At 59.0% G+C, this 112722-nt stretch carries 107 protein-coding genes, 5 tRNA genes and 1 pseudogene (1 of these 113 running past the window's edge); 51 read left to right on the top strand and 62 right to left on the bottom strand.

Annotated features, from left to right (window positions below):
• Both AGR13A_RS06265 and gatB read right to left on the bottom strand, forming a co-directional pair.
• Nucleotides 1–359, bottom strand: the 5' portion of a protein-coding gene (locus AGR13A_RS06265) for a GNAT family N-acetyltransferase (protein ID WP_035217585.1). Its footprint begins 139 nt before the window's first position; the window shows 359 of its 498 coding nt (coding positions 1–359); the start codon lies at nt 357–359; its stop codon lies beyond the left edge, outside the window.
• Nucleotides 360–533: 174 nt separating this feature from the next.
• The gene (gene gatB, locus AGR13A_RS06260; RefSeq protein ID WP_080834218.1) at nt 534–2039 is read right to left on the bottom strand and encodes an Asp-tRNA(Asn)/Glu-tRNA(Gln) amidotransferase subunit GatB; all 1506 of its coding nucleotides are present in this window, start codon (nt 2037–2039) and stop codon (nt 534–536) included.
• 151 nt (nt 2040–2190) lie between these two features.
• Between gatB and AGR13A_RS06255 the strand changes: the two genes are divergently transcribed.
• Nucleotides 2191–2508: a DUF1294 domain-containing protein gene (locus tag AGR13A_RS06255; protein WP_167377523.1), complete on the top strand. Its 318-nt coding sequence runs from the start codon at nt 2191–2193 to the stop codon at nt 2506–2508.
• Here AGR13A_RS06255 and AGR13A_RS06250 read toward each other — a convergent pair.
• Nucleotides 2505–3014, bottom strand: a complete 510-nt coding sequence (locus tag AGR13A_RS06250) for a GNAT family N-acetyltransferase (protein ID WP_080834216.1) — start codon at nt 3012–3014, stop codon at nt 2505–2507. The genes AGR13A_RS06255 and AGR13A_RS06250 overlap by 4 nt on opposite strands.
• 317 nt (nt 3015–3331) lie before the next feature.
• Between AGR13A_RS06250 and AGR13A_RS06245 the strand changes: the two genes are divergently transcribed.
• On the top strand, nt 3332–3589 hold the full coding sequence (locus AGR13A_RS06245; protein WP_003521470.1) for a YjhX family toxin: 258 nt from the start codon (nt 3332–3334) through the stop codon (nt 3587–3589).
• Nucleotides 3590–3647: 58 nt separating this feature from the next.
• On the opposite strand, the gene gatA is transcribed toward AGR13A_RS06245, so the two are convergent.
• From gatA to AGR13A_RS06230, 3 genes are all read right to left on the bottom strand, one after another.
• Nucleotides 3648–5129 carry an Asp-tRNA(Asn)/Glu-tRNA(Gln) amidotransferase subunit GatA gene (gatA, locus tag AGR13A_RS06240; protein ID WP_080834215.1) on the bottom strand — a complete coding sequence of 494 codons (1482 nt, stop codon included), beginning with the start codon at nt 5127–5129 and terminating at the stop codon, nt 3648–3650.
• 53 nt (nt 5130–5182) lie between these two features.
• The gene (gatC, locus tag AGR13A_RS06235) at nt 5183–5470 is read right to left on the bottom strand and encodes an Asp-tRNA(Asn)/Glu-tRNA(Gln) amidotransferase subunit GatC (RefSeq protein ID WP_003496362.1); all 288 of its coding nucleotides are present in this window, start codon (nt 5468–5470) and stop codon (nt 5183–5185) included.
• 127 nt (nt 5471–5597) lie between these two features.
• Complete coding sequence (locus tag AGR13A_RS06230; RefSeq protein WP_035217592.1) at nt 5598–6302, bottom strand: metal-dependent hydrolase; 705 nt, start codon at nt 6300–6302, stop codon at nt 5598–5600.
• A gap of 82 nt (nt 6303–6384) precedes the next feature.
• Between AGR13A_RS06230 and AGR13A_RS06225 the strand changes: the two genes are divergently transcribed.
• Nucleotides 6385–6687 (top strand): zinc ribbon domain-containing protein YjdM, encoded by a 303-nt coding sequence (locus tag AGR13A_RS06225; protein ID WP_035217595.1) that lies wholly within the window; start codon nt 6385–6387, stop codon nt 6685–6687.
• 11 nt (nt 6688–6698) lie between these two features.
• Entirely contained in the window at nt 6699–7178 is a 480-nt protein-coding gene (gene ruvX, locus AGR13A_RS06220; RefSeq protein WP_080834213.1) for a Holliday junction resolvase RuvX, read from the top strand.
• Here ruvX and AGR13A_RS06215 read toward each other — a convergent pair.
• The 5 genes from AGR13A_RS06215 to AGR13A_RS06200 form a co-directional block, all read right to left on the bottom strand.
• Complete coding sequence (locus tag AGR13A_RS06215) at nt 7130–7447, bottom strand: DUF6105 family protein (protein ID WP_080834212.1); 318 nt, start codon at nt 7445–7447, stop codon at nt 7130–7132. The two genes, ruvX and AGR13A_RS06215, sit on opposite strands and share 49 nt — an antisense overlap.
• Complete coding sequence (locus tag AGR13A_RS24865; protein WP_155275911.1) at nt 7444–7605, bottom strand: hypothetical protein; 162 nt, start codon at nt 7603–7605, stop codon at nt 7444–7446. The genes AGR13A_RS06215 and AGR13A_RS24865 overlap by 4 nt, the downstream gene beginning before the upstream one ends.
• Before the next feature lie 253 nt (nt 7606–7858).
• Nucleotides 7859–8503, bottom strand: a complete 645-nt coding sequence (locus AGR13A_RS06210; RefSeq protein ID WP_035217604.1) for a TetR/AcrR family transcriptional regulator — start codon at nt 8501–8503, stop codon at nt 7859–7861.
• A gap of 148 nt (nt 8504–8651) precedes the next feature.
• Nucleotides 8652–9263, bottom strand: a complete 612-nt coding sequence (locus AGR13A_RS06205) for a GNAT family N-acetyltransferase (protein WP_035217607.1) — start codon at nt 9261–9263, stop codon at nt 8652–8654.
• Nucleotides 9264–9381: 118 nt separating this feature from the next.
• Nucleotides 9382–11034, bottom strand: coding sequence for an acyl-CoA dehydrogenase family protein (locus AGR13A_RS06200; protein WP_080834210.1), 1653 nt, complete (start codon nt 11032–11034; stop codon nt 9382–9384).
• A 327-nt stretch (nt 11035–11361) separates the two neighbouring features.
• Between AGR13A_RS06200 and AGR13A_RS06195 the strand changes: the two genes are divergently transcribed.
• The 5 genes from AGR13A_RS06195 to dprA all read left to right on the top strand — a co-directional run bounded on the left by AGR13A_RS06195 (nt 11362) and on the right by dprA (nt 16146).
• Nucleotides 11362–11793, top strand: a complete 432-nt coding sequence (locus AGR13A_RS06195; RefSeq protein ID WP_080834208.1) for a hypothetical protein — start codon at nt 11362–11364, stop codon at nt 11791–11793.
• A gap of 295 nt (nt 11794–12088) precedes the next feature.
• Entirely contained in the window at nt 12089–13030 is a 942-nt protein-coding gene (locus tag AGR13A_RS06190; RefSeq protein WP_003521487.1) for an aspartate carbamoyltransferase catalytic subunit, read from the top strand.
• Complete coding sequence (locus AGR13A_RS06185) at nt 13027–14319, top strand: dihydroorotase (RefSeq protein WP_080834206.1); 1293 nt, start codon at nt 13027–13029, stop codon at nt 14317–14319. Before AGR13A_RS06190 ends, AGR13A_RS06185 begins: the two co-directional genes overlap by 4 nt.
• Before the next feature lie 48 nt (nt 14320–14367).
• Nucleotides 14368–14985 (top strand): glycerol-3-phosphate 1-O-acyltransferase PlsY, encoded by a 618-nt coding sequence (gene plsY / locus AGR13A_RS06180; RefSeq protein WP_167377421.1) that lies wholly within the window; start codon nt 14368–14370, stop codon nt 14983–14985.
• Nucleotides 14986–15006: 21 nt separating this feature from the next.
• Nucleotides 15007–16146, top strand: coding sequence for a DNA-processing protein DprA (dprA, locus tag AGR13A_RS06175; protein ID WP_080834204.1), 1140 nt, complete (start codon nt 15007–15009; stop codon nt 16144–16146).
• On the opposite strand, the gene AGR13A_RS06170 is transcribed toward dprA, so the two are convergent.
• The gene (locus AGR13A_RS06170; RefSeq protein WP_080834203.1) at nt 16102–16332 is read right to left on the bottom strand and encodes a hypothetical protein; all 231 of its coding nucleotides are present in this window, start codon (nt 16330–16332) and stop codon (nt 16102–16104) included. The two genes, dprA and AGR13A_RS06170, sit on opposite strands and share 45 nt — an antisense overlap.
• Nucleotides 16333–16590: 258 nt before the next feature.
• Between AGR13A_RS06170 and topA the strand changes: the two genes are divergently transcribed.
• From topA to AGR13A_RS06135, 7 genes are all read left to right on the top strand, one after another.
• On the top strand, nt 16591–19275 hold the full coding sequence (gene topA, locus AGR13A_RS06165; RefSeq protein ID WP_080834200.1) for a type I DNA topoisomerase: 2685 nt from the start codon (nt 16591–16593) through the stop codon (nt 19273–19275).
• Entirely contained in the window at nt 19272–21626 is a 2355-nt protein-coding gene (gene rnr, locus AGR13A_RS06160; protein WP_080834198.1) for a ribonuclease R, read from the top strand. Before topA ends, rnr begins: the two co-directional genes overlap by 4 nt.
• Nucleotides 21627–21685: 59 nt before the next feature.
• Nucleotides 21686–22129 (top strand): DUF983 domain-containing protein, encoded by a 444-nt coding sequence (locus tag AGR13A_RS06155; RefSeq protein WP_035217627.1) that lies wholly within the window; start codon nt 21686–21688, stop codon nt 22127–22129.
• A gap of 62 nt (nt 22130–22191) precedes the next feature.
• Complete coding sequence (locus AGR13A_RS06150; RefSeq protein ID WP_167377522.1) at nt 22192–22818, top strand: NUDIX hydrolase; 627 nt, start codon at nt 22192–22194, stop codon at nt 22816–22818.
• Nucleotides 22819–22835: 17 nt separating this feature from the next.
• Nucleotides 22836–23999 (top strand): MFS transporter, encoded by a 1164-nt coding sequence (locus AGR13A_RS06145; protein ID WP_167377521.1) that lies wholly within the window; start codon nt 22836–22838, stop codon nt 23997–23999.
• 89 nt (nt 24000–24088) lie between these two features.
• On the top strand, nt 24089–24256 hold the full coding sequence (gene rpmG, locus AGR13A_RS06140) for a 50S ribosomal protein L33 (protein WP_003496403.1): 168 nt from the start codon (nt 24089–24091) through the stop codon (nt 24254–24256).
• A gap of 322 nt (nt 24257–24578) precedes the next feature.
• Nucleotides 24579–25157, top strand: coding sequence for a dihydrofolate reductase family protein (locus tag AGR13A_RS06135; RefSeq protein WP_080834192.1), 579 nt, complete (start codon nt 24579–24581; stop codon nt 25155–25157).
• A 550-nt stretch (nt 25158–25707) separates the two neighbouring features.
• Here AGR13A_RS06135 and AGR13A_RS06130 read toward each other — a convergent pair.
• Together AGR13A_RS06130 and AGR13A_RS06125 are read right to left on the bottom strand one after the other, a co-directional pair.
• Nucleotides 25708–27078, bottom strand: a complete 1371-nt coding sequence (locus AGR13A_RS06130; protein WP_080834190.1) for a PleD family two-component system response regulator — start codon at nt 27076–27078, stop codon at nt 25708–25710.
• 18 nt (nt 27079–27096) lie between these two features.
• A complete protein-coding gene (locus AGR13A_RS06125; protein ID WP_003496409.1) occupies nt 27097–27468 on the bottom strand; it encodes a response regulator in 372 nt (123 codons plus the stop codon).
• A gap of 131 nt (nt 27469–27599) precedes the next feature.
• Between AGR13A_RS06125 and AGR13A_RS06120 the strand changes: the two genes are divergently transcribed.
• The 3 genes from AGR13A_RS06120 (at nt 27600) to AGR13A_RS06110 (ending at nt 30668) form a co-directional block, all read left to right on the top strand.
• Nucleotides 27600–27908 (top strand): DUF3572 domain-containing protein, encoded by a 309-nt coding sequence (locus tag AGR13A_RS06120; RefSeq protein WP_035217637.1) that lies wholly within the window; start codon nt 27600–27602, stop codon nt 27906–27908.
• Between the two features lie 70 nt (nt 27909–27978).
• Nucleotides 27979–29262, top strand: a complete 1284-nt coding sequence (locus AGR13A_RS06115) for a DNA polymerase IV (RefSeq protein WP_080834189.1) — start codon at nt 27979–27981, stop codon at nt 29260–29262.
• 167 nt (nt 29263–29429) lie between these two features.
• Complete coding sequence (locus AGR13A_RS06110) at nt 29430–30668, top strand: L,D-transpeptidase family protein (RefSeq protein WP_080834187.1); 1239 nt, start codon at nt 29430–29432, stop codon at nt 30666–30668.
• Between the two features lie 21 nt (nt 30669–30689).
• Here AGR13A_RS06110 and dnaE read toward each other — a convergent pair whose 3' ends face one another.
• From dnaE to AGR13A_RS05985, 25 genes are all read right to left on the bottom strand, one after another.
• Nucleotides 30690–34193 (bottom strand): DNA polymerase III subunit alpha, encoded by a 3504-nt coding sequence (gene dnaE, locus AGR13A_RS06105; RefSeq protein ID WP_080834186.1) that lies wholly within the window; start codon nt 34191–34193, stop codon nt 30690–30692.
• 475 nt (nt 34194–34668) lie between these two features.
• Nucleotides 34669–35352 (bottom strand): ABC transporter ATP-binding protein, encoded by a 684-nt coding sequence (locus tag AGR13A_RS06100; protein WP_035217649.1) that lies wholly within the window; start codon nt 35350–35352, stop codon nt 34669–34671.
• Nucleotides 35353–35367: 15 nt separating this feature from the next.
• Nucleotides 35368–36675 (bottom strand): lipoprotein-releasing ABC transporter permease subunit, encoded by a 1308-nt coding sequence (locus tag AGR13A_RS06095; RefSeq protein ID WP_035217652.1) that lies wholly within the window; start codon nt 36673–36675, stop codon nt 35368–35370.
• Between the two features lie 124 nt (nt 36676–36799).
• The gene (gene proS / locus AGR13A_RS06090; RefSeq protein WP_080836613.1) at nt 36800–38122 is read right to left on the bottom strand and encodes a proline--tRNA ligase; all 1323 of its coding nucleotides are present in this window, start codon (nt 38120–38122) and stop codon (nt 36800–36802) included.
• Nucleotides 38123–38850: 728 nt separating this feature from the next.
• Nucleotides 38851–39120, bottom strand: coding sequence for a DUF1467 family protein (locus tag AGR13A_RS06085; protein WP_035217654.1), 270 nt, complete (start codon nt 39118–39120; stop codon nt 38851–38853).
• Nucleotides 39121–39300: 180 nt separating this feature from the next.
• A complete protein-coding gene (locus AGR13A_RS06080) occupies nt 39301–40968 on the bottom strand; it encodes a ribonuclease J (RefSeq protein ID WP_080834184.1) in 1668 nt (555 codons plus the stop codon).
• A gap of 204 nt (nt 40969–41172) precedes the next feature.
• Nucleotides 41173–41883, bottom strand: a complete 711-nt coding sequence (locus tag AGR13A_RS06075) for a biotin--[acetyl-CoA-carboxylase] ligase (protein WP_167377520.1) — start codon at nt 41881–41883, stop codon at nt 41173–41175.
• 56 nt (nt 41884–41939) lie between these two features.
• Nucleotides 41940–43382, bottom strand: coding sequence for an NADH-quinone oxidoreductase subunit NuoN (gene nuoN / locus AGR13A_RS06070; protein WP_035218873.1), 1443 nt, complete (start codon nt 43380–43382; stop codon nt 41940–41942).
• Between the two features lie 18 nt (nt 43383–43400).
• Nucleotides 43401–44912: an NADH-quinone oxidoreductase subunit M gene (locus AGR13A_RS06065; RefSeq protein ID WP_035217659.1), complete on the bottom strand. Its 1512-nt coding sequence runs from the start codon at nt 44910–44912 to the stop codon at nt 43401–43403.
• Entirely contained in the window at nt 44912–46909 is a 1998-nt protein-coding gene (nuoL, locus tag AGR13A_RS06060) for an NADH-quinone oxidoreductase subunit L (RefSeq protein ID WP_080834181.1), read from the bottom strand. Before nuoL ends, AGR13A_RS06065 begins: the two co-directional genes overlap by 1 nt.
• A gap of 7 nt (nt 46910–46916) precedes the next feature.
• The gene (nuoK, locus tag AGR13A_RS06055; protein WP_003521516.1) at nt 46917–47225 is read right to left on the bottom strand and encodes an NADH-quinone oxidoreductase subunit NuoK; all 309 of its coding nucleotides are present in this window, start codon (nt 47223–47225) and stop codon (nt 46917–46919) included.
• Nucleotides 47226–47253: 28 nt separating this feature from the next.
• A complete protein-coding gene (locus AGR13A_RS06050; protein ID WP_003521517.1) occupies nt 47254–47868 on the bottom strand; it encodes an NADH-quinone oxidoreductase subunit J in 615 nt (204 codons plus the stop codon).
• Between the two features lie 136 nt (nt 47869–48004).
• Nucleotides 48005–48496, bottom strand: coding sequence for an NADH-quinone oxidoreductase subunit NuoI (gene nuoI / locus AGR13A_RS06045; protein ID WP_003496449.1), 492 nt, complete (start codon nt 48494–48496; stop codon nt 48005–48007).
• Between the two features lie 36 nt (nt 48497–48532).
• A complete protein-coding gene (gene nuoH / locus AGR13A_RS06040; RefSeq protein ID WP_003496451.1) occupies nt 48533–49579 on the bottom strand; it encodes an NADH-quinone oxidoreductase subunit NuoH in 1047 nt (348 codons plus the stop codon).
• Between the two features lie 13 nt (nt 49580–49592).
• The gene (gene nuoG / locus AGR13A_RS06035; protein ID WP_080834177.1) at nt 49593–51674 is read right to left on the bottom strand and encodes an NADH-quinone oxidoreductase subunit NuoG; all 2082 of its coding nucleotides are present in this window, start codon (nt 51672–51674) and stop codon (nt 49593–49595) included.
• A gap of 150 nt (nt 51675–51824) precedes the next feature.
• Nucleotides 51825–53129 carry an NADH-quinone oxidoreductase subunit NuoF gene (nuoF, locus tag AGR13A_RS06030; RefSeq protein ID WP_003496455.1) on the bottom strand — a complete coding sequence of 435 codons (1305 nt, stop codon included), beginning with the start codon at nt 53127–53129 and terminating at the stop codon, nt 51825–51827.
• 10 nt (nt 53130–53139) lie between these two features.
• A complete protein-coding gene (locus AGR13A_RS06025; RefSeq protein WP_035217669.1) occupies nt 53140–54237 on the bottom strand; it encodes an NADH-quinone oxidoreductase subunit E in 1098 nt (365 codons plus the stop codon).
• 16 nt (nt 54238–54253) lie between these two features.
• Nucleotides 54254–54514: a hypothetical protein gene (locus AGR13A_RS06020; RefSeq protein WP_003496459.1), complete on the bottom strand. Its 261-nt coding sequence runs from the start codon at nt 54512–54514 to the stop codon at nt 54254–54256.
• On the bottom strand, nt 54514–55704 hold the full coding sequence (locus AGR13A_RS06015; protein WP_003496461.1) for an NADH-quinone oxidoreductase subunit D: 1191 nt from the start codon (nt 55702–55704) through the stop codon (nt 54514–54516). The genes AGR13A_RS06020 and AGR13A_RS06015 overlap by 1 nt, the downstream gene beginning before the upstream one ends.
• A 1-nt stretch (nt 55705) precedes the next feature.
• Nucleotides 55706–56134, bottom strand: a complete 429-nt coding sequence (locus tag AGR13A_RS06010; protein WP_080834175.1) for a GFA family protein — start codon at nt 56132–56134, stop codon at nt 55706–55708.
• Nucleotides 56131–56733, bottom strand: a complete 603-nt coding sequence (locus tag AGR13A_RS06005; RefSeq protein WP_035217676.1) for an NADH-quinone oxidoreductase subunit C — start codon at nt 56731–56733, stop codon at nt 56131–56133. The genes AGR13A_RS06010 and AGR13A_RS06005 overlap by 4 nt, the downstream gene beginning before the upstream one ends.
• Before the next feature lie 20 nt (nt 56734–56753).
• On the bottom strand, nt 56754–57338 hold the full coding sequence (locus AGR13A_RS06000) for a NuoB/complex I 20 kDa subunit family protein (RefSeq protein WP_003496467.1): 585 nt from the start codon (nt 57336–57338) through the stop codon (nt 56754–56756).
• Nucleotides 57329–57694, bottom strand: a complete 366-nt coding sequence (locus AGR13A_RS05995) for an NADH-quinone oxidoreductase subunit A (protein WP_003496469.1) — start codon at nt 57692–57694, stop codon at nt 57329–57331. Before AGR13A_RS05995 ends, AGR13A_RS06000 begins: the two co-directional genes overlap by 10 nt.
• A gap of 438 nt (nt 57695–58132) precedes the next feature.
• Nucleotides 58133–58209, bottom strand: a tRNA-Asp gene (locus tag AGR13A_RS05990).
• Between the two features lie 39 nt (nt 58210–58248).
• Nucleotides 58249–58325, bottom strand: a tRNA-Asp gene (locus AGR13A_RS05985).
• A 445-nt stretch (nt 58326–58770) separates the two neighbouring features.
• Here AGR13A_RS05985 and AGR13A_RS05980 point away from each other — a divergent pair.
• Nucleotides 58771–58846: transfer RNA gene (locus tag AGR13A_RS05980), tRNA-Val, on the top strand.
• Nucleotides 58847–59498: 652 nt separating this feature from the next.
• Here AGR13A_RS05980 and AGR13A_RS05975 read toward each other — a convergent pair.
• From AGR13A_RS05975 to clpP, 5 genes are all read right to left on the bottom strand, one after another.
• Nucleotides 59499–61697 (bottom strand): esterase-like activity of phytase family protein, encoded by a 2199-nt coding sequence (locus AGR13A_RS05975; protein ID WP_080836611.1) that lies wholly within the window; start codon nt 61695–61697, stop codon nt 59499–59501.
• A gap of 357 nt (nt 61698–62054) precedes the next feature.
• Complete coding sequence (hupB, locus tag AGR13A_RS05970) at nt 62055–62330, bottom strand: DNA-binding protein HupB (RefSeq protein ID WP_003496481.1); 276 nt, start codon at nt 62328–62330, stop codon at nt 62055–62057.
• Between the two features lie 288 nt (nt 62331–62618).
• Nucleotides 62619–65036, bottom strand: coding sequence for an endopeptidase La (gene lon / locus AGR13A_RS05965; protein WP_035217679.1), 2418 nt, complete (start codon nt 65034–65036; stop codon nt 62619–62621).
• A gap of 414 nt (nt 65037–65450) precedes the next feature.
• Nucleotides 65451–66728, bottom strand: a complete 1278-nt coding sequence (clpX, locus tag AGR13A_RS05960; protein WP_035217682.1) for an ATP-dependent Clp protease ATP-binding subunit ClpX — start codon at nt 66726–66728, stop codon at nt 65451–65453.
• A gap of 292 nt (nt 66729–67020) precedes the next feature.
• Nucleotides 67021–67653: an ATP-dependent Clp endopeptidase proteolytic subunit ClpP gene (gene clpP / locus AGR13A_RS05955; RefSeq protein WP_003521529.1), complete on the bottom strand. Its 633-nt coding sequence runs from the start codon at nt 67651–67653 to the stop codon at nt 67021–67023.
• Between the two features lie 453 nt (nt 67654–68106).
• On the opposite strand from clpP, the gene AGR13A_RS05950 reads away from it, so the two are divergent.
• Nucleotides 68107–69354, top strand: coding sequence for a GGDEF domain-containing protein (locus AGR13A_RS05950; protein WP_035217685.1), 1248 nt, complete (start codon nt 68107–68109; stop codon nt 69352–69354).
• An 83-nt stretch (nt 69355–69437) separates the two neighbouring features.
• Entirely contained in the window at nt 69438–70691 is a 1254-nt protein-coding gene (locus tag AGR13A_RS05945; protein WP_167377420.1) for a cytochrome P450, read from the top strand.
• Nucleotides 70692–70729: 38 nt separating this feature from the next.
• On the opposite strand, the gene AGR13A_RS05940 is transcribed toward AGR13A_RS05945, so the two are convergent.
• The 4 genes from AGR13A_RS05940 to AGR13A_RS05925 form a co-directional block, all read right to left on the bottom strand.
• Complete coding sequence (locus AGR13A_RS05940; RefSeq protein ID WP_035217693.1) at nt 70730–71071, bottom strand: cupin domain-containing protein; 342 nt, start codon at nt 71069–71071, stop codon at nt 70730–70732.
• A gap of 112 nt (nt 71072–71183) precedes the next feature.
• Nucleotides 71184–71696: a hypothetical protein gene (locus AGR13A_RS05935; RefSeq protein ID WP_080836607.1), complete on the bottom strand. Its 513-nt coding sequence runs from the start codon at nt 71694–71696 to the stop codon at nt 71184–71186.
• A gap of 341 nt (nt 71697–72037) precedes the next feature.
• Nucleotides 72038–73321: an O-acetylhomoserine aminocarboxypropyltransferase gene (locus AGR13A_RS05930; RefSeq protein WP_080834174.1), complete on the bottom strand. Its 1284-nt coding sequence runs from the start codon at nt 73319–73321 to the stop codon at nt 72038–72040.
• Between the two features lie 73 nt (nt 73322–73394).
• Nucleotides 73395–73829, bottom strand: a complete 435-nt coding sequence (locus AGR13A_RS05925) for a CoA-binding protein (RefSeq protein WP_035217701.1) — start codon at nt 73827–73829, stop codon at nt 73395–73397.
• A 907-nt stretch (nt 73830–74736) separates the two neighbouring features.
• Here AGR13A_RS05925 and AGR13A_RS05920 point away from each other — a divergent pair.
• From AGR13A_RS05920 to AGR13A_RS05895, 6 genes are all read left to right on the top strand, one after another.
• A complete protein-coding gene (locus AGR13A_RS05920) occupies nt 74737–75573 on the top strand; it encodes an EamA family transporter (protein ID WP_080834171.1) in 837 nt (278 codons plus the stop codon).
• Between the two features lie 250 nt (nt 75574–75823).
• On the top strand, nt 75824–76288 hold the full coding sequence (gene rplM / locus AGR13A_RS05915; RefSeq protein WP_003502335.1) for a 50S ribosomal protein L13: 465 nt from the start codon (nt 75824–75826) through the stop codon (nt 76286–76288).
• A 2-nt stretch (nt 76289–76290) separates the two neighbouring features.
• Nucleotides 76291–76758: a 30S ribosomal protein S9 gene (gene rpsI, locus AGR13A_RS05910; RefSeq protein ID WP_003521540.1), complete on the top strand. Its 468-nt coding sequence runs from the start codon at nt 76291–76293 to the stop codon at nt 76756–76758.
• Between the two features lie 132 nt (nt 76759–76890).
• Nucleotides 76891–77844, top strand: a complete 954-nt coding sequence (gene speB, locus AGR13A_RS05905) for an agmatinase (protein ID WP_080834169.1) — start codon at nt 76891–76893, stop codon at nt 77842–77844.
• 70 nt (nt 77845–77914) lie between these two features.
• Nucleotides 77915–78847, top strand: coding sequence for an N-acetyl-gamma-glutamyl-phosphate reductase (gene argC / locus AGR13A_RS05900; protein ID WP_035217708.1), 933 nt, complete (start codon nt 77915–77917; stop codon nt 78845–78847).
• 10 nt (nt 78848–78857) lie between these two features.
• Nucleotides 78858–79703, top strand: coding sequence for an aminoglycoside phosphotransferase family protein (locus AGR13A_RS05895; protein WP_080834167.1), 846 nt, complete (start codon nt 78858–78860; stop codon nt 79701–79703).
• Between the two features lie 6 nt (nt 79704–79709).
• Here the strand turns inward: AGR13A_RS05895 and AGR13A_RS05890 are convergent, their stop codons facing one another.
• Complete coding sequence (locus AGR13A_RS05890; protein WP_035218885.1) at nt 79710–80813, bottom strand: COX15/CtaA family protein; 1104 nt, start codon at nt 80811–80813, stop codon at nt 79710–79712.
• Nucleotides 80814–80956: 143 nt separating this feature from the next.
• On the opposite strand from AGR13A_RS05890, the gene AGR13A_RS05885 reads away from it, so the two are divergent.
• Both AGR13A_RS05885 and uppA read left to right on the top strand, forming a co-directional pair.
• Entirely contained in the window at nt 80957–81169 is a 213-nt protein-coding gene (locus AGR13A_RS05885) for a DUF2842 domain-containing protein (RefSeq protein WP_035218889.1), read from the top strand.
• Between the two features lie 98 nt (nt 81170–81267).
• Entirely contained in the window at nt 81268–82500 is a 1233-nt protein-coding gene (gene uppA, locus AGR13A_RS05880; RefSeq protein ID WP_080834166.1) for a polysaccharide biosynthesis GNAT family N-acetyltransferase UppA, read from the top strand.
• A 15-nt stretch (nt 82501–82515) separates the two neighbouring features.
• On the opposite strand, the gene uppB is transcribed toward uppA, so the two are convergent.
• Nucleotides 82516–84774: a polysaccharide biosynthesis protein UppB gene (gene uppB, locus AGR13A_RS05875; RefSeq protein ID WP_080834164.1), complete on the bottom strand. Its 2259-nt coding sequence runs from the start codon at nt 84772–84774 to the stop codon at nt 82516–82518.
• A 210-nt stretch (nt 84775–84984) separates the two neighbouring features.
• Between uppB and uppC the strand changes: the two genes are divergently transcribed.
• From uppC to AGR13A_RS05850, 6 genes and pseudogenes are all read left to right on the top strand, one after another.
• Nucleotides 84985–85557 (top strand): polysaccharide export protein UppC, encoded by a 573-nt coding sequence (gene uppC, locus AGR13A_RS05870; protein WP_080834163.1) that lies wholly within the window; start codon nt 84985–84987, stop codon nt 85555–85557.
• Between the two features lie 17 nt (nt 85558–85574).
• Nucleotides 85575–86716: pseudogene (gene uppD / locus AGR13A_RS05865) on the top strand (polysaccharide biosynthesis type 4 glycosyltransferase UppD).
• 221 nt (nt 86717–86937) lie between these two features.
• Nucleotides 86938–88491: a polysaccharide biosynthesis glycosyltransferase UppE gene (gene uppE, locus AGR13A_RS05860; protein ID WP_080834162.1), complete on the top strand. Its 1554-nt coding sequence runs from the start codon at nt 86938–86940 to the stop codon at nt 88489–88491.
• Nucleotides 88488–89729, top strand: a complete 1242-nt coding sequence (gene uppF / locus AGR13A_RS05855) for a polysaccharide biosynthesis O-antigen ligase family protein UppF (protein ID WP_080834160.1) — start codon at nt 88488–88490, stop codon at nt 89727–89729. Before uppE ends, uppF begins: the two co-directional genes overlap by 4 nt.
• Nucleotides 89730–89806: 77 nt before the next feature.
• Nucleotides 89807–89956: a hypothetical protein gene (locus AGR13A_RS24500; RefSeq protein WP_003496532.1), complete on the top strand. Its 150-nt coding sequence runs from the start codon at nt 89807–89809 to the stop codon at nt 89954–89956.
• Between the two features lie 176 nt (nt 89957–90132).
• On the top strand, nt 90133–90780 hold the full coding sequence (locus tag AGR13A_RS05850) for a hypothetical protein (protein WP_208612404.1): 648 nt from the start codon (nt 90133–90135) through the stop codon (nt 90778–90780).
• Between the two features lie 75 nt (nt 90781–90855).
• Here the strand turns inward: AGR13A_RS05850 and AGR13A_RS05845 are convergent, their stop codons facing one another.
• Nucleotides 90856–91395: a DUF1269 domain-containing protein gene (locus tag AGR13A_RS05845; RefSeq protein ID WP_080836604.1), complete on the bottom strand. Its 540-nt coding sequence runs from the start codon at nt 91393–91395 to the stop codon at nt 90856–90858.
• A 226-nt stretch (nt 91396–91621) separates the two neighbouring features.
• Here AGR13A_RS05845 and AGR13A_RS05840 point away from each other — a divergent pair.
• The 3 genes from AGR13A_RS05840 to AGR13A_RS05830 all read left to right on the top strand — a co-directional run bounded on the left by AGR13A_RS05840 (nt 91622) and on the right by AGR13A_RS05830 (nt 92526).
• Nucleotides 91622–91698 (top strand) — tRNA-Pro (locus tag AGR13A_RS05840).
• 137 nt (nt 91699–91835) lie between these two features.
• Nucleotides 91836–92096, top strand: coding sequence for a hypothetical protein (locus AGR13A_RS05835; RefSeq protein WP_035217731.1), 261 nt, complete (start codon nt 91836–91838; stop codon nt 92094–92096).
• A 226-nt stretch (nt 92097–92322) separates the two neighbouring features.
• Entirely contained in the window at nt 92323–92526 is a 204-nt protein-coding gene (locus tag AGR13A_RS05830; protein WP_080834156.1) for a hypothetical protein, read from the top strand.
• A gap of 197 nt (nt 92527–92723) precedes the next feature.
• On the opposite strand, the gene AGR13A_RS05825 is transcribed toward AGR13A_RS05830, so the two are convergent.
• Nucleotides 92724–93278 (bottom strand): dual specificity protein phosphatase family protein, encoded by a 555-nt coding sequence (locus AGR13A_RS05825; RefSeq protein ID WP_167377419.1) that lies wholly within the window; start codon nt 93276–93278, stop codon nt 92724–92726.
• 137 nt (nt 93279–93415) lie between these two features.
• Entirely contained in the window at nt 93416–94003 is a 588-nt protein-coding gene (locus AGR13A_RS05820) for a YqaA family protein (protein WP_080834152.1), read from the bottom strand.
• A 524-nt stretch (nt 94004–94527) separates the two neighbouring features.
• On the opposite strand from AGR13A_RS05820, the gene AGR13A_RS05815 reads away from it, so the two are divergent.
• Nucleotides 94528–95172, top strand: a complete 645-nt coding sequence (locus tag AGR13A_RS05815; protein ID WP_080834150.1) for an exopolysaccharide biosynthesis protein — start codon at nt 94528–94530, stop codon at nt 95170–95172.
• A 4-nt stretch (nt 95173–95176) separates the two neighbouring features.
• Here AGR13A_RS05815 and AGR13A_RS05810 read toward each other — a convergent pair whose 3' ends face one another.
• A complete protein-coding gene (locus tag AGR13A_RS05810; protein ID WP_080834149.1) occupies nt 95177–95455 on the bottom strand; it encodes a hypothetical protein in 279 nt (92 codons plus the stop codon).
• A gap of 176 nt (nt 95456–95631) precedes the next feature.
• On the opposite strand from AGR13A_RS05810, the gene AGR13A_RS05805 reads away from it, so the two are divergent.
• A tRNA-Asn gene (locus AGR13A_RS05805) sits at nt 95632–95706 on the top strand.
• Nucleotides 95707–95884: 178 nt separating this feature from the next.
• Complete coding sequence (locus tag AGR13A_RS05800; RefSeq protein WP_139786021.1) at nt 95885–97063, top strand: hypothetical protein; 1179 nt, start codon at nt 95885–95887, stop codon at nt 97061–97063.
• Nucleotides 97064–97179: 116 nt separating this feature from the next.
• Here the strand turns inward: AGR13A_RS05800 and AGR13A_RS05795 are convergent, their stop codons facing one another.
• Nucleotides 97180–98211 carry an alcohol dehydrogenase catalytic domain-containing protein gene (locus AGR13A_RS05795; protein ID WP_308400173.1) on the bottom strand — a complete coding sequence of 344 codons (1032 nt, stop codon included), beginning with the start codon at nt 98209–98211 and terminating at the stop codon, nt 97180–97182.
• Between the two features lie 153 nt (nt 98212–98364).
• Between AGR13A_RS05795 and AGR13A_RS05790 the strand changes: the two genes are divergently transcribed.
• On the top strand, nt 98365–99285 hold the full coding sequence (locus tag AGR13A_RS05790; protein ID WP_080834146.1) for a LysR family transcriptional regulator: 921 nt from the start codon (nt 98365–98367) through the stop codon (nt 99283–99285).
• 104 nt (nt 99286–99389) lie between these two features.
• Here AGR13A_RS05790 and AGR13A_RS05785 read toward each other — a convergent pair whose 3' ends face one another.
• Nucleotides 99390–99782: a DUF2934 domain-containing protein gene (locus tag AGR13A_RS05785; protein ID WP_035217749.1), complete on the bottom strand. Its 393-nt coding sequence runs from the start codon at nt 99780–99782 to the stop codon at nt 99390–99392.
• 167 nt (nt 99783–99949) lie between these two features.
• Here AGR13A_RS05785 and AGR13A_RS05780 point away from each other — a divergent pair, with 167 nt between their 5' ends.
• Nucleotides 99950–100189, top strand: coding sequence for a hypothetical protein (locus AGR13A_RS05780; protein ID WP_080834144.1), 240 nt, complete (start codon nt 99950–99952; stop codon nt 100187–100189).
• A 68-nt stretch (nt 100190–100257) separates the two neighbouring features.
• On the opposite strand, the gene AGR13A_RS05775 is transcribed toward AGR13A_RS05780, so the two are convergent.
• From AGR13A_RS05775 to AGR13A_RS05765, 3 genes are all read right to left on the bottom strand, one after another.
• Nucleotides 100258–100701: a TIGR02594 family protein gene (locus tag AGR13A_RS05775; RefSeq protein ID WP_035217751.1), complete on the bottom strand. Its 444-nt coding sequence runs from the start codon at nt 100699–100701 to the stop codon at nt 100258–100260.
• Nucleotides 100702–100814: 113 nt separating this feature from the next.
• Nucleotides 100815–101372 (bottom strand): methylated-DNA--[protein]-cysteine S-methyltransferase, encoded by a 558-nt coding sequence (locus tag AGR13A_RS05770; protein WP_080834142.1) that lies wholly within the window; start codon nt 101370–101372, stop codon nt 100815–100817.
• 135 nt (nt 101373–101507) lie between these two features.
• A complete protein-coding gene (locus AGR13A_RS05765; protein WP_164056191.1) occupies nt 101508–101789 on the bottom strand; it encodes a DUF982 domain-containing protein in 282 nt (93 codons plus the stop codon).
• 188 nt (nt 101790–101977) lie between these two features.
• Between AGR13A_RS05765 and AGR13A_RS05760 the strand changes: the two genes are divergently transcribed.
• The 4 genes from AGR13A_RS05760 (at nt 101978) to sseA (ending at nt 106765) form a co-directional block, all read left to right on the top strand.
• Nucleotides 101978–103417, top strand: a complete 1440-nt coding sequence (locus AGR13A_RS05760; protein WP_080834138.1) for a cryptochrome/photolyase family protein — start codon at nt 101978–101980, stop codon at nt 103415–103417.
• Between the two features lie 122 nt (nt 103418–103539).
• Nucleotides 103540–104577, top strand: coding sequence for a cysteine synthase A (locus AGR13A_RS05755; protein ID WP_035217756.1), 1038 nt, complete (start codon nt 103540–103542; stop codon nt 104575–104577).
• A gap of 12 nt (nt 104578–104589) precedes the next feature.
• On the top strand, nt 104590–105327 hold the full coding sequence (locus tag AGR13A_RS05750) for an alanyl-tRNA editing protein (RefSeq protein ID WP_080834136.1): 738 nt from the start codon (nt 104590–104592) through the stop codon (nt 105325–105327).
• 16 nt (nt 105328–105343) lie between these two features.
• Nucleotides 105344–106765, top strand: a complete 1422-nt coding sequence (sseA, locus tag AGR13A_RS05745; protein WP_035217758.1) for a 3-mercaptopyruvate sulfurtransferase — start codon at nt 105344–105346, stop codon at nt 106763–106765.
• A 71-nt stretch (nt 106766–106836) separates the two neighbouring features.
• On the opposite strand, the gene AGR13A_RS05740 is transcribed toward sseA, so the two are convergent.
• Both AGR13A_RS05740 and AGR13A_RS05735 read right to left on the bottom strand, forming a co-directional pair.
• Nucleotides 106837–107481 (bottom strand): dihydrofolate reductase family protein, encoded by a 645-nt coding sequence (locus tag AGR13A_RS05740; RefSeq protein ID WP_035218898.1) that lies wholly within the window; start codon nt 107479–107481, stop codon nt 106837–106839.
• 53 nt (nt 107482–107534) lie between these two features.
• A complete protein-coding gene (locus tag AGR13A_RS05735) occupies nt 107535–108419 on the bottom strand; it encodes a DUF4344 domain-containing metallopeptidase (protein ID WP_035217759.1) in 885 nt (294 codons plus the stop codon).
• 163 nt (nt 108420–108582) lie between these two features.
• On the opposite strand from AGR13A_RS05735, the gene AGR13A_RS05730 reads away from it, so the two are divergent.
• The 3 genes from AGR13A_RS05730 to AGR13A_RS05720 all read left to right on the top strand — a co-directional run bounded on the left by AGR13A_RS05730 (nt 108583) and on the right by AGR13A_RS05720 (nt 111685).
• Nucleotides 108583–109050, top strand: coding sequence for a DUF1203 domain-containing protein (locus AGR13A_RS05730; protein WP_035217760.1), 468 nt, complete (start codon nt 108583–108585; stop codon nt 109048–109050).
• A 99-nt stretch (nt 109051–109149) separates the two neighbouring features.
• Nucleotides 109150–109485, top strand: coding sequence for a PilZ domain-containing protein (locus AGR13A_RS05725; RefSeq protein ID WP_035217761.1), 336 nt, complete (start codon nt 109150–109152; stop codon nt 109483–109485).
• A 211-nt stretch (nt 109486–109696) separates the two neighbouring features.
• Nucleotides 109697–111685: a bifunctional 2',3'-cyclic-nucleotide 2'-phosphodiesterase/3'-nucleotidase gene (locus AGR13A_RS05720; RefSeq protein WP_035217762.1), complete on the top strand. Its 1989-nt coding sequence runs from the start codon at nt 109697–109699 to the stop codon at nt 111683–111685.
• Between the two features lie 120 nt (nt 111686–111805).
• On the opposite strand, the gene AGR13A_RS05715 is transcribed toward AGR13A_RS05720, so the two are convergent.
• Nucleotides 111806–112360, bottom strand: coding sequence for a DUF2087 domain-containing protein (locus AGR13A_RS05715; protein ID WP_035217763.1), 555 nt, complete (start codon nt 112358–112360; stop codon nt 111806–111808).
• Between the last annotated feature and the right edge of the window lie 362 nt (nt 112361–112722).

The following is a 112722-nucleotide window of genomic DNA, read 5'->3' as shown; positions in this document are numbered from 1 at the left end:
CGCATGATTTCCGCATCCGGAAAGCAGGTTTCGAGTTCGGCGAAGAGATCGCGGCCGACGCCCTGCCGCTGAAGGTCGGGCGCGACATAGAGCTGGTGTAGCAGGGCCGTCTTCGCCATCTTGGTGGACATGGAGCCATAGGCCATGCCGCCAATCCGCTTGCCGTCATCGGCCACCAGAAACTCGCCGCCCTTTTTTTCGATACGGTCCTTCATGGCCTGTGGCGAATGCCAAGCGGCAATCAGCTCATTCACCTTGTCCGCGCCGTAGATGGCGTCATAGGTCGCATGCCATGTCGTGGCGAGCAACGCCCGGACGGGTTCGATATCGCGCTGGCTTGCCGTGCGGATGAAAAACATGATCTGGCTCCGTCTTGAAACAGAAATGCCGGGCGTTGATCCCGGCAGAAGTGATGTCGAATTTCGATACTCAACGTCATCCTCGGCCCAAGAGCCGAGGATCCATGCATCCGCAGGCCGTGGATGGTCGGGTCAAGCCCGACCATGACGCCGTGCAAGAGGCATGCTTCCTTATCACTCTTCCTCGATACCGAGCTTGGCCTTCACCAGCGCCTGCACCGCCTGCGGGTTGGCCTTGCCGCCCGTCGCCTTCATGACCTGACCGACGAACCAGCCGGCGAGCGTCGGCTTTGCCTTCACCTTCTCGACCTGATCCGGGTTGGCGGCGATGATCTCGTCCACGGCCTTTTCGATGGCGCCGGTATCCGTCACCTGCTTCATGCCGCGCGTCTCGACGATTTCGGCAGGATTGCCGCCTTCGTTCCAGACGATTTCGAACAGGTCCTTGGCGATCTTGCCGGAAATGGTCTCGGCCTTGATGAGATCGATGATACCGCCGAGCTGTTCGGGCGAAACCGGCGTCGTCTCGATATCCTTGCCAAATTTGTTGAGCGCGCCGAGCAGGTCGTTGATGACCCAGTTGGCGGCGGCCTTCGCATCGCGGCCGGCGGCGACGGCCTCGTAATAATCGGCAATCGCCTTTTCCGACACGAGGATCGAGGCGTCATAGACCGACAGGCCGAGATCGGCCACGAAACGGGCCTTCTTGTCGTCAGGCAGTTCCGGCAGGTCGACCTTCAGCGCTTCCACGAAGGCATCGTCGAACTCCAGCGGCAAGAGGTCCGGATCGGGGAAATAACGGTAATCATGCGCATCTTCCTTGGAGCGCATGGACCGCGTCTCGCCCTTGCCGGGATCGAACAGGCGGGTTTCCTGATCGATGACGCCGCCATCTTCCAGAATGGCGATCTGGCGGCGAGCCTCATATTCGATGGCCTGGCCGACGAAGCGGATGGAGTTGACGTTCTTGATTTCGCAGCGCGTGCCGAAACCTTCGCCCGGACGGCGCACGGAGACGTTGACGTCGGCGCGCATCGAGCCTTCATCCATATTGCCGTCGCAGGTGCCGAGGTAACGCACGATGGAACGCAGCTTGGTGAGATAGGCCTTGGCCTCATCCGACGAGCGCATGTCCGGCTTGGAGACGATTTCCATCAGCGCCACGCCCGAACGGTTCAGGTCCACGAAGGACATGGTCGGGTGCTGGTCATGCATGGACTTGCCGGCGTCCTGTTCCAGATGCAGGCGTTCGATGCCGATCTCGATATCCTCGAAATTGCCCTGACGGTCCGGACCGAGCGAAATGGTGATGGTGCCCTCGCCGACGATCGGGTCCTTGAACTGCGAAATCTGGTAGCCCTGCGGCAAATCCGGATAGAAGTAGTTCTTGCGATCAAAGATCGAACGATTGTTGATCTGCGCCTTCAGGCCAAGGCCGGTGCGAACCGCCTGCCGGACGCATTCCTCGTTGATGACGGGCAGCATGCCGGGCATGGCCGCGTCAACCAGCGATACGTTGGAGTTCGGCGCATTGCCGAATGTGGTAGAAGCGCCGGAAAACAGCTTCGAATTGGAGAGAACCTGCGCGTGTACCTCCATGCCGATCACGATTTCCCAATCGCCGGTGGCGCCGGGAATGAAGCGTTTCGGGTCGGGGGTGCGCACGTCTACAAGGGTCATCTGAAGCTCACGATATACGGGTTCTTTGGCCTTGGTGGGTAGAACAAATGGAGCGCGGGCGCAAGACATGTTGCGCCCTCTCACGCCAGGCCCGGGATTTTCGCCGATACAGGATACGGGTTTTTTACGCTTCGCGGTTTCAATTCACGTCATGGTGACGATCGCTCTCTGTTTCATGACCTATATCGCCTTCAATCTTTTCGTCTTTCTTGTCTATTGGCGGGACAAGGAAGCGGCGAGAAATGGCGCATGGCGCATCCGGGAAAGCACGCTGTTATCGCTTGCGCTGATTGGCGGCAGCCTGGGCGCAATCTCGGCACAACGGCTGCTGCGGCATAAAACGCGCAAGGAGCCCTTCCGCAGCATTCTGATATCGATCGTGATATTGCAGCTAGGCCTTGTCGCATCGCTCGCCATCATGCCGGACTGGCCGATGCGGCTGGTGGGCGCTCTGCAAACTCTATCCTAGAAAGCCGGCCCATAAAGACCGCTCTCGACCTCGGCCAATTGCTTCTGCAGGCCTACCGATTGCACCTCGCGATCGAGCTTCGGCGCATAGGAGATGGAGAGCCAGCGGACGCTGTAGCCATGGTGGCGGAAAAAGGCGACGGCCGGCTCATTCTGGGCGTGGGTTTCAAGCCGGATGGTCTCGAAACCCCTGTCCTCTATCAGCCTTTCGACATCGCCCAGCAGGTGGCTGCCGACACCTCTGCGATGAAAATCAGGATCGATCCAGAAATCGGAAATCGTCTCGTCGAAATGCTCCCGCGCCGCCCAACCCGCAACCGAGCCGCCAAACACCGCCACCCTGATCGCCAACCATGACGAGCGGGTAAAATTGGAAAAGGCGCTGGCTGCATTGTCGTAAAGGGTCGGGGTGATGCCGAGAGCCGCGGTTGCCTGTCGCCATGCCCTGAGGCCAATGGCCGCCAGAACCTCCGCTTCCTGTTCATACGCATTGCGAATGACGATCAAACCGCGCCCTCCATGGCTGGAGGAAGTAAAGCACCGGTAGCGCGATTCTGCCAGTGTAGCCCTGAGACGCAATCTCGATCCATGCGACCGCCCGCGCGGCGGAGGATGCGAAAACGCCGGACTTGACCGCAACGGCTTCGCCCGCTAACCAAAAGGCGCAAGTCAGGAGTTTTTATGTTCGCTCAATCGGAGTCCCGGTAAAGGCCCTGCCCGCAAGTTTCTTGCGCGCCGGGCCATGCTGAAACCGAGCCGGATGCCTTAACGGCACCCGGATTTGCTTTCACGCGTCTATATGACGCCGACCGGACTTCCAAAAAATGGACATTTCCCGCGCCGAACAGCGCATTCTGCACCTGCTCGCCCAGGGCGGCAGAATTGAACTCGTACGAGACGACGCCCACAAAATCGAAAAACTCGCGCTCTATACGCGTGACGGCTGGATTTTCAGCGGCCTCGATCTCCTCACCTTCCGCAAACTGAAACGGAAGAGAGCCATCGCTTCTTCCGGCGGCAAGCCTTACCGCATCACGACGCGCGGTCTGGAACTGGTGCGGGGTGAGCTGGACAATCGATGAAAAACAAACGGGCGGCATTTGATGCCGCCCGTTCGTGTAGAGAGCTTGGTGAATCCACTCACCACCACTTGGTGGGCGTGAACTTGCCGGCTGCCTGCTCGATGGCATGCGCCGTCTTGAACAGCGTTTCTTCCTCAAAGGGCTTACCGATGAGCTGAAGGCCGAGCGGAAGACCCTTGCCGTCGAGGCCGGCCGGAACCGAGAGGCCCGGAAGGCCGGCCATGTTGACGGTGATGGTGAAAACGTCTTGCAGGTACATTTTCACCGGATCGGAAGCGAGTTCCTCGTCACCGACTGCGAAGGCGGAAGACGGGGTGATCGGCGCCAGAATGGCGTCGACGCCTTCGTGGAAGACGTTTTCGAAATCGCGCTTGATGAGGGTGCGGACCTTCTGCGCCTTCAGGTAATAGGCGTCATAATAACCGGCGGACAGCACATAGGTGCCAACCATGATGCGGCGCTGCACTTCCTTGCCGAAACCGGCGGCGCGGCTCTTTTCGTACATGTCGGCAATGTCCTTGCCGTCGACGCGCAGGCCGTAACGGACGCCGTCATAACGGGCAAGGTTGGACGAGGCTTCCGCAGGCGCGACGATGTAGTAAGCAGGCAGCGCGTATTTGGTGTGCGGCAACGAGATATCGACGACCTCAGCACCGGCATCGCGCAGCCACTCGACGCCCTTGGCCCAGAGCTTTTCGATTTCTTCAGGCATGCCGTCAACGCGATATTCCTTCGGAATACCGATCTTCAGGCCCTTGAGCGACTGACCGATGGCCTTTTCGTAATCCGGCACCGGCAGGTCGACGGAGGTCGTATCCTTGGCGTCGACGCTCGCCATGGTCTTCAGCAGGATCGCGGCATCACGCACGTCACGGGCAATCGGGCCTGCCTGATCGAGCGAGGAAGCATAAGCGACGATGCCGAAGCGCGAACAGCGGCCATAGGTGGGCTTGATGCCGACGGTGCCGGTAAAGGCCGCCGGCTGGCGGATGGAGCCGCCGGTGTCGGTCGCGGTGGCGCCGGCGCACAGATGCGCGGCCACGGCTGCGGCCGAACCGCCGGAGGAGCCACCGGGCACCAGCTTCTGGTCGGAACCATTGGCGCGCCACGGGTTGATGGCCGGGCCATACCAGGAGCTTTCATTGGACGAGCCCATGGCGAATTCGTCCATGTTGAGCTTGCCGAGCATGACGGCGCCCTGATCCCAGAGGTTCTGGGTGACGGTGGATTCATATTTCGGCTTGAAGCCGTCGAGAACGTGCGAACACGCCTGCGTGTGCACGTCACGGGTGGCGAATAGGTCCTTCACGCCAAGCGGAACGCCTTCCAACTCGCCAGCCTTGCCGGCGGCGATGCGGTCGTCGGAGGCTTTCGCCATGTCGCGCGCCTTTTCAGGCGTCAAGGCGACATAGGCGTTCAGCGCGCCGTTCGCCGCATCGATGGCGGAGAGATAGGCGTCGGTCAGCTCGAGGGCGGAAAATTCTTTGGCCTTCAGCTTTTCGCGGGCTTCGGCAATGGTCAGGCTCGTCAGGTCGGTCATGGTCGGCAACGGCTTTCGAAATCTTGGAAAAATCGGGCGGCGGAGGCGGTCGCTTATTCGACCACTTTCGGGACCATGAAGAAGTCCCGGTCGGTCGCAGGCGCATTGGCGACAATGTCTTCCGCCTTGTTGCCGTCAGTCACCACGTCGGCACGCTTTTTCATCTCCACCGGGGTCACCGAGGTCATCGGCTCGACGCCGTCGACATTCACTTCCGAAAGCTGCTCGACGAAACCGAGAATGCCGTTCAGCTGGCCGAGCATATTCTGTGCTTCTTCTTCGCTGACTGCGATACGGGCAAGGCGCGCAACGCGCTTTACGGTGGCGAGATCGACGGACATGGTTCTACTCCGGTCAGAATTTTCCTACCCGCTATAATCACCATGTCCGCCATTCGCAACGGTAGAAAGCATGTCGCATCAAACTGTGTAACGGTTTTGCCGTCACGACATGCGTAAAAGCGAAAGGTCAGAAGGACAGCGCATCGCCCGGCTTGGGCGTGTGGACGCGCGCTTCCGATCCTTCCATGCCTGCCACGAACTTATCCGGGGTCTGGTCGATGATCGGGAAGGTGCCATAGTGGCAGGGGATTACATTTTCGAACTTGAAGAAACGCTGACACGCCAGCGCCGCCACGGCGCCACCCATCGTGAAACGGTCGCCGATCGGCACCAGGCCGATATCCGGCTGATGCAATTCGTTGATGAGTTTCATGTCGGAAAAGATGTCCGTATCGCCCATGTGGTAGACGGTCGGGCCATCTTCAAAATGCAGCATCAGGCCATTGGCGTTGCCAAGCGAATGCGAGACGCCATCCTCGGTGATCTGCGCCGAGGAATGCAGCGCATTGGTGAAGGTGGCGGAAAAGCCGTCGAAATGCACTGTGCCGCCAGTATTGCCCATATCGACCTTTGCCACACCCTTGGTCGAAAGCCAGGCGGCGAGATCGGCATTGGCAAGAACCGTCGCGCCCGTCTCGCGGGCAAGCTGGACGGTATCGCCCACATGGTCGCCATGGCCGTGAGTGAGGAGAATATGGGTGATACCTTCGGCAGCCGCCTTCCCGTCCTGCCCGGCAAAACCGGGATTGCCGGTGAAAAACGGATCGATGAGGATCTTCGCGCCACCATTTTCGAGGCGGAAGGCGGAATGGCCGAGCCAGGTGATTTTCATGAACTTTCTCCTTCGTGTTGCCGACATAGTGTGACATAGGACGGCCTTACAACCGCACTACCGGTATTTCAGAGAGGCGACAATGGCCGCGAATGATGACGAATACGTGTATGACGAAGCGACCGGCGAATGGCGGCCCGCTTCCGAACTGGCCGCCGAGGCATCGCGCGCAAATGAAGTCCGCGATGCCGCAGGTAATCTCCTTGCAGATGGCGATTCCGTGACATTGATCAAGGATCTGAAGGTCAAGGGCACCAGCACGGTCATCAAGCAGGGCACCGTGATCAAATCCATCCGTCTGACCGACAATCCGGAAGAGATCGATTGCAGGCATGAGGCCGTCAAGGGTCTGGTGCTGCGCACCGAATTCGTCCGCAAACGATAGGGCAGCGCGCCATGGCGATACTCACCATCGAGGAACTTGCGGAAACGCTTCAGCCCGCACAGGCTATTGCCGGCCTCGACCTTGGCACGAAAACCATCGGGCTTGCCATGTCGGACCTGTCGCGGCGCTTTGCAACGCCGCGTCCCGTTATCAAGCGGGTGAAATTCACGCAGGACGCCGAAGTGCTACTGGCCTTTGCCGAAAAGGAGAAGGTGGCCGCCTTCATCATCGGCCTGCCAATGAACATGGACGGCTCGGCAGGGCCACGTGTGCAGGCAACACGCGCTTTCGTGCGCACCATGGGTGAGAAGACTGCACTGCCCTTCATTTTCTGGGATGAGCGGCTTTCTACGGTCGCGGCCGAGCGTGCACTCCTGGAAATGGATGTCTCACGCGCCAAACGGGCCGAACGCATCGATTCGGCGGCGGCGAGTTTCATTCTTCAGGGCGCGCTCGACAGGCTTTCGGCACTTGCCCGCGCGGCCGACTGACGGCCCCGCCACCAATTGGCGATCTGCTTTCTCCTGCGGAATGCGACAATCGCAAAAACGATGAGGCTGTCGACCGCTATGGCGCGCGCAAGGAGCGGCGGCAGGCTTTCCGGCGGCAGGCCGAGAATATTGCCGTAGATCTGGAATACCAGATCATGGGTCTCGCGCGTCAGCATATAAAAACCGAAGCTCATGTCGTAATAGGAAAGCCAGTACCAGCTGCCCAGCAATGCGACGGGGCCTGCCCAGAGGATCAGAAACCACTTCATGCCGCCTGCCCCCGCGCAAACATCGTGTCGGGGACGCCGGCAAGCACCGCCCAGCGCACCAGAGCCATCAGGCAAAGGTTCAGCGCCGGCGCGTCGATATCCAACGGCAGCATCACAAAAAACGTCATCATGACGCCTAAAGCTGTCCAGCGGCTCACTTGCGGCTCCCTTATGCGCAATCATTGCGCATGGTTAACACTTCGTTAATTCACACTGGACCGGCTGCCGTGACGACGCAAATAAAAGCTGTGATTATGGTTAACACGGACGGACGGTCTGTGGACAAGCGTGCGGCCAGGGCAAAGGACAGCGCCGCCGGACGGTTGCCCGCCGGTGAAAACACGGCTGATTTTCCTCTGGTCCCACGCCAGCCTTCAAGGGCAGGACAGATGCCCGCCCTCCTGAAGCGGCTTAGCCGTAAACGCCGCGCACCAGCCTTTTGACGGCGGTGACGATCTTGTCCCAGTCGCGGTCGGATTTAAGCGGCACGCCGGCAAACTGGCCGCTGGTTGCTGCGGAAATGACGAGGTGCTGGATGGCGGCGAACAACACGGCGTTGACGGCGGCAGTGTCCACACCCTTCGGCGCCGCCAGCGAACCGCGCATGCGCTCCAGCCATTTGCCAAGCGATTTGGCGCGGGCTTCGGCAAGCTGCCTCACCTGCGGCGAACCATCCGACACTTCCCAGGCGATGATCTTGCAGACGAGAGGATCGCTACGCAGCGCATCCATGAAATAAAGCGCCAGCTTTTCCATGAGATCGCCATAGGTCAGAAGAAACATGCCGCCGGTGTCTTCGGGAATACGGTCCTTCACCCAGGAGCCGAGGTCCTCGCCGATCGCCTCGATCAGGCCGTCCAGACCACCGAAATAACGATAGATGAGCTGCTTGTCGCACCCGGCGCGACGGGCGACCGCGTTAATGCCGAAACCCTGAAAGCCCTCTTCCGCCAGCAGCGATCGCGCCGCATTAAAAATCGCCTTCTCGGTCGCGGCGCGATCCTTGACGCGCTTTTCCGGTCTGTCGGCTGAAATTGCCTCTGCGGTCGCCAGCATGCTTCCCTACCCGTCTTTTAAAAAGGCCTGACCCAAGGGGTTAACAAAGCATGAAGGCAAGGACAATGCGGCGGCGCGGATGGGAAGAAGGTTCCTGTGGATGAGTGGAGATAGAAGACTGGTATCTCCGAGATACACGGCAGAGATATTACTCCAGCGCCATGCCAAACCAAACGGTGCCGGGTGTTTCGTGGCTTTCAAGACGTTTGAAGCCGCGTGTTTCCCAAAAGCGCATACCCGCATTGTTGCGTTCGCTGGCACCGAGGTGAATGCCGTAGACGTTGTTTTGCCTTGCCATATCCAGCCAGCGCGACAAAAGCCGCGTGCCGCCGCCCTTGCCCTGCGTGCGCGGCAGAAGGTTCATGTGGATATGGGCCGGAAACGGATCCGTGAGCCAGGTCGGCGAGCGGCGCGGGTGGTGGATGAAATGAGCCCGGCGCTGGTCAGCGTCCCATGTCTGCGGGTCGCCGCCGGGGTCGGGATAAAGGGCGCGCAGATGCGGCCACCATTCCTGCTCCAGCCGCTCGTCATGCAAGGCCGTATCGAGCGCTCCGGCGATGTAACCGCAGACACCCTCCTCGTCCTCCGCCACAAAAACGGCATCGGGCCAAAGATGCAGGTAAGGCACGGAATAGATATGGCCCACCATGCGGCCGTCACGATAAAGCGGCGTCGCATCTTCGCCGGCGTCACCGGTTGCGAGACTTATGGCGTAAAGTGCGTCCTCATCTTCCAGACGGGCGGAACGAAAGGTCAGCATCTGCAGCCGCCCTCCATTGCCGCGCCACGACAGATAAATGCACGCTCCACGCCACCGCTTTTTTTCAAATCCGAGCCCCCTCCCGCCGGGAATGCAACAACCATCAGCCCTTCGTCACTCAGGACGCGGGCGGATAGAGAAGATCGATAATATAATTGGGATCGAAGCGGGAATCGAGCATGCCGTAAGTGTGGCGCCAGCCGCCGGCAAGACGGGTTTCCAGGAAAGCATCGGCGATCTTGCCGGCACCGAGACGGCAAAGCTCGGCGGCAGCGGCCGCAAGTGCGAATTGCTCCACCAGCAGGCGGGCCGCCCCTTCATCGCGCTCGGCAAGGGCAATTGCGGCGCGCAGAACATCGGTAGTCTTTTTGCCGGCAGCGCCCAGATCCCGCTCCAGCGTCTGGAAGACGAGATCGAACAGATCCTTGCCACGCTGAAGAACACGCAGCACATCCAGCGCCATGACGTTACCGGAGCCTTCCCAGATGGCGTTGACGGGTGCTTCACGGTAGTGGCGGGCAATCGGCCGCTCTTCCACGTAACCGTTGCCGCCAAGGCATTCCATCGCTTCGTAGATGAGCGCCGGCGCGATCTTGCAGCACCAGTATTTCACGATCGGCGTCATGACCCGCGCATAGGCGGCTTCCGCCGGGTTGTTACGCGCTGCGTCGAAGGCCGACGCCAGCCGGAAGGAGAGCGCCGTTGCGGCAGCCACATCAAGCGCCATGTCGGCGAGAACGCGCGTCATGATCGGCTGGCTGACCAGCATCTTGCCGAAAACCGAACGCCCGCGGGCGTAGTGTACCGCTTCGGCAAGCGAGGCGCGCATCATGCCGGCCGACGCCAGCGCGCAATCGAGCCGGGTCAGCGTCACCATGTCGAGGATGGTGCGGATGCCGCTGCCGGGATCACCGAGAATATAACCGAAAGCATCGGTGAATTCGACTTCGGCCGACGCGTTGGAGCGGTTGCCGAGCTTGTCCTTCAGGCGCTGGAAGTGCAGGCCGTTCTTTGAACCATCCTCCAGATAACGTGGCACCAGGAAACAGCCCATGCCGTCGCCCATCTGGGCCAGCATGACGAAACCGTCGCTCATCGGCGCGGACAGGAACCATTTGTGACCGGAAAGGCGATAAATGCCCTCACCCACGCGCTCGGCCGTGGTGCGGTTGGCGCGCACATCCGTGCCGCCCTGCTTTTCCGTCATGCCCATGCCGATGGTGACGGCGGTTTTCTGCAGGGCCGGTTTTTGCGAGGAATCATATTTGCGCGACAGGATCTTCGGCGCCCATTCCTTCTGCACACGCGGCGAGGCCATGATGGCGGCGACGGAGGCGCTGGTCATGGTCAGCGGGCAGAGATGCCCGGCCTCGAGCTGCGAGGTCAGATAGAATTTGGTGGCGCGGGCCTTGTGTTCGTTGCCGCGTGTTTCGGCCAGATTTTCCCAGACGCTGGAATGAAGGCCCGATGACATGGAGCGGCGCATCAGCGCGTGCCACGCAGGGTGGAATTCCACCTGATCGAGACGTTCCCCGCGCGGGCCGTGGGTGTGCAGCTGCGGCACGCCCTGATTGGCCATGCGCGCCAGTTCCTGCGCCTCGTGCGAGGTGACGTAGCGCCCGAGCTGGTCGAACTCTTCTCTCAGATTGCGTGACAGGCCGGAGGTGAGGTCGACGATCAGCGGATCGGAACGATAAGCATTGATACCGGACCAGAGGCTTGGCTGGTTCAGTTCGGCGAGCGTTTCTTCTGTCCGGGAGTTCTGGGTCATCAACTGCTTCTAGCTGCTTTTTACTCGAATTGCATAGTGGGGTGATATTGCAAAATCCTGCCCACAGGAAGCGATTGAGACGATTAAAACCGGGCATTGAACATTTTTCGGGCTGCTTCAACCGAAGGCCAGATGCGGCGAGGCAAACAAGCCGCGGCCAGGCATTGCATCCCGTGCCGAATGAGAGAGCCGGCGGCGGCCTGACGGAACAGACGCGCATTGCAGGCGTTGATTTCACGTGGGGTATCTTCACTGGGCATTCTGCGCCTTCAAGTGCTCCTCTCGGCTCATGACCTTAAGGAACAAAGCTAGATTTGGAGAAGGCCCATGGAGGCAAGCGTCAGAAAACTTTTCGAAAGATATGAGCGCTTTTTCAACAAGTCTCTCAACGGCGACATGGACATGGAAGAGGTCTCATCCCTTTATGCCTCGGACTTCATCGCCGCATCGCCTGCCGGGGTGATGACCGGGAAGAACGACGAGCAGCTGAAGCAGGTCATGACGAAGGGTTATCAGCGCTATAGGGCCATAGGAACGAAAAGGATGCGGATACGCGATATCCACCTTTCGCCCATCGATGAACATCATTGCGTCGCCCACGTCGCCTGGACGGCAACCTTTGCCGGCAAGGACCAATCGGATCTCGCCATCGATTTCGATGTTCACTATTTCGTCCAGGCGCTGGACGGGAAGCCGAAAGTTTTCGGCTGGGCCTCAGGCGATGAGCAGACGCTTTTGAAAAAGCATGGCATCATCTGACACTCACTCGCTTTGTCGCTGCCCGCCGAAATGCTGCCGGACCCTTGCGTCTTCTGGAATGATTGTAACCTCGGCCAACCCACCTCCTTCTCGCGGACTGGGGAAACATGGCCGTGTTTTCATTTCAGGCGTTGCAGGCGCTTGCCCCTGCGGCAAGCAATCTCTATAGAGCGCAGGACCGAATTCCGCGGCACTCCTGAGGCGTGTTCACAGCGAATGGGAGCGCACGGATCAGCATTCGGGCGTTCCGGGCATTTTCACGGGAAAATGCGGCGCCCGTCAGGAGGCAAACCGCATGGTCTTCTTCCCCCATCGCCATCTCCTCGGCATCAAGGGGCTTTCCCATCAGGATATTACCCTGCTTCTCGACAAGGCCGACGAGGCGGTGAAAATCAGCCGCCAGCGCGAGAAAAAGACCTCGACGCTTCGGGGCCTGACGCAGATCAACCTGTTCTTCGAAGCGTCGACGCGCACGCAGTCCTCTTTCGAGCTTGCCGGAAAACGCCTTGGCGCAGACGTGATGAACATGTCGGTCGGCAATTCCTCGGTGAAGAAGGGCGAAACGCTGATCGATACGGCGATGACGCTGAACGCCATGCGCCCGGATGTGCTGGTGGTTCGCCACTCCTCCGCCGGCGCCGCAGCCCTTCTCGCGCAGAAGGTCGCCTGCTCCGTCGTCAATGCCGGAGACGGCCAGCATGAGCACCCGACGCAGGCGCTGCTCGACGCACTGACCATCCGCCGCGCCAAGGGCGAACTATCAGGCATCACGGTGGCGATCTGCGGCGACGTGCTGCATTCGCGCGTTGCCCGCTCCAACATCATCCTGCTCAACCAAATGGGCGCGCGCGTTCGCGTCGTCGCCCCCGCCACGCTTTTGCCCTCCGGTATCCGCGACATGAGCGTCGAGGTTTTCCACGACATGAAGGAAGGGCTGAAGAACGCCGATGTGGTGATGATGCTGCGCCTGCAGCGCGAGCGCATGTCCGGTTCCTTCGTGCCTTCGGTGCGCGAATATTTCCATTATTACGGCCTCGATGCCGAAAAGCTGAAGGCGGCGAAGGAGGATGCGCTGGTCATGCATCCCGGCCCGATGAACCGCGGCGTGGAAATCGCCTCCGACGTGGCGGATGGTCCGCAGAGCGTGATCGAAAGCCAGGTGGAAATGGGGGTTGCCGTGCGCATGGCGGTCATGGAAACCCTGCTTGTCTCGCAAAATCAGGGTGAGCGCGTATGAGTGCCGTTACCGTTCTCAAGAACCTTCGCATCGTCGATCCGTCCCGTAACCTCGACGAGACCGGCAGCGTGATCATCGGCGCAGACGGCACCATTCTGGCCGTGGGCAAGGATGCGCATAATCAGGGCGCACCGGAAGGCGCGACCGTGCGTGACTGCAAGGGGCTTGTAGCCGTTCCCGGTCTGGTGGATGCCCGTGTCTTCGTCGGCGAACCCGGCGCCGAACACCGCGAGACCATCGAATCCGCCGCGCGCGCGGCAGCGGCCGGCGGTGTCACCAGCATCATCGTCATGCCCGATACCGACCCTGTCATCGATGACATCGCACTCGTCGAATATGTGAAGAAAACGGCGCGCGACAAGGCAGTCGTCAATGTCCATCCGGCAGCGGCCCTGACCAAGGGCCTCAATGGCGAGGAAATGACCGAATTCGGCATGCTGAAGGAAGCCGGTGCGGTGGCCTTCACCAATGGCCGCAAGGCGCTCTCCGACACGCTGGTGCTGCGCCGCGCCATGACCTATGCCCGCGAACTGGGTGCTGTCATCGCGCTCGAAACCCGAGACAAATATATCGGCGGCGGTGACATGAACGAGGGGCTGTTCGCAAGCTGGCTCGGTCTGTCGGGCGTTCCGAAGGAAGCCGAGATCATCCCGCTGGAACGCGATCTGCGCATTGCCGGGCTGACACAGGCGATCTACCACGCCGCCAAGATTTCCGTACCGGAATCGGCAGAGGCGATCCGCGTTGCGCGGCAGCGGGGCGTCAAAGCCACCTGCGGCATCTCGATCAACCATCTGACGCTCAACGAGAACGATATCGGCGAATACCGTACCTTCTTCAAGCTCTCCCCGCCGCTGCGCGCCGAAGACGATCGCAAGGCCATGGTGGAGGCGCTGAAGGACGGCACCATCGACATCATTGTCTCCTCACACGACCCGCAGGATGTCGACACCAAACGCCTGCCCTTTTCGGACGCCGCAAGCGGCGCGGTGGGGCTGGAAACCATGCTGGCGGCGGCGCTGCGCCTCCACCACAGCGGCGAGGTTCCGCTGATGCGGCTGATCGATGCGCTTTCCACCCGTCCGGCAAAGATTTTCGGACTGGATGCGGGAACGCTGAAGGCGGGCGCGAAAGCCGATATCACGCTCATCGATCTCGACGAGCCATGGCTTGTTACCAGGGAACAGCTGGTGTCCAAATCCAAGAACACGCCGTTCGAAGATGCCCGTTTCAGCGGCCGTGCCGTCGCCACTTATGTGGCTGGCAAAGCCGTTCATTCCTTGGCATAAGATCACCAACAGAGATCACGCGGCCAGCGCGACAGAGGGGACGTTTGAATGAGTGCTTTGACTGACTGGCAGACGGCGCCTGCCCTTCTCGCGCTGGCGGCGCTTATCGGTTACCTGTTCGGTTCGATACCCTTCGGCCTCATCCTCACCCGCATGGCGGGGCTGGGCGACGTGCGCAAGATCGGCTCCGGCAATATTGGCGCCACCAATGTGCTGCGTACCGGCAACAAGAAGCTCGCCGCCGCAACCCTGCTGCTCGACGCGCTGAAGGGCACGGCGGCGGTGCTGGTCGCTAATGCGCTGTGGGGTTATGAGGCTTCTCTGGTCGCCGGTTTCTTCGCCTTCCTCGGCCACCTGTTTCCGGTGTGGCTCGGCTTCAAGGGCGGCAAGGGTGTAGCCACCTATATCGGCGTGCTTTTGGGGGCCGCACCCCTGATGATGCTGGCCTTTGCGCTCATCTGGCTCGCAACCGCCTTCATCACCCGTTACTCGTCACTCTCGGCGCTTTTGGCCATGCTGATCATTCCCGTGGCCCTCTGGGTGCTCGGACCTGAGAAGACAGCGCTGCTGGTAACGCTGCTCAGCGTGATTTCCTGGTGGAAGCACCGCGAAAATATCGCGCGGCTTCTGGCCGGCACCGAAAGCCGGATCGGACAAAAGGGCTAAGGCCAGTCTTAAGGATATGTCATGCCGCATGAGGAAACGACACGGCAGGGCATAGAGCTTTCTTCCCGGCAGCGGGTCGCGTGGCTGCGGTTGATCCGCAGCGACAATATCGGCCCCGTTACCTTCCGCGAACTCATCAATCATTTTGGCAGCGCCGAAAAGGCGCTCGACGCCCTGCCGGAACTTTCAAGGCGCGGCGGTTCATTGCGCAGCCCCCGCATTGCCACACAGGCGGAAGCGGAAGGCGAAATCGAGACCGCGGAAAAATTCGGCGCGCGTTTCGTCGGCATCGGCGAGCCGGACTACCCCTCCGCCCTGCGGCATCTGGACGGCGCGCCGCCGCTGATCGCCATGAAAGGATCGGCATCCACCGCAACAAGACCATGCATCGGTATTGTCGGCTCGCGCAACGCCTCCATCAACGGCGCGAAATTCGCCGCCATGCTCGCGCGCGACTGCGGCAGGGCCGGTTACACGATCGCTTCCGGCCTGGCGCGCGGCATAGACGCGGCTGCACACCGGGCAAGCCTTGCAAGCGGTACGGTGGCCATGCTGGCGGGTGGTCTTGACCGCCCCTACCCTCAGGAAAATTTCGGGCTTTTGCAGGAGATATACGATCAGGGCGGCGCGACGATCAGCGAAATGCCGTTCGGCTGGGAACCGCGCGCGCGGGATTTCCCCCGCCGCAACCGGCTGATCGCCGGCGTCTCCCTCGGCGTCGTCATCGTGGAAGCGGCGGAGCGCTCTGGTTCGCTGATTACGGCGCGGCTTGCCGGCGAAGCGGGCCGGCTCGTTTTCGCCGTGCCCGGTTCCCCGCTCGATGCGCGCTGCGAGGGCACCAACCGGCTGATCAAGGAAGGTGCGATGCTGACGACGGGCGCTTCAGATATTCTCGAGGCGCTTCGGCCGCTGATGGAACCGCAATTGCCCTATGAGCGCAAGATCGAGGAACCGAGATCCGACATGGAGATGTCACCACCAGGGGACGACGAGCGTAACATCATCGCCGCCGCTCTCGGTCCCTCGCCCGTGGATACGGACGATATTATCCGCCACACGGGTTTTTCCGCTGCCACCGTTCATCTGGTGCTGCTGGAGCTTGATATAGCCGGGCGGTTAAACCGGCATGCCGGGGGTCGGGTTTCGCTCCTCGCGGATTGAGAGCTTGCGTCGTCCGCTCTGGATGTCGCCGACTTCGACATAGGCCATCTCGATCAGGTAACACAGCATGTCGGCTCCCTCGCGGCTGGCGACCTGCCGCAGTTCTGCCAGCATCTGGCGAATGTAAGCCAAGTTCTCCCCGGTCCCATCATTATCGGCATTATTGTCTGTCGCGTTCGGGACCATATATTTATCCTGGAAATTCCGCCTGAAACGAAAAGCATTAAGTAGATTCAAATGATGTTGGGTATCATAACCAATTTACCAAAGATTGCAATACAACAATAGATTATCCATAGGTTGTAATCACCTTGGAGCGATAAAATCGGGCTTGCCTCTTGACCCGGGGGCATTACCTGTCCATGTCGAATTATAAAGAAGGCGAATTGCGGCATTGCGCTGCAATCGGGCCACGTTAACGGACCAGTTCCAGAGAAAAACAATATGAATGTCGTCGTCGTAGAATCTCCTGCCAAAGCCAAGACGATCAACAAGTATCTTGGCTCGGGCTATAAGGTTCTTGCATCCTTTGGCCATGTCAGAGACCTTCCTGCCAAGGACGGATCGGTGCTGCCCGACCAGGATTTCGAAATGTCCTGGGAGGTCGACAGCGCATCCGCCAAGCGCATGAAGGATATTGCCGATGCGGTAAAAGCCTCCGACGGCCTCATTCTCGCAACCGACCCGGATCGCGAAGGTGAAGCCATTTCCTGGCACGTTCTCGATCTTTTGAAGAAGAAGCGCGTTCTCGGCGACAAGCCGGTGAAGCGCGTGGTCTTCAACGCCATCACCAAAAAGGCGGTGCTGGACGCCATGGCGAACCCGCGCGACATCGACGTGCCACTGGTCGACGCCTATCTCGCCCGCCGCGCGCTGGATTATCTCGTCGGCTTCAACCTGTCTCCGGTATTGTGGCGCAAGCTGCCCGGCGCGCGTTCCGCCGGCCGCGTGCAGTCGGTTGCGCTGCGCCTCGTCTGCGACCGCGAATCCGAGATCGAACGTTTCGTCTCCGAGGAATACTGGAACATCAGCGCGCTTCTGAAGACACCGCGCGGTGACGAGTTCGAGGCCAAGCTGGTATCCGCCGATGGCAAGCGACTGCAGAGCCGCGGGATCAAGACCGGTGAGGAAGCGAACCGGCTGAAGGTGTTGCTGGAGGGCGCGACCTATGTGGTCGATTCCGTCGAGGCAAAACCCGTCAAGCGCAATCCCGGCCCGCCCTTCACCACCTCGACGCTGCAGCAGGCGGCCTCCTCGCGCATGGGCTTTGGTGCCTCGCGGACGATGCAGGTAGCACAGAAGCTTTATGAAGGTATCGACATCGGCGGAGAAACCGTCGGCCTTATCACCTATATGCGTACTGACGGCGTGCAGATGGCACCGGAAGCCATCGATGCTGCCCGCCAGGCCATTGGCGAGCAGTTCGGCAATCGCTATGTGCCGGAAAAGGCGCGTTTCTATTCCACCAAGGCCAAGAACGCCCAGGAAGCGCATGAGGCGATCCGCCCGACCGATTTCAACCGCACGCCGGATCAGCTGAAGCGTTATCTCGATGCCGATCAACTGCGTCTTTACGACCTGATCTGGAAGCGCGGTATCGCCAGCCAGATGGCGTCCGCCGAAATCGAGCGTACGACGGTCGAAATCCTCGCGGACAAGAACGGCGAGAAGGCCGGGCTTCGTGCCGTCGGCTCGGTGATCCGTTTTGACGGTTTCATCGCCGCCTATACCGACCAGAAGGAAGATGGCGAGCAGAGCGACGACGGTGACGACGAAGGGCGTCTGCCGCCGATCAATGAGCGCGAGAACCTCGCCAAGCAGAAGATCAATGCCAGCCAGCACTTCACCGAACCGCCGCCGCGCTATTCGGAAGCCTCGTTGATCAAGAAGATGGAAGAACTTGGCATCGGCCGCCCTTCCACCTATGCGGCAACGCTGAAGACGCTGAGCGACCGCGAATATATCATTGTCGACAAACGCAAGCTGATCCCGCATTCACGCGGACGGCTGGTGACGGCTTTCCTTGAAAGCTTCTTCTCCAAATATGTCGAATACGACTTCACCGCCGCTCTCGAAGAAAAGCTCGACCGTATTTCCGCTGGTGAGTTGGACTGGAAGCAGGTGCTGCGCGATTTCTGGAAGGATTTCTTCGCGCAGATCGAAGATACCAAGGAATTGCGCGTCACCAACGTGCTGGATGCGCTGAACGAGGTTCTGGCGCCGCTGGTGTTCCCCAAGCGCGAGGATGGTTCGGATCCGCGCATCTGTCAGGTTTGCGGCACCGGCAATCTCTCGCTGAAGCTCGGCAAATACGGCGCTTTCGTCGGTTGCTCCAACTATCCGGAATGCAACTACACCCGCCAGCTCACCTCTGACGGTTCGGAAGCCGAAGCTGCGGCCTCGAACGAGCCGAAGGCGCTCGGCGCCGATCCGATGACCGGTGAAGAGTTGACGCTGCGCTCCGGCCGTTTCGGACCCTATATCCAGCGCGGCGACGGCAAGGAAGCCAAGCGTTCTTCGCTGCCCAAGGGCTGGAAGCCTGAGGACATCGACCACGAGAAGGCTTTGGCGCTCATCAACCTGCCGCGCGATATCGGCAAACATCCGGAAACCGGCAAGATGATATCGGCCGGTCTCGGCCGTTATGGGCCGTTCCTTCTGCATGACGGTTCCTATGCGAACCTTGAAAGCATCGAGGACGTGTTCTCGATCGGTCTCAACCGCGCCGTCACCGTCATTGCCGAAAAGCAGAGCAAGGGACCGGGACGCGGCCGCAGCGGCACGCCGGCAGCGCTGAAGGAACTGGGCGACCACCCTGATGGCGGCCCGATCACCGTGCGTGACGGGCGTTATGGCGCTTACGTCAACTGGGGCAAGGTCAACGCCACCATTCCGAAGGGTCAGGATCCGGCCTCGGTGACGCTGGACGAGTCTCTGGTGCTGATTGCCGAGCGCATTGCCAAGACCGGCACCGGCGGCAAGCCTGCCAAGGCCAAGAAGCCCGCCGCCAAGAAGGCCGATAGCGACGCCGCGGCAAAACCGAAGGCGACGAAAGCCAAGGCAGCAACCAAGAGCAAGACGGCCGCCAAGCCGAAGGCAGCAGCCAAACCCAAGAAGGCAGCAGAGTGAGCAAGACGCCGCGTCAGAGACAGGGTTCCGCCAGCGACGGCTTTGGACGCACCGGACGCGGCAAGCGTGTGAGCGAAGGTGAAGGCATCATCCATGGCGAGGTGCCTTCCCGCGAAGTGCTGCTGAAATTCATCGCCGACCATCCGCAACAGGCTTCCAAGCGCGAAATCGCCAAGGCTTTCGGGCTGAAAGGTGAAAACCGCATCGTTCTGAAAGCGCTGCTGAAGGAACTCGAGGTCGATGGCATGGTGCACAAGAGCCGCAAGTCGCTGACGCGGCCGGGCGGTCTGCCGCCTGTCACGGTTCTCGACATCACCACCCGCGACAAGGATGGCGAATTGATCGGCCGGCCGGCGGAATGGCCGGAAGATATGGGCGCGGCACCTGCCGTGCTCATCCGCCAGTCTTCGCAGGATCGCGGCAAGAAAGCCCCGGCTGCCGGTCTCGGCGACCGTATTCTTGCAAAGATCTTCCCCTCCAAGGAAAGCGTCGGCCCGGCTTATACGGCGCGCGTCGTAAAGCTGATCGACCGTCGCCAGAACGCGCTGCTCGGCGTGTTCAAGCAAACGGAAGGCGGCGGCGGTCGACTGATGCCGATCGACCGGCGTGGCGAGGAGATGGTGATCGATCCCGATGGTGTCGGCGATGCCAAGGACGGCGATCTGATCGAGGTGGAAACCTCGCGCAATAGCGGCCGTTATGGGCTGACGCGGGCGAAAGTCCTCTCGGTCATCGGCTCGGTCGCCTCGGAAAAGGCGATCTCGATGATCGCGATCCATGCCCACGGCATTCCGCATATCTTCCCGTCTAACGTTCTGGCCGAAGCGGATGCTGCCAAGCCCGCAACCATGTCGCACCGCGAGGACTGGCGCGACCTGCCGCTCATCACCATCGATCCGGCCGATGCCAAGGATCATGACGACGCGGTCTATGCCGAACCGGATACATCGCCCGACAATCCTGGTGGCGTCATCGTCACGGTCGCCATTGCCGATGTCTCCTGGTATGTGCGATCAGGCGCGCCGCTTGACCGCGAGGCGTTGAAGCGCGGCAACTCGGTCTATTTCCCCGACCGTGTCGTGCCGATGCTGCCGGAGCGCATCTCCAACGATCTATGCTCGCTGAAGGAAGGCGTCGACCGCCCTGCCCTTGCCGTGCGCATGACCTTCTCGAAGGAAGGCCGCAAGGCGGGCCACACCTTCCATCGCATCATGATGAAGAGCGCTGCCAAGCTCTCCTACCAGCAGGCGCAGGCCGCGATTGATGGGCGGCCCGACGACAAGACCGGGACGCTGCTGGAGCCGATCCTGAAGCCATTGTGGCATGCATACGAGGTGATGAAGCGCGGCCGCGACCGTCGCCAGCCGCTGGAACTCGACATGCCGGAGCGCAAGATTCAGCTCAGGCCCGATGGCACGGTGGACAAGGTCGTCATTCCCGAACGCCTCGATGCGCACAAGCTGATCGAGGAAATGATGATCCAGGCGAATGTCGCCGCCGCCGAGACGCTGGAAAAGAAGAAGCAGCCGCTGGTCTATCGCGTCCACGATGCACCCACGCTTTCCAAGCAGGAGGTGCTGCGCGAATTCCTCGGCACCATCGGCATATCCATGGCCAAGGGTGCGGCCATGCGCGCCAATTCCTTCAACGGCATTCTGGCACGCGCCATTGATACGCCGCACCAGATCATGGTCAACGAAATGGTGCTGCGCAGCCAGAGCCAGGCGATCTACAGCCCGGAAAATATCGGCCATTTCGGCCTCAACCTGATGAAATATGCGCATTTCACCTCACCGATCCGTCGTTATGCCGACCTCATCGTGCATCGCGCGCTGGTGGGTTCTCTGGGCCTCGGCGAAGGCGGTATCACACCACAGGAAGAGGCGACGCTGGACGACATCGCCGCCGAAATCTCGACATTCGAGCGCCGCGCTATGGCCGCCGAACGTGACACCATCAACCGGCTGATCGCGCACCATCTTTCCGAACGGGTGGGTGAAGAATTCGAGGGCCGTGTTTCCGGTGTCACCAAGGCGGGACTTTTTGTCGCGCTTCCGCAGTTTGGCGCGGACGGGTTTGTTCCTATATCTACACTCGGAACCGATTATTTCCTCTACGATGAGGCCCATCAGGCCCTGACAGGGGAAAAGACGGGTCTCGGTTATCAGCTTGGTGACACGGTTCAGGTGCGGCTTGCGGAAGCCGTGCCACTGGCGGGTGCGCTGCGTTTCGATATGCTGAGCCCGGGGCGCAAGATGCCGGTCGGTACGCGGTCGTTCCACAAGGCGGGCCGGCGGACATCGCGTCCTGCCGCAAAGCCCGGAACACGGCCGCCCCGAAGGCGACGTTAGGACGGCGACAATAACAAGACCGCGACAGGCGGTTAAGGAAACGGGAGAAGGACTTCAGGATGAGTGCACATCAGAGCTCGGAAACGGTCACCTTCGGCGACAACAGCGCGGAGCGGCCGCTTGGACGTTCCATCATGCGCGGTATGGCGAACCGCTGCCCCGCCTGTGGCGGCGGCCGCCTGTTTCGTGCCTTTCTGAAGCCGGTGGACAATTGCGCCGCCTGCGGCGCCGAAATGCACCACCATCGTTCCGACGATTTGCCGCCCTACATCTCCATCGTCATCATCGGCCACATCGCCGTCGGCGGTTTCATGATGACGGATATGGTCTTTTCCGTACCCATGTGGGTGCATTTCGCCATCTGGGTGCCAATCACCATTCTGGCCGCACTTTTGACGCTGCAGCCGATCAAAGGCGGCGTCATCGGGCTGCAATGGGCGCTCAAGATGCACGGCTTTGACGGAAAGCAGCCAAAGGCGCAGATAGACGGTTCCTCCCACTGACGACCGGCGGAAACTTGCACGTGCCCCAGCGTCCCATGAGCACCGGAGCGGCGAGCACGCCGATGCGTCCGCGCGATGCCGCTTCCATCATCCTGTTCGACCGGTCCGGGCCTGCGATGCGGGTACTGATGGGCCAGCGCAGCAATGCCCACGTCTTCATGCCAGGTGCTTACGTGTTTCCCGGCGGCAAACGCGATCCGCGTGACCACGCCCTGCCCTTCTCCGGCGACCTTCATCCCGCCGTCCTCAACAGCCTCACCGCTTCCGCCGCGCGCCGCCTGAGCATTGCCGGGGCGAGAGCGCTGGCGCTCGCAGCCGCACGTGAACTTGTCGAAGAGACCGGCGTGGACATCGGGCTTGCCGCAGACGGCCCGGACCTTTCCTGTTTCCGATATGTCGCGCGCGCCATTACCCCGCCCGGCAATATCAGGCGTTACGACACCCGATTTTTTTGCTGCTATGCCGACGAATTGCGGCTGGATACCCGGCTAACCCGGGACTCCGACGAGCTGCACAATGTGCAATGGCTTGACATGAATGACCTTTCCGGTCTGAACATGCCGAAAATCACGCGCACGGTTCTCGAAGATGTCACAAAACTCATGATAGGTGATCCCTCACTGCCCTTTGACAGCCCCGCGCGGCTCTATTTCACGCGCCACGGCCGATTCATTCAAGAGTTTGTATAAAGGCCGTTATGTCACAGATGAAATGCGAAGCGGATGCCATTCACTGGCCCTCACTGATCGCCGCGATTTCCGCCATCAGTGCGGTCGGTGTCGCCATCGGTCTTGGCCTGCCGCTCCTGTCGATCATCCTTGAGAAGCGTGGCATCTCCTCCACCATGATCGGCGTCAATTCGGCCATGGCCGGCGTCGCGGCGATGATGGCTGCGCCGGTGACGACCAAGATCGCCCATGATTTCGGCGTGGCGCGGACGATGCTGTTTGCGGTCGTCGTTTCGGCGCTGAGTGCGCTCTGTTTTTATTTCGCCGATGCCTTCTGGATGTGGTTCCCGCTGCGAATCGTCTTCCATGGCGCGACCACAACACTGTTCATCCTGTCCGAATACTGGATCAACATGACCGCACCGCCCAAAAAACGCGGCATGGTTCTCGGTATCTATGCCACGGGGCTTGCGGTTGGTTTCGCTGTCGGTCCATTGCTGTTCTCCGTTGTCGGCAGCGAGGGTATCCTGCCCTTTATCGTCGGGGCGGCAATCATTCTTCTGGCGGCGATTCCCATCTTCATGGCCCGCGGCGAAAGCCCGGAGCTGGATGAGCGGCCCAACCACCATTTCGTCCGCTACGTCTGGCTGGTGCCGATGGCTTCGGCTGCGGCTTTCGTGTTCGGTTCGGTGCAGGCGGGCGGCCTGTCGCTCTTTCCCATCTATGCGACGCGTGAGGGCTTCAACGAATCGCAGGCAGCGCTTCTGCTGACCGTGATGGGCATCGGCAACATGGTCTTCCAGATACCGATCGGCCTGTTATCGGACCGGATGAAGGATCGGCGCACCATGCTCGCGCTGATGGCCTTTGCGGGCGTTTGCGGCACGCTGGCGCTGCCCGTGCTGGTGGACAGCTGGATCCTCGTGGCGGCCCTGCTGCTGTTCTGGGGCGGCCTCGTCTCCGGCATGTATACCGTCGGCCTTACGCACCTGGGATCGCGCCTCAAAGGCGCCGATCTGGTTGCCGCCAACGCCGCCTTCATCTTCTGTTACGCCATGGGTACGATCGCAGGCCCCCAGGCCGTCGGCATTTCCATGGATGTCGCAGGCACCGATGGTTTCGCCTGGGCGCTTGCCGTATTTTTCGGGCTTTACGTGGTGCTTTATGGCTTCCGTTTTGTTTTCCGGGCAAAACAGACTTGACTTTTCAGGCGCGATACGTAGTTTCGCGCCAGATTTAGCCGAGGTGAGAAGCGCCTGCGGCTTCTCTTTTGTTTAAAGGCAGGACGACCATGGCGAAAGCTACAACAATCAAGATCAAGCTGCTGTCGACAGCCGACACCGGTACCTTCTACGTCACCACCAAGAACAGCCGTACGTTCACGGACAAGATGACGAAGACGAAGTACGACCCGGTTGTACGCAAGCACGTCGAATTCAAGGAAACCAAGATCAAGTAATTCTTGATCGGGTTCTCCGACAAAAGCGCGCCCAACGGGCGCGTTTTTTGTTTGTGCGGGGATCGGGCGTCTCCGCCGATTTTCGGATGGCACCGCCCTGGTGCGACTCAGAGCCGAAGTAACTTTAAGCGCAGACAAGAATCCAATCGCTCGCACCGCCTTGCGGGGCGTGGTGTGCGAACAATCACAAGCACTCAATCACGCCGCAGGAACGATCTGAAACATATCGCCGTGACTGACCACCAGAGTGGCTGTTCCGCTGCCCGCAACAGCCACAGCTGAACCGCGTGACGACGGTATCGCAAGACTGTATGCTTGTTGCATGGGACGACTGACCTTCAGCATCAACGTGACCTTGGACGGCTGTATCGACCATCAGGAAGGTATCGCCGACGACGAGACACACGCCTTCTTCACTCGTCTCATGGACGAGAGCGGAGCGATGCTGTGGGGCCGCGTCACCTACGAGATGATGGAGAGCTACTGGCCGGCGGTCGCTCGCGGCGAAGCGGAGGTACCGCCGCCGATGCGTGACTGGGCGGTTAAGCTGGATGCCAAGCCGAAATACGTGGTGTCCTCAACGCGAAACGACTTCCCATGGAATAATAGCCACCACATCACCGGTGATCTGTGGACAGGCGTGAAGAACCTCAAGGATGCGACCCCGGCAGGCGTGCTTCTAGGCAGCGGCAAGCTCGCAGCCGAGCTGGATCGGCTGGATTTGATCGACGAATACAAGTTCCTCGTTCACCCTAGGATCGTCGGCCATGGCCCCACCCTGTATGAAAGCGGCTTACGGAGCACGCGAAAGCTCGAACTGGTTTCGGCGAAGCCGCTCAGCAACGGCGTTGTTGCCATGCATTACCGACGCTCTTCGGCGAAAATTTCAGGGCAGGAATAAGCGCATAGCCGGATTTCGGGAGTAAGGCGGTCGGCCAACGATGTGATTACGGCACGAGGAACCGATTCGGACATCGTCAGCCGACCGACCCCACGATTCAGGAGATGCGGCGGACCTGAGCATCATGGGGCATTCGAACTACGCAATACCAGCCCCTGACGAGCGAAATCACGGCGGTGTCGGCCGCCATTATCCCACCATCACAAGACGGAAAAACCGCCGGAAGAACTGTTACTCTCATTAGGGAGTTTGCGCAGAAGTAAAATAAAAATCAAGAAATTCTTAAGCCAGCGATACATCACCTGGAAAACATGGTTAAATATACAACGCTGGCACACTATAGTTTCCCGGCAGATTGAATTCAATGTATTTTTCAACTTGAACTCTATTAATCCTGCTGAATTTCATCCCTTCATTGCAAGAAGATAAAATACAGGCAAGGTCAGGGATTTGGGGTGTGCGGCGCAGCCTTTTGAATTCGTTGGCTGCCATCTCCAGTGTGAAACACAAAAGAGACGACAAGCTTTTCCGTCTCACATGTCCGGAATGTTCAGGCGGCGGCGGCGACGACCCGGTTGCGCCCGGCGTGTTTCGCCTCGTAGAGAGCCCTGTCGGCATGTTTCAGAAGCTCGTCCGGCGTGCCGAAGGCCGCGTTGCTGGTGGCAATGCCGAGCGACGCCGTAATGCTCAGTTCGCGGTCGATGGAGCGCACATAAAAGGGCTTGTCCTCAACGATTGCCCGCAGGCGCTCGGCAACGCTTGCTGCAAGCTCGATTGGCGTATCCGGCATGACAACCACAAATTCTTCCCCGCCATAACGGCAGGCAAGATCGGCGCCGCGCACCGTGCTGCGAATACGCGTCGCAAATTCCCGCAGGACTTCGTCACCGACATCGTGGCCATAGGTATCGTTGACCAGCTTGAAACGGTCTATGTCGGTCATGCAAATGGAAATCGGTCGACCACGGACGGCGGCGCGGTCGAAAAGTATCTTGAGATGATTGTCGAGATAACGGCGATTGTTGAGGCCGGTCAGCCCGTCGACGATGGCAAGTTCCATCGTGTGCTGGAGATTGAGCCGCAGATGCTCGTTATAGCGCTTGCGCCTGATCTGCGTAAGCGAGCGGGCGACAAGCTCGTTCGGATCGATCGGGCGGAGAATATAATCATTCACGCCGAGATCGAGCGCCCGCGCCACCACATCGTCCGCCCCCTGCTCCGCCACCAGAAGCAGCGGCAGGAAACGGGTGCGCTCCAGCGAGCGGAGTTGTGAACACAATCGCAGCGGATCGTAATCTTCGAAATTGGAGTTGACGATGACAAGCTCGAAGGGGTTGCTCGCCGCCTTCAGCAGCGCCGCCTGCGGTTCGGTGACGGCATCAACCTCGGCGACCGGCTTCAACGCCCGTATGATGCGCTCCTGTGAGCTGGCGCGGCCATCCGCCACAAGAACGCGACCGGGCGTCTGCATGAGGCCGTCGCTGCGCAGCATCTCTTCGATGCCGATCTGCCTTGCCGTTTCGGCGCGCGCCCGCAACTCGTCACTGACGGCTTTGAGGCGCACCAGGCTTTTAACACGGGCAATCAGCTGGAGGTCGTTGACCGGCTTGGTCAGAAAATCGTCGGCGCCGGCCTTCAGGCCGCGCACGCGGTCGGACGGCTGATCCAGCGCGGTGACCATGACAACGGGAATATGCGCCGTTTTGGGGTTGGCCTTCAGGCGCTCGCAAACCTCGAACCCATCCATGCCCGGCATCATGATGTCGAGCAGAATGATATCGACCTGTTCCTCATCGCAGATCGCCAGTGCCTTGAAGCCATCCTCGGCAGTCACGACGTCGAAATACTCCGCCAGCAGCCGCGCCTCGAGAAGCTTGACGTTTGCGGGTATGTCGTCAACAACCAGAACTCTCGCCGTCATAACAGTTCCCCAGTCGCCTTATGCATCGCCAAGATAGGTCTTGATGATTTCGATGAATTTCGGAACGGAGATCGGTTTCGACACATAGGCCTCACATCCGCCCTGACGAATGCGCTCCTCATCACCCTTCATGGCAAACGCCGTGACGGCGATGACCGGGATGACATGCAGCTCGTCATCCTCCTTCAGCCATTTCGTCACCTCCAGCCCCGACACTTCCGGCAGCTGAATATCCATGAGAATGAGGTCCGGGCGGTGCTTGCGGGCAAGGTCCAGCGCTTCCATGCCGTTGCGGGTCTGGATCGTCGTATAGCCAGACGCCTCGATCAGGTCGCGAAAGAGCTTCATGTTCAGCTCGTTGTCTTCGACTATCATGACCTGCTTGGGCATGGTGAGCAGTCCCCGTTTCACTTTGAAACCTTCACCCAGACATATAAGTTGTCAGAGAACCGATTCCATCGTCCATTTGTTGCGCAAGGCTAGAGGGATTTGGTTTCAAAATAGGTAACTTCGGGGAAGAAATGCTGCGCGATACGAAAAACAAAGGCAATGGCGACAAAGATCCGCAAGAAACGGCGGCCGCCATACTTGGCTGGCTGGCAAACGAGCCGGACATGCTGGCGCGTTTTCTGGCGCTGAGCGGATTGCAGGCCAACATGCTGCGCCAGGCCGTCAACGATCCCGGCTTTCTGGCGGGCCTCACCGATTTTCTGATGAGCCACGAGCCCGATCTCATGGCCTTCTGCGCCGCGACCGATACATCTCCCGAAACAGTGGCCGCCGCCTGGCACCATTTTTCCGGGCCAGGGCTGGATTCAGGCGTGTATTGACAGGCCAGCCACTTGAGCCAAAGTCACCACCGGAGTATGGTCGGCAACGTTCTGGTTTTGTTTTCGGTTCATGCTTACGTCGCACCACTATGATCCCGGTTTTTGCCGAGACTGTCTGGCCGGCCAGCCAGCGGCGCTGAGGCGTTGCCGTAGCTGCGGCAGTCCGCGCCTCGTCTACCATGACGAACTCTATGATCTCAGCATCGCCCATATCGATTGTGACGCCTTTTACGCCTCCGTCGAGAAACGCGACAATCCCGAGCTTGCCGACAAGCCGGTCATCGTTGGCGGTGGAAAGCGCGGTGTGGTTTCCACCGCCTGTTACATTGCCCGCATTCAGGGCGTGCGTTCCGCCATGCCGATGTTCAAGGCGCTGGAAGCCTGCCCGGAAGCGGTGGTCATCAAGCCCGATATGGAAAAATACAGCCGTGTCGGGCGCGAAATCAGGGCCATGATGCAGGAATTGACGCCGCTTGTGCAGCCGCTTTCCATAGACGAAGCGTTTCTCGACCTTTCCGGAACCGAGAGACTTCACCACGATCCACCGGCCCGTGTGCTGGCGAAATTCGCAAAGCGGGTGGAAAAAGAGGTCGGCGTGACCGTGTCGGCCGGGCTGTCCTACTGCAAGTTTCTGGCCAAGGTCGCATCCGACCTCAAAAAACCCCGTGGTTTTTCGGTGATCGGGGAAGCGGAGGCGCTTTCCTTTCTCGCAACGCGGCCGGTGACGACAATCTGGGGTGTCGGCAAGGCATTTGCAGCAACGCTGGAGGCGGATGGCATCCGGCTGGTGGGCCAACTGCAGGAGATGGAGGAAGGCGATCTGATGCGCCGTTACGGCGTGATGGGACAAAGGCTCTTCCGGCTTTCGCGCGGCATCGACGAGCGGCATGTGCACGACAACGACCCGGTCAAAAGCGTGTCTTCCGAAACCACCTTCTTCAACGATATTTCCCGCCACGACGATCTCGTCCCGATCCTGCGCTCGCTTTCCGAAAAAGTGGCCTGGCGACTGAAGAAGAACGGCATTGCCGGCCAGACGGTGGTGCTGAAAATGAAAACGTCCGACTTCAAGATCCGCACCCGCAACCGCAAACTTGATGACCCCACCCAGCTTGCCGACCGGATATTCCGTACCGGCCTCTCAATGCTGGAAAAGGAAACCGACGGCACCAAATTCCGTCTGCTAGGCATCGGCGTCAGCGATCTGCGCGATGCGGGCCTTGCCGATCCTCCCGATCTCGTCGACAGGCAGGCCGGGCGGCGAGCGGCGGCGGAAGCGGCCATGGACAAGCTGCGCGACAAATTCGGCAAGGGCAGTGTCGAGACCGGCTATACATTCGGCACACGCAAATAACAGCCTGGGGTCCGATATGCGGGAGCTGCGCAAGCGCCGCCCCTCGCCGGGCCTACTTATTTTAGATTTTACACAAATTAGTGATGTTGCAGCTACCCCACCCTTAAACTTCATTAAACTTCACATGGTTGAGTGAGGGAAGTTTTGTACATGTGGTGTATTGCGTCATGTCCCTTCGCCTCAGTCTTCTGACCGGCATGCTGTCGGCCAGCATTCTTGCCTTTCCAGCACTTGCCGCCGACAGCAGGTCGCTGCAAATCCTCGTTTCGAAAAACGATCAGTCGCTGGCGCTATATGAAAATGGCGAGATCATCGCCACATCGAAAGTCTCCACCGGCAAGGCCGGTCACGAGACGCCGAGCGGCATATTTTCTATCCTGGAAAAGCGCAAATACCACGAATCGAATATTTACTCCGCCGCGCCGATGCCGTTCATGCAGCGGCTGACATGGTCCGGAATAGCACTCCACGAAGGCAAGGTGCCGAATTATCCGGCCTCGCATGGTTGCGTGCGCCTGCCCTCCAAATTCGCAAAGTCACTCTTCGGAGACACCCAGCGCGGCGTGCACGTCATCATCACCGACCGGCCGGTCTCGCTGCGCTTCGTGCAGCATCCGGCGCTGTTTGAGCCGCGCGACGATGGCGATGACGGCAAGCTGCTTCTGTCCGACGTCGAGCTGCGCCCGGCGACCTTCGATGCCGCTTTGGGCACGGTCGAGGTTGCCGTCAATGAAAAGACGAATTCCCTTAAACCCACCGCAAAGGCTAGGGAATCCTCCCCCCTGCGCATTCTCATTACGCGGCGCGGCGAACGGGAAAAGGTGATGGATATTCAGACCGTGCTGACCCGCCTCGGCTTCGATGCCGGTTCTGCGGACGGTTATGCCGGAGAAATGACGATCAGCGCCATCAACGGTTTCAAGCGCTGGAAAGGGCTGAAAACCACGGGGCCGCTTCTGACCGACGCTTTTGTGGCAGCGCTCTACGCTTCCGCCGGGGAAGACCATCCCCCGACCGGCCAGATCATGGTGCGGCAGGATTTCAAGCCACTGTTCGAGGCCGCGATCGATATCAGGGATCCGGAGGTGGCGCTCGGAACCCACTTTTTCGAAGCCGTTTCCGTGGACCGTGCAAAAGGCACCGCCGAATGGAACGGCGTGACGCTGGAAAACCACCTACCGGCGGCGGCCCGCAAGCGGCTCGGCATCTCCGTTACCGAAGCGCCGGGCGGTTTCGATCAGTTGAGCGCCGTGCTTAGCCGTCTCGAAATTCCCACGGAGATACGCAGCCGGATCGAGCAGGAGCTCACAAGCGGCAGCTCGATCACGGTTTCCGATCTCAGTCACCAGATGGAGACAGGCGCCGGAACGGACTTCATCACCGTGACGAAAGAAGGACCGGTATGAGTGATGAGTGAGGCTTGAGCCTCACACCAGTTCCACATCGACGACACCGGGTGCAGACCGCAGCGCGGCGGCGATCTCCGGCGAGATGCGGTATTTCTCCGTCAGCTCCACTTCGATCTCGCGGCTACCCTCATCCTTAATGACGATGAAATAGACCGAGCCGTCACCCTTGGTGTTGAGGTGGCGTGCCACGGTTTTCAGCGGACCGGAATCGCGCACGTAAACGCGCAAGGCCTTCTGCATCTGCACCGATTTCTCTTCCAAGGATTGCGCCGTCTGGATGCGAAGGCCGATACCTTCCGGACGCTCTTCCGCCTGCACGGTAATGACCAGCGATTTGCCGACCTCGAGCAGATCGCGGAACTGGCCCAGCCCTTCCGAAAACAGCACCGCCTCATATTGGCCTGAGGCATCCGAAAAAGTGACGATGCCCATCTTGTTGCCGGTGCGGGTCTTGCGCTCCTGCTTGCCGGTCACCGTCCCGGCCAGACGCCCGGCGGTCGCCCCCTGTTTCACCGCCGCTGAAAAATCGGCGAAATTCTGCACCCGCAATTTCTCCAGCACGGGACGATAGGTATCGAGCGGGTGGGCGGTCAGGTAAAAACCGAGCACCTGATATTCGCGCAGCAGTTTTTCCGAGGCAAGCCAGGGCTGGAAGGCAGGCAGCACGAGCTTTTCCGGCCCATTCGCGCCGCCGGAGCCGAACATGTCCGACTGGCCGGTGACACGGCTTTCCTGAGCGCGCTGCGAATAACCGATGATCCGGTCCAGTCCGCCGATCAGTTCGGCGCGGTCGCGGCCGAAACAATCAAAACCGCCGGCATTGATAAGGCTTTCCAGCACACGCCGGTTGATCTGCTTGGGGTCGATGCGCAGGCAGAAATCCTCAAGGCTCGTAAACGGCTTGCCATCGCGTACGGAGACGATGTGCTCCACCGCCCCCTCGCCCACGCCCTTGATGGCGGCCAGCGAATAATAGATGCGGTTTTCTCCCGTCTCGAATTGCCGGAAGGAGGTCTGCACCGAAGGTGCGACGACCTCGATGCCAAGGCGGCCGGCATCCTGGCGGAAATCGTTGAGCTTTTCCGTGTTCGCCATATCGAGCGTCATGGAGGCCGCCAGGAACTCCACCGGATAATGCGCCTTCATATAGGCGGTCTGGTAGGACACGATGGCGTAGGCCGCGGCATGGCTCTTGTTGAAGCCGTAATTGGCGAACTTCGCCAGAAGGTCGAAGATGGTATCGGCCTGCGGTTTCGACACGCCGTTCTTGATGGCGCCATCGACGAAACGTTCGCGCTGCTTGTCCATCTCCTCCTTGATCTTCTTGCCCATGGCACGGCGCAGAAGATCGGCCTCGCCGAGCGAGTAACCTGACAGAACCTGGGCGATCTGCATCACCTGTTCCTGGTAGACGATAACGCCTTGCGTTTCCTTGAGCAGATGGTCAATGGTGGGGTGGATGGACTCCAGCTCCTCCTCGCCATGTTTGCGGGCATTATAGACCGGGATGTTTTCCATCGGTCCCGGACGATAAAGCGCCACCAGCGCGATGATATCCTCGATGCAGTCCGGCCGCATGCCGATCAGCGCCTTGCGCATGCCGGCACTTTCCACCTGGAACACGCCGATGGTTTCGCCGCGCGACAGCATCTCGTAGGTTTTGGCGTCATCCAGCGGAATTGCGGCAAGATCGACCTTGATGCCACGCTTGGCAACGAAATCGACGGCCACCTTCAGCACCGTCAGCGTTTTCAGGCCGAGGAAGTCGAATTTGACGAGGCCGGCGCTTTCGACCCATTTCATGTTGAACTGGGTGACCGGCATGTCCGAGCGCGGATCGCGATACATCGGCACCAGCTTCGACAGCGGCCGGTCGCCGATGACGATACCAGCGGCATGGGTGGAAGCGTGGCGGTAAAGCCCTTCGATCTTCTGGGCGATATCCAGCAGGCGGGCGACGACCGGCTCCTTGTCGGCCTCCTCCTGCAGGCGCGGCTCCTCCTCGATCGCCTTCGACAGCGGTGTCGGATTGGCCGGGTTGTTGGGCACCAGCTTGCAGATCTTGTCCACCTGCCCATAGGGCATTTCCAGCACGCGGCCGACGTCACGCAAGGCCGCGCGCGCCTGCAGCGAACCGAAGGTGATGATCTGCGCCACCTGCTCGCGGCCATATTTGCGCTGCACGTAACGGATCACCTCTTCGCGGCGATCCTGGCAGAAGTCGATATCGAAGTCGGGCATCGACACGCGTTCGGGGTTCAGGAAGCGTTCGAACAGCAGCGAGAAGCGCAGGGGGTCGACATCGGTGATGGTCAGCGCATAGGCGACAAGCGATCCCGCGCCCGAACCGCGACCGGGACCCACCGGAATATCCTGCTGCTTGGCCCATTTGATGAAGTCGGCAACGATGAGGAAGTAGCCGGGAAACCGCATGCGCTCGATAACGCCGAGCTCGAAATCAAGCCTTTCGCGATAGTCCTGTTCGGTATAGCCCTCAGCCATGCCGAGCGCTGAAAGGCGCTGATCCAGCCCTTCGACCGCCTGCCGGCGCAGCTCGTCGGATTCGGCCCGTTCCGCCGCCTCGGGATCGTCGCTGGCGCCGGTAAAGCGCGGCAGGATCGGTCCGCGCTTCTTCAGCACGTAGGAGCAGCGCAGGGCGATCTCGATGGTGTTTTCCAGCGCCTCGGGAAGGTCGGCAAACAACGCCGTCATCTCCTCGCGGCTTTTCAGATAATGGTCGGGGGTCAGGCGAAACCGGCTGTCATCGGAAACGATGGCATTGTGCGCCACCGCCATCAACGCATCATGGGCCTCGTAATCGGCCTTTGAAGGGAAAAACGCCTCATTGGTGGCGACCAGCGGAATATCATGTTCATAGGCAAGTCCGATCAGCCGCCGCTCATGGGCGCGGTCGTAACCGGACTGGCGCTGTAATTCGATGTAGAGACTGTCACCGAAAAGCGACTTCAGCGTCAGCAGGCGGTCTTTTGCCTGGGATGCATGCCCATCCTTCAGGGCCATATCAACGGGACCGCTAGAGGCACCCGTCAACGCGATCAGCCCGGCATTAGAGGCTTCCTCCAGCCATGCGCGGGTAATATGCACGGAATGGCCACCGCTGCCCTCACCGTCCAGATAGGCGCGGCTGATCAAATCCACCAGCCGCTCGTATCCTTCGGCATTGGCAGCCAGAAGCACGATGGCGGGAAGCTTCGTGAGGTGGCTATTATGGTTGCGGCGATCATCCGCCGCATCCTGCATGTCAATCGACACCTGACAGCCGATGATCGGCTGCAGGCCCTCATCGCGCGCCTTTTCGGAAAACTCCAGCGCAACGAAAAGATTGTTGGTGTCGGTAATGGCGATGGCCGGCTGACCGTCAGCAACGGCCTTGGACATGATTTTCTTGAGGGGCAAGGCCCCCTCAAGCAGGGAGTAGGCGGAATGTACCCGCAAATGGACAAAACCGGGGGTCTTCAGCGTTCCGCCAGAGGTTTCTCCACGCACAACCGTATCGCCCATATCGTCGTCCTGTCATTCTGAATCGAGGGGGCGATTTTCCGATTTCCGGCGCTCAAAGTCCACAGCCTTGCGGCCTCTATACAGGCTTCTGCGCCGGTGCGTCCTTCACAGCGCGGTGAGGATCACCGAAAAGCTGGCAACAAAGACAGCGATGGAAGCGAAAGCGGCAACGTCACGGATGAAATCAGTCATTGGTCTCTCCTTACTCGTTATGTTCCAACTTTGTTCTCATTTTGTTCGATTGTCAACAGGGTTCTGCTGATGTTCCTCTTGCTAACGCAACAGAATCAGCCGGGGTTCCGTCGGCGTTGTCGGCAAGCCCCTGACTCCAAAGCAAAAAACCCGGAGGCAAAAAACGCATCCGGGTTCGGAAAAATTCAGTTGTGGAAGGGTAATCAGCCGTCTGGGAGACGCGGGATGAAAAGACTCACCAGTTCGGCCAGGGCGTTACAATGATCGCCCTGCGCAGTCACGATCAGAAATCGACGATCTTCCCGTCGGCGAGTGTCACACGGCGATCCATGCGGTTGGCGAGCTCGTGATTATGAGTAGCGATCAGTGCTGCAAGACCGGACTGGCGCACCAGCGCCTCCAGCGCATCGAACACATAATGCGCGGTTTCCGGGTCGAGGTTGCCGGTCGGCTCGTCGGCGAGCAGCAGGAGCGGCGCATTGGCAACCGCGCGCGCAATGGCCACGCGCTGCTGTTCACCGCCGGACAGTTCGGCCGGGCGATGTTCGCCGCGATGACCGACGCGCATATAGTCGAGCAACGCGCTGGCACGCTTGCGGGCTTCAGCCTGCGTCAGACCGGCGATGAGCTGTGGCATCATCACATTCTCCACCGCTGAAAATTCCGGCAGCAGGTGATGGAACTGGTAGACGAAGCCGATATCGCTGCGGCGGATCGCCGTGCGGGTTTCGTCGCCCAGCCCATTGCAGGGCGCACCGTTGATGAAGACCTCGCCGGCATCGGGATGCTCCAGAAGCCCTGCCAGATGCAGCAGCGTGGACTTGCCCGTGCCCGAGGGGGCGACGAGCGCCACCATCTCACCGCTCTTCAATTCAAAATCGGCCTTGCGCAGGATGGAAAGCGACGTTTCACCCTGACCGTAAGTCCGTTCCACGCCGGTAAGCCGCAGCACTGTTTTTTTTGCCATATTGCGAAGCGGTCCTTATTCGTAACGCAGGGCCTGCACCGGATCGAGCTTGGAAGCCCGCCATGCCGGAAAGATCGTTGCCAGGAAAGAAAGCGTCAGCGCCATGATGACGACGGTGATGGTCTCGCTCAAATCCATTTCAGCCGGCAGCTGGCTCAGGAAATAGAGCTGCGGATCGAACAATACCGTGCCTGATATCCAGGAGAAGAATTGCCGGATGGATTCCACGTTGAGGCAGACGATAACGCCGAGCGCCACGCCGGCGAAGGTGCCGACCGTGCCGATGGCCGCCCCGGTCATGAAGAAGATGCGCATGACGGCGCCGGAACTGGCGCCCATGGTGCGCAGAATGGCGATATCGCTGCCCTTGTCCTTGACCAGCATGATGAGGCCGGAAATGATGTTGAGCGCCGCCACCAGAACGATGAGGGTGAGGATCATGAACATGACGTTTCTTTCCACCTGCAGGGCGGAGAAGAAGGTCTGGTTTCGCTGTCTCCAGTCGGTGATATAGATCTGCCGTTCGGCGGCCTGTTCCACGAGAGGGCGGATTCCGTCGACATCATCGGGACGGCTGACGTAAAGCTCGATGGACTGCACGATACCGTCGGCATTGAAATAAAGCTGGGCTTCCGACAAGGGCATATAGATCATCGAGGCGTCATATTCCGACATGCCGATCTCGAAGACACCCGATATCTTGTAGGATTTGACGCGCGGATTGACGCCCATCGGCGTCACGTCGCCTTCCGGCGAAATGAGCGTGATGTCATCACCCGCCGTTACGCCAAGCTGTGCGGCAAGCCGCGAGCCGACCAGAACGCCGTCGCCCGCCATGAAGCCGACGAGATCGCCGGTCTTGATGTTGGTGGAGACTTCCTTGATCTTGTCGATATCGTCCTGACGCACACCGCGCACCAGCGCGCCGGAGCCTGCGCCGCCGCGACCGGAGGCCAGGGTCTGTCCCTCCACCAGCGGCAGGGCCATGGTGACACCCGGAACGGCAGCGAACTTCTTCGCCAGCTCATCATAATTATTGAAGGGCTGGTCGATCGGCTGAACAATCATGTGGCCGTTAATGCCAAGAATGCGCGAAATCAGCTCCGTGCGGAAACCGTTCATCACAGCCATGACAATGATCAGCGTCGCAACACCCAGCATGATGCCGACAAAGGAGAAGCCGGCGATGACGGAAATGAACGCTTCCTTGCGCCGTGACCGCAGATAACGCCAGGCCACCATGCGCTCGAAAGCGGAAAACGGCCGGGCGGTCTTTTCCCGGACGGAAGGAGCCGCACCTTTGTCAGCCTCGGCCTTTGCCATTTCGTCTCCCTGATCTCACCTTGCAAGATCGGTCTTTTCAAAGACCGGTCCCAATCTCTGCGGCATCCGCTCTAAAACTGGAGCGGTCTTCGGGTGAAGGCCGCTCCCATCTTTCCATTCGTGCTTAGGCAAGCACCCTGTTCATTGCCGCCTCGATCGTGACGGTTTCACGCTCGCCGGTCTTGCGGTCCTTCACTTCGACCTCGCCATTCGCGACCGAACGCGGTCCGACGATGATCTGCAACGGCACGCCGATGAGGTCGGCGGTGGCAAATTTCTGGCCGGCACGATCGTCGGTGTCGTCGTAAAGAACATCCTTGCCGGCATTCGACAGCGAGTAATACAGCTTTTCGCAAGCCGCATCGCAGGCCTCGTCGCCAGCCTTCATGTTGATGATGACAACATCGAAAGGAGCAACCGAAGCAGGCCAGATGATTCCGTTCTCGTCATGCGATGCTTCAATGATGGCGGGAACAAGGCGTGTCGGCCCAATGCCATAGGAACCCATGTGGACAGGGTGTTCCTTGCCGTCCTTGCCCTGCACTTTCGCGCCCATCGGCTCGGAATATTTGGTGCCGAAATAGAAGATATGGCCGACTTCGATACCGCGTGCGGAAAGGCGCTCGCCATCGGGAATGGCGTCATAGGCGGCTTCGTCGTGCATTTCGGAAGTGGCAGCGTAATCGGCCGTCCATTCGTCGAAAACGCCTTGAAGCGCCGCGACATCGTCGAAATCGGTATTTTCAGCGGGAATGGCGCGGTCGAGGAAGCTCTTGTGGCAGAAGACCTCGGATTCACCGGTATCAGCCAGGATGATGAATTCATGGCTGTGATTGCCGCCGATCGGGCCGGTATCGGCGCGCATCGGAATGGCGCGCAGGCCAAGGCGCTCGAAGGTGCGCAGGTAAGCCACGAACATCTTGTTATAGGAATGGATCGCGTCTTCCTTGGTCAGATCGAAGGAATAGGCGTCCTTCATCAGGAACTCACGCGAGCGCATGGTGCCGAAACGCGGACGAACCTCGTCGCGGAACTTCAGCTGGATATGATAGAGGTTCAGCGGCAGGTTCTTGTAGGACTTCACATAGGAACGGAAGATGTCGGTGATCATCTCCTCGTTTGTGGGGCCATACAGCATCTGGCGGTCCTGACGGTCCTTGATGCGCAGCATTTCCTTGCCGTAGTCATCATAACGACCGCTTTCCTGCCAGAGCTCGGCCGATTGCAGCGTCGGCATCAGAAGCTCGATGGCGCCCGAGCGATCCTGCTCCTGCCGGATGATCCTGTTGACCTTGTCCAGCACACGCTTGCCGAGCGGCAGCCAGGAATAAATGCCAGCCGACTGCTGCCGGATCATGCCCGCGCGCAGCATCAGGCGGTGGGAGACGATCTCCGCTTCCTTGGGGTTTTCCTTCAGGATGGGCATGAAATAACGGCTGAGACGCATGACGGCTTCCATTGATGTGGACGAGAGCGCGCAAAGGCGCGGGAATCGCCCCGAATAAAGGGATATTGGCGCCGGATATAGCCGTTTCCCGCCAAGAAGAAAACCCGCCATGAAAAGAGCCCGCAAGGCGATTTCATGGCATTTTCGCGATAGCTAATTCGCGTCAAAACGCTTTGATGGGAATATTATTCTTGTTCCGGTGCGACAAATTGCACCACAGGGAATTTTTTGCCGACTGTAACAAATATGCAAAAAATGAGATGACAAGCATGGGTGATTAAGCTAGCTTTAGCTTACAAAAGAGGCAGGAAGTCTAAATTCTTGCCGTTTTCGCGGTCAGTCTTGGGAGGATCAGATCTTAGGCGCGCTCGTTCGCAGCCCCGGCAACGGTTACAGATCACGCGAAACCTGAAAAACAAGGCTGAAAAGCCTTGTTTTTTTTTGATTCATCGACGCGATTACACCCCGGCTCGCCATTCCGGTAAAATTGTGGCGGTGAATCGGCTGCCAGACACGCTCATGCTGTGTGCACGACGGAGATGACATCCATATGACAGTCTCCTGCGCCTTGTGGAGAAGCGGACAGCACCGCCAGAGTGTCGCCATACCCCCGTCATTGCGGCCTTGATCCTAGATTCATTTCGCCCAGCGTCTCGCAGGATGCAAACTGTTTCCAAGACAGACATTTGGCGGCGTGAATTCCCGCCCAGGCCCGGAAGGACGATACTTCAGTCGTAAACGGGAATAATTCTCGGCAGATCGTCAAGGCTGATGCCGAACCACCAGCCGCCGCCATACCAGATGCCGCAGATCAGCGCGGATATCAGCGTCGTCCACAGAACGATGCGACCGCCTCTGAACCGGGACGGTGCGCTTGCGACCGTGCCCAGCGCCACATCGCCCTCTTCCGCCTGGGTACGAAGTCCGATCGGCAGCACGATAAAAAGAACCGTCCACCAGACGATGAAATAAACGGCGAAGACCGAAAGAAGCGGCATAACATCCTCCCTGCATGATGCGTCCCTTGTAACGCATTCATCCGTAAACCGGAATCACTTCCCTGCCACAAGCGTAAAAAGCCATGAATGGAAACAGGGCCGCGCTTTGCAGCGCAAGCCCTGTCTCGAATAAGGGCGATCGTTTTTCAGCAACTGACCGCCATCAGGCTTTCCGGCTGCTTAGACCTTCGTGACGAAAACCGTCACGATCGGCTTCTTGCCCCAGGTCTGGTTGGCGGCGGCGCGCACGGCGCGGCGCACCGCTTCGCGCAGCAGTTCCAGATCCTTGCGACGGGCGCGGGGAATGCTCTCCACGGCGCCGAGAACGGCGTCATAAAGCGTATCCTCCATGTCCTCGCCCTCATCATCGAATTCCGGCAGGCCGAAAGGCACGACATCGGGATCGCCGAGGAAGTCGTAACGGCTGTCCAGCACGACATTGACGGAGACATGGCCGGCAAAGGAAAGCTTGCGGCGATTGCTGATGCCCATCTCATCCATGTCGCCGATGAGGTTGCCGTCCTTGAAAACGCGGCCATGCGGTGCATCGTCGATGACTTCCGCCGGGCCGGGCGCCAGGCGCAGAATATTGCCGTTGCGAACCTTCGGCACCTGCGAAATGCCGGCCTGCTCAGCCAGTTCCTTCTGAGCCACCAGATGCGCGGCCTCGCCATGAACAGGCACGACGATCTGCGGCTTCGTCCATTCATACATCTTCAGAAGTTCGTTGCGGCGCGGATGGCCGGAAACGTGAACCAGAGCCTCATTGTCGGTGATAATATGGACGCCCTGCTCGATCAGGCCGTTCTTGATATCGATGATCGCCTTCTCATTGCCGGGGATGGCGCGCGAGGAAAACACGACGGTGTCTCCCGCAGCCAGCGCCACATTGCGCATCTCGTCACGCGAAAGCTTGGCCAGTGCTGCGCGCGGTTCCCCCTGCGAACCGGTGAGGATCAGCACCACCTTGTTGCGTGGAATGTAGCCATATTCGTCTTCGGCGAGGAACGGCTTGATGCCTTCCATGATACCGAGATCCTGCGAGACATTGACGACGCGTTTCAGCGAGGAGCCAAGCAGCAAAACTTCACGGCCTGCCGCCTCCGCAGCCTGCGCGATCGAGCGGATACGCCCGACATTGGAGGAGAAGGTGGTGACGGCCACGCGACCCTCGGCATTTTCAATGATCTGCCGCAGGCCTTCGGAAACCTCGTGTTCGGAAGGCGAGACACCGTCACGAACTGAGTTGGTGCTGTCGCACATCAGCGCCAGCACGCCTTCTTCGCCGATGGCGCGAAAGCGGGCTTCATCCGTCAACGGACCAAGCGACGGCGCCTCGTCGATTTTCCAGTCGCCGGTATGAATGACGTTACCGAGCGGCGTGCGGATGACCAGAGACATCGGCTCGGGAATGGAGTGGTTGACGCCGACTGCCTCGATCTCAAAGGGGCCGACATTGATGCGGTCACCCGCCTTGAACGGCGTCACCGGAATTTCGGCGCGCGTGCCCTCATAGGCGCGTTTCGCCTCCAGCATGCCGGCGGTGAAGCCCGAGGCATAGACCGGCACGTTGAGGCCGGGCCACAGATCGTTCAGCGCGCCGTAGTGATCCTCGTGAGCGTGGGTGATGATGATGCCTTTGAGGTTTTTCTTCTGCTCGGCGATATAGGTGATGTCAGGCAACACCAGATCGACACCGGGCAGATCGAGACCGGCAAAGGTCACGCCGCAATCCACCATGATCCATTCGCGCTTGCTTGCCGGACCGTATCCGTAAAGCGCCAGATTCATGCCGATTTCACCGACGCCGCCAAGCGGCAAAAATACCAGTTCGTCCTGTTTAGCCATTGTTCTTCTTATCCATTCACGAGAGAGCGCGAGCGACGGCGAACTGCCGCGCCCCGCGCCGGTTACCAGCATCGGACCTGTTAAACCATCTGATCGACCGGGCCGATGCGGAGCCGGTCTGCCACCCTGCTTTTCAAGAGCTGCAGGAAAGCTCCAACCTGTGGGATCCGGTTCGGCGCAGGCCTTCAGCCCGCACCGCGCACCTCATCCGAAAAAGACGTCGCCGGCGGCGATGGAGCGTCTTGTACCCTCATCCTCGTCCAGCAGCAGATAACCATTATCATCAATTCCGACGAAACGCCCGCCGATCGAGCGATCGGGGAAGTTGACGGTGATATGTTCGCCGATACCGCAGGCGGCCGCCCGCCAGCCGGCCATGACACCGGCCACACCCCTGCCCTCATCCCAACCCGTCAGCACATCCGCCGTTTCGCGGAAAAGATGGGCGAAGAGTTCGTCGGGTGAACAGGAAGCACCGTGTTCGGACAACATGGTGACGGGATAAAGCGGGTTTTCCGGCTTGTGGGCGATATTGATGCCGATGCCGATGACGATGGCGCGCCGTCCGTCCGGCAGAAGCTCCGCCTCCATCAAAATGCCGCAGGTTTTCTGACGACCAATCAGCACGTCATTCGGCCATTTGATTTCAAGCGGGGCACCGCCCGTCGGCAGCACTGCGCGGATGGCGCGATAAACAGCCAGCGCAAAGGCGAGCGGCAGAGACCCTATGCGATCCATCGGAGCGGGATCGATCAGAAGAAGCGAGGCGTAGAGATTGCCGGGTTCGGAAACCCATGGCCGACCGCGACGGCCGCGCCCGCCGGTCTGGCGGATGGCGGTGATCCACAGATTGCCGCCATCGCCCGCCCGCGCCCGGGCAAAACATTCTATATTGGTCGATGGTGTTTCCACCATCGCCTCGTGCCGGAAGTCATTGATGGACACCCGGCCCGTATGCTTGGGCGTATTGGTCAAAAGAACGTCTTTGCCGCGACCGTGACCGCATTGCCGAGAGCACCGCCAAAGACAATGAAGGCGACAACGAACAGTCCCGAGAGCGCATAAACGACCTTCAGTTCACCGGCCGGACGTTCGAAGCTGCCCTTGGCTTCATCGAACCACATGACCTTGACGACGCGAATATAATAATAAGCGCCGACGACCGAACCGATCACGCCGATGATGGCGAGCGGATAAAGCTTGGCTTCGATGGCTGCGAGGAAAACGTAATACTTGCCGAAGAAGCCGGCGAGCGGCGGAATGCCGGCAAGCGAGAACATCAGGATCGTCAACACAACCGCCATGAAGGGGTTGGTGGAGGAAAGCCCGGCCAGATCCTCGACAGTCTCGACATTGCCGATTTCCTTACGCCGCATGGAGAGAATGCAGGCGAAGGTACCAAGTGTCATTACCATGTAAATGGTCATGTAGAGAATGACGCCCGAAACACCAGCTTCTGTACCCGCCGCCAGACCGACAAGCGCGTAACCCATGTGACCGATGGAGGAATAGGCCATCAGTCGCTTGATGTTCTTCTGGCCGATCGCGGCAAACGAGCCGAGCAGCATGGAAGCGATGGAGATGAAGACGACGATCTGCTGCCAGTCGGCAAAAACCGGCTGGAAAGCATCAATGACGATGCGAACGAAGATCGCCATGGCGCCAATCTTGGGAGCCGCGGACAGGAAGGCGGTGACCGGGGTCGGCGCGCCTTCATAGACATCAGGCGTCCACATGTGGAACGGCACGGCGGAAATCTTGAATGCCAGACCGGCGAGAACGAAGACCAGGCCGAAAACGAGGCCGAGCGAACGGGTCTCGGCCGTCAGCACCTGGGCGATTTCGGCAAAGCCGGTATTGCCGGTGAAGCCGTAAACCAGCGACATGCCGTAAAGCAGCATGCCGGAGGAAAGCGCGCCGAGAACGAAATATTTCAGGCCCGCTTCCGTGGAGCGCAGGCTTTCCCGGTTGATGGCGCAGACGACGTAAAGTGCAAGCGACTGCAGTTCAAGCGCCATATAGAGCGAGATCAGGTTGTTGGCGGAGATCATCAGCAGGATGCCGAGGGTCGCCAGAACCAGCAGCACGGGATATTCGAACCGGCCGACCGGCTCGAAACGGCCCTGGCCGACAGAAAGGATCATGGCGGTGATCGAGCCGATCAGCGCCAGCACCTTCATGAAGTTACCGAAGGCATCGGCGACGTAAACGCCGCCGAAGGCCACACCCGAAGCGGGCGCAAAGACGATCCAGAGACCGACGACGAGCAGCAGGGCCACGGAGAGGCCCGTGACCGTCGTTGTCGACTTGTCGCCCGAGAAGACGCCAATCATGAGCAGCGCCAGCGCGCCGACCGCAAGGATCAGCTCGGGCGTCGCGATGTGCAGACTGGCAAAAAGGATTTCAGCGGTCATGTCCAACGGGTCCTGTCGTCAATTCATAGTGAGCGCAACATTTTGCGCCGCCTGCAATGCAGCCGTATAGTTGTTTACCAGAAGATCAACCGATGCGGCGGTGGCATCGAACACCGGCGCCGGATAGACGCCGAAGAAGATCGTCAGGACGACCAGCGGATAAAGGATGACCTTTTCGCGGGTCGACAGATCGAGCATCGCCTTCAGGCTTTCCTTCTCAAGCGCGCCGAAAATCACGCGGCGGTAAAGCCACAGCGCATAAGCGGCCGAGAGGATGACGCCGGTTGCAGCAAACAGCGCGACCAGCGTGTTGGCGCGGAATACGCCGATCAGCGTCAGGAATTCACCGACAAAGCCTGATGTGCCGGGCAGACCGACATTGGCCATGGTGAAAATCATGAAGGCGACCGCATATTTCGGCATGTTGTTCACGAGGCCGCCATAGGCGGAAATCTCGCGGGTGTGCAGCCGGTCATAGACAACGCCGACGCAGAGGAAAAGCGCGCCAGAGACAATGCCGTGCGACAGCATCTGGAAGATCGCGCCCTGCACGCCCTGAACGTTGGCGGCGAAGATGCCCATGGTCACGTAACCCATATGGGCAACGGAAGAATAGGCGATCAGCTTCTTGATGTCGTCCTGCATCATCGCCACCAGCGAGGTGTAGATGATGGCGAGAACCGACAGCGTGAAGACGAAGGGGGCGAAATAATCAGAGGCCAGCGGGAACATCGACAGCGAGAAGCGGATGAAACCGTAACCGCCGAGCTTCAGCATGACGCCGGCAAGAATGACGGAGCCTGCGGTCGGGGCCTGAACGTGGGCGTCGGGCAGCCAGGTATGTACCGGCCACATCGGCATCTTGACCGAGAAGGCCGCGAAGCAGGCAAGCCAGAGCCAGGTCTGCATGCCGGCCGGGAAGCCGTATTTCAAGAGTTCCGTCATGTCGGTCGTGCCGGCCTGCCAGTACATGGCCATGATGGCGAGCATGGTCAGAACCGAACCGAGCAGCGTGTAGAGGAAGAACTTGTAGGAGGCGTAAACGCGATCCTTGCCGCCCCAGACGCCGATGATGATGAACATCGGGATCAGCGTCGCTTCGAAGAAGACGTAGAAAAGAACCGTATCCAGCGCCACGAAGACGCCGATCATGACGACTTCCAAGAGCAGGAAGGCGATCATGTATTCCTTGACGCGCTTCTCGATCGAATCCCAGCTTGCCAGCACGCAGAACGGCATGAGGAAGGTGGTGAGGATGACGAAGAGCATGGAGATGCCGTCGACACCCAGATGATAGGCGGCGATGTTGCCGAACCAGGCGTGTTTTTCCACCATCTGGAAACCGGGGTTCGAATTGTCGAAACCGATCCAGATGAAAAGCGACACCAGGAAGGTGAAAACGGTCGTCAGCAGCGAGACATTGAGAATGTTGCGGCGACCATAAGGGCCGTTCTCATTCGTCAGAAGCAGGAGCACCACGCCGACGAGCGGCAGAAAGGTGACCGTTGAAAGAATGGGCCAATCGGTCATCAGAGGGCACTCCCGAGCATCATCCAGGTGACAAGCGCCGCGATGCCGATCAGCATCGCAAAGGCATAATGATAGAGGTAACCGGATTGCAGGCGGACCATGCGGTTGGTCACGTCAACCACACGCGCTGCAATGCCGTTCGGTCCATAGTGGTCGATGACGGCGACGTCACCCTTCTTCCACAGGAAGCGGCCGAGCGCCTTTGCGGAACGTACGAAGAGGAAGTCATAGAGTTCGTCGAAGTACCACTTGTTCAAGAGGAACTGGTAGAGGCCGCGATGGGTCTCGGCCAGACGCTTCGGCGTCTCCGGCGACTTGATGTACATGTACCAGGCGGTCACGAAACCAAGCGCCATGGCGAAGAACGGGCTCCACTTCACCCACAGCGGAACATGATGGAACTCTTCGAGGATTTCATTTTCCGGAAGCGTAAACAGGGCGCCCTTCCAGAACTCGGCATATTCATGACCGAAGAAATAACCTTCGAAGGCCACACCGGCGAAGATCGCGCCGACGGTGAGGATGAAGAGCGGGATCAGCATGACCATCGGCGATTCATGCACATGGTGCATGACGTCGGCCGAAGCGCGCGGCTTGCCGAAGAAGGTCATGAAGGCCAGACGCCAGGAGTAGAAGCTGGTGAACAGGGCCGCGATGACCAGCAGCGTGAAGGCGACGCCCGAGAGAACCGAATGCGAAGCATAAGCGGATTCGATGATGACATCCTTCGAGAAGAAGCCGGCAAAACCGATCATCGTGCCCGGAATACCAACGCCGGTCAGCGCCAGGGTGCCAACGGTCATGGTCCAGAAGGTGATGGGGATATGCTTGCGCAGGCCGCCCATGTAACGCATGTCCTGCTCGCCATCGACGGCATGGATGACCGAACCGGCGCACAAGAACAGCAGGGCCTTGAAGAAGGCGTGCGTGAAGAGGTGGAACACGGCAGCCCCATAAGCGCCGACGCCGAGCGCCACGAACATGTAACCGAGCTGCGAGCAGGTCGAATAGGCGATGACGCGCTTGATGTCGTTCTGCACGAGGCCGACGGTCGCCGCGAAGAAGGCGGTGATCGCACCGATCAGCGTCACGACGGTCAGCGCATCATGCGACAGTTCAAACAGCGGCGACATGCGGGCGACGAGGAAGACGCCGGCGGTAACCATGGTTGCGGCGTGAATGAGGGCAGACACCGGGGTCGGGCCTTCCATCGCATCCGGCAGCCAGGTGTGCAGCAGGAACTGCGCCGATTTACCCATGGCGCCCATGAAGAGCAGCAGGCACACGCCCGTCATCGCATTGGCCTTGTCCAGCTGCATGCCGAACAGGTTGATGACGGTTTCGGTGGAGGCAGCACCTTCAGCCGGCAGATAGGTGCTGGCGGCAGCGAAGATCGTTTCGAAATTGATCGAGCCGAACAGCACAAACACGCCGCCAATGCCAAGGATGAAGCCGAAGTCACCGACGCGGTTGACGATGAAGGCCTTCATGGCGGCAGCCGATGCGGACGGCTTCTTGAACCAGAAACCGATCAGCAGATAGGACGCCAGACCCACGCCTTCCCAGCCGAAGAACATCTGCAGCAGGTTGTCGGAGGTCACCAGCATCAGCATGGCGAAGGTGAAGAGCGACAGATAGGCGAAGAAACGCGGACGATGCGGATCGTGGTGCATGTATCCGATCGAATAAAGGTGCACCAGCGTCGAGACCGTGTTGACGACGACGAACATAACGGCCGTCAGCGTGTCGATGCGGAACGCCCATTCGACATCGATGCCGCCGGACTGGATCCAGCGCAGCACGGTGACCTTGATCACCTCGCCCGGCTCGCCATGGGCGAGCGCGACGGTGAAGAACACGATCCACGACAGGATGGCGACCACGATCATCAGACCGGTGGTGACATATTCCGAAGCCTTGGCGCCGATGGAGCGGCCGAACAGGCCGGCGATCAGGAAGCCGATCAGTGGAAGAAAGACGATAGCCTTGTAGATCATAGCCTTATCAGCCCTTCATCATATTGACGTCTTCGACGGCGATCGATCCGCGGTTGCGGTAGAAGACAACGAGTATTGCAAGACCGATGGCCGCTTCGGCGGCTGCGACGGTCAGAATGAACAAAGCGAAGACCTGGCCGACGATATCGTTCAGGAAGGCCGAGAAAGCCACCATGTTGATGTTGACCGCAAGCAGGATGAGTTCGATCGACATGAGGATGACGATGACGTTCTTCCGGTTGAGGAAGATGCCGAAAACGCCGATCGTGAAGAGGATCGCGCTGACCGTCAGGTAGTGGGAAAGACCGATTTCCATGTTCTGTTTCCTTGGATCCGTTCGCGCCTCAGATGCCCTGGCCCGGCTTGACCTTGACCGTGGTAACGGCGGTCTTCGGGTCACGGCCGACCTGCGTGGAGATATCCTGCCGCTTGATGTCGGTGCGATGACGCAGCGTCAGCACGATGGCGCCGATCATGGCCACCAGCAGCACGAGGCCGGCGAGCTGGAAGAAGTAGACGTAATTTGTATAGAGCACGTCGCCAAGTGCGGCCGTATTGGTGCGTTCGGTGACAGGCGGGATCGGCATGGTAATGGACTTGGCCGCAATCGGGTTCAGCATGCTGCCGCCGACCACGACGATCAGTTCCGCCGCCAGGATGACACCGATCAGCGCGCCGACCGGGGCATATTGCAGCACGCCCGAGCGAAGCTCTGCAAAATCCACATCCAGCATCATGACGACGAAGAGGAAGAGCACCGCCACGGCGCCGACATAAACCACCAGCAGGATCATGCCGAGGAACTCGGCGCCCGTCAGCAGGAACAGCGCGGCTGCGTTGAAGAAGGTCAAAATCAGAAACAGCACCGAATGAACAGGGTTCTTCGATGCGATGACCATGAACGCAGACGCCACGGCGACGAAAGCGAATATATAAAAGAATACAGCGTGCAGACCCATGTTGGTGCCTTCTTGTCCTCATCGGGCAAAGATGGCTCGAAGGCCCCTCACCCGTTTCGTCCCCGCCGGCGAAAACCGCGCAGGCATTTTACTTTTCATCGCTCTCCGGGGTTTCCCCCGGAAAGACGGTTGCGCCTTAACGGTAAGGCGCATCCAGTGCGAGGTTGCGTGCGATTTCACGCTCCCAGCGGTCGCCATTGTCGAGAAGCTTCTGCTTGTCGAAATAAAGCTCCTCGCGGGTTTCCGTCGCGAATTCGAAGTTCGGGCCTTCGACGATGGCATCGACCGGGCAGGCTTCCTGGCAGAAACCGCAATAGATGCACTTCACCATGTCGATATCGTAACGCACCGTGCGGCGGGTGCCGTCATTGCGGCGCGGGCCGGCTTCGATGGTGATCGCTTGAGCGGGACAGATCGCTTCACACAGCTTGCAGGCGATGCAGCGCTCTTCACCGTTCGGATAACGGCGCAGCGCATGTTCGCCGCGGAAACGCGGAGAGACCGGGCCCTTTTCGAAAGGATAGTTCACCGTTGCCTTCTGTTTGAAGAAGTGGCGCATCGTGAGCAGGATCGCGCCCACGAACTCCTTGAGGAACAGTGAATTGACGGCTTGGGAGAGGCTTGCCATCTCAGTCTCCAGATTTCTGAGCGAGGAGTACGGACATCAACCGGCCCACCCCGTCAGCTTCAATACGAATGCAACAATAACGACCATGGCGAGCGACAGGGGCAGGAACACCTTCCAGCCGAGACGCATGAGCTGGTCATAACGATAACGCGGAACGAAAGCCTTGGTCAGAGCGATCATGAAGAAGACCATGCAGCCCTTCAACGCGAACCAGACAATGCCCGGAACCCAGTTCAGGAACCACACATCCACGATCGGCAGCCAGCCGCCCATGAACAGGATCGTCGTCAGGCAGCAGATCAGGACGATCGCAGCATATTCGCCGAGCATGAACATCATGTAAGGCGTGGAGCCATATTCGACCATGTGACCGGCAACCAGTTCCGATTCCGCTTCCGGAAGATCGAAGGGCGGACGGTTGGTTTCGGCAAGGCCCGAAATGAAGAACACGATGAACATCGGGAACAGCGACAGCCAGTGCCAGTCAAGGAACGAGGCAGGCAGGCCAAGCATGGTGCCGAGGCCGGTCTTCTGGGCCAGAACGATGTCCGTCAGGTTCAGCGAACCGACGCAGAGCAGAACGGTGACGATGACGAGGCCGATCGACACTTCGTAGGACACCATCTGTGCCGCCGAACGCAGCGCACCAAGGAACGGGTACTTCGAGTTCGAAGCCCAGCCGCCCATGATGATGCCGTATACTTCAAGCGAAGAAATCGCGAAGATATAGAGAATGCCGACATTGATATTGGCGACGACCCAGCCTTCGTTGAAGGGAATGACGGCATAGGTGGCGAGCGCCAGCGTCACCGCAACCAGCGGCGCCAGAAGGAAGACGGCCTTGTTGGCGCCGGCCGGAATGACCGGTTCCTTCAAGATGAACTTCAAAAGGTCGGCAAAGGACTGAAAGAGACCGAAGGGACCAACGACGTTCGGACCACGGCGCAGCTGCACGGCCGCCCAGACCTTGCGGTCGGCGAGCAGCAGGAAGGCGATGGCCACCAGAAGGCAAACGAGAAGCAGCAGGGACTGGCCGACCATGATCAGCGCGGGCCAGACGTAGCTCCAGAAAAACTGTTCCATAAATCCCCTACCCTTACTCTGCCGCAGCCTGGAAATTGTTGCGGGCCAATGCGGAGCACTCGGCCATGACAGCGGATGCGCGCGCAATCGGGTTCGTCAAATAAAAGTCTTTAACCGGCGAGGCAAACGCCGACTTGTTGAGCGAGCCGGTCTTGCCGGCCAGCGCTTCGATATCCGTGGCCGTGCCCGCGACGATCTCGTCTGTTTCCGCAAGATGCGGATGCGCGACATAGAGCTGGCCGCGCAGGGCAGACAGCGAATCGAACGGCAGCTTCTTGCCGAGAACATCGGAAAGCGCACGCAGGATCGCCCAGTCTTCGCGGGCTTCGCCCGGTGCAAAACCGGCGCGGTTGCCCAGCTGCACGCGGCCTTCGGTGTTGACCCAGATACCGGATTTTTCGGTATAGGCCGCACCCGGAAGGATGACGTCGGCGTTCATCGCGCCCTGGTCGCCATGGCTACCGATATAGACGGTGAACTTGGCGCCCTTGTTGGAGAGGTCGAGTTCATCGGCGCCGAGCAGGAAGAGAACGTCCATGGACGCGACCATTTCAGCGGCGGCAACACCGCCCTCGCCCGGCACGAAGCCGATGTCGAGACCGCCAACGCGGGCAGCGGCGGTGTGCAGAACCGAGAAGCCGTTCCACTCTTCGGTGACAGCACCTACCGAGGTAGCGAGCTTGGCGGCGGCAGCCAGTACGGCTGCACCATCGGCGCGCGCCAGAGCACCCTGGCCGATGATGATCAGCGGGTTCTTGGCGGATTTCAGCTTGTCGACGAAGCTGTGCGAGCCATTGGCCAGATCGGACAGCGTTTCAGCGCCGGAACCGAGATATTCGTAATTGTAGCGAAGCTCGCCGGCTTCACCGATCACGCCGATCGGGAAACCGCCGCGACGCCAGCGCTTGCGGATGCGGGCGTTGAGCACGGCCGCTTCGTAGCGCGGGTTGGAACCAACGATCAGCAGGGCGTCGGCCTGTTCGATACCTTCGATGGTGGAGTTGAACAGGTAGCTGGCGCGGCCGAGCGACGGATCGAGTGCAACGCCATCCTGACGGCAATCGACATTGGCCGAACCGAGCGAAGCGAGAAGCGACTTCAGCGCGAACATTTCTTCAACGGAGGCCAGATCGCCGGCAATTGCGCCGATCTTGCTGCCGGATGTTGCGGCAACCGCCTGCTTGATCGCACCGAAGGCTTCGCCCCAGCTTGCGGGCTGCAGGCGGCCATCCTTGCGGACGTAAGGGCGGTCAAGGCGCTGTGTCTTCAGGCCGTCCCAGATGAAACGGCTCTTGTCGGAAATCCACTCTTCGTTGATCGCCTCGTTGACACGCGGCATGACGCGCATGACTTCGCGGCCACGGGTATCGACGCGGATGGCCGAACCGAGCGCGTCCATCACGTCGATGGTTTCGGTCTTGTTCAGTTCCCACGGACGGGCGGTGAAGGCGAAAGGCTTGGAGGTAAGCGCGCCGACCGGGCAGAGGTCAACAACGTTGCCCTGCAGCTCCGAGGTCATGGCCTGCTCGAGATAGGTGGTGATTTCGGCATCTTCGCCACGGCCGATAAGGCCCAGTTCCGCGATACCGGCCACTTCCGTGGTGAAACGGACACAGCGCGTGCAGTGGATGCAGCGGTTCATGACCGTCTTGACCAGCGGTCCGATATATTTGTCTTCAACCGCGCGCTTGTTTTCCGCGTAACGCGAACCGGCGATACCGAAGGCCATGGCCTGGTCCTGCAGGTCGCATTCGCCACCCTGGTCGCAGATCGGGCAATCCAGCGGGTGGTTGATGAGCAGGAATTCCATCACGCCTTCGCGGGCCTTCTTGACCATCGGCGTGTTGGTGAAAACCTCAGGCAATTCGCCGTTCGGGCCACCGCGAACGTCGCGAACGCCCATGGCGCAGGAGGCGGCAGGCTTGGGCGGTCCGCCCTTCACCTCGATGAGACACATGCGGCAGTTACCCGCGACCGACAAGCGCTCATGAAAACAAAAGCGCGGAACTTCGGCACCAGCCTCCTCGCACGCCTGCAAAAGCGTGAAATGATCCGGAACCTCGATCTCTTTACCGTCAACCTTGAGCTTTGCCATGGTCCTACTTACGTCCTGTTGCCTGTTCGTCCCATGTCTCACACGGTCCGCAACAAATCCTTAATCACGCCCGGCACTCGTATCGTCTGCCCAGACGCTTCATGGTGTCGCGAGGCCGGAAAATTCCGGCTCCGCCTGAAGCCTCAATGCTTATTCAGCGGCTTCCAGAACAGCGCCATCATCCATGGCCCTGTAGGTATATTGGTCGATGCGCTTTTCGATTTCCGGACGAAAATTGCGGATCAGCGCCTGTACCGGCCATGCGGCGGCGTCGCCGAGCGCACAGATGGTGTGGCCTTCGATCTGCTTCGTCACTTCGAACAGCATGTCGATTTCGCGCTTCTGGGCATTGCCCTTGACCATGCGCTCCAGCACGCGCCACATCCAGCCGGTGCCTTCGCGGCACGGCGTGCACTGGCCGCAGCTTTCATGCTTGAAGAAGGCCGCGATGCGGGCAATCGCCTTGATGACGTCGGTGGACTTGTCCATGACGATCATGCCGCCGGTGCCGAAGGAAGACTTCACTTCACGCATGCCGTCGAAATCCATGATGGCGTCCTTCATGTCCTCACCGCGCACGATGGGGCAGGATGCGCCGCCGGGGATGACGCCGAGCAGATTGTCCCAGCCGCCGCGAATGCCACCGCAATGGCGCTCAATCAGCTCACGGAAGGACAGGCCCAGCGCATCTTCGAAGGTGCACGGACGCTCGACATGGCCGGAGACCATGAACAGCTTGGTGCCGACATTGTTCGGACGGCCGATGGACGAGAACCATGCAGCACCTCGGCGCAGGATGGTCGGCGCAACGGCGATCGATTCAACGTTGTTGACGGTCGTCGGGCAGCCGTAAAGACCCATATTGGCCGGGAACGGCGGCTTCAGGCGCGGCTGGCCCTTCTTGCCTTCGAGGCTTTCGAGCAGAGCCGTCTCTTCGCCGCAGATATAGGCGCCCGCGCCGTGATGGACGTAGATGTCGAAATCCCAGCCGTTCTTGTTGTTCTTGCCGAGCAGGCCGGCATCGTAGCATTCGTCGATGGCCGCCTGCAGCGCCTCACGCTCGCGCATATATTCACCGCGAACGTAGATATAGGCGGTATGCGCGCCCATGGCGAAACCGGCGATAACGCAGCCTTCGATCAGCGTATGCGGATCGTTGCGCAGGATTTCGCGGTCCTTGCAGGTGCCGGGCTCGGATTCATCAGCATTCACGACGAGATAATGCGGACGGCCGTCATTTTCCTTCGGCATGAAGGACCACTTGAGACCCGTCGGGAAGCCAGCGCCGCCGCGACCGCGAAGGCCTGATGCCTTCATCTCGTTGATGATCCAGTCACGGCCCTTTTCGATGATCTGCTTGGTACCGTCCCAATGGCCGCGCGCTCTCACGCCCTTCAGGGACTTGTCCTTGAGGCCGTAGAGATTGGTAAAGATGCGATCCTGATCTTTTAACATGCTTCACCTCTTACCGCGGCTTCTTGCCGAAGACCTTGATATACTCGGCTTCGCCACCCTTGGCGAGCGCCTCGGCCTGCTTGATCCACTCGTCGCGTTCGATGCGGCCCTTGAAATTCAGATAACCGTCAACCCAGTCGCATTCGGCCTTCTTCCAGCCCGCGACCTGCGCGAAGGTGAAGATGCCGAGCTCATGCAGCGTGCCTTCGATCTTCGGACCGACGCCGGAAATGAGCTTCAGGTCGTCGGGCGTGGCGGGCTTTTCGATGCCGGCCGGACGATCCTTGGAATCGAGCGACGGCTTCGCAGATCCCGAAGCTTCCTTTTCGGCGGCCTTGACGTTGGCTTCCGCAGCCTTCGGCTCGTTTGCCGGCGTCTTCAGCTTCGGATCGGTTTCCGGCGCATCGGTCTTCGGCTTGGCGGCGTTGGACGGCGGAACCGGTGCGGCATCCGCAGGCACTTCGGCCGGCTTGTCGAGATTGGAGCGATCCGGCTTGATCTCTTCCGTCAGCGTCGTCAGTCCACCGACTGGAACCGACTCGTGACGGTCGATCTGCGGACCGGTCTTGACGGTGTCGCCCTTGCCCGCTTCGAACGTGTCGATGATCTCTTCCAGGCGCTCTGGCGTCAGGTCCTCATAGGCATCCTTGAAGATGATGACCATCGGCGCGTTGACGCAGGCGCCCTGACATTCCACTTCTTCCCAGGAGAGCGTGCCGCTCTCATTGGTGTGCAGCGGATCGTGGTGGATCTTCTTGCGGCAGACATCCATCAGCGCTTCCGAGCCGCGCAGCATGCAGGGCGTGGTGCCGCAGACCTGAACGTGGGCGCGCGTGCCAACCGGCTTCAGCTGGAACTGGGTGTAGAAGGTCGCCACTTCCATGACGCGGATATAGGCCATATCCAGCATGTCGGCGATCTTTTCGATGGCGGCGCGGGTAACCCAGCCGTCCTGCTCCTGCGCACGCATGAGCAGCGGGATGACCGCCGATTGCTGGCGTCCCTCAGGATATTTCTTGATCGTCTTCTCAGCCCAGGCAGTGTTTTCCTGGTTGAAGGCAAATGCCACGGGCTGGAACTGATCTTCGGCTAGTCGACGAACGGACATACTTCCTCACGCCTTTTCAGTTTAACGTCTCACAACGCGATCTCGCCACCGTGACGAATTCGCAGGCGTAAGCCGCCTTGTCTTTCTGCATGAACACGATGAACTTGCTGCCATTGGGAACCGAGGCCTTGATCTCGAATCCCGAAGACAGAAGCTGCTTGATGGTGGAACCGCCGCCGCTCGACAGCGATACGCCGCCCTCGTCCGTCGCCGTCTGGGCGAGAACGGGGGTCGACATCGCAGCAAGAAAAGCCGGAATGGCGAGCGGCAGACGCATCAGCGGTCGACCTCCCCGAACACGATGTCGAGGGAGCCGAGAACGGCTGTAACGTCGGCAAGCTGATGGCCCTTGCACAGGAAATCCATAGCCTGCAGGTGTGCGTAACCCGGAGCGCGGATCTTGCAACGGTAGGGCTTGTTCGAACCGTCTGCGACCACGTAAACGCCGAACTCGCCCTTCGGCGCTTCGACGGCGGCGTAAACTTCGCCGGCCGGAACGTGGTAACCTTCGGTGTAAAGCTTGAAGTGGTGGATCAAAGCTTCCATCGACCGCTTCATCTCGCCGCGCTTGGGCGGAACCACCTTACCGTCAAGCGAGGACACAGGGCCGATGCGATGCTTGCCGGACAGAAGATCGACGCACTGCTTCATGATCTTCACGGATTCGCGCATTTCCTGCATGCGGATCAGGTAACGATCATAGCAGTCGCCGTTCTTGCCGACGGGAATGTCGAATTCGAGATCGGAATAGCACTCATAGGGCTGCGCGCGGCGCAAATCCCAGGCAGCGCCCGAGCCGCGCACCATCACGCCCGTGAAACCCCAGGCGAAGGCGTCTTCAAGCGAGACGACGCCGATATCGACGTTACGCTGCTTGTAGATACGGTTGTCGGTCAGCAGGCCCTCGATATTGTCGAGAACGGTGAGGAACGGGTCGCACCACTTGCCGATATCATCGACCAGTTCCGGCGGCAGGTCCTGATGCACGCCGCCCGGACGAACATAAGCCGAGTGCATGCGGGCGCCGCAGGCGCGCTCATAGAACACCATCAGCTTTTCGCGTTCTTCGAAACCCCAGACCGGCGGCGTCATCGCGCCGACGTCCATGGCCTGCGTCGTCACGTTCATGATGTGCGACAGGATGCGGCCGATTTCCGAATAGAGCACGCGGATCAACTGACCGCGCATCGGGATTTCGAGGCCGAGCAGCTTTTCGACGGCGAGTGCGAAAGCATGTTCCTGGTTCATCGGCGCGACGTAGTCCAGGCGGTCGAAGTAAGGAACGGCCTGCAGATAGGTCTTGGTCTCGATCAGCTTTTCGGTGCCGCGGTGCAGAAGACCGATATGCGGATCGACGCGCTCGACGATTTCGCCGTCCAGTTCCAGAACCAGACGCAGCACGCCGTGCGCGGACGGATGTTCCGGACCGAAGTTGATCGTGAAATTGCGGACGTTATGCTCAGTCATTCTAGTGCTCCGCCGAGGTGATCATGGCGATGAATTCGGGGCCGGTCATGTTCTGCGTGGTTTCAGCGAAAGAATAGCTCGAAGGCTTTTCATCCGTGAAAATCTGCGACGCGAACTTGAAACTGGAAGGGTTATCGAAAGCCTGCAGCGAAACGGCAAAATGCTTGCCGTCCTTGGAACGCCACATCAGCGTGCTGCCGCAGTTCTTGCAGAAGCAGCGCTCACCCCATTCCGACGAGGAATAGACGCCGAGGTTCTCTTCGTTTTCGACGGAGATATCAGCGCATTCGACAGCCAGAAACGCACCGCCGGACCAGCGGCGGCACACGGAGCAATGGCAAACGCCAAATTCACGGGCACCGATGACGGCGTTGAAGCCGACGGCGCCGCAAAGACATTGCGCATGCTCTGTCGCGGGGGCTTGGCTCATTGCTTGGCCTTTTCGTCACCCGGGAGAACATATTCGGTTCCTTCCCATGGGGAGAGGAAATCGAAGTTGCGGAATTCCTGCTTCAGTTCGACCGGTTCATAAAGAACCCGTTTCAGCACGTCATCGTAACGTACTTCCACAAAGCCGGTAACCGGAAAATCCTTGCGCAGCGGATGGCCTTCGAAACCGTAGTCCGTGAGGATACGGCGCAGGTCCTTATGGCCCTCGAAAGGAATGCCATACATGTCCCAGGCTTCGCGCTCGAACCACTCGGCACCCATGTAAACGGAGGTCGAAGACGGTACGCCCTCGTCTTCCGCTACCTGAAGCTTAATGCGGACGCGCAGGTTCTGGCGCGGCGACAGCAGGTGATAAACGACATCGAAACGCTTTTCGCGCTGCGGCCAGTCAACGCCGCAAATGTCGATGATGTTGACAAAACCGCACTGCACGTCATCACGCAGGAAGGTCAAAAGCGCGATCACACTTTCAGGCGTCGTGTTCAGCGTCAGTTCGCCATAGGCGATATCAGCCGACACCACGAGGGAACCGCGCGCTTCCTTAACGTAAGCAGCAAGATCGTTGAGAGCTTCGCTCATTCTTAATCCGTCCTTTGCCCTTAGCGCTCGATCGTACCGGTACGACGAATCTTCTTCTGCAGCAGAAGCACGCCATAAAGCAGCGCCTCCGCCGTGGGGGGACAGCCCGGAACGTAGATATCCACCGGCACGACGCGGTCGCAGCCGCGCACGACAGCGTAGGAATAGTGATAATAACCGCCGCCATTGGCGCAGGAGCCCATGGAAATGACGTAACGCGGCTCAGGCATCTGGTCATAGACCTTTCGCAGAGCGGGCGCCATCTTGTTGGTGAGCGTGCCGGCAACGATCATCACGTCCGACTGGCGCGGTGAGGCGCGAGGGGCGACACCGAAGCGCTCCATGTCATAACGCGGACCGGACGCCTGCATCAGGCCTTCGACGGCGCAGCAGGCGAGACCGAACTGCATCCACATCAGGGAGCCGGTGCGCGCCCAGGTGATCAGCTCGTCGGTCGAGGTGACGAGAAAGCCCTTGTCGGCCAGCTCGTCATTGATTTCCGTGAAGTAGGCATCGTTGCTGCCAACCGGCTTGCCGGTCGAGGGATCGATGATCCCCTTCGGCTGCGGCGCAACGAGCGTGCTGTTGTTCTGGCTCATGCCCATTCCAGCGCTCCCTTCTTCCACTCATAGATAAAGCCGATGGTGAGGACGAGGAGGAATACCATCATCGACCAGAAACCGAACCAGCCCATCTCACCAAAAGACACCGCCCAGGGGAAGAGGAAGGCGACTTCCAGATCGAAGATGATGAACAGGATCGACACCAGGTAAAAACGGATATCGAACTTCATGCGGGCATCGTCGAAGGCGTTGAAACCGCACTCGAAAGCGGAAAGCTTTTCCGGGTCCGGAGCCTTGTAGGCAACCGCGAAAGGCGCAATGAGAAGCGCCAGGCCAATGACGAGAGCGATACCGATGAAGATTGCGATCGGAATGTAGGAACTGAGGAGTTCAGTCATGGTCTCTTCCCTGCCCGGCCGGGTGCCGGACCTGCCTTTGCGACTGATAAGTCTCAAGGCGCACAAATATGTTGCAACGCCAAAGTGGTTAGCGCAGCCGCGCTCTCTCTGCAAGAGTTTAGGCACCATTTCAAGACACCTGCCGCATTGATTGGCAACAATATTGCCGGAATTGACGCAAATTTGGGCCACAATTCCGACCTAAGCCCCTCAAATACAATAATAATCGATTGAAGGACGCAACCGCAAAAAAGTCACACGAATTTTACGTCGGAATGGCGGCGAAGTGACGATATCGGGAGATCGAAACTTGAGTAAAAAAAGCAGGAAAAATCGCATCTGAAAAGACCGGAATCAGGTGCCGGAATCGTCAAAAAAACGGAGCCGCGCAGACTGCACGTCGATCTATTTTTAAGGAGACATTTCAGGAAGAAGAAATGGCGCGAGTGACGGGGCTCGAACCCGCGACCTCCGGCGTGACAGGCCGGCACTCTAACCGACTGAGCTACACCCGCGCACCACAGACATTCATCTGTGTTTTCCGAGGAACAGGATGGCGCGAGTGACGGGGCTCGAACCCGCGACCTCCGGCGTGACAGGCCGGCACTCTAACCGACTGAGCTACACCCGCATCTCCTGACGACAGGAGCTTGTCCCGCCGCTCGAACCAGCCTCGGCTGTTCGATGAGCGGCTAACTACGGCGTTCGTGCGGGGGTGTCAAGCAGGTTTCACGACAAAAGAATAAGCTTCTTCATTTTGATCGGGAAAAACCGGAAGGCCTTGGAACGCTATTGCGGCAAACGCCCTGTTTTGCGGGCTTTTCCCAACGAAAACAAAAAACTTGTCCACAGACACGGGCATCCGCGGGAAGATTCCCATGTGTCGTTCAAGCTGGTTGCGGCTTCGGTTTTTGCCAAAAAGCCCGCAGTTGCTGCCTTTTCGCCATCAGCCATTCACACAGGAAAAAGCTGCCGGCAAAAAAAACAAAAAAACTTCATAAAAGCCCTTGCGGTTTTTTTCCGATCCGAATACATCACGGCCACCGACGCGGCGGACATGATCCGCAGGACGCGAAGGGCGATTAGCTCAGTTGGTAGAGCGCCTCGTTTACACCGAGGATGTCGGGAGTTCGAGTCTCTCATCGCCCACCATTTTCCAAGTCATCCAGATCGCTGCATAGTTGAACCCGACATTTGTCGTGACACGCGTTCTTTGATGTGAATTTCCAGCTTAAGAATCATTCCCCTACCCGCTGGCATGCGGATTATCGAAGCTGGATCCACGTGCTGGAGATGAGGAATCGCATTTTACGGTTTCCGTCTATGCCAAATCGGCACTTCTGTTCCACATTCCGACAGCTTTTTCAGGTCTGTGTGCCACCCCGCAACATACCGAAAAATAAGCAGATTCAGACTTTTTAAAGAGATTTCGGGCATTATTTTCGAGCCGTTTCATGATGAGCGGTAGAAATAATGGATGAAACCATGGTCGACGCGTTTGTAACACTCGCGCTCATTGCGCTGCCTGTTTATATTTTTTTCGCTGGGTCCAGCAGGACTCGGAAAAAGACAATACTCCCAAAAGCAAGAATTCCATGGGGCGGTGATCCTTTGCGATCGGTCCTCGGCTTTTGCACCATGTCCCCCGACAAATTCCCGATGACCGATAACGAAGCGGCAATGTCGGCTTAACAGCCTGCATTATGAAACATCGCACCAAACGGGCCCTGACCGGCTTGCTCATGCCGCATAAAAAAGCCGGGCTATGCCCGGCTTTTCTCATTTGGGGCACTATCAGGGGCGATCAGTTGATCGCCTTCAGATCGACAGTGAAGAACAATGTTTCACCGGACGAATCGTCCACACCGTCATTGTCGGTGACGGCATAGGCCGTTCCCGCCTTGTCGAAGGTGAACCCTTCCAGCTTGTCGACGACATAACCATTGGTCTGGGCCTTGAGGTCCGGCAGGAAATCATGCGCTTCCTGCTTGGCCACCAGTGGCAGTTCGCCGCCGATCTTGCCCGGCTTCAGGTCCGCGATTGCAACGCGGTAGAGCTTCTTGATCTTCGCCTTGTCGCCGATCTGGTTATCGCGCTCGACGATATAGACATAGTCGCCCTGGGCGGTGATTTCGGAAAGGCCGACCCAGCCTGCATCGGTCTTGTCGAGCGGGTAACGCACGGCGCCCCATTCCTTGGACTTCGGGTTATAGGAGACGAGCTTGACGATGCCCTTCTCGTCCGTTCCCCATTCGCGCTGAACGGCCATCCACAGCGTCGCGTCGTCGCCCTTGCCGATCATGGTCACGCCTTCGAAACCAAATCGGGTCTCACCGGCAAGCAGTTCCTTCGGCAGCGCGATTTCAGCCTTGATTTCACCCTTGGCGTTGACGTTGTAGAGCGCATGCGGAACAAGCTTGGCGCTATCGCCTTCCGAGGCGAGCCAGAAGCCACCCTTACCGTCGAGCGTGATGCCTTCGATGTCGAGCTTCTGGGCAGCGATGCCGTCACGCTTGACGCGCAGCACGCTGGTGATGGTGGCGGGTTTCTTCGTTGCGTCGATGGTGAAGATCGACGGCTGGTTGCCATAGACCGAGTCGGACACGGCGTAGAGAATGCCGGGCTTCTCGGCATCGCCGACCAGACCCGAAAGAGCACCCCAGCCGATCGGCGCGCCGTCGACGGTGGCGGAAACGAGTTGCGGATAGGCCGCCTTGCCTTCGGCACGCTCGTAAAGCATGACATGCGAGCGAACGCCGCCATCCTCGACCAGATCGACCTCGTTTGCCGTAACCAGAAGGTTGCGCGACGGAATGGCGACGGCTCCCTCCGGCGAAACGCCAGATGGCAGAAGCTGCGTCAGTTCCGGCTCCTTGCCGGTGTCCTTGTAGACAGCAACGACAGAGGCGCGCTCGGCAAGCACGAAGAAATATTTCTGGTCGCCGAATGTTGCCGCTTCCAGACCTTCCGGCTCAATGCCCTTGGCCTTGGAGCGCTTCTCCGGATAGTGGCCGATGGCCGCAACCGCGTGTTCGAGCGACGAACCCGATTCGTAGACGAGCTTGCCGGTCTTGTCGAAGATGGTGAAACCGCGCGAACCGCCCTGCCAATCGCCTTCATTGGCGATGACGATGCGGTCATTGTCCAGCCACTTCACGGCATCCGGCTCGCGCTTGCGGCCTTCCTGCTTGTCGGTGAACTTCAGCTGGCCATCGCTTTTCGTATCGACGCCTTCGAGATCGACCTTACCGGCGGAGAAATGCGTCTTCACCGTGCCGGTCTTACCGTCGAGGATGACGATGTGGTTGTTTTCCTGCAGCGTGAGCGCGATCTCGCCATTGGCATTGATCGAGACGAATTCCGGCTCCGGATCTTCCGGGGCGATTTCGGCAAGGCCAGTCAATTCGATCTTCTTCAGCGTTCCGCAGTCAGCGACGCCGTTCTTCAGGCCGACCGTGACCAGATAACCGGCGGGCATTTGCGGCAGGGCGCCTTCGTTCACCTCTTCGTCGCGTTCGTTTTCGATCGCGATGGCGGCAAAAGTCTTGTCCGGGGAAACGGCGACGGAATCAGGCTGGCCACCGAGATCACAGCTTGCCTCGATCTTCTTGGTGGCGATGTCGACCGTTACCAGCTTGCCGGACGGCTTGGCGCGGTTTTCCGACGTATTGACGCCGGCCAGAACCTTGACACCTGCGACGGCGACAGAGGTCGGCTCGCCTTCGAGCAGCAGGGCGCCGCCAGCCTTGGGGGCCTTCGCATCGGTGATGTCGATGAAGCCGATGCCGCCAAGCGGGCTGTCCGAATAGATCAGCGTCTTGCCGTCTTCGCTGGCAGTGACGATTTCAGCTGAGGTGACGGACTTGGCGTCCTTGTCCGCGGGAAGGTTCTTCGCCACCGGAAAGGATGCAATGCGGTTAAAAACCGGCTCTGCTGCGGCCGGAAAGGCTGCGGATGTGAGCAGCGCAGCAGTCAAAGCCATATGAGAAAATCGGAACGCCATCATAATCCCCCTTGGGTCCAGAAATACCCCATGGCTTCTGCGTCAAAGACATGACAGTGGCATGACATTTCCTGTCGGGTGAATCAAAAAGCCCGGCCATAAAGACCGGGCTTTCCTGTTTATGCGCACATTCCGCGTATCGGAACACCGTGTGACCGGATGGGGGCTACACAAGCACGCTCCCCTACTTTCAATCAACATCATGCCGGGTTGAAAAACTGGGCTATCCGAAAAAGCTTTTCGAAAAGCCGCCCGGTTTTCGGGCCGGCATGATGGCGTCAAGGCGTCAAAACATGTTTCCTCGTGAACCTGAAAAGCCGCCCGCCCGCCGCCGGGCGCTGCGGCTTTCCGGAAACCTTACGAGTTAACAGCGTCCTTCAGGCCCTTGCCTGCGGAAAACTTCGGCACGTTGCGAGCCGGGATATCGACTTCAGCACCCGTGGAAGGGTTACGGCCCTTGGAGGCTTCACGGCGGCTAACGGAGAAGCTGCCGAAGCCAGCGAGGCGGATGTCGCCACCGCTCTTCAGTTCGTTCTGTACGGTTTCGAATACCGCATCAACAGCGGAAGCAGCATCTGCCTTCGTGAGACCAGCCTTTTCGGCAACAGCAGAGACGAGCTCGTTCTTGTTCATGTTTCCACCCCTTTCAATGGTTTGAAACGACTCAAATTAAGCCGGCGCAGAATACGTTCGCATCCGCGCGCAGCAACTCAAAAGCGCTGGAATCGCCTGAAAAACAAGGGGTCTGCGGTTTTTTTCACAAAAAAGGCCGACATTTCTGCCGGCCTTCCACATATTCGTGCCAAATTGGCATCACTTGTGCGGGCCGAAGCACCGCCTGTGCCTTCCGGCACCTAACGCATTGATTCTATGCATCACCTTTTGCGAAAACCGATTCCGGCCTCCGCGCCGATGCCTTGATCAATGCGCGATCGTCTGGCTGCCGTCATCGACACCTTCGACGGTGGCGATCACGGGCGTCTCAATGCTGCCGTCCCACTCGATGGGCTCCGGCTTGCGAAGCAGCGCGTGTTCGATCACCTCGCCCATGCGCGAAACCGGGATGATTTCCATCTCGTTCTTCACATTGTCCGGAATCTCCGCCAGATCCTTGGCGTTTTCTTCCGGGATCAGCACCTTCTTGATGCCGCCGCGAAGCGCCGCAAGCAGCTTTTCCTTCAGGCCGCCGATGGGCAGCACGCGACCACGAAGCGTGATCTCGCCCGTCATCGCCACATCCTTCGAGACCGGAATGCCGGTCATGATGGAGACGATGGCGGTTGCCATGGCCACGCCTGCAGAGGGCCCGTCCTTCGGGGTCGCACCTTCCGGAACGTGGACGTGGATGTCGCTCTTGTCGAAGCGCGGCGGTTCGATGCCGAAATCCACGGCGCGCGAGCGGACGTAAGATGCCGCCGCCGAAATGGATTCCTTCATCACTTCCTTGAGGTTGCCGGTCACCGTCATGCGGCCCTTGCCCGGCATCATCACGCCTTCGATGGTGAGCAGCTCACCGCCAACTTCCGTCCAGGCAAGACCGGTGACGACACCGACCTGATCCTCGCGCTCGGCCTCGCCATGGCGGAACCGCGGAACGCCCAGATAATCCGGAACGTTGGCTGCGGTGACTTCCACGGACTTGACCTTGCCCTTGATGATCTCGGTCACGGCCTTTCGTGCAAGCTTCATCAATTCGCGCTCGAAGCTGCGCACGCCCGCCTCACGGGTGTACTGCTGGATGACGATCATCAGGGCGTCATCGCTGACCGAGAACTCTTCCGGACGCAGGGCGTGTTCCTTGATCGCCTTCGGCAACAGGTGACGCTTGGCGATTTCGCGCTTTTCGTCTTCGGTGTAGCCGGCGATGCGGATCACTTCCATACGGTCCATCAGGGGACCCGGAATGTTCAGCGTGTTGGCCGTGGTCACGAACATCACGTCGGACAGGTCGTATTCCACTTCAAGGTAGTGGTCCATGAAGGTGGAGTTCTGTTCCGGATCGAGCACCTCGAGCAGAGCAGACGACGGGTCACCACGGAAATCCATGCCCATCTTGTCGATTTCGTCGAGCAGGAAGAGCGGGTTCGCCTTCTTGGCCTTCTTCATCGACTGGACGATCTTGCCCGGCATGGAGCCGATATAGGTACGGCGGTGACCGCGGATTTCCGCCTCGTCACGCACGCCACCCAGCGCCATGCGCACATATTCGCGGCCGGTCGCCTTGGCGATCGACTTGGCGAGCGAGGTCTTGCCGACGCCGGGAGGGCCGACGAGGCACAGGATGGGGCCACGGATCTTCGAGGCGCGCGCCTGAACGGCGAGATACTCGACGATGCGTTCCTTGACCTTGTCCAGACCGAAATGATCCTGATCGAGGATTTTTTCGGCAGCGTTGAGGTCGGTCTTGATCTTCGACTTCTTGCCCCAGGGCAAACCCAGCAGCCAGTCCAGATAGTTGCGCACGACGGTCGCTTCCGCGGACATCGGGCTCATCTGGCGAAGCTTCTTCATTTCCGCCTCGGCCTTTTCCTTGGCCTCCTTGGAAAGCTTGGTCTTGGCGATGCGTTCTTCCAATTCGGCCATCTCGTCACGGCCGTCCTCGCCGTCGCCGAGTTCCTTCTGGATCGCCTTCATCTGCTCGTTCAGGTAATATTCGCGCTGGGTCTTCTCCATCTGGCGCTTGACGCGCGAGCGGATGCGCTTTTCGACCTGAAGCACGGAAATCTCGCCTTCCATGAAGCCGAGCGCCTTTTCAAGCCGCTGCTTCACGCTGACGGTTTCCAGCATTTCCTGCTTTTCGGTGATCTTGATCGACAGGTGCGAAGCGACCGTGTCAGCCAGCTTCGAATAATCGTCGATCTGACCGGCAGCGCCGACAACCTCGGGCGAAATCTTCTTGTTGAGCTTTACATAGCTCTCGAATTCCGAAACGACCGAACGCGACAGCGCCTCGATCTCGACTGGATCTTCGGCAGGCTCCTGCAGCGGCGTCGCGGAAGCTTCGTAAAAGTCTTCACGGCCGGTATATTCATCGATCTGGGCGCGGCCCTTGCCTTCCACCAGAACCTTGACGGTGCCATCGGGCAGCTTCAGGAGCTGGAGAACGTTGGCGACCGTGCCGACCTTGTGGATGGCGTCCGGGGTCGGATCGTCATCGCTGGCGTTGATCTGGGTGACAAGCATGATCTGCTTGTCCGAACCCATAACTTCCTCGAGCGCACGAATGGATTTTTCCCGCCCGACGAACAGGGGAACGATCATATGCGGGAAAACGACAATGTCGCGCAGGGGAAGTACCGGATAGGTACCGCCAGATGCCGCAGACGTGATGTTCGTCATATCATTTCCTTTCCATGGTCCCTTTCGGGACACTTTGCCGGACGTCTTGGGGCGCCCGACATATTCATTTCTCGAGACTGAAAGTGGAGTTTCGAAACACCGATTTCAAGTCACCGGAAGAGACGGTCCACCCGCAGCGGCAAGACCGTAAAATTCCACAAAACCCAGCGCCGGCTATTACTCCCGACATTTCCGGTTATCCCAAAGGATCAGGAACCGGGTCGCCGACGGTAATTCACATTTCCGTCATATCGCGCTGCAAATCAGTTGTAAGACTTTATCAGCAAAGCGCAATCCGCTCCAAACGCAAAATCGGGCTCAGCCAAGTTAGGCGCAAGTTTCGCGCCCTGGCCCAACGGAAAAGGCCCGCACGGGTGCGGGCCTTTCAAATTCACCACAGACCGGATCAACCAATCAGGCTGAAACGTTGGTCTTTTCTTCCTGACGATCCGCATAGATGTAGAGCGGACGGGCGATGCCGCTGACCACATCGTTGGAGATCACCACTTCGCGCACGCCTTCCAGCGTCGGCAGTTCGAACATGGTGTCCAGAAGGATCTTTTCCATGATCGAGCGCAGGCCGCGGGCGCCGGTCTTGCGGGTGATCGCCTTGCGGGCGATCTCGCGAAGGGCGTCCTCGTGGAAGGTCAGTTCCACATCTTCCATCTCGAACAGGCGCTGGTACTGCTTGACCAGAGCGTTCTTCGGCTCGGACAGGATCTGGATCAGCGCATCTTCATCAAGGTCTTCCAGCGTTGCCAGAACGGGCAGACGACCGATGAATTCCGGGATAAGACCGAACTTCACCAGATCTTCCGGCTCCAGCTCGCGCAGCACCTCGCCAACGCGACGATCGTCTTCCGCCTTGACGGTCGCACCGAAGCCGATCGAGGTCTTTTCACCACGGGCCGAGATGATCTTGTCGAGGCCGGCAAAGGCGCCGCCGCAGATGAACAGGATGTTGGTCGTATCCACCTGCAGGAATTCCTGCTGCGGATGCTTGCGGCCGCCCTGCGGCGGAACGGAAGCGACCGTGCCTTCCATGATCTTCAGAAGCGCCTGCTGAACGCCCTCGCCCGACACGTCGCGCGTAATGGACGGGTTGTCCGACTTGCGGGAAATCTTGTCGACTTCGTCGATATAGACGATGCCGCGCTGGGCGCGCTCGACATTGTAATCCGCAGCCTGCAACAGCTTCAGGATGATGTTTTCCACGTCCTCGCCGACATAACCGGCTTCGGTCAGCGTCGTTGCATCCGCCATGGTGAAGGGAACGTCGATGATGCGGGCGAGCGTCTGGGCAAGATAGGTCTTGCCGCAACCCGTCGGACCGACGAGCATGATGTTCGACTTCGCCAGCTCGACATCGCCATTCTTGGAGGCGTGCGCGAGGCGCTTGTAATGGTTGTGAACGGCAACAGACAGGATCTTCTTCGCCTGCTTCTGGCCGATGACATATTCGTCGAGGATCTTGATGATGTCCTGCGGGGTGGGAACACCCTCGCGCGACTTCACCATCGACGTCTTGTTCTCCTCGCGGATGATGTCCATGCACAATTCGACGCATTCATCACAGATGAAAACCGTCGGTCCGGCAATGAGTTTCCGGACTTCGTGCTGGCTCTTGCCGCAGAATGAACAATAGAGTGTATTTTTAGAGTCGCCGCCGTTGCTGCCGCTGACTTTGCTCATATCTCTTTCCTTCCAGCACGCCGCAGGTCCGCCAAACGGATCGCGGTCAACTTACCGCCCGCCGATACGGCCAGCCCTTGGGTGCATTGCCGTATCCGCCTCGTTTCCCGGGGTACTAGCCGTATCAGATACAGGAGCTGACAACCGGCTGCAACGAATTCCCCATCAAACCAAAGGCCACGTCATAAAAATTCAACACAGCCTTTATATATACTAATATCGCTTTCTGTTCCGGTTGAAAGCCCCGAAATTACTTTGCGGGGTTAAACAAACGTCAAAAAAGCGTCGCGCCTCAATTCGCGGCGGCGCCCTCGATTTCCTGGCGCGAGGTCAGGATCTTGTCGATCACGCCCCAGTCCTTCGCCTCGTCTGCATCCATGAAATGGTCGCGATCAAGGGTTTTTTCAACCTCTTCGAGCGTGCGGCCCGTATGCTTCACGTAGACTTCATTGAGACGGCGCTTCATCTTGATGATGTCGCGGGCGTGACGTTCGATGTCCGAAGCCTGCCCCTGGAAACCGCCGGAGGGCTGGTGCACCATGATGCGGGCGTTCGGGGTTGCGAAACGCATTCCCTTTTCACCGGCGGCCAGAAGCAGCGAACCCATGGATGCAGCCTGACCGACGCAGAGCGTGGAGACCGCAGGACGGATGAACTGCATCGTATCGTAGATCGCCATGCCGGCGGTCACGACGCCACCCGGCGAATTGATGTAGAGCGCGATTTCCTTCTTCGGGTTTTCCGCCTCGAGGAAAAGCAGCTGCGCGCAAACGAGCGAAGCCATCTGGTCTTCCACCGGGCCGGTGAGGAAAATGATGCGTTCCTTGAGAAGACGGGAAAATATGTCGTAGGAGCGTTCGCCGCGATTGGTCTGCTCTACGACCATCGGCACCAGAGCCATGGCGGTATCAACTGGATTTTTCATGTCCGTCCTTTGTCAAACTCTGCCCTTCGCGAAAAACCGCTCCGGAATCACTTCTAACCTTCATTCTTCCTACATAGAGTGTCCCTGCCCCGTACTTCAAGACACGAAGCCGCATATCCTTAACGGCTCAACAGCGTTTGCGGGCCTTTCGGGCCGAGGTTGACGGGGCTTTCGAACCGCCTGGTGCCGGTCGGGCCTCTTTCCTTCGCCGCCACCATTTTTTTACTATGGCAGGCGACGACGGCAAAAATCGGCCGCCATGCACAGATATAACTTCTCACCGGCAAGAACTCGTTAGTATTTGCTACAGATACTGACCAGCGAATTTTCGGTTCCCGTCGGGGGAATGCGCCCATCCGGGCGAAATGGCAGCTCAACAATTCAAGCGGGCATAACGCACCTCGTGCGCAAGGGCCCGCTTTTACCGCATTATGGCGCAGATAGGATTTTGCAATGCTGGATGCAAAGACGAGCACGCTACTATGGGCGGCGGAAACGTTCACCCTTGCCGTGCTTTTGGGAACGCTGTGGCTGCACCGCCCTTCCCGCCGGCATAATCTCTATTTCGCCGCCGGCTTCCTCGCCACGGGCTTCGGCACTGTCATGGTGGCCTTTCGCGGGGATATTTCCAGTTTTCTGTCCATTCAGGTCGGCAATACGCTTGCGCTTTCCGCCTTCGGTTTCTGGCTCGCGGGCCTGTTAGGCCTGGAGCAGCGCAAACTCGGCGGCTGGATTGCAATTCCCGCCCTGCTGTGGATCGCCGGAATGTTCGTGCCATCCGTGCGCGAAGACATGGTCGCCCGCATCCTGCTTTATCATGCCAGTGCTGCCACGGGCTATTTCATGCTCGCCGGTGTCCTTCTGGCCAGCAGGGCGCGCGCAACACGCAGCCGAAAGGTACTGGCCACGATCCTGATCCTGCAGGCTTTTGCCGGAGCGCTCGTCGCATCCATCGTCATCCCCGCCAATGCCGCGGTTCCCAACGCCATTCCCATGACGTCGGCGCTCTCCATTTCCGGCATGCTCGGCTTCACGGCCATCATCATGATCAGCGCCAAGATCATCATGGAGGATACGGAGATTCGTCTCCACCGGCTCGCCATGACCGATCACCTGACCGGCGTTCTCAACCGTCGCGGTCTCCTAGAGGAGTTCGAGCGCATCAAGAAGCGGTCACCGGGATCCAGCCGCTATGTGGCTCTGGTGCTGTTCGACATCGATCATTTCAAGAAGATCAATGACAGATATGGCCACCAGTCCGGCGACGCGGTGCTCGTGCATTTCTGTAATATCGCGCAGCGCGCGATCGGCGATCGTGGCCTTTTCGTCAGAATGGGAGGCGAGGAATTTGCTCTGGTTGCCGAAGTCGAAAGTCCTTCCAGCACGGCGACGCTTGCGGAAGCCATCCGCAGCAATCTGCGCCTTTCAAAGATCAGTTCGCGCGGTGAAGGCATAGAGGTAACCACAAGCGTCGGCATATCCGAAGCCATGATCAAGGATGCGGACCTGAGCGTGATGATGACGGAAGCCGACCGCGCGCTCTATGCCGCCAAGAAGGCCGGGCGCAACCGGACCGTCATTCACGTCAATTCGGCCAATGTCGTCGTGCCCGCCTCGGACCGCGAGGAAAATCCGATGGACAACAATGCCGACCGTCAGGTCGCCGCCCTGAACCGGATAGCCGCCATCGCCAGTCGATGATGATGTAACCATCCAGTGACATACATGGGGGTATCCGGAAGGGATTTCCCTCCCTTCCCAAAGCGCCGCGCGCGGAATAGATCATGGGTATGACAACGACATTTCCCTTTCTCAAAATCGATCCCGCCACCCGTCGCGTTTCCCTTGATGCCCGCGACCCGGCTTTCTACAGCGATCCGAACCCGGTCTATGCGGCCCTTCACGCTGAATGTCCCACCTTCTACTGGGAAGAGCAGCGGCAGTGGTTTTTCACCGGATACGACCACGTCAGCGCCCTTCTGCGCGACCGCCGGTTCGGACGGCAGATCCTGCATGTGGCGAGCCGCGAGGAAATTGGCTTGGCCCAGCCGCTCGAACATGTGAAACATTTCGACGCCGCCGAGCAGCATTCGCTGCTGGAACTGGAACCGCCGGAACACACGCGGCTGCGCACGCTCATCAACCGCGCCTTCGTGTCGCGGCATGTCGACAAGATGAAGCCGGAAATCGAGGAACTCGCCAACCGTCTGATCGACGCCTTCGAAGCAAATGGCGAAACGGAACTGCTCTCTTCCTATGCCGACATCATCCCGGTGACGATGATCGCCCGCATGATCGGCATTCCCGAGGAGATGGGGCCGCAGCTTCTGAAATGGTCGCATGCCTATGTCGGCATGTATATGTTCAAGCGCACGCCGGAAGACGAGATTCTGGCCGACAAGGCCGCATATGAATTCTCAGACTATGTGCGCAGCGTGATCGCGGAGCGGCGAGCGGAGCCGAAGGACGATCTGCTGAGCCACATGATCCACACGGAACACAAGGGCCAGTACCTCACCGACGATGAGTTGATCTCCACGACCATCGTGCTGCTGAATGCCGGGCACGAGGCGACCGTTCACCAGATCGGTAATTCCGTGCGCATCATTCTGGAAAGCGGCATCTCTCCAGAGACCCTGTTTAGCGACGATGCGACCACAGAACGGACGGTGGAAGAAACGCTGCGCATCTGCGCCCCGGTCCATATTTTCCAGCGCTGGGTTCTGGAACCTGTCGAAATCGATGGCGTCACGTTCAAGCGTGGCGACAAGGTCAGCCTCATCCTGGCAGCCGCCAATCTCGATCCCGCAAAATTTTCCGATCCGCTGACCTTCCAGCCCGACCGCAACGAAGGCGCCAATGTCTCCTTCGGCGCCGGCATTCATTTCTGCATCGGCGCGCCGCTGGCAAGGCTGGAACTCAATCTTGCCCTGCCCCTGCTTTTCAAACGCCTGCCGGGCCTGAAGATCGCCGAGCCGCCCAGGGTCAAGGATGTTTATCATTTCCATGGTCTGGAGCGGCTCGATCTCAGTTGGTGAGATTTGGCTGATAGAGCACTCGCGAGGACCATCCGGTTTCAGAGCCGGATGACATAATCCTTCCGCGTCGTTTCCACGACCTCCCAGGTGCCCGTAAAGCCCGGACGCAGGATAACACGGTCGCCCGGTCTCAGATCGCGCGGCGCACCGCCGTCTTCGGTCAGGATGGAATGGCCTTCGAGAATGTTGAAATATTCCCATTCATCATAGACCACCCGCCATTTACCGGGCGTCGACTGCCAGATGCCGGCATAGATGCCGCCGGGAGCCTCCTCGAGATTCCATGTGGTGAATCTGGGATCGCCGGAGATCAACCGTTCCGGCGCGGGCGCGCCATATTCCAGTTCGGCAACGTCATCGAAGGACAGAAAATTCGTCATGACGTCCCCTGTCCGTCAAATGTGGTTGGGATACAGCTTTGCGCAATTGTGGGTGTCTCGTCAAATAGTCTCGAATATCCCGGCGGAGCGTTGCCGTAGAAGAAACGCGTCGCTATTCCATCTTTGTCCAGCCGAAAACCAGCCAGGTATATTTCGATTTCCCGTCGGGCTCGGCGGTATACGTCATCTGCATATCCCCATCCTTCGCATAAATATCGAGCCGGGGCGCCGTATCGAGTTTCAGCCAAAGCGAACTCCTGTCAAAAGACCATGTTCCGCACCAAACGCATGAAGCTGACGGGTCACCCGCCTGATGGAAATTATAACGCCCATCAGCGGTGATCTCGAGATAATCAAAGGCGGTATAAAATGTCGTCACCGTTTCCTGGAACAATGTCGCGTCCGCCTCCTGCTCGGGCGTTGGCTCCGTCTTCATATCCCGCGGCGGGCGGGTGGTCGCACCGCTGAGCTTCCATTTGCCGACAAAATCCTGCTGCGTCGGGTAATATTCCGACTGCGCCTGCGCCGGCGAAGCCGGTGCTATGCCCGGAATACCGGAAATGACCACAATTCCAATCGCAAGGGAGAAGGTAAAAATTCGAAGCAGTCCGGTGTAGCTTTTCATCTGGCGCATCTTTCGCGATGGGATTGCAAAGGTTTTGTTCTAGGCAGATTCGGTTCCGGAATCGATAGATGCACGGCCGGCATGTGTCGCGAACTCGACAGATCGACCGCCTGGCGGCGACAGCGTTTCCAGATGAATTGGAGAGGCCAGAGTCATAGAGCGCCTGCCCGCCTCCCCAGATTGCCGATGCGTGTCGGCAGCACCTCATCCTGAAAATGCATGAATTGTTTCAGATAGACGCCACCGAAAGCACCCTGTTTCCAGGGCCTCTCGGCGGCGGCTCAATGGCTGTGAAATTTCAGCTGAAACGATGCAAGATCAAGACCGTGTGGCGGACCGCATCAGACCTTGGCAAGCGATTGTTCGAGATCGGCGATGATGTCCTTGACGTCCTCGATACCGATGGACAGGCGCACGACATCCGGTCCGGCGCCCGCCGCCGTCTGCTGCTCCGTCGTCAGCTGCGCATGGGTGGTGGAAGCCGGGTGGATGACGAGCGAGCGGGTATCGCCGATATTGGCGAGATGGGAGAAAAGCTGCAGCCCTTCCACCAGCGCCTTGCCCGCCGCATAACCGCCCTTGACGCCGAAGGTGAAGACGGAGCCCGCGCCCTTTGGCGAATAATGCTGCTGGATGGCGTAGTTGTCGCTGTCCTCCAGCCCGGCATAATGCACCCAGCCGACCTTCGGATGCGCCTTTAGCCATTTGGCGACGGCAAGCGCATTGTCGGAATGGCGCTGAACACGCAGCGGCAGGGTTTCTATGCCGGTGAGGATGAGAAAGGCATTGAAGGGCGAGATCGCCGGGCCAAGATCGCGCAGGCCAAGCACGCGGCAGGCGATGGCGAAGGCGAAATTGCCGAAGGTCTGGTGCAGCACGACACCGGAATATTCCGGCCGGGGCTGTGACAGCGCCGGATACCGGTCCGTTGCCGACCAGTCGAAGGTTCCGCCGTCAATGATGATGCCGCCCATGGAATTGCCATGACCGCCGAGGAATTTCGTCAGCGAATGCAGCACGATATCCGCGCCGTGTTCCAGCGGCCGCAGCAGATAGGGGCTTGCCATGGTGTTATCGACGATAAGCGGCAGGCCGTGCCGGTGGGCCACTTCGGCGATTGCGGCGATATCCACAAATGTGCCGCCCGGATTTGCGAGGCTTTCGATGAAGATGGCGCGCGTGCGCTCGTCAATCTGACGTTCGAAACTGGCCGGATCGGTCGCATCGGCCCAGCGCACCTGCCAGTCGAAACCCTTGAAGGCATGGCCGAACTGGTTGATGGAGCCGCCATAAAGCTGCCGGGCCGCGACGAAATTGTCGCCGTGCTGCAGCAATGTGTGGAAGACGAGCAATTGCGCGGCGTGACCGGATGCGACGGCAAGCGCCGCCGTGCCGCCCTCGAGTGCGGCAACACGCTCTTCCAGAACGGCCTGGGTGGGGTTCATGATGCGTGTGTAGATATTGCCGAACTCTTTCAGTCCAAACAGGGCAGCAGCGTGATCGGCGTCACGGAAGGCATAGGCCGTCGTCTGATAGATAGGCGTCGCGCGCGCACCGGTGGTTGGATCAGGCTGCGCGCCCGCGTGTACGGCCAGCGTTGAAAAACCGGGATTGCTGCTCGACATGTTGTTTCCTCCAATGAAATTTTGGAGGGATCATAATGCCTTGCCGCCAAATGATAAGTCCGATCTGTACCAACTATCGCACAATATTGAGACGTGGATACTCAATTGCGGGGCAACGGTCCATCACAACGTTTATGCCATAGGTCTCGGCCTTGGCCGCGGCATTGTCGTCCCTGACGGAAAGTTGACCCCAGATCACTTTCGGCCGTCGCGGCAGCAATATCGCCTCTTCGACGATGGCCGACAGATATTCCGGCGCGCGGAAGACATCGACCATATCCACCGGCTCGGGAATATCGGCCAGCCGGGCATAGACCTTCTGCCCCAGTATCTCCTTGCCCGCCTGACCGGGATTGACCGGAAATACGCGGTAACCCTTGGACAGCAGAAAGCGCATCACGCCATGGCTCGGCCGGTCCGGATTGGGTGAAGCGCCAAGCAGGGCGATGGTGCTGACATCCGTCAGGATTTTTCTGAGGTAATCCGGCTCGTACGTATCATGCTGCATGTCAACTTATCCTTCTGGCAGATCGGGTAATTTAAACGCTCCCGGCCCAAACTCACGGTCGGAGAGCCGATGCAAGCATCACGTTTCCTGCATGAGCATCATTGGCGCCGTTACCAGCGGCGATCATCTCCATCTAGGAAACGGCATCGCTTTCTTGAACCCCTGCCCCGCCCGAAAATCACAAAATCACCAGGTCGCCATCTCCGTCCGTGAATTTTGGTCGCGCAAAATGATTTCACAAAAATACGGTAACCGCCGTTGTATTGAGTATTCTAATCCAGTTTCGAAAAAGGCGCATATTGGAAGAAATACTTGCAAAAACAACATTTGCGTGCATTTTATGCGCTCTTCGTCTCCTGTTTGTTTTCATTCCGTTCACCGATGAATTAGGCATATCTAATTTTCAGAAAGTTATTCTGCAAATCAATCCATATTCATATCTGTAACGTTGCAGTTAATCATTCAGTAATGATATGAAATTCCTTTTCATTTTTAGCGTCAGTCGCAGCATTAAATTGATGCAGTTTTTCGCGCGGGAGCCGACGCGATTTCAGTCAAACCCGGCGATAAAAACAGGCCAAATTTCAGGAAAAAACCACTCCATCACAGGAAGACCAGCTGTGCGTCCGGCACTGGTGGGCTCTTTTCGCAGATGAAATCATGGGCAGCGCGAGGCATCCCTTGACGCGAAAGCCGACCGTCTTGCCTCGCAACATGCATAAACCGAAAATTTGACACGCGTTGCAATCCGCAAAGCGGCTGCGGCCTACCGAGAATACCATCCAACGGCGTTTCACATCCATTTTCGAGCGATCAGCTGTCCCGCATCACCTTCGTCGAAAATGGATTCCGGTTTTCAAACCGATGCTGTAGGTTGCGCAGAATAGCCTGCGAGCGAGTCTCTATTGTGACAATTGACATTCTTCTTCTTGTGCTCCTGGGCGCGATACTGCATGCCGGCTGGAATGCGCTGGTCAAATCCGGCTCCGACAAGTCACTCGACGCCTCGCTGATTGCGGCCGGGGCCGCTGCCTGCTCGTTGCCTTTCCTGCCCTTTCTGCCGTTTCCCGTGCCCGTGGCCATTCCTTTTCTGATTGCCTCGGCCGTTCTGCAGTTTGCCTATTTCCGCCTTGTCGCCGCCGCCTATACGATCGGCGATATCGGCCTTGTCTATCCCGTCATGCGCGGGGTGGCGCCGCTGATCGTCGCGGCGACAAGCAGTCTTTTTCTGAGTGAGGTTTTGAGCCCGCTTGCGCTCGCCGGGATCGCCATCATTTCCGGCGGCATATTGACGCTCGCCTTCGAGGCGCGCCGCGGCGGCGGAAAGGCGATCATCCTTGCGCTTATCAACGCCTTCGTGATCGCCTCCTACACCTTCGTCGATGGCGTCGGTGCAAGGCTTTCCGGCAATGCGATTTCCTATACCCTGTGGATGTCTCTTCTGCCGCCGGTGCTGCTTTTCGGTTTTGCGTTTTACCAGCGCGGGGTAAGCCCTGTCGTCCAGCATGTCCGGCGTAACTGGTGGCGTGGACTGATCGGCGGCGGCGGCTCCATCCTCTCCTACGGGCTCGCCCTTTACGCCATGACCAAGGCGCCCGTCGCCGTCGTCGCGGCGCTCCGGGAAACCTCCATTCTCTTCGCGCTGGTGATCTCCGTGGTGATCCTGAAAGAACGCGCCAGCATCTGGCGTTATCTTGCCGGAGGCATCATTGCAGCGGGCGTTCTGGTGATGCGACTGGGGTAAAACGGGCCAGAATAATGAGGTAAAATAATACCCCATCATCAAGCCATTGTTTTTGCTGTTTTATTTTTACGACCTTCAGAATTCGTTATGTTGACGCTTTCCCCCGCACGCCGTATAAGCGCGCCAGACCGGATTCCAGTTGGAATAGGGTCATTTGCGGTTGCCTTTGATGGCAACCAAACCAAGCAACAAGAAACGCCCGTATGCTCTTATAAAGAGGATGCCGGGTCCACGTTAGAAAGTGAAATCCATGTCTACTTTCGTTCAGAAGCCTGCTGAGGTGGAGAAGAAGTGGGTCATCATCGACGCCGAAGGCCTCGTTGTTGGTCGCCTCGCCACCATCGTTGCAACCCGCCTGCGCGGCAAGCACAAGGCTACCTACACCCCCCACGTTGATGATGGCGACAACGTCATCGTTATCAACGCGGAAAAGGTTGCCTTCACCGGCAACAAGTACTCCGACAAGAAGTACTACTGGCACACCGGTCACCCGGGTGGCATCAAGGAGCGTACGGCTCGCCAGATCATCGAAGGCCGCTTCCCGGAGCGCGTCGTTGAAAAGGCCATCGAGCGCATGATCCCGCGCGGCCCGCTCGGCCGTCGCCAGATGAAGAACCTGCGCGTTTACGCCGGCTCGAACCATCCGCACGAAGCACAGCAGCCCACCGTTCTCGACGTGGCCGCGCTTAACAAGAAGAACGTAAGGAGCGCCTGATAATGGCCGATCTTTCCTCTCTGAAAGACCTCGCCCCGGCATCGGAAGCTTCGGCTCCCGTGCATGTCCGCAAGGTTGATACCCTCGGCCGCTCCTACGCGACCGGCAAGCGCAAGAACGCCGTAGCCCGCGTATGGGTGAAGGCAGGTTCTGGCAAGATCATCATCAACGGCCGCGATTTCACCACGTATTTCGCACGTCCGGTTCTGCAGATGATCCTTCAGCAGCCGATCGTCGCCGCTGCCCGCACGGGTCAGTTCGACATCATCGCCACCGTTGCCGGTGGTGGTCTGTCCGGTCAGGCCGGCGCCGTTCGTCACGGTCTGTCCAAGGCCCTCACCTACTTCGAACCGGGCCTGCGCTCCGTTCTGAAGAAGGGCGGCTTCCTGACCCGCGACAGCCGCGTTGTCGAGCGTAAGAAGTACGGTAAGGCCAAGGCCCGCCGTTCGTTCCAGTTCTCGAAGCGCTAATCGCTTCTACGAACGGTTCGTTCAGAACTTCGAAAGGCGGGGCTTCGGCTCCGCCTTTTTTTTCATGGTTTCCTCCCTTGTTTTTTCATCAGGAAGACAGCAACCTCGGCGCAAATCGCAATGGGGTGATCAATGCCGTCCAAAACCATCGACCATGCCTTCACCGCAACGACGCTGACATCGGCCGCCACCGACCCGACCCACGCGGGCGTCCTCTCCTTCATGCGGCGCAAATATACCAAGAACCTCAAGGGCGTATCCACGGCCATCTGGGGCATTCCCTTCGATGCAGCCACCTCCAACCGGCCGGGCGCCCGTTTCGGGCCGCAGGCGATCCGCCGCGCCGCGGCGATCTTCGACAATGACCCGCAATATCCCTTCGCGCGCGATCTTTTCGCTCATATGCCGACCATCGATTATGGTGACTGTCTGCTCGACTATGGCAATCACTGGAAAACGCCTGAGACAATCGAAAAGGAAGCGCGCCGGATCATCTCCAAGACGGATTACCTGCTGACGCTTGGCGGCGATCACTTCATTACCTGGCCGCTTTTGAAGGCGCATGTGGCCAAGCATGGGCCTCTGGCGCTGGTGCAGTTCGATGCGCATCAGGACACCTGGTTCGATGACGGCAAGCGCATCGACCACGGCTCCTTCGTGGCGCGCGCCGTGCGCGATGGCCTGATTGATCCCGACCGCTCCATCCAGATCGGCATCCGCACCCATGCGCCTGACGATTTCGGCATTCGCATCCTCCACGGTTACGAGGTGGAGGAAATGCGGGCGGGCGATATCGCCTCGCTGATCGTCAAGCACACGGCCGGCATGCCCGCCTATCTGACCTTCGATATCGATTGCCTCGATCCCGCCTTCGCGCCGGGAACCGGAACGCCGGTGGCCGGTGGGCCGACCAGCGCTAAAATTCTCTCCGTTCTGCGCGGGCTTGGCCAGCTCGATATTCGCGGCTCGGACGTGGTGGAAGTCGCGCCCGCATATGACCATGCTGACATTACCGCCATTGCCGGAGCCACCGTTGCAATGTATATGCTTGGCCTGCGCGCCGAACGGCTGGCCAAGGCTGGCTGATAAAGAAACCGGCGCTTGCCACACTGATTCCGATTACCCTCGCAACCCTTTGAAAAGTCAGGACAAGGACATGACAGCGAAGATCTTCATCGATGGCGAACACGGCACCACGGGTCTGCAGATCCGCACGCGCCTTGCCGGTCGCCGCGATATTGAGCTGCTGTCCATACCCGAGGCTGAGCGCCGCAATGCGGCGATGCGCGAGGATATGCTCAACAATGCCGACATTTCGATCCTCTGCCTGCCTGATGATGCTTCCCGGGAAGCGGTCTCGATGGTGGCCGGCAATAACAATGTCCGCATCATCGATACCTCGACCGCCTATCGCGTCCACCAGGACTGGGCCTATGGCTTTGCCGAAATGGATAAGGAACAGGGCGAGAAGGTTCGTTCCGCCCGTCTCGTCGCCAATCCGGGCTGCTACCCGACGGGCGCGATCGCCCTTCTGCGCCCGCTGCGCGCCGCAGGCCTCCTGCCCGACGGTTATCCGGTCAGCGTCAATGCGGTTTCCGGTTATACCGGCGGCGGCAAGCAGATGATCGCTCAGATGGAAGACCAGAGCCGCGATGACGCGATCAGCGCCAATAATTTCCTTTATGGCCTGACGCTCAAGCACAAGCACGTGCCGGAAATGACCATTCATGGCCAGCTCGACCGCGCACCGCTGTTTTCGCCCTCCGTCGGGCGTTTCCCCCAGGGCATGATCGTGCAGGTTCCGCTGTTTGCCGCTGACCTGAAGGAAGGCGCGACCGTGGAAACGATCCATGCGGCGCTGACCGCCCATTATGCGGGACAGGACATCGTCAATGTGGTGCCGCTTGCCGAAAGCAAGGGGCTCGCGCGCATTGACGCCGAGGAACTGGCAGGCAAGGACACGATGAAGCTCTTCGTCTTCGGTACGCCGGGCGGCGAACACATCAACCTCGTCGCGCTGCTCGACAATCTCGGCAAGGGTGCATCCGGTGCTGCTGTGCAGAACATGGAGCTGATGCTCTCCGCATGAGACTTTTCTCATGAAGATTGCCCCGCCCTCTTTTCCGGCCTCGTGGAATATCGAGGCCGCAAAACCTATTGCCGATACGCCGGCCGGGGTGGTCTACGAGCTTACGCGCGGCGACGGTTCCCTTGCCGTCGCCAAGATTCTGAAACAGAAAGTGCTGGAAGACAGCCTTCGCGGCGCGGATTTCATCGCATGGCGCGCCGGCATCGGCTGCGTGGAGCTGCTCGACCGCTCCGACGATATTCTGCTGATGGAACATGCCGGCACGGAGACCCTGCGCGACGTGCTGTTCCGCGACGGCAACGACGATGCCACGACGGAAATCGCCGCCGATGTCCTGCTCAAATATCATCAGCCATCGCAGCAGAAGCCGCCCTCAAGCCTGCTGACACTGCCGCTCTATTTCGAGAGCCTGTTTCGCAAGGCCGAACAGGAGCGTACCGACGGCGTGGACAGCCCCTATATCGAAGCGGCCACGCTGGCGCAGGCACTGATCGACCGGCAACGGGATGTGAAGCCGCTGCACGGCGATCTGCATCACGAGAACATCATGCGCAGCGAACGCGGCTGGATCATCATCGATCCGGCCGGCCTGATCGGCGATGCGGCGCTCGATGTCGCCAACATGTTCTCCAATCCGCTTGACCGTTTCGACCTCACCCGCAGCGAGGCGCGCATCGCCTCCATGGCGGCGATCTTTGCGAAGGCGCTGCAACGGGATGAACGGCTATTGCTGCAATATGCCTTTGCCTATGGCTGCCTTTCTGCCGCGTGGCATGAAGAGGACGGCAATGCGGAGGAACGCGACAACGAACTCGCCGTCGCGGCCACCATCAAAACGGTACTCGGGCAGTTCTAAGCCACCTCAGTCTCTGACTTCGACCGCAACGGGCGCCGGATATTCGCCGATAAAACCGCGCCAGTGGGCGACGGCGAAACCAAGCACGATCAGCGCCATGCCCTGATGAGCGAGCGCGACGTGAATATCCACATGCATCAAAAGCGTGGTGATACCGAGCGCCGCCTGAATGGAGACGAGCACGAAGAACAGCACCGCGCGGCGGGCATGCGGTGTATTAGGCAAGGCGCGCGCCATAGACACCATATGCCATAGCGTGGCGGCAAACAGCGTGTAGGCGCCGAGGCGGTGGACGAATTGCACCGTCTTGGGGTTCTCGAAGAGGTTGATCCACCAGGGCTGTTGCAGGAAGAGATCGCCAGGCACCAGCGAGCCATCCATCAGCGGCCAGGTATTATAGGAAAGGCCGGCATTCAGCCCCGCCACCAATGCGCCGAGATAGATCTGGAAGAGACAGAGCACCGTCAGCAGCGCGGCAAAGCCCCTGCCCGTCTTTTCGTCGGCGGCCTCGGGGGAATGAAGCGACAATCCGCGCAATATCCACATGCAGCCCGCAAAGATGAGGCAGGCGATGGTCAGATGCGTGGCAAGGCGATATTGCGAAACATCGGTGCGGTTGACGAGGCCGGAAGAGACCATCCACCAGCCGATGAAACCCTGAAAGCCACCAAGCGCCAGAAGGCCGACCAGCGGCAGGCGCAGGCGCTTTTCGACGCGGCCGGTGAGCCAGAAGAAGGCGAGCGGCAAAGCGAAGATCAGGCCAATGGCGCGGGCAAGCAGACGATGCGCCCATTCCCACCAGAAAATCGTCTTGAACTCGTCAAGCGACATGCCCTTGTTGATTTCCTGATATTGGGGAATGCGCTTGTAAAGCTGGAACTCCTCTTCCCATTCGGCGACGGAAAGCGGCGGAATGGCGCCGTGGATCGGCTTCCATTCGGTAATCGACAGGCCGGATTCGGTGAGCCGCGTGGCGCCGCCGACGAGGACCAGACAGAAGAGCGTGAAGAGCACGACGCGCAGCCAGATGCGCAGCAGGCGGCGGTCCTTCTCCTGTTTCTGCAGGGCAGCCTCCACCACCATTTCCGCAGAACCATTTGCCATCGTCATGCCGCTCGAACGCATCTTTCAGGTCTCCATCATACAGTCATGTTGATTAGCCCCAACCGGCACCACAAAACAAGGCCTCAGGGTTTGCGGCATCCGGTCGCGGCGCTATAGTCCCGCGCAGATACTCAATGACGGAAGACTTCATGCACCCTCGCCTCAGATCGCTTATCGGCACCATCGTCATCATCTGCCTCGTCGTCGTTTACGCCGTGGCGGCGACGGCCATCGCATCGGCAACGCTGGCGCAATCGCCCTGGTGGGTGCATCTCATCTATTTCGTCCTGAGCGGTCTTTTGTGGATATTGCCCGCCATGCTCGTCATCAAATGGATGGCCGGATCAAAAAAACGGGGGTAGCCGCCCTCTTTTCATGGGACATCCAGAGGTCGCAATTTTATAAACCGATTGTTTGCCGCTCAACGCTATAGTGCGATCGGAACAACCGGAGAGAGTGGATGGCGGCTGTGGGGCCGGTCACAACAAGCGAGGGCAAGGAACCTGCGGCCATGCAAGGCGAGCGGCGTGGCGCCGACCGTTTGTCCATCGATCTCGTTGATGATGCCTCGGCCATCCGCTCCGACTGGGAGCGGATGGAGCGTGATCCACTCAATTCCCTGCACCAGGGTTTCGGCTGGTGCTCCATCTGGGCGCAAACGCAGGACAGCCCCCTTGTCATCATTCGCGGCCGTCAGGGCGGAAAGACGGTGTTCCTGCTGCCGCTCGAAATCGTTCAGGAAGGCGGCATCCGCAAGGCGCACTTCCCCGGCGGACGTTTCAACAATATCAATACCGGACTTTTCGACGCGTCCTTTGCCGAAGAGGCGGGACAGAAGATCGCGGCGGCCATCGCCCGCGAGGCGCGAAAACTGCTGCATGGCCGGGCCGATATTCTCGCCCTGCAGAACATACCGCTGATTTGGCGCGGCAGGACCAACCCGCTCTCGCATCTGGCTTCGGTTGAAAACCAGAACCCGGCCTTCCAGCTTCCCCTGCTCGACAGTTTCGAAAACACCCTTCGGCAGGTCAATGCCAAGAGACGGCGAAAGAAATTCCGTATCCAGAGCCGAAGGGCCGAGGAAATGGGTGGCTATAGCCATGTGATCGCCCGTTCGCCCAAAGAGAAATGCGAATTGCTGCAGGCTTTCTTCCGGCAGAAGGCCGCCCGTTTCGCCTCTCAGGGCATTCCGGATGCCTTTCGCGATCAGACGGTGAAGAATTTTTTCTACGACCTCGCCAATTTTCCGGAGACGGGCACGGACAGTCTTCTGGAACTGCATGCCATTCGTCTGCACGGCGAAAACGAAGGCGTCATCGCCGCCATATCGGGTCTTTCGCGCAAGCAGGATCACATCATCTGTCAGTTCGGCTCAATCGATGAGGCGGTTTCGGAGCTCAGCCCCGGCGAATTGCTATTCTGGCTGATGATCGAGAGGGCGTGCAGGGAAAAAGCCACGCTGTTCGATTTCGGCGTCGGCGACCAGCCCTACAAACGCAGCTGGTGCCCGCTTTCCACCGTGCAGCACGATATATTCCTGCCGGTGACATTAAAGGGCCGCGCTGCGGCATCCGCTTACGTGGCGATTGCGAGAACAAAGAGCCTTATCAAATCCAATCCGTCGCTTTATGCGCTTATCCAGCGCTTCCGCGCCGGGCGGCGACGGATGGACGCCGAGGCCGCCGCCGACTGAGCCTTTTGCCGCTGGTCAGGCGGCAAGGTCCGGCTTGCGCATGCCGGTCATCGGCAAGGCCTGTTCATATCCCTGAGCCACCAGGTCGTCGAGCGTCTTTTCCAGCATCTCGCTATCCTTGCCCGGCACGGAAATGATGATTTCCGCCGGAAGATTGCGCAGCATCTTCTCAAGGCTCGATATCTGCACGGCGCCGCATTCGACAAGAACCGTATCATAGGCGTCGGAAAGGGCGCTGAGGATCATCGTCAGACGATCGATGGCGCGCATGGCCTCGCGTGGCTGCGCGTTGCCGCGCGGTACGATGTGGGCGTCGGAAAGCCGGTCCCCGTGAATGGTTTCGCCAAAGGCAGCGGCACCCGCCAGAAGATCCATGACACCCGGCAATCCAGCTTCGGGGGCCATCAGACGCGTCGGACAGGCCGATGCCGTCATATCGACGAGAACGACCGACCGGCCCATTTCCGACAGGGCACGCGCCAGCATAACAGTCGTTGTGGAACCGCTATCACCGGCCGGAGACACGACGGCGGCGACAGGTTTGGCAAGACGGGTGGCAAGGAATCCTGCGACGGCATCGATCGAGAAATCACCCTCGGCATCCGTCTCGTCTTCCGACAAATCCGGTACTGCGGCAGCAGGCTCTTCCGCCGGCAAGGCGGGTGGAGCAGCGACGGCTGCAACCGGTATCGGCCGCTCCTCTTCGATAATGGGCTGCGAAGCCGCGGCGGGCATCACCCGGACGGCGGGCTGTACTTCTTCATGAGGCGCGGACAGGGGCTGCTCCGGCACATCCGTGGTTTCGTCCTTTTCCGCAGGTGCCCGCGTTGGTGAAGGCGGATCGGACAAGGGCGGAACGTGGTTTTTGCCTACCGGCTTCAGGGCACGCCCGGTGAACAGCTCCACCAGCATAACGACGATGCAGGAGAGCAGGAACGCCGCCAGCGTAACGACGATGGTGATGGCACCGGTCTTCGGGAAATAGGGTTCGCGCGGTTCCACCGCCGCCGAGATCACACGTGCATCGGCGGGCGTGGAATCCACGGAACCGGCGCGCGAGGTCGCCTCGCGGTAACGGGCAAGATAGGTTTCCAGAAGCTGCCGCTGGGCTGACGCTTCACGTTCGAGATCGTTCAGGCCAACCTGCTGTTCGCCGGCGCGCACGCTCTCCGTCTTCAGCACGTTCAATTGCTGTACCAGCTGTCGTTCGCGCAGGCGGGACACATTGGCCTCGTTTTCGAGACTTGCGAGAACCTTGCGGGTCTCTTCCTGAATCTGTGCCTGTATGCCGTCAAGCTGGTTACGCAGCGCCCGGATGCGCGGATGGCCACCCAGCAGCGAGGACGAGAGATCGGAAATCTGGCTGCGGATGGCCGTTTCGTTTTCCTTCAGCCGCTGGATCGTCGGAGAGCCGACGACATCGGGGAAAGTGTCGAGAGGGCGACCGCTCGCAAGCGCGTTGCGCACGCCTTCCGCCCGCGCCTCCGCATTGGCCCTTTCGCCGCGGATACGGCCGAGTTCTGTCGAAATATCGCTGAGCTGCCGGGTGGCGAGCGTTTCACCCTGCCCCGCCGAGAGAAGGTCGGACGAGGCGCGATAATCCGCAACCTTCCGGTCCGCATCGCGTACCTTTTCACGCAGATTGGCGATTTCCGGCTCCAGCCAGCGCGCCGCCTCGGTGCTCGTGTCCAGCTTCGCGCCGCTTTGCAACGCGATATAGGCCTTCATCATCTCGTTGGGGATGGTTGCTGCAAGCTTCGGGTCTTCGGAGGAAAATTCGACGGTGATGACACGCGAGCTTTCGACCTGATAGACCTGCAGCTTCTCGCGGAAGGCCGTCAGAATGCGCTCCTCGGGCGGCACCTGCAGCGGGTCCTTCTTGATGCCGATCGCCACCAGCAGCCCTGAGATGAAGGAGGGGTGCGCTTCGGGATCGAACTCCTCCAGCTCATAAAGCTTCATTTCCTTCGCGACCTGCTTGATGAGATCCACGGATTGCAGGATCTGCACCTGGCTGGAAACAGTCAATTCATCGAGCACCGGCTCGGCCGGCGCGTTCGACTGCTGCGAGGCGCCGAAGGAGGCCGCGCGGGATTCGATGAGGACACGCGCCTCACCCTTGTAAGCGGGCGACATCATGCTCGCGATCACGAAGGCGGCGCCCCCGGCCAGCAGCGTTACGGCCGCTATCCGGCCCTTGCGCTGCCATATGGCCGCGACCAGCCGCGCAAGATCGATATCCACATCCCTGTCGTCAATGCGATCGCCGTTCATGCAGGCTCCGTAACCGAGGCAAACCTCGGGCGCTCAAATATAGATGGCCAATTTTCGCGGAGTTTAAGTCTTTCCGGTAACACAACAGTTAATCCCGCAGAATCCGACGAAATAAAGCCGATATTATCATCACTCGGGTCGGGCGTTTACCGCACATTAACCCTAACAGAACGATAAGAATGATCAAAGATCGACTCGGAGCCAGATGAGATGCCGCTCGCCGGATCACGACATGCCACCGCACTGACGCTCGCCGTCCTAACGGCCCTTTCCGGTTGCGCGGCATATCAACCCGCACCCAAGGCGTTTCACGAGGTCGCCTTGCAGCCCTACCATGTCGATAGCGGCGACAGGCTGCGCATCAACGTGTTCGAACAGACCGGCCTGACGAATACCTACACGGTCGATCAGGCCGGTTACGTCGCCTTCCCTCTCGTCGGCCAGGTTCCTGCCCGCGGCAAGACGCTGCCGCAGCTCGAAGCCGCCATCGCCACCAAATTGCGCCAGGGTTATCTGCGCGATCCCGATGTCACGATCGAGATCGACCGTTATCGCCCCGTCTTCATCATGGGCGAAGTCGGCCGTCCCGGCCAATATTCCTACGTGCCGGGCATGACGGTGCAAAACGCCATCGCCATCGCCGGCGGCTTCACCCCGCGCGCCAATCAGGCTGATGTCGACATCACCCGCAAGATCAATACCGAGGTGCTGACCGGCCGGATCGGGATCACCGCCCCCATTCTGGCGGGCGATACGGTCTATGTGCGCGAACGCTTCTTCTGAAGAACGGAGTGGCATAGATGTCGGATGACGGCCCTCCCCTGCGCATCATTCACTGTTTCCGATCGCCCGTCGGCGGTGTCTTCCGCCATGTACGCGACCTGATCGAAGAACATGTCAAACAGGGTCACAAGGTCGGCATCCTCTGCGACAGCTCCACCGGCGGCGCCCATGAGGAACGGCTTTTCGCGCAGATCGCCCCGTTGCTGGAGCTGGGATTGACCCGCCTTCCCATCAAAAGGTCGATCAGCCCTGGCGATCTGCCCGCCCTTCTCAAGTCCTATAACCATATCAAAAGTTTGCGGCCGGACATTCTGCACGGGCACAGCGCCAAGGGTGGCGCATTGGCCCGGCTGATCGGCTCATTGCTGCGGGCAAACAGGTATCGCGTAGCCCGCCTCTATTCGCCGCATGGCGGCAGCCTGCACTATGACCGAAAGAGCCTGAAGGGGCAGCTGTTCCTGCGGCTCGAGCGGTTTCAGGAGCGCTTTACCGACGCGCTCTGTTTCGTCTGCAATTTCGAGCAGGCGACTTACGAAGCAAAGGTTGGCAAGCCACGCACCGCACGGCGATGATCTATAACGGCGTGCAGGAAAGCGAGTTCGAGGCCGTGCCCACGCGCGAGGGTGCTGCGCGCTTCCTTTATATCGGCATGCTGCGTGACCTGAAGGGGCCGGATGTCTTCATCAAGGCATTTGCGAGCATGGAGCGCAGCATCGGAAGGCCCATGTCCGGCGTGATCGTCGGTGACGGGCCGGACAGGGATAAATATGCGGCGATGATCGAAAAGGCCGGGCTTTCCCAACGCATTTCAATGCATGCCGCCATGCCCGCCAGACAGGCTTTCCAACTGGCGCCGACAGTGGTGGTTCCCTCCCGCGCCGAAGCCATGCCCTATATCGTTCTGGAAGCGCTCGCGGCGGGTAAAACCGTCATCGCCTCACATGTCGGCGGCATTGCCGAGGTTCTGGGTGAGGACAGCGAGGCGCTCGTTCCGGCCGGAGATGCCGATGCGCTGGCGCAGATCATGGTCAAGGACGCCGAAAACGACGGCTGGGCAAAACGGGTGATGCCCCTCCCCGACAGCTTCAAGGCGAAATTTTCAACCCCGGTCATGGCCGATGACATGATGAAGCTCTATCGCGACCTGCTTTCGTCCTAGAAACGTTTCAAAACCACGATTTTTAATTGTATATTCCACTCTTCTGAAAAACTCATCATAAACGTTTCTTAGCATGTTTCGGCTAGTTTCCTGCTCGTAGAGTGCGTGCATCCATCCGGATGCTACATGAGGACACTCTACCACTTTGAAGTTGCGCATCGTTCCTGTCGAAGACCGATTCCGGTTTTCGGGCCGATGCGCTAGAGGGTGCGGACCAAGCAATGACCAAGGCTGACAAGGACAGACTGCAATTCGATCTGGCGTCGTTGCGCAAGCAGATCTCCGAGCGTGACGCCGGGGAGCCATCGGCGTCCGAGACGGTCGTTCTCAATCCACTTGCGCGGCAGATCGCCAATCAGCTGCGCGTCGGCAACCATTCCCCGAACATGGTCATCGGCCAGTTGCGGCTGCTGGAATTTTCGATGCTCGTGGTCATCGCCGCCATCGTCAACGGCATTGCCGCCGATCGCGGCCTCGAGACATTTCTCGCGGTTTTCGGCACTGGCGTGCTGGGTGCGGCGCTCTGCGTGTTCCTGCTGCAGGCGGGAGACTGCTACCAGCTTCCGACGCTGCGCACGCCGCTTAAAATGTTCGCCCGCATTCAGGGCGCCGTCTGCCTTTCCTTCGTCGGCGTCGCCTGTTTCCTCCTTTCCCTTTTCCCCGACGCGCTGCATTCCTGGCAGGCTTTCGGCATCTGGTATGCCACGAGCGCAATCGCGATTTTCACCGGACGGCTCGTCCTCGGCTTTGCCATTCGCCACTGGGGGCGCAACGGCGTCATGGAACGCCGCGCCGTCATCGTTGGCGGCGGCGATACGGCGAAAGACCTCATCCGCTCGCTGGAGCAGCAATCGGACAACGACATCCGCATCTGCGGCATTTTCGACGACCGCAAAAGCGAGCGCTCGCCCGAAGTGGTCGCCGGATATCCCAAACTCGGCACCTTCGCGGAGCTGGTGGAATTTGCCCGCCTGACGAAGCTCGACATGCTGATCATCGCCCTGCCGCTCAGCGCAGAGGCACGCATTCTCCAGCTGCTGCGCAAGCTCTGGGTGCTGCCGGTCGATATCCGCATCGCGGCTCATGCCAACAAATTGCGTTTCCGTCCGCGTGCCTATTCGCATGTGGGCAATGTGCCGATGCTCGATGTGTTCGACAAGCCGATCCGCGACTGGGATTCGGTGGCGAAACGGATATTCGACATCACCTTCAGCCTGATCGGCATTGCGCTTTTGTGGCCGGTGATGCTGGGCGCGGGCATCGCCGTCAAGGCAACGTCCAAAGGCCCCGTCCTCTTCAAGCAGAAGCGCCACGGCTTCAATAACGAGACGATCAATGTCTGGAAGTTCCGTTCCATGTATACGGAACTCAGCGATCCGACCGCAAAAAAGGCTGTCACGAAGAACGATCCGCGCGTCACGCCGGTCGGCCGCTTCCTGCGTAAATCCTCGATGGATGAGCTGCCGCAGCTTTTCAACGTGCTTTACGGCGATCTTTCGCTGGTAGGACCACGCCCCCACGCCGTCCATGCCCAGACGGGCGACCTGAAATATACCGAAGTGGTGGAGCATTATTTCGCACGCCACAAGGTCAAGCCCGGCGTTACCGGCTGGGCGCAGATCAACGGCTGGCGCGGTGAGATCGACCACGGCGACAAGATCAAGTTCCGCACCGAATACGACCTTTATTACATCGAGAACTGGTCGCTGTTCTTCGATCTCAAGATCCTGTTCCTGACGCCGATCCGACTGCTCAAATCGGAAAATGCCTATTGACCCACACCGGCTACCAGCACGCCCCTGATTTCGACGCGCCGCTTGCCGCCATGCGGCTGGTCGGTGCGTTTTTTATCGCTTTCGGCGTGTTTCTTTCCGGTTTCGTGATTTCGGAGCCCGCGCCATACGAGGTGATGATGGTTGGGCAGGTGGCCATCTGGTTCCTGCTGGGCTTGCGCCTTTCACGAACCGTCGTGCTGCTTTTGTGCCTGCTGCTTGCCTTTAACGTCGGCGGTTATCTTTCGCTCACCACCATGGCCGATCTGGACGAGGGACCGCTTTATCTCGCCGTATCGACCTTTCTGGCGCTGACCTCGGTTTTTTATGCGGCGATCATCGAGGATAAATATCAGCGTCTGCTTTTGATTTTCCGGGCCTGGCTCGCGGCGGCGCTGATTACCTCCCTGCTTGGCATCATCGGCTATTTCCACGCTCTTCCCGGTTTCGAGGTCTTCACCCTTTACGATCGCGCCAAAGGCGCCTTTCAGGACCCGAACGTCTTCGGTCCCTTTCTGGTGACACCCTCGCTTTACCTGATCTACGGCCTGCTGACCGGCAAGGCGATGCATGCGCCGTGGCGGATCGTCGGCCTGCTCATACTGTCGCTCGGCGTCTTCCTGTCGTTTTCGCGCGCGGCCTGGGGCCTGTTCCTGTTTTCGGCGGTCCTTCTGGTTTTCGTCATGCTGCTGAAGGAACGCACCGCCGCGTTCCGTCTGAAAATCCTCGTGCTGTTTCTTGTCGCCGTCGCCTTGATGGTTGCGGCCGTCATCATCGCGCTGCAGTTCAAGCAGGTGGCGGATCTGTTCTCCAGTCGCGCCTCGGCGGTGCAATCCTATGATGGCGGCCATCTCGGGCGTTTTGCCCGCCATTATCTCGGTTTCCTGATGGCGATGGAGCATCCGCTCGGCATCGGGCCCCTGGTCTTCGACAATATCTTTCCCGCCGCCGAACATAATATCTGGCTGAAAAGCCTGACCACGCATGGCTGGTTCGGTTTCGTCATCTATCTCACGCTGATCTGCTGGACCATCGCCGCTGGTTTCAGGAATCTGCTGCGCCAGCGGCCCTGGCAGCCGTTCCTGATCATTTCCTGGGTGACTTTCGTCGGCCATGTCATGATCGGCGCCGTCATCGATACCGACCACTGGCGGCATTTCTTCCTGCTGCTCGGCATATTGTGGGGATGCATGGCGCTCGAAAAACGCGAAAGCCTGCGCCGCAGCAGAAGCAACTCCTAAAATACTTACCCTTACGGAACCCTGCGCTATTTCATGCGTTTAGCCCCCGATTATGTTGTCACACGGGGAAACATCTTATGACGCAGACCAATAATCTCTATCTCATTATCGGCGCACTTCTGGTCGTTCTTGTCGGGCTCGGAGCTTATGTCTGGCACGAGGAAAGCAAGCCGAAGGGGATCGAGATGAATATCGGCCCGAACGGCGTTTCCGTTCAGGAAAATTAAGACGCAAGCGTCGCGCAAAGTCCGGCCATTAGACCGGGTGCAATCCAAGCCAGAAACGGCGTGGGATGCACCCGGTCTTCTTATGAGAGAGGACGAAAGGCGGGATCGAGGATCCGCGCCGAGCCGGTTCGGTACGAATGATGCGTATCGGAGCCGATCATGGAACAGTTAGAAAAATGGTCTCCTCCATCGACCTTTCCACACGCCTCACCGCCACAAAGCTCGCCCTCAAGGCCATCAGGGAGCAGGAAGACAATTCCGCGGCAACCACTTCCTCGTCACCACGAACGGCACTGCTCGCTTCCTACGGGGTCGACACCTCCTCCTCGTCTTCCACCAATGCGAGGCTGACGCAGCTTCTGGCCCAATATGGCCAGACCTCCGACGACGACACGCAGACCGACGATACGAGCACGGTATCGTCCGGGGATATTACCCAGGCCGATTTCATGAAGGAATTGAAAGAGACGCTGGAAGAACTGTCCAAGGATGCGGACAAGTCCGGACAGGCCAAGGCGATGCTGGAAGCGCTTGCCAAGGGAACGCTCACCGTCTCCGATCCGGCGGAAGGCGTACAGATAAAGGCATGGGATGTGGAGGCCGACAAGAAGACCACGTCCAAACCGGCATCGGAAATCGCAACAACGGGCTGGAGCGATTTTCTGAAGGACCACCTCAAACGCGATGGCTCGGCCTATACCAAGAGCGCTGGCGGCGCCTATGTCGACCGCATTTCCGGCGACAATGCTTTTTTTGGCAGCGTCGGCAGCCGTTATTATTACCTCACCTGGCCACAGGCGAAAGATGGCACGCTGACGGTATAAGCGAGCGTTTCCGGATTATGTCGAGAAATGGCTGCGACATGGATCATGTCGCAGCCATCTCTTTATCTACCCGCTTCACGCGGCGGGCGCGGCAGCGGCCTGTTCGGTTCCACCGGAAAGCGCCTTTTGCAGTTGCGCTTCCTGCTCTGGCGACAGCGAGGTTTTGATGACCCGCCCGCGCAGCCCTTCCAGTTCCGCCAGCACCTTTTCCGGTTGCACCTTGCGGATCAGCACGAAGAGTGCCGAAGAACCGTTCGGGATGGTCTCGCCAAGCGATTTGATGAAATCGTCGTCAATGCCGAAATCCGTCAGCGACCCCGCAAGCGCGCCCGTGCCCGCGCCAATCGCGCCACCAATGGCAAATCCCGCCAGGGGATTGAGGAACAGCAGGCCAACAAGGCCGCCCCAGAGACCGCCGGACAGAAAACCCGAGCTTGCGCCGAGCGCGGTGAGATTGACGCTCTGCTTCAGATGCACCTTGCCGTTTTCATCGCGAACCACGACCACGGCATCTTCCAGATCGACCAGATATTCCTTTTTCAGGCTTGCAAGCTTCAGAAGGACCCGATCGGCCTCTTCCGTTCCGTCAAAACCAACAACGACGAGTTCAGACATATTCATCTCCCTGAGTTTCAGTTCCGCTGCGTTTGAACGCCAAAGACCACGGCAGGTTCCCGCAATGATGGAAAGGTGATGTGTCAGGCGTTTGACGGGCTACCCATCGCCAGGATGGCCGAGCCTTTTCCCCTTCCCCTCGTCCACATCCATTGTTCCTTTTTTTGAGAAAAGACGATTTTCCGCTTGCGCCCTAACAGGCTTATATATAAACGGCTTTCAGGTTCGGAGCGTAGCGCAGCCCGGTAGCGCACTTGACTGGGGGTCAAGGGGTCGTGGGTTCGAATCCCGCCGCTCCGACCAGTAAAAACAGATAGATAGCCAGTTCCCCCAGAGCTGGCTATATTTGTTTTAGCCCTCCTGCGGTCAGCGCCAGGCGCGAATTACTAAGACCGGTTCGGGTGTGTGTTTATCCAAAACTGAGAATGAGGCGTGCCGAGATGGCCAAAAAAACGAAAATCGAACACTCAGAATTCTCAGGCGAGTTTGAAGACGACGGCATCACGGTCCTGGTTGATATCCACCGTCCCGCTGGCACCCAGCAGGACTGGACGCTCGAGGTTATCAGCGAGCACGACGATGTCACCACGTGGGACGAACCTTTCGCTACCGATAAGGACGCCTGGGAGGAATTCCTGGCAACTTGCGAAAAAGATGGGATTCGCAGCTTTCTGGACGGCGAAGATCCATCGGTTCATTAACGCTTGCTTCCGCGTCACCGGCCCCGGAGGCCTCGGGTTCAAATCCCCCGTTCTGCCCATCTCGCTTTCGAGCATTCCATTTATGTTCGAGCGCATTCACGGGTTAAATCCCTGAAAATATGAACTCGATTGTAAAGCCGTCGGTCGTCGAGAGACAGCGCGCACTGCCTTGTTGACTCTCCGCTAAAATTAGAACATTTAGTGAACAAAAGAGAGGTCATCCATTATGCCCGACGCTGAAAAAATCACTCCCATACGACCGGACGACATAGCGGGATATGTCATCCAGTGTCATGACGGCGATGCGAAGGCGGCTGTCGAGGCCCTTCTCGGCGAAATCGAGCATTTGCAGGAACAGCTTTCCCTCGCGGTTGCGATCATGGGAAAAGGCTATACGCGTGGATGGACACCCGATACCGGACGCGACTGAGCAACCTTATAACCCTGTTTTCGAGACGGGCTTGCTGCAAATGTCACGCCACGTGATCCAAATACATGCCCGGACTTTGTGAATTTACCCGGCCTATGCCGACGGCTTCGCAGCTGCCTAGGTGGCCTGTTCAACCAAGGCGGCGGCAGCTGCAGCTGAATAATCAAGTTGCGGCAGGAGTTCCGACCGACCCGCCTTCAGAACTCGTTGGAGGCAACGGCGAAGTCGGCGGTGATCGGCATGTCTTCCACATTTTCCCATGTCCGGTCCATGGCATAGGTTGCCGACAGATAGGGGATGCCGACGTGGCCGTAGCGGATGGAAAGCTGGCTTTCAGCCTCTTTTTCGCCGAGAAGCGCTATGCGGCTGAGATAGAGCGCGGTTGCGAGACCCGTCCTGTCCGCACCGGCCTTGCAATGAATGAGGATGGGTTTCGGTGCATCGCGCATGATGGCGACCAGCTGATTCACCTCGTTCATATTGAGTTCCCGGCTTGCCGACATGCCAAAATCGATATGGTTCAGTCCAAGCTCGCGCGCTGTTCTAATTTCGTCCTGATACCAGGCCTTTGATTCATTCGGGCCGCGCAGGTTGATGACAGTTCTGATGCCATTTTCCTTGGTGTAGCGAACAAGTTCTTCAACGCTCGGCTGGTTGGAGCGATAAAGCTGCCCAGCCAGCACCTCGTGGAAGTTGCCGAGAAGCTGGATGGCGTAGAGATAACCGCCTGTGGCAAGCACAGCAATACCCATGCCCCAAAAGGAGCACTTCCAGAATCTTCGCATAATAAAATGGTTCCCTTATTCGACAAGGGAACCGATACAGGCGGATTCTGACAGTAGGCTGAAAGTTATGCGACAGTATTGTAAGAGTAGATATTTTCGCGTGGTCAACGCACGAAAACGTAAACCGCATAGATCGCGATGAGCGCAGCGGCAGCCGCAGCCGTGATGACGCCGAGGCGTTTTTCGATGAAATGGCGCACCGACTCGCCGTATTTCTGCAGCAGTCCGGCGAGAATGAAAAAGCGCGCACCACGCGTGACGACGGCGGAAAGAATGAACAGGCCGAGGCTGATATTGGCCGCACCCGAGAGGATCGTCACGACCTTGATCGGCGGCAGATGCGCAAGCCCGGATGTCACCAGCAGGAGAACGATGGTCTCATAGTCCACCGAGTTCTTGAGATGCTCGAAGCTGTCGAGCTTGCCGTAAAATTCCAGAATGGGCCTTGCAATGCTTTCGAAAGCGTAATGGCCGAGGAACCAGCCGGCGATGCCGCCGAGAACGGAGGCGACTGTGGCAACAAATGCATAAAACATCGCCTTCTTCGGCTTCGCCAGCACCATGGGCAGGAAAAGCACATCCGCCGGCACGACAAAGACGGAGCTTTCCACGAAAGCCACGATCGCCAGCCACCACACGGCCGTCTTGCGGGCGGCAAGCGCCATCGTCCAAGCATAGATGTTTTTCAGCATTTCATGTCCCCGGGGAAGATCAGCGTAGATCGAAGGCAAGGCGGGAGCCAAGGCAACTCAGCGGCGGTTTGTCGGCAGGGCACCGGCGTTTCAGCCCATCACCCCATCACGATTTAGAGACAACGTACGACAATGGCAAATGTTGGGGCAAATATGGAGAGATTTATTTTTGCATTGCGGAAAACAGGAAAAACAAACAATTCCAGCCCCTAGCGGCAACAGGTTGCTGCGATGCGAAATTTCACCCTATGGTAGATAAATCTCTGTTTTTGCGATAGAATAAGGCTTGGAAGAAAGAGGAGGAAGTTATCATGGACTATGTCGGCTTCATTACGTCGATCAACCCGGTCATACTTGTCATCCTGCTGGTGGTTCTTCTCGCCGGTGCTTACAGCAGCTGGGTTTCGCACTAACAAAGGCGAACGACGCGACAGACGGCGAAGATGCCGATTTCTATCGGTGATAGGCATCGGGTCGGATGAATGTTATCAAACCCGGAGTTAAAACAACTTCCGGGAAGCGGCATGTCTAACGAATTCGCATTCACTGATACGTCTGAAAAGCTCAGCACCACGCTCGAGAAACTGATAGGAAAACTGCAGGGGCAGACGATCACATTGCGCGAGCTGATGGAGGCGATTGGCGAACAGGGCCTGTTGCTCATCTGCGCGATTGCCTCTCTGCCCTTCCTCATACCGGTGTCCATTCCCGGTGTCAGCACCGTCTTCGGTGCCGCAATCATTCTCGTGAGCCTGGCGATCACGCTCAATCGCCTGCCGTGGCTTCCCGCCAAAATTCTCGACCGGCAGATGGAAACGGCAAAGCTTGTGCCAGCGCTGCAAAAGGGTGTCGCTATCGTGTCCAAGCTCGATCGCTTCATCCGGCCGCGCATTCCAGCGCTAACGACGGGCATCGTCGCCAACAGGATAAACGGCCTTGCCCTGATGACAGCGGGTGTCCTGCTGATGATGCCGCTCGGCTTCATTCCCTTCTCCAACACGCTGCCGGGCATCGCCATCCTCCTTTTTTCGGCGGGCATGATCCAGCGGGATGGCATCACGGTGCTTGGCGGCTATCTCTTCCTTGGCCTGACGGCCATCTACTTCACGGCGCTTGCCTATGCGGCCTTCTGGGCCGGTCAGGGCATCAGCAGCTCCATCGGCGGCTGAGCGGCTACTGGCGGCCTTTATCGCGGGCCTCGCGGCGGTTCTGTCGCGATGCCCACCACACTGCCAGCCGTCGCCGTCTGCGGCGTACCGCCGGCAAATCCTGGGAAAGTACGATCAGGCCAAGCGGAATCATCCAGAAACCGAGGATGGGCAGGAATCCAAGCGTTCCGCCCACGACCAGCGCCGAACCCGTGACGATCCTGCCGACGCGCGAACGCGGCATGGCGAGGCTCCATTTTCCGAGATTGAGGCGACCCGTTCTGTGGTCCATACCGAATTTCATTCCATCCTGCCCTTTTGCATCCAGCCTGTGGATAATTTTTTCACAGGCGATAAGCCCGGAAAATCGGGACTCCGGCGATATAAAACAAGAGGAATGCGTTTTTTTTGAAAAAACCGCTTGGCAAATCGGAAAAGCATTTGTATTACCCCGCTCACACCGCGCCAAGCAGCGCACGTTCCCTGGTAGCTCAGCGGTAGAGCATTCGACTGTTAATCGACAGGTCGCCGGTTCGAATCCGGCCCGGGGAGCCATTTCTTCTTGTAAATATCTTATTACTAGAAGATTTTGATACCGCTGAAAAATTCCTCATAACCCCTTCCCGCTTCGGGTCGCATTCTCCTGTGGAAAACGCCGTGCTATTAACGGCGTTGTGACTTCTATTGTTCCGTTGGCGTATAGTGGCGCAAGTCTCGTGAGCGCGATGGTGGAATGAAAACGGACAGACTCCAGAATATTCTACGTGAGCTGGACGCACGACTGCGGCGTTCAGAGGGTGAGATTCGATCAGCATCATCTAACCCTGAATCTGTTCGTGGCATGCTGGCGCGCTTTTCTCACCTAAGAGCAAATATCCGTAGATTATCTTCCAAGCCCGATGTTTTAAACTTCGAGGAAGTGCAGGCGCTAGATTTACAGATCGACCAATTGGGTGAGGCTGCGGCTCGCGCAAAATCGAATTTACCGACATCAGACCCATTACATAGAGTATTGGCCGATATCTTCGAAGATAGCGCCTTCCTCTCGCGACTCACGTCTGGCTTGAAGATCGGCCTCAACCAAGTCGCGCCTGACGACCTGCTGGAATCAACGCCCGGCCAAAAAACCGCAGCATTTCAATTTGAATACCAAAATGACATTTTGGTCGTGATTGACCAGCCATTGAGATTTGGTGAACGCGAACGAAATTTTGCTGAATCAGCTATCGCATCTGCAGTGGATCATGGCGCCTATGTCTTGGCCGATCTAGAAGGCACGAACGTGTCGCCTAGACTTCGAGACGCGTTTGCATCGCTTCAAGCGACATTAGGGGCACATAAGAACATCGTTCAAATCGGCCAGAAAGCGCAACTTTGCGGACGAATAGTAAACTCAGAAATTGAGGAACTCTCATCGACACTGGCCGCGCTTTTGCTCGGACATATTGAAATGGTGTCTGACGCTCTCTCGCAATTCGAAGACTGGCGGATCTACTGTGAAAATGCTGCCGCTCTGAAGGTTACGCAAGGAACTGTAGACGCAATGATCGATGGCACCCGCGAGCTCGTCGTGGGGTTACGCAATCATCAAACGGTGGCGCCTGAAGTCGGGGACGCCTTGAAGACGGTATCCTTGTGGGCAGACGGCCAAAACCCTGACAATCGTGACGTACTTTCCCTTGCCAGGACGATCGAAAACTTTTTCGCCGCCGTAATGCGATCTTCTTTCCGTTTCGCAAAGGACGTGGCAACCGACGTCAGAAAGCAAGCCGTCGCTGGCGTCGCGCTTCTAATCGTCACTACGATGACAGTGAATCTCGTGCCTGCTCTTTCTAAAATACCCGGCGCGGAATGGGTACAGCCAGCCGCCAGCTACCTCAAAGGGCTCGCCACAAGCACACTCCCTCCGTAAAGTGAAAGACCCGTAGGTTGGTGAATCCCGCGGGTCTTCTCATCGCTGTGGTGGCACTTGATCCGTAAACGCAAACTGCGTTCGAAACGGTCGCCGGAATTGCTCTAACTTTAAAACTACTTGCCCTGCGAGGGTAAGAACACACCGCGGAACCGCATCTTGCCGGAGGATAGCCGGTCATATGCCTCGGTTGCCTGATCAAGCGTGAAGGTTTCGACAATGGGCTTGACCTTGCCTTTTGCGGCGAGGTCGAGAATTTCGGCAAGGTAATGCTGTCCGCCATGCGTGGAGCCAATCACGCGTTGGCGCATCATGTGGAATGGCTTGCCGTCGGACGGAATCGAAAACGGCTTGCTGAAGTCGAGCCCGCAAAGGACGATGCGCCCGTCGGGCCTTATGCCGGCCATCGCCTTTACGGCGGTGTCGAAGTCGTTGGTCGTGACCAGAAGAACGTCTGCGCCGCCTGCCGCCAGCAACGCCTCGCCATCGGCGACAACGATGTCGGCACCCAGATCGGTCGCCAGCTTGTGCTTGTCCGGCGAATGCGTGATCGCGACGGTCTCGAAGCCGCAGGCCTTGGAGAATTGCAGGGCGACGTGGCCCAGCCCGCCGATACCCAGCACAGCAACCCTTTCACCGGGCTTCGGCGACGCATCACGCAGGCCGCTCCAGGTGGTGTAGCCGGCGCACATCATGGGTGCGGCATCCACGTAATCCAGCCCATCGGGCAACAACACCGTGCCTTCGGCAGAGATCGCAATATACTCTGCGTGTCCGCCCTGTGTCGCGAAACCGGTCGTTCTGGGTGAATCGCAGTTCATGGCGGTCTGGCCGGTCAACGGGCGGTTCTGGCGGCAATATGGGCAACGACCGCATGCGGATTGCACCCAGGTGGTGCCAACCCGGTCTCCGACCCTGCGCGTGTGCACGCCCGCGCCGACCTCGACAATCTCGCCGACCACTTCGTGACCCGGGGTCTGCGGATAGATGTCGCCACCAGCGCCCTTCGTAGCCCATACGTCCGTATAACACATGCCGGAGGCGTGGACTTTCACAAGGACCAGTCCGGGCTCTGCCCTGGGAATGGGAACCTCCTGAACTTCCCAGGGGCGGTTCGCCCCGGTCATCACGACAGCTTTCATCTTCATCAACTTTTCCTCTCTTTGGCGGGCCGCTGGTGGAATTGGCGGTTCGGGGCCCTGGAAGCGACCAGTCGGTCGCTGCCCCCCTCGCAATGCTGCGCCCTGCGCCGAGTTTATGGATCGTTGACTATCGAAACAATCTGATCAATTCTTGATGACATGATGAAAGTAATTCACCAATCCAAGGGGAACGATCTGGCGGCCTTTGCCGCATTCCTGACGGTCGCGGCCCATCGCAGTTTTCGCAGCGCCGCAACCGAGCTCAACATGACGCCCTCGGCGATCAGCCATTCGATCAAGGTTCTCGAACAGCGTTTGAACGTCCGCCTTTTCAACCGAACGACCCGCAGCGTCTCCTTGACCGAGGCGGGAGAACGCCTTGCCGCAAAACTCAAGCCAGCAATGGCATCGATCGAAGAAGCCGTTCAGGAGCTGGAGGGTAATGCTCCCGTTCCCACCGGCACCGTTCGGATCAATGCCAGTGAAGGCGCTATCCGCTTGATATTGCGGCCCGTGCTCGCACGCTTCCTGCGCGAATATCCTCAGGTCCATCTCGACATAGTCAGTGATGGCAGGCTCAGTGATATCGTTGCCGATGGTTTCGATGCCGGTATCCGGCTGGCGGAGGCCGTGCCAAAAGACATGGTGGCGATCCCAGTCATGAAGGAGGTGCGCTTTGCTGCGGTTGCGTCGCCCGGATATTTCGAGCAACGCGGCTATCCAGTCGTGCCGCAGGATCTCTATCACCACGACTGCATCCGATTCCGGTTTGAAAGCGGTGCTATCTATCGATGGGAATTTGAACGTCTGGGCGTGGTGGAGAGGATCAATGTTTCCGGACCTCTCACATTAAGCGACCAACCGCTGATGGTGGAGGCGGCAATCGATGGAATAGGCATCGCTTTCGTGCCCGACCATCTTGCGACAGACGCACTTGAAGATGGTCGCCTCAAGCGCGTTCTGGAAGAATGGTGTCCGGTCTATCCGGGACTATGTCTCTACTACTCGGGACGCCGCCATGTATCATCCGGCCTGAGAGCGCTGATCAACGTGCTGACAGAAACGCTCTCAGGCAATTGACGACCATCACCGGCCGCGCCCTGCCACGGTGCCGGGCAAGGCGCATTCGACACGCATATTCGGGCCGAGCATCACTTATACCGCCCAGAGCACGGTTATGAACGTCAGCTTTTCTTGACCGCGCGCTTCGTCGCCTTGGTGGCGTTTGTGAGAGCCGGTGGATCACTGGCGGGAAAACTTTCTTCAAGGCTCTCGGTCAGGTCATCGACTTTTTCGTGGCTTGCAGCCTTCTGCTCTTTCTGAAGAGATTTTACTGCTGGTGATTTTGCCTTTTTTGCCGGGGCCTTATCTACTGGAGCCTTCTTTGCGGTAGCCTTGGCGGCGGCAGCGGGCTTTTTCGCGCCTTCTTTGCCATTGGCCTTCACGGTTTTCGCGCTTGCGGCAATCTCCCGCTCCGCCTCTATCCAGTGCCGTTCGTGGTGTCCCTCCGGCCGTCCCTCCCTTTCCCATATTGCGCGCGCTTTTTCACGGATTGCGGCTTCGCGATCATGGTTCATAACGGCCCTCCCTCTTTCGTTGCGCCGGTTTCAATTGTGCCGAGAGAAAAACAGAAAAGGCAAGAAATTGTTCCGCTCTGCCCCATTGCGAAGCGGCGTTTCCTCAAAAATTGGGAACCGTCCTCGCCGCTGATCGTTTGCCCTGCTGGAAACCCGGAGGATCATCCATGGACGCGCCGAAACATAAAGACAGCAAGCCGCTCGACATTCGCGACGAGGACGTGGCGCATTTCGAAACCGACAGCGAACTCAAATCCAGGCAGGGCGAGATTTATCCGGATGAATCCATGAACCTGCGTGCACGCCGACAGGCGGCCCGGCAGCATGAAGACGCCTTTATCGTCTCCACGGACCTTGAGGACGACGACCAGCGCGAGGCAGCGCCCGGCGTCAGGGAACAGCCATAGGCGCCTTAAAACAAAAAGGGCGGGCCATGGCCCGCCTTTATGGCGATGCAATGTTTCCTGGTCGATCTTCAGCGACGGACGGACACGATGGCCTTGCGATTGAAATTCGATACCTGCACCCGGCCAGACTGATTGCCGCCGAGGATTTGTGCGGTCTTGCCGCTCATGCCCTTCAATATACCGGCATGATAACCGCGTCCGTTGCGGATGACGACCACATCGCCCGGCTTGGCCTGGTTCACCGGAACGGCGTAACCGAACGACGTCCAGGATTTCGCAAATCCATAGGATTTGGGCGATTGCCGACCCGCCTTGCTGGCGACGGCATGCAGGAAAAGGCCGCACCAAGGTGTACTGCGGGGATTTGCCCCGAGAATATTCTTCAGACTCTTGTTGTTTTTAGATTCATGCAGTCCGGTGTATTTTTCAGCCTGGTTCAGCATGCCAGCCGAAGCTGACGCCACGACTGTAAAAGACAATGCAGCGGATAGAATTAACGCGGATACTCTCAAACGTCTCGCCCTTATGTTAGAGGGCGTCCGTGTATTGTGACAATTTAGCGACAATTTGACGAGAAATGGGCAGAAATCAGACGCCTATTCATGCGCACTGATCTGTCATTGCTTTAAAACAGGCTGCCCTGCGCATCATCCGCGTTGCTGCGGCCGGCATTTTCGAGATCGAGCATGCGCAATTTGGTGTTGGTGCCGCCCGGTGCGGAAAAGCCGCCCAGCCTACCACCCGCAGCCAGAACGCGGTGGCAGGGAATGATGAGCGGCACCGGATTTTTCGCCATCGCCTGTCCGACATCACGGGCCTTTTCCATGCCAAGGCCAAGCGTTTTCACAATGCCGCCATAGGTCGTCGTGCGGCCCCAGCCGATCTGCCGCGCAACGGCGTAAACATCGAGAAAGAAACGATCCTGCCCGGCAAGATCGAGTTCGACGGTGGCAAAATCGATTGCTTCGCCGCTGAAATAGCGGGTGATCATCGCGATCACCTCACGCGTCCGTGTCTCGGGAACAGCGATCGTGGAGGATGGCAGGCGTTTCAGCAGCAGCTTTTCGGTTTCGCCAGCATCAGCGCCGGGCAATTGCAGACGGGCTATGCCACGCCCTGCCCAAGCGAGGCCGCAATGGCCGAGTGCCGTTGGAAAAACAATATAGCCGTAGTGGTTGCTCATTGCCGTCTTGATCCGTCATTTCGCCTGCACGATGCCATATCCTGCGTTCGAAACAACCCGTTTCCTGCCCCTGAATGACGAAGGCCACCCGGTTCTGGCGGGTGGCCTCTCTGGTTTCGGTCCTGAAAATGCGGATCAGGATGCGATCTTATTCTGTTCCTCCGCTTTGTCCTCCATCAGGCATTGCGCCTGGCGGCTTGCGGCAACGAAGGCGGTGCGGGCGATTTCTCCTGCCACATCGCCCATCAGCGAGGAACGGCACAGGCGCAGGGCCTGTTCATGCGCTTTGCCACCGCGTTCCGGCCATTCGTGCTGTAAAAAATCGAAGGCTTCGTAAACGCCGTTGAAAATCCGGGGAGCACCGTTTTCAAGGGAGATGGTAACGGGCTTTTCCCACTTAACGTCATTCAGCAACATTGATTGCACTTCCATGCTCTATTAACCCGCGACAAACGCCGGCTCCTCCAGTTGGTTCCCTTCACCTGCGGTTTCAAGGTCGAAAAAATAACCCTCGAGAAACCATGTGCCCCATCTTCCCATTCTAGCTGATTTGCGGAACAAAGCGTTTCAACACTCGTTCAAGCGGAAGTGAACCGGGTCTTTTCATGCCGACAGAATCCTCTCCCGTCATCGTCTGGTTCCGCAAGGACCTGCGCCTTGCGGACAATCTCGCCCTGCTTGCGGCGCTCGAACACGGCGGCCCCGTGATACCGCTTTATATAAGGGAGAAATCCTCCGGGCCGCTGGGCTGTGCACAGGAATGGTGGCTTCACCACTCGCTGGCCGCCCTAGCCTCCGCGCTGGAAAAAACCGGTAGCCGTCTGCTGCTCGCAAGCGGCGACGCCGAAGAGACGTTACGCCATGTGATAACCGAAACCGGTGCCGACACAGTGTTCTGGAACCGCCGCTACGATCCGGCGGGCATGGCGACGGACAAGGCACTGAAACAGACGCTGAGGGACGACGGCCTGACGGTTCAAAGCTTTGCCGGCCATCTGCTGCATGAACCATCCCGGGTACAGACAAAATCCGGCGGGCCCTACCGGGTCTATACCCCCTTTTGGCGGGCGCTGGAGGGCGGTGAGGAGCCACATGCGCCGGCGGATGCGCCGAAGAGGCTGAAAGCACCGGACACTTGGCCTCAATCAGAGAAACTCAACGATTGGAAGCTCCTGCCATCCAAACCGGACTGGGCCAAGGATTTCAGCGAAATATGGACCCCGGGCGAAATTAGTGCGCGGGAGAGACTCGACGATTTCATTGATGGCGCCTTGAAGGGTTATGAAGAAGGCCGTGATTTTCCGGCAAAGGATGCCACCTCGCTGCTTGCACCACATCTGGCTCTCGGCGAAATATCGCCCGCCGCCGTCTGGCACGCGACGAAAGGCCTCTCACGCCATATCGCCTCCAACGATATCAGCCGCTTCCGCAAGGAGCTCGTCTGGCGGGAATTCTGCTACCACCTGCTGTTTCACTTTCCCGAACTGGACGAAAAAAACTGGAACGACAGTTTCGACGCCTTCGGCTGGCGGGATGATGAAGAAGCCTTCGAGGCCTGGACGCGCGGCATGACGGGATACCCCATCGTCGATGCCGGCATGCGGCAATTGTGGAAACACGGCACCATGCACAATCGGGTGCGCATGATCGTGGCCTCCTTCCTCATCAAACATCTGCTGATCGACTGGCGGAAGGGTGAAAAATGGTTTCGCGACACGCTTGTGGATGCCGACCCGGCTTCCAATGCCGCCAACTGGCAATGGGTGGCGGGTTCGGGCGCGGACGCCTCGCCGTTTTTCCGCATCTTCAACCCCATCCTGCAGGGCGAAAAATTCGATGGCGATGGCGATTATGTGCGCCGCTTCGTGCCCGAACTCGAAAAGCTCGAGCGGAAATTCATCCACAAGCCGTTCGAAGCACCGAAAGAAGTGTTGAAAAAGGCGGGCATCGAGCTTGGCAAGACCTATCCGTTGCCGATCATTGACCACGGAAAAGCGCGTGAAAGAGCGCTTGCGGCCTATGCCGACGTCAAGAAGAACGCATAAAATTGGGTATCGGCAAAATTTTGCGTGGCTAAGCCAAAGCCGGGAAGATAATTTCTTGCCTTGAGGCGGTTGTAACGGGACATAACGGCACCTAATTTCCGCTCAGACAAGAAGGCTCAATCATGACCATTCATCCCTCTGCGCTCAGTGCTATCGGCAACACGCCGCTCATCCGTCTGAAAGCCGCCTCGGAAGCGACGGGGTGTGAAATCCTCGGCAAGGCGGAATTCCTCAATCCCGGTCAATCGGTGAAGGATCGCGCGGCGCTCTATATCATCCGCGACGCCGAGCGGCGCGGTCAGTTGCGACCGGGCGGCACCATTGTGGAGGGTACTGCGGGCAATACCGGCATTGGTCTGTCGCTGGTCGCCAATGCGCTGGGCTACAAGACGGTCATCGTCATTCCCGAGACGCAGAGCCAGGAAAAGAAGGACGCTCTGAAGCTTCTCGGCGCCAAGCTGGTCGAGGTTCCGGCAGCCCCCTATTCCAATCCGAACAATTACGTGAAGGTTTCCGGCCGGCTGGCAAAACAGCTCGCCGCGACCGATGAAAACGGCGCGATCTGGGCCAACCAGTTCGACAATATCGCCAACCGGCAGGCCCACATCGAAACGACGGCGCCTGAGATCTGGGACCAGACGGATGGCAAGGTCGATGGCTTCATATGCTCGGTCGGTTCCGGTGGGACGCTTGCGGGCGTGGCCGATGGCCTTCGCGATTTCAACCCTGACATCAAGATCGGCCTTGCCGATCCCGAGGGTGCGGCCCTCTATGAATTTTACAAGCACGGCGTGCTGAAATCGGAAGGATCTTCCATCACCGAAGGCATCGGACAGGGGCGCATCACCGCCAATCTGGAAGGTTTTACACCAGACTTCTCCTATCGCATTTCGGATGCGGAAGCGCTGCCGGTGCTGTTCGACCTGGTCACAAAAGAGGGCCTTTGCCTTGGCGGCTCCTCGGGTATCAACATTGCCGGCGCAATCCGTCTTGCCCGCGAGCTTGGTCCGGGGCATACAATCGTGACGATACTGTGCGACTACGGCAATCGTTATCAGTCGAAGCTGTTCAACCCGGATTTCCTGCGCTCCAAGGGGCTTCCCATTCCGCAGTGGCTGGCGACGAAAAGCGAGATTGCGGTTCCGTACGAAACCGTTTGAGGACATGCCGAAATGCCTGTGAATGCCCTGTTCCGTGACGATTTTTATCTTTCCACCGCAGAAGCGATCGTCACGGCGGTGCATGAGGATGGCGGCATAGAGCTAGACCAGACATGCTTTTACGCCACCTCCGGCGGCCAGCCGGGCGATAGCGGTTTTCTCGAGCGGGCCGATGGTTCGCGCATCGAACTCGGCATCACCAGAAACGGCGCCGACAAGAGCGTGATCGTCCATGTGCCGCTCGAAGGCCAGCCTTCCCCCGAGATCGGCGAAAAACTGACCCTGCATGTGGACTGGCCGCGTCGTTACAAGCTGATGCGGATGCATACCGCCTGCCATCTGCTATCCGTCGTTTGCCAGTGGCCGATTACCGGAGCCGCCGTCGGCGAGGACGAATCGCGTGTCGATTTCGACATGTCCGAGACCATCGACAAGGACGAGGTGACGGCAAAGCTGATGGAGCTGGTGAAAGCCAACCATCCCGTTTTCCTGCAATGGATCACCGACGAGGAGCTGCAGGCCAATCCGGGCATCGTCAAATCCAAGAATGTGCGCCCACCGATGGGCCTTGGTCGGGTCAGCCTCGTCTGCATCGGCGAAAATTCCAGCATCGACAGCCAGCCCTGCGGCGGCACCCATGTTTCCGAAACGCAGGAAGTGGGCGATATTCACATTGCCAAGATAGAAAAGAAGGGCAAGGAGAACAGGCGGTTCCGCATTCGTTTCGGCGCGCCTGAAGCTGTTGCCTGAGATTGGGAGAAACATCGTGAGCACGGATAAGAGCCGTTTCGTCGTTTCGGCGGACTGGGTGGAAAAGCAGCTCGGCACGGCCGGGTTTCGTGTCGTTGATGCCTCCTGGTATCTGCCGGCGCACAAGCGCAACGGCGCGGAAGAATTCGCAGCCGGCCATCTGCCCGGTGCGGTATTCTTCGATCAGGACAAGATCGCCGATCATACCACCGGCCTGCCGCATTCCCTGCCCTCGCCGGAATTCTTCGCGGAACAGGCCGGTGCGCTTGGCCTCAGCGATACGGATACGATCGTGGTCTATGACGGCCCCGGCTTCTTTTCCGCGCCGCGCGTGTGGTGGATGCTGCGGGTGATGGGCGTGCGCAAGGCCTATGTGCTGGATGGTGGTCTCGACGGCTGGAAGCGCGAAGGCCGGCCGCTTGAAACCGGCACGCCGGAGATTGCACCCGCCACCTTCACGCCTGACTTCAACGAGAAGCGCGTGACTTCCCTGTCGACCATGCGCGGCATCGTCGACAGCGGCGAAAAGCAGATCGCCGATGCCCGTGGCGCCGGCCGCTTCACCGGCGACGAGGCCGAGCCGCGTGCCGGCATGCGCTCTGGCCATATGCCCGGCGCACGCAGCCTGCCGGCCACTGCCTTTTCCGAAAACGGCCATTTCAAAGACCTTACCGCCATCCGCAAGATGGTCGCCGATGCGGGCATCGACCTCAGCAAGCCGGTCGTCACCAGCTGCGGCTCGGGCGTCACCGCCGCCGTCATCACCTTGGCGCTGGAATCACTCGGCCACCGGGACAATTCGCTCTATGACGGTTCCTGGTCAGAATGGGGCGGACTGGAAGATACGCCTGTCGTCACCGGCCCCGCCGAGCCTGTCCCGCTGGTATCGCATGGCCCTTTGAAGGCGCATGTCACACAGCTGGAAATGACTGCTCCGCCGAAGGTCAGCCTGCCGATCCCCGTCAACATCCAGACGGCGCTGATGCGGGTTACCGATATTCCCCTGCACTTCTATCGTTATATTTACTGGCGGGTGGGAAAACGCTGGCACTGGCAAAAACGCATGCGCATGAGCGATGCGGAACTCTCCGCCGTCCTCAAGGACCCCAAGAACAGCGTCACGGTTCTTTACATGAACGGCGCGCCTGCCGGTTTCTTCGAGCTGAACAAGGCGAACGACGAGGTGACCGAGCTTTCCTATTTCGGGCTTCTCGAAGAGGCGATCGGCGCGGGTGTCGGCAAGTGGTTCCTGTTGCAGGCGCTTTACGCCGCCTGGCAGGACAATCCCAAACGCGTGACGGTGACAACCAATACGCTTGACCATCCGCGGGCGCTGCAGCTTTACCAGATGATGGGTTTTTCGCCTGTCGGCACCTATGAGGCCTGGGTGGAGCCGCTTTCCGATACCGAGCTTCTGGAAATCTCGCTGCGCAATTGAGGTTTCGGCCTATACAAACGCCTCCTCATTCCTGTGCCTGTCACAGGAATGAGAGTGGAGAGACGCTGCATTCATGCCTTGTCGATGACGAGATGTGTGGCCCCCTCGCCCGATATCGTCTCCGTGCAGCGATAACCGAGCGCAGGTAAATCCAGCCCTTCGAACAGATGTTCTCCCTTTCCAAGGAAAACCGGCGCAAGCGCCAGATGCAATTCGTCGATCATGCCCCCGGCCATATATTGCCGGATGGTGGAAACGCCGCCGCCGATGCGGACATCCTTGCCGTCAGCGGCGGTGAGCGCCATGTCCAGAGCGGCCTCGATGCCTTTGGTGACGAAATGGAAAACAGTGCCGCCCTTCATCGTAAACGATGGGCGCTCATGGTGCGTCAACACGAAAACCGGAACGTGATAGGGTGGCTCATCGCCCCACCAGCCCTTCCAGTTATCATCCGGCCAGGCGCCGCGGATAGGGCCGAACATGTTGCGCCCCAAAATCCAGGCGCCGATATTTTCAAAACTTTTCTCGGAGAATTTCTCATCCGTGCCGGTCGAACCGCCTTCCTTGCCGAACATGCGGTGAAAGGTGCGGGTCTTGAACGCCCATTGGTGCAGCTCTTTGCCGTTCACGCCCAGCGGGTTCTGCAGGCTCTGGTCCGGCCCGGCACCATATCCGTCAAGCGAGATAGCGAAATTGCGAACGACGACCTTCGGCATGGCACTTTCCTCCATCATTCAGGAGGCTGGATCGCCAGCGCCGGCAATCTGCCTCAGATTTCTCTTTCCAGATTGACCGCCGTCGGAATTTGTCCGCCAGCAGCGCCCTTGTCTTCCGTAACAGTGTTCAGGAGATGATCGGCGATCAGCTCCGCCTGGAATTTGCCAAGCTCGTAGCAATAGGTGATCTCGCGCTTTTCCGCGGACCAGTAGACATCGGGGCGGCCACAGGACTTTGCCGTCAGCTTGACGTCGCCCTTGAGGCCATAACCGCCGAAACTTCGGCTGATGAGATCGAGAACCTTCGATTCCTTGACCATGATGGCATAGGGTTCAAGTTCAGGGTCACGCGGCGGCACATAGCTGACGGAAAATCTTGACGGTGTCTGGCTGCGGTGGGGCGCCAGAAAATTCTCCCAGGCCGAAGCGACGCCCGGATAGGCGGCGGCGCATTTGCCGAATTCGGCATTGTCCAGCCCCATCATCGCGGCAAGATCGCCATAACCGTCCTTGTCGCGGCCGACCATCAGGCAGGCCATGTTGCGGTCGCGGCTTCTGTCGGGCACCAGCGCGGAAAAGACCGGCGCTTCGTGATCGGGCAAGGTCTCCGCCTCGCGCGCCAGATACCAGCTGTCGGTGGCGTTGACGAGCGCGGTATCGAGCCATTCCTCATTGGCCTGGAGGATGAGCGTGCCCGCCAGCTGATCGGCAGGAGCCTGGACGCTGCCGGTATCCGGGGTTCCGAAATCCGAGATCAGCATGCGCGCACCCTCGTGGTAGAGCGAGAAGATTGCGTTGCCGATAACGAAATTGACCGCCTGCTGCAGCTGCTCGTCGGACAGGCCGTCGAGACCGGAGGCGACCTGCGCGTTCGCCTCAATCGGAGCCGTCAACGAAACGAAAGCCAGCGGAACGGCGGCCAGAAAACGACGGAACATAAAATCAGACCTTCCGGGATCGAGGAGCGTCACTGATTCCCGATGCTAACGAAACACGCAATGGGCTGGTTGCATCACCCCTCAAGAATCGGGTGGATAGTGTCCTGTTTCGAGATCATAGCTGCAAAGAAGCAACGCCCATCCGAACCGGGAGGACCCCACCATGACCAATCTCGTTTTTACAGCAATGCCGGCTAAGGATGCCGAGGCTTTCCGGGCGGGTGCTGCCGACGCCTATGGCAACCCGCCGGAGAAGGCCGTTTCTCCGGGCGGCATGCCGTGCCGTCATTGCCTCTCCCAGATCAATCAGGGTGAAGGCATGCTAATCCTCGCCTACCGGCCCTTTCCCTCGCTCCAACCCTATGCCGAAACGGGTCCGATCTTTCTTCACGCTGAGGCCTGTAAGCGATATCCGCAGACGGATGCCGTTCCCCCGATGCTCGACAGCCCCGATTATATCGTTCGCGGATATGGCAGCGACGACAGGATCGTCTACGGCACCGGCGCCGTGACAGCGACAGGCGATATTGTCGCACGCGCCGAACATCTCCTGAGCCGCACCGATATCGCTTATGTACATGTGCGCTCTGCCCGGAACAATTGTTACCAGTGCCGTATCGATACAGCATAATCGCAAGATTACCTGCAATTTTAACTGATGAACTAAACGGGCTTCAAGCTTTATGCGTCATGGTTGGGGCATCGGAAACAAATTGATTTGAGCAGCAAAATGGCAAACAACCTCAACATAGTGACCCGCGCCGCGCCCCGGAGCAAGACTAGGATCTTTGCGACCGTGCATTACTTCAGCCAGTCGACCCGAGGCCGCGTGCTGGACCTGTCGGCCACCGGCATGGCGCTCGAACTGGACGGGCCTTTCGCGGCCGCCAAGGGTAGCCGGGTCAAGGTGCAAAGCGAGGATCTGGGCTTCATCGAGGGTGAGGTGCAATGGCAGCATCAAAACCGCCTCGGCCTGCAGCTGAAGCTTTCCACCAATACGCTGGCGCAGCTCTCCTCCTATTTCCGCTTCTTCCATGAAGAAGTGAAGCCGACGCTCGCGCGTTAAGCCACTGGTTTTCGAAATCGGAATGCGCCGAGCGAACGCAGCGCATTCCCTTGCGATGGCGCATGCGGCGCAGTCGTGACAAAAAATTTATCAAACGGTTGAAAACAGGCCTCTCCGTCACCGGCCTGTCATTTTGATGATGGACTCCTCGGCGATTGCTTCTACCTTGTCGTCTTCCATGACAGAGCAAGCTTCATCCGAAGGAGTTCCCATGTCGTCGCTTCTCGCTCTCCACCCCATCAGCCGCCGTTCGCTTCTCAGCGGCATTGCCGCCTCCTCAGCGCTGGTGATGCTGCACCCGTTTGCCGCGCGTGCGGCCGCCAATCAGGCGCATCTGCGCATCATGGAAACGACTGACATCCATGTTCACGTCTTTCCCTATGATTATTACGCCGACAAGCCGAACGACACGATGGGGCTGGCGCGCACCGCCTCGATCATCGGCACCATCCGTGCCGAAGCCGGAAATTCGATGCTGGTGGATAATGGCGACTTCCTGCAGGGCAATCCGCTCGGCGACTATATCGCCTATGAGCGCGGCATGAAGGCTGGCGACAAGCATCCTGTCATCAACGCCATGAACGTGCTGGGCTACGACTGCGGCACGCTTGGCAACCACGAATTCAACTACGGCCTCGATTATATGTCGAACACGCTGGCGGGAGCGGGTTTCCCCTATGTCTGCGCCAACCTCACCAAGGGCCAGCTTGCTTCCGATCCGAAGAACGACGAATTGTTCTTCAAGCCCTATGTCATTCTGGAGAAGCAGATCCGCGACGGTGCGGGCGTCACCAGCCCGGTCAAGGTCGGAATCATCGGCTTCGTGCCGCCGCAGATCATGATGTGGGATTCCAAGAACCTCGAGGGCAAAGCGCAGACGCGCGACATCGTCGAGGCGGCGAAAGCCTGGGTGCCGGTCATGAAGGAAGAAGGCGCAGATATCGTCATCGCGCTGTCCCATTCCGGCATCGACGGCAAGGGTCAGACCGAGCGCATGGAAAATGCCTCTCTCTATCTGGCGGGCGTCGAAGGCATCGACGCGATCTTCACCGGCCACCAGCATCTGGTCTTCCCCGGTCCGAAGACCTGGGACGGTATCGAGGGCGTCGATGCCGTCAAGGGCACCTTGCAGGGCAAGCCTGCCGTGATGGCGGGTTTCTGGGGTTCGCATATGGGCCTGATCGACCTGCTGCTCGAAAAGGATGGCAAGAGCTGGAAGATCGTCGATTTCACTTCCGAAGCCCGGCCGATCTATCACCGCGATGAAAACCGCAAGGTCGTTGCCGATTTTACCGACAAGCCGGAGGTCATCGCCGCCGCCAAGGCCGATCACGAAGCCGCCCTCGCTTATGTGCGCCGCCCGGTGGGCAAGACGTCCGCCCCGCTCTATTCCTATTTCGCACTGGTGGCCGACGATCCCTCCGTACAGATCGTCTCCAATGCCCAGACCTGGTACATCAAGGACATGCTGAAGGAAGGTCAATATAAGGACCTGCCCGTGCTTTCGGCAGCAGCCCCCTTCAAGTCCGGCGGTCGCGGCGGCGCGGATTATTATACCGATGTCCCCGCCGGTGACATTGCCATCAAGAATGTCGCCGACCTCTATCTTTACCCCAACACCGTGCAGGCGGTGCTGATCAACGGCGCGCAGGTCAAGAACTGGCTGGAAATGTCGGCGGGCATGTTCAACACTGTCGAGGCTGGCGCCAAGGACGCGCCGCTGCTCAATGCGGATTTTCCGTCCTATAATTTCGATGTCATCGACGGTGTCACGTATCAGATCGACATTTCCAAACCGGCGAAATTCGACAAGGACGGCAAGGCGGTCAACCCGGACAGCAATCGCATCGTCAACCTGCAATTTGAAGGCAAGCCGATCGATCCCGAGCAGAAATTCGTGGTGGCGACCAATAATTACCGGGCGAGCGGCGGCGGCAAATTCCCGGATATTGCCGCCGACAAGGTGATCTTCGTGGCCCCCGACACCAACCGCGACGTGATCGTGCGCTATATCATCGATCAGGGCACCATCAACCCGTCTGCGGATGCCAACTGGTCCTTCGCGCCGGTTGCCAATACCTCGGCAATCTTCGAAACCGGCCCGAAAGGCCGCCACTATGCGGCCGATATCAAGGGCGCGAAGATCGAGGATGCCGGTGAAGGCGCGGAAGGTTTCGCGAAATTCCGTCTGGTTCTCTAGGGATTGCAGCCCTCCCGGCGCATTCACGCCGGGAGGGCAAACTTGCTCACCACGCCTCCATCAACTCGACGTCGTCCTCGGGCTTGATGAAAGCCTGTCAGCCACATCGCTGACTATTCCTCAATCACGGCCAACCACAGCGCGTAGCAGCAGCGGCAGTTCCGCCGGTGGCTTCTGCTCGATGCGCCGATAGTCGCTGCCGTCGCGGTTGCGGCGGATGAGCCGCAGGCCGACCATGTCACGCCGAAGCATCGCAGCATCCCGAAAGAGATGCAGACCATCCAGAAAGCCGCTGAATTCGCGTTCGGAGAAACTGCGGCCGGCCGGGATTTTCGCCCAGAAATACCAGAGGCATAATTCCTGCTGGGATCGGCGGGCGGGCCATTGCATCAACCGGCCGTCGCCATCGAAAATCCGCGCGGTCTTCAGCACCCTGCCCTCATTGGCGGCGGGCATTGTCTCCGCTCGTGTCTGCGGTAACGGAGGCCCGCTTTCGGCGGATGGCGTGCGTGACGCACGCAGATGCTGGAAATTGCGGAACCCGGCAGCGCGGCTTAGAAGATTGAGCATCTCCACATGGCTTGGCTGGCGGTCCAGCCGGCCGATCTGTTCGCGGAGCGATTTGGCAAAGGTCGAGACGTCGGCAATATCAATGGAAAGAATCGAACGTGGCATGACTTACCCTCAAGTGCCATTCCGAAACGGTGTCGCTGATCGCCGGCTTCCGACAAGGCACGGGATAAGTGCTGTCAATCTTTCCAAATGCAGGTTTAGCTTCCCTTGCGGGACGGCGATGCCTCGGTGAACTGCTGACCGTGGGTCACGTATAGGCAGGCCGGTCGCTTGCGTCAATTGGTGTTGCCTGGGGCTTGGTGCCGAGATTGCTGCCTTTTTTTCTTCTCCCCGTTGGGGAGAAGGTGGCCCAAAGGGTCGGATGAGGGGGCAAGCTCTCGGTTTATTACGAACGTTGCTCTCTCTCTCTCTCTCTCGCGCGACGCGCGACGCGACGACGACGACGTACGTACGTACGTACGTAC

The organism is Agrobacterium genomosp. 13 str. CFBP 6927 (assembly GCA_900012615.1).
Classification (GTDB): domain Bacteria; phylum Pseudomonadota; class Alphaproteobacteria; order Rhizobiales; family Rhizobiaceae; genus Agrobacterium.
Note: the sequence above shows the minus strand (reverse complement) of the source record. Positions and strands in the feature narration are given on the sequence as shown.

Bases quoted from the DNA above. Each gene is read 5' to 3' on its own strand.
- AGR13A_RS05820 (WP_080834152.1), bottom strand. From the start codon at position 94,003: ATGCTGAAAAACATCTATGCTTGGACGATGGCGCTTGCCGCCCGCAAG.
- AGR13A_RS05895 (WP_080834167.1), top strand. From the start codon at position 78,858: ATGAAGATTGCCCCGCCCTCTTTTCCGGCCTCGTGGAATATCGAGGCC.
- AGR13A_RS06005 (WP_035217676.1), bottom strand. From the start codon at position 56,733: ATGAGCGAAGCTCTCAACGATCTTGCTGCTTACGTTAAGGAAGCGCGC.
- AGR13A_RS05780 (WP_080834144.1), top strand. From the start codon at position 99,950: ATGGACGCGCCGAAACATAAAGACAGCAAGCCGCTCGACATTCGCGAC.
- clpP (WP_003521529.1), bottom strand. From the start codon at position 67,653: ATGAAAAATCCAGTTGATACCGCCATGGCTCTGGTGCCGATGGTCGTA.
- AGR13A_RS06195 (WP_080834208.1), top strand. From the start codon at position 11,362: ATGGAGGCAAGCGTCAGAAAACTTTTCGAAAGATATGAGCGCTTTTTC.
- AGR13A_RS06110 (WP_080834187.1), top strand. From the start codon at position 29,430: ATGTCCCTTCGCCTCAGTCTTCTGACCGGCATGCTGTCGGCCAGCATT.
- nuoL (WP_080834181.1), bottom strand. From the start codon at position 46,909: ATGATCTACAAGGCTATCGTCTTTCTTCCACTGATCGGCTTCCTGATC.
- AGR13A_RS05715 (WP_035217763.1), bottom strand. From the start codon at position 112,360: ATGCCACGTTCGATTCTTTCCATTGATATTGCCGACGTCTCGACCTTT.
- AGR13A_RS06255 (WP_167377523.1), top strand. From the start codon at position 2,191: ATGGTGACGATCGCTCTCTGTTTCATGACCTATATCGCCTTCAATCTT.
- AGR13A_RS06050 (WP_003521517.1), bottom strand. From the start codon at position 47,868: ATGGGTCTGCACGCTGTATTCTTTTATATATTCGCTTTCGTCGCCGTG.
- hupB (WP_003496481.1), bottom strand. From the start codon at position 62,330: ATGAACAAGAACGAGCTCGTCTCTGCTGTTGCCGAAAAGGCTGGTCTC.
- nuoG (WP_080834177.1), bottom strand. From the start codon at position 51,674: ATGGCAAAGCTCAAGGTTGACGGTAAAGAGATCGAGGTTCCGGATCAT.
- AGR13A_RS06210 (WP_035217604.1), bottom strand. From the start codon at position 8,503: ATGCTGGCGACCGCAGAGGCAATTTCAGCCGACAGACCGGAAAAGCGC.
- AGR13A_RS06085 (WP_035217654.1), bottom strand. From the start codon at position 39,120: ATGCCGCTTCTTTCGGTCTTCGCCGTTTATTTCATCGTCTGGTGGACG.
- gatB (WP_080834218.1), bottom strand. From the start codon at position 2,039: ATGACCCTTGTAGACGTGCGCACCCCCGACCCGAAACGCTTCATTCCC.
- AGR13A_RS05885 (WP_035218889.1), top strand. From the start codon at position 80,957: ATGCACCCTCGCCTCAGATCGCTTATCGGCACCATCGTCATCATCTGC.
- AGR13A_RS05795 (WP_308400173.1), bottom strand. From the start codon at position 98,211: ATGAAGATGAAAGCTGTCGTGATGACCGGGGCGAACCGCCCCTGGGAA.
- AGR13A_RS05770 (WP_080834142.1), bottom strand. From the start codon at position 101,372: ATGAGCAACCACTACGGCTATATTGTTTTTCCAACGGCACTCGGCCAT.
- AGR13A_RS06000 (WP_003496467.1), bottom strand. From the start codon at position 57,338: ATGGGCATGAGCCAGAACAACAGCACGCTCGTTGCGCCGCAGCCGAAG.
- dnaE (WP_080834186.1), bottom strand. From the start codon at position 34,193: ATGGGCGATACGGTTGTGCGTGGAGAAACCTCTGGCGGAACGCTGAAG.
- AGR13A_RS06225 (WP_035217595.1), top strand. From the start codon at position 6,385: ATGGCCGCGAATGATGACGAATACGTGTATGACGAAGCGACCGGCGAA.
- AGR13A_RS06185 (WP_080834206.1), top strand. From the start codon at position 13,027: ATGAGTGCCGTTACCGTTCTCAAGAACCTTCGCATCGTCGATCCGTCC.
- AGR13A_RS06205 (WP_035217607.1), bottom strand. From the start codon at position 9,263: ATGCTGACCTTTCGTTCCGCCCGTCTGGAAGATGAGGACGCACTTTAC.
- AGR13A_RS05945 (WP_167377420.1), top strand. From the start codon at position 69,438: ATGGGTATGACAACGACATTTCCCTTTCTCAAAATCGATCCCGCCACC.
- AGR13A_RS05750 (WP_080834136.1), top strand. From the start codon at position 104,590: ATGCCTGTGAATGCCCTGTTCCGTGACGATTTTTATCTTTCCACCGCA.
- lon (WP_035217679.1), bottom strand. From the start codon at position 65,036: ATGACGAACATCACGTCTGCGGCATCTGGCGGTACCTATCCGGTACTT.
- AGR13A_RS05785 (WP_035217749.1), bottom strand. From the start codon at position 99,782: ATGAACCATGATCGCGAAGCCGCAATCCGTGAAAAAGCGCGCGCAATA.
- uppB (WP_080834164.1), bottom strand. From the start codon at position 84,774: ATGAACGGCGATCGCATTGACGACAGGGATGTGGATATCGATCTTGCG.
- nuoK (WP_003521516.1), bottom strand. From the start codon at position 47,225: ATGGAAATCGGTCTTTCCCACTACCTGACGGTCAGCGCGATCCTCTTC.
- AGR13A_RS05800 (WP_139786021.1), top strand. From the start codon at position 95,885: ATGAAAACGGACAGACTCCAGAATATTCTACGTGAGCTGGACGCACGA.
- AGR13A_RS05975 (WP_080836611.1), bottom strand. From the start codon at position 61,697: ATGGCGTTCCGATTTTCTCATATGGCTTTGACTGCTGCGCTGCTCACA.
- AGR13A_RS05845 (WP_080836604.1), bottom strand. From the start codon at position 91,395: ATGTCTGAACTCGTCGTTGTTGGTTTTGACGGAACGGAAGAGGCCGAT.
- topA (WP_080834200.1), top strand. From the start codon at position 16,591: ATGAATGTCGTCGTCGTAGAATCTCCTGCCAAAGCCAAGACGATCAAC.
- AGR13A_RS06215 (WP_080834212.1), bottom strand. From the start codon at position 7,447: ATGAAGTGGTTTCTGATCCTCTGGGCAGGCCCCGTCGCATTGCTGGGC.
- nuoF (WP_003496455.1), bottom strand. From the start codon at position 53,129: ATGTTAAAAGATCAGGATCGCATCTTTACCAATCTCTACGGCCTCAAG.
- AGR13A_RS06155 (WP_035217627.1), top strand. From the start codon at position 21,686: ATGAGTGCACATCAGAGCTCGGAAACGGTCACCTTCGGCGACAACAGC.
- AGR13A_RS05725 (WP_035217761.1), top strand. From the start codon at position 109,150: ATGGCAAACAACCTCAACATAGTGACCCGCGCCGCGCCCCGGAGCAAG.
- AGR13A_RS05760 (WP_080834138.1), top strand. From the start codon at position 101,978: ATGCCGACAGAATCCTCTCCCGTCATCGTCTGGTTCCGCAAGGACCTG.
- AGR13A_RS05755 (WP_035217756.1), top strand. From the start codon at position 103,540: ATGACCATTCATCCCTCTGCGCTCAGTGCTATCGGCAACACGCCGCTC.
- AGR13A_RS05890 (WP_035218885.1), bottom strand. From the start codon at position 80,813: ATGACGATGGCAAATGGTTCTGCGGAAATGGTGGTGGAGGCTGCCCTG.
- AGR13A_RS06120 (WP_035217637.1), top strand. From the start codon at position 27,600: ATGCTGCGCGATACGAAAAACAAAGGCAATGGCGACAAAGATCCGCAA.
- AGR13A_RS06115 (WP_080834189.1), top strand. From the start codon at position 27,979: ATGCTTACGTCGCACCACTATGATCCCGGTTTTTGCCGAGACTGTCTG.
- AGR13A_RS05995 (WP_003496469.1), bottom strand. From the start codon at position 57,694: ATGACTGAACTCCTCAGTTCCTACATTCCGATCGCAATCTTCATCGGT.
- AGR13A_RS05810 (WP_080834149.1), bottom strand. From the start codon at position 95,455: ATGAAATTCGGTATGGACCACAGAACGGGTCGCCTCAATCTCGGAAAA.
- AGR13A_RS06200 (WP_080834210.1), bottom strand. From the start codon at position 11,034: ATGACCCAGAACTCCCGGACAGAAGAAACGCTCGCCGAACTGAACCAG.
- AGR13A_RS06130 (WP_080834190.1), bottom strand. From the start codon at position 27,078: ATGACGGCGAGAGTTCTGGTTGTTGACGACATACCCGCAAACGTCAAG.
- AGR13A_RS05950 (WP_035217685.1), top strand. From the start codon at position 68,107: ATGCTGGATGCAAAGACGAGCACGCTACTATGGGCGGCGGAAACGTTC.
- AGR13A_RS05825 (WP_167377419.1), bottom strand. From the start codon at position 93,278: ATGGGTATTGCTGTGCTTGCCACAGGCGGTTATCTCTACGCCATCCAG.
- AGR13A_RS05790 (WP_080834146.1), top strand. From the start codon at position 98,365: ATGATGAAAGTAATTCACCAATCCAAGGGGAACGATCTGGCGGCCTTT.
- AGR13A_RS06075 (WP_167377520.1), bottom strand. From the start codon at position 41,883: ATGGTGGAAACACCATCGACCAATATAGAATGTTTTGCCCGGGCGCGG.
- speB (WP_080834169.1), top strand. From the start codon at position 76,891: ATGCCGTCCAAAACCATCGACCATGCCTTCACCGCAACGACGCTGACA.
- AGR13A_RS06125 (WP_003496409.1), bottom strand. From the start codon at position 27,468: ATGCCCAAGCAGGTCATGATAGTCGAAGACAACGAGCTGAACATGAAG.
- AGR13A_RS05735 (WP_035217759.1), bottom strand. From the start codon at position 108,419: ATGTTCCGTCGTTTTCTGGCCGCCGTTCCGCTGGCTTTCGTTTCGTTG.
- clpX (WP_035217682.1), bottom strand. From the start codon at position 66,728: ATGAGCAAAGTCAGCGGCAGCAACGGCGGCGACTCTAAAAATACACTC.
- AGR13A_RS05850 (WP_208612404.1), top strand. From the start codon at position 90,133: ATGGTCTCCTCCATCGACCTTTCCACACGCCTCACCGCCACAAAGCTC.
- nuoN (WP_035218873.1), bottom strand. From the start codon at position 43,382: ATGACCGCTGAAATCCTTTTTGCCAGTCTGCACATCGCGACGCCCGAG.
- AGR13A_RS05815 (WP_080834150.1), top strand. From the start codon at position 94,528: ATGTCTAACGAATTCGCATTCACTGATACGTCTGAAAAGCTCAGCACC.
- AGR13A_RS05935 (WP_080836607.1), bottom strand. From the start codon at position 71,696: ATGAAAAGCTACACCGGACTGCTTCGAATTTTTACCTTCTCCCTTGCG.
- AGR13A_RS05730 (WP_035217760.1), top strand. From the start codon at position 108,583: ATGACCAATCTCGTTTTTACAGCAATGCCGGCTAAGGATGCCGAGGCT.
- AGR13A_RS05720 (WP_035217762.1), top strand. From the start codon at position 109,697: ATGTCGTCGCTTCTCGCTCTCCACCCCATCAGCCGCCGTTCGCTTCTC.
- AGR13A_RS05765 (WP_164056191.1), bottom strand. From the start codon at position 101,789: ATGTTGCTGAATGACGTTAAGTGGGAAAAGCCCGTTACCATCTCCCTT.
- gatA (WP_080834215.1), bottom strand. From the start codon at position 5,129: ATGACCGACCTGACGAGCCTGACCATTGCCGAAGCCCGCGAAAAGCTG.
- AGR13A_RS05940 (WP_035217693.1), bottom strand. From the start codon at position 71,071: ATGACGAATTTTCTGTCCTTCGATGACGTTGCCGAACTGGAATATGGC.
- AGR13A_RS05930 (WP_080834174.1), bottom strand. From the start codon at position 73,321: ATGTCGAGCAGCAATCCCGGTTTTTCAACGCTGGCCGTACACGCGGGC.
- ruvX (WP_080834213.1), top strand. From the start codon at position 6,699: ATGGCGATACTCACCATCGAGGAACTTGCGGAAACGCTTCAGCCCGCA.
- AGR13A_RS05925 (WP_035217701.1), bottom strand. From the start codon at position 73,829: ATGCAGCATGATACGTACGAGCCGGATTACCTCAGAAAAATCCTGACG.
- nuoI (WP_003496449.1), bottom strand. From the start codon at position 48,496: ATGGCAAGCCTCTCCCAAGCCGTCAATTCACTGTTCCTCAAGGAGTTC.
- AGR13A_RS06015 (WP_003496461.1), bottom strand. From the start codon at position 55,704: ATGACTGAGCATAACGTCCGCAATTTCACGATCAACTTCGGTCCGGAA.
- nuoH (WP_003496451.1), bottom strand. From the start codon at position 49,579: ATGGAACAGTTTTTCTGGAGCTACGTCTGGCCCGCGCTGATCATGGTC.
- AGR13A_RS06190 (WP_003521487.1), top strand. From the start codon at position 12,089: ATGGTCTTCTTCCCCCATCGCCATCTCCTCGGCATCAAGGGGCTTTCC.
- AGR13A_RS05740 (WP_035218898.1), bottom strand. From the start codon at position 107,481: ATGCCGAAGGTCGTCGTTCGCAATTTCGCTATCTCGCTTGACGGATAT.
- argC (WP_035217708.1), top strand. From the start codon at position 77,915: ATGACAGCGAAGATCTTCATCGATGGCGAACACGGCACCACGGGTCTG.
- plsY (WP_167377421.1), top strand. From the start codon at position 14,368: ATGAGTGCTTTGACTGACTGGCAGACGGCGCCTGCCCTTCTCGCGCTG.
- AGR13A_RS06065 (WP_035217659.1), bottom strand. From the start codon at position 44,912: ATGACCGATTGGCCCATTCTTTCAACGGTCACCTTTCTGCCGCTCGTC.
- AGR13A_RS06230 (WP_035217592.1), bottom strand. From the start codon at position 6,302: ATGAAAATCACCTGGCTCGGCCATTCCGCCTTCCGCCTCGAAAATGGT.
- AGR13A_RS06135 (WP_080834192.1), top strand. From the start codon at position 24,579: ATGGGACGACTGACCTTCAGCATCAACGTGACCTTGGACGGCTGTATC.
- AGR13A_RS06170 (WP_080834203.1), bottom strand. From the start codon at position 16,332: ATGGTCCCGAACGCGACAGACAATAATGCCGATAATGATGGGACCGGG.
- gatC (WP_003496362.1), bottom strand. From the start codon at position 5,470: ATGTCCGTCGATCTCGCCACCGTAAAGCGCGTTGCGCGCCTTGCCCGT.
- AGR13A_RS05830 (WP_080834156.1), top strand. From the start codon at position 92,323: ATGCCCGACGCTGAAAAAATCACTCCCATACGACCGGACGACATAGCG.
- uppA (WP_080834166.1), top strand. From the start codon at position 81,268: ATGGCGGCTGTGGGGCCGGTCACAACAAGCGAGGGCAAGGAACCTGCG.
- AGR13A_RS05835 (WP_035217731.1), top strand. From the start codon at position 91,836: ATGGCCAAAAAAACGAAAATCGAACACTCAGAATTCTCAGGCGAGTTT.
- AGR13A_RS06010 (WP_080834175.1), bottom strand. From the start codon at position 56,134: ATGAGCCAAGCCCCCGCGACAGAGCATGCGCAATGTCTTTGCGGCGCC.
- rplM (WP_003502335.1), top strand. From the start codon at position 75,824: ATGTCTACTTTCGTTCAGAAGCCTGCTGAGGTGGAGAAGAAGTGGGTC.
- dprA (WP_080834204.1), top strand. From the start codon at position 15,007: ATGCCGCATGAGGAAACGACACGGCAGGGCATAGAGCTTTCTTCCCGG.
- AGR13A_RS06095 (WP_035217652.1), bottom strand. From the start codon at position 36,675: ATGGCAAAGGCCGAGGCTGACAAAGGTGCGGCTCCTTCCGTCCGGGAA.
- rpsI (WP_003521540.1), top strand. From the start codon at position 76,291: ATGGCCGATCTTTCCTCTCTGAAAGACCTCGCCCCGGCATCGGAAGCT.
- AGR13A_RS06245 (WP_003521470.1), top strand. From the start codon at position 3,332: ATGGACATTTCCCGCGCCGAACAGCGCATTCTGCACCTGCTCGCCCAG.
- uppC (WP_080834163.1), top strand. From the start codon at position 84,985: ATGCCGCTCGCCGGATCACGACATGCCACCGCACTGACGCTCGCCGTC.
- rpmG (WP_003496403.1), top strand. From the start codon at position 24,089: ATGGCGAAAGCTACAACAATCAAGATCAAGCTGCTGTCGACAGCCGAC.
- AGR13A_RS06025 (WP_035217669.1), bottom strand. From the start codon at position 54,237: ATGTCCGTTCGTCGACTAGCCGAAGATCAGTTCCAGCCCGTGGCATTT.
- AGR13A_RS06100 (WP_035217649.1), bottom strand. From the start codon at position 35,352: ATGGCAAAAAAAACAGTGCTGCGGCTTACCGGCGTGGAACGGACTTAC.
- uppE (WP_080834162.1), top strand. From the start codon at position 86,938: ATGACCAAGGCTGACAAGGACAGACTGCAATTCGATCTGGCGTCGTTG.
- AGR13A_RS06080 (WP_080834184.1), bottom strand. From the start codon at position 40,968: ATGGCTAAACAGGACGAACTGGTATTTTTGCCGCTTGGCGGCGTCGGT.
- AGR13A_RS06020 (WP_003496459.1), bottom strand. From the start codon at position 54,514: ATGCGTCTGCCGCTCGCCATTCCGGCTTTTCTTGCTGCGATGTCGACC.
- AGR13A_RS06150 (WP_167377522.1), top strand. From the start codon at position 22,192: ATGCGTCCGCGCGATGCCGCTTCCATCATCCTGTTCGACCGGTCCGGG.
- proS (WP_080836613.1), bottom strand. From the start codon at position 38,122: ATGCGTCTCAGCCGTTATTTCATGCCCATCCTGAAGGAAAACCCCAAG.
- AGR13A_RS24500 (WP_003496532.1), top strand. From the start codon at position 89,807: ATGACGCAGACCAATAATCTCTATCTCATTATCGGCGCACTTCTGGTC.
- AGR13A_RS06145 (WP_167377521.1), top strand. From the start codon at position 22,836: ATGAAATGCGAAGCGGATGCCATTCACTGGCCCTCACTGATCGCCGCG.